This window comes from Streptomyces sp. SPB162 (assembly GCF_029504575.1).
Lineage (GTDB): Bacteria > Actinomycetota > Actinomycetes > Streptomycetales > Streptomycetaceae > Actinacidiphila.
Map to the genome: position 1 here is coordinate 2,572,456 of NZ_JAQFII010000001.1, position 115,343 is coordinate 2,687,798.

Consider the following 115,343-nt stretch of genomic DNA (forward strand, 5'->3'; position numbering starts at 1 on the left):
ACCCGGATGACGGCCTCGTAGGAGCGGCCGACGTCCTTCGGGTCGATCGGCAGGTACGGGACGGCCCACGGGATCTCGTCGACGGTCTTGCCGGCGGCGGCCGCGTCGGCCTCCATCGCCTCGAAGCCCTTCTTGATGGCGTCCTGGTGGGAGCCGGAGAAGGACGTGTAGACCAGGTCGCCCGCGTACGGGTGGCGCGGGTGGACCTCCATCTGGTTGCAGTACTCGGTGGTGCGGCGGATCTCGTCGATCTGCGAGAAGTCGATCTCCGGGTCCACGCCCTGGCTGAACAGGTTCATCCCCAGCGTGACCAGGTCGACGTTGCCGGTGCGCTCGCCCTGCCCGAACAGGCAGCCCTCGATCCGGTCCGCACCCGCCATGATCGCCAGCTCGGCGGCGGCGACCGCGGTACCCCGGTCGTTGTGCGGGTGCACCGACAGGCACACGTTCTCGCGCCGCGACAGGTTCCGCGACATCCACTCGAAGCGGTCGGCGTGCGTGCTGGCGGCGGAGCGCTCGACGGTCGCCGGCAGGTTCAGGATGATCTCGCGGCCGGCCTCCGGCTGCCAGACGTCCATGACGCCCTCGCAAACCTCCAGGGCGAAGTCCAGCTCGGTGTCCGTGAAGATCTCCGGGCTGTACTGGTACCCGAAGACCGTGTCCGAGCCCAGGATCTTGTCCGCGTACTCCATGACCAGCCGCGTGCCGTCCACGGCGATGGCCTTGACCTGCTCCTTCGAGCCGCGGAAGACCACCCGGCGAAAGACCGGCGCGGTCGCGTTGTACAGGTGGACGGTGGCCTGGGGAGCGCCGACCAGCGACTCGACGGTCCGCTCGATCAGTTCCTCGCGGGCCTGCGTCAGGACGGAGATCGTCACGTCCTCGGGGATCGCGCCCTCTTCGATGATGGAGCGCACGAACGCGAAGTCGGTCTCGCCCGATGACGGGAACCCGACCTCGATCTCCTTGTAGCCCATCTTGACCAGCAGATCGAACATCGCCCGCTTGCGCGCCGGGGACATCGGGTCGATCAGGGCCTGGTTGCCGTCCCGCAGGTCCGTGGAGAGCCAGCGCGGCGCCTTGGTGATCCGGGCGTTCGGCCAGTTGCGGTCGGGGATGTCGACGGCGTCGTAGGGCGCGTACTTGTGGATCGGCATCGCCGTGGGGCGCTGGCGCACGCTCGCCGCCGTGATGGGCGTGGGGCGGCCTACGGAATACGCGGGGTTCTGGGACATCTGCGGTGGGCTCCTCATGGGTCCGGTCCAGTACGGCCGACGGCGATGCGCACGCCTGAACTCCGCGGGGAGGGGGTCGGCCTACGACTACAGGCCCTCGCCGCGGCAGCTAAGGAGAAGCAGCCCGAAACGCATGATGTGGACGACCATAGCCGAGCCCGCTCGAATACCGCACTCGAAGCGCGCTCCCTCTCAGTATGCAAGACGGGCGGTTCTGTCCAGTAAAACCATGATCTTCCCTCCCTTTTCAGTAATCATCGTCGCAAGCAGTGACAGTCGTGTGCCTGCGTGCCACATTGCCGCCATGGACGCGACACCTACTTTCTGCACGATCATTCCTCCGCACGTCCTCGACAAGTTGGCCACATCCGAGGACCGCGCGCTCTCCGATCTCGCTCGGGCAACGCTGGAGCGTGACTCCTTCGAGCGCACCCACCGCCGGCTGACCACCGTCATCGGCGCGGCCTCCATCGCCGGCGCGGTCGCCTCCGACCAACCGAGGCGGACGATCTACGACGCGAAGCACGGGACGACCCTGCCCGGGCGCAAGGTCCGCGGCGAGGGCGACAAGGAGGGCAAGGACCTCACCGCCGTCCGCGCGTACAAAGCGCTCGGCGCCACCTTCGAGCTCTACCTCAAGGCGTTCAAGCGGCATTCGATCGACGACCAGGGGTTGCCCCTGAACGCGACCGTCCACTTCAGCCAGAGGTACAACAACGCCTTCTGGAACGGCGAGCAGATGGTGTTCGGGGACGGTGACGGCGACATCTTCCTCGACTTCACCCTGCCCGTGGACGTCATCGGTCACGAGCTGACCCACGGGGTGACCCAGTACACGGCGAACCTGACGTACTTCGGCCAGCCGGGCGCGCTCAACGAGTCGATGTCCGACGTGTTCGGCTCGCTCGTCAAGCAGTACGCGCTGCAGCAGAGCGCCGACCAGGCGGACTGGCTCATCGGCGCCGGCCTGCTCGGCCCCACCATCCAGGGCGACGCGCTGCGCTCGATGAAGGCCCCGGGCACGGCCTACGACGACCCGAAGCTGGGCAAGGACCCGCAGCCGGCCACCATGGACCACTACGTGTCCACGGGCCGTGACAACGGCGGCGTGCACATCAACTCCGGCATCCCCAATCACGCCTTCTACCTGGTGGCCGAGGCCCTGGGCGGGTATGCATGGGAGCAGGCCGGGCAGATCTGGTACGACGTGCTCACGGGCGGGCAGATCAGCCCGCAGGCGTCGTTCGCCGACTTCGCCCGGCTGACCGTCTCCGCCGCCCAGACGCGGTACGGGGACGGCGAGGCGCACCAGGCCGTCCTGAAGGCGTGGTCGCAGGTCGGCGTGCCGACGTCGACGGGCAATGGCGCGGACCTCCCGCGTCAGACCGGACAGCCGGAGGGCGCGTCGGGCCGGCAGGGCTGAGGAGCACCGTGCGCATAGAAGTGATCCGTTCCGGCGGCTTCGCCGGAATCGAGCGTCGGGCCGTGCTGGACACCGCCGGCCGGCCCGATGCCGCGCATCTGCACGGAGTGGCCCGTGCGACCGTCGAGCAGGCGGGTGCCGGGCCGAAGCCCGGCGTGCCGGACGGTTTCCACTACGAGATCACCGTCGACGGCCACACCGTCCATTGCGCGGACCCGTACCTGACCGACGCGCAGCGCGACCTGATCCAGGCGGTACTCAAGGAAGGCGCGTGACGGACGGTCCCGAACGCCGAGCGGCGTTCGGGACCGCACCGGTCAGAAACCCAGCTTGCGGAGCTGCTTCGGGTCGCGCTGCCAGTCCTTGGCGATCTTCACGTGCAGGTCCAGGAAGACCGGAGTGCCGAGCAGCGCCTCGATGTGCTTGCGCGACTTGGTGCCGACGTCCTTGAGGCGGGCGCCCTTGGGGCCGATGATGATGCCCTTCTGGCTGGACCGCTCGATGTAGATGTTGGCGTGGATGTCGAGCAGCGGCTTGTCCTTCGGCCGGTCCTCGCGCGGGATCATCTCCTCGACGACGACCGCGATGGAGTGCGGCAGCTCGTCCCGGACGCCTTCGAGCGCGGCCTCGCGGATCAGTTCCGCCACCATGATCTGCTCGGGCTCGTCGGTGAGGTCGCCGTCCGCGTAGAGCTGCGGGCCCTCCGGGAGCAGCGGGATGATCAGGTCGGCGAGCAGACCGACCTGCACGTCCCCGACGGCCGAGACCGGGATGATCTCCGCCCACTCGATGCCCAGCTCGCGGCCGAGCTCCGAGATCGCGAGCAGCTGCTCGCGCAGCACCTTGTCGTCGACCAGGTCCGTCTTCGTGACGATCGCGATCTTCGGGGTCTTGCGGACCCCCGCGAGCTCCTTGGCGATGTACTTGTCACCGGGGCCGAGCTTCTGGTCGGCGGGCACGCAGAAGCCGATCACGTCGACCTCGGCCCACGTCGAGCGGACCACGTCGTTGAGCCGCTCGCCCAGCAGCGTGCGCGGCTTGTGCAGGCCAGGGGTGTCAACCAGGATCAACTGCGCGTCCGGGCGGTGCACGATGCCGCGCACCGTGTGCCGGGTGGTCTGCGGCCGGCTTGAGGTGATGGCGACCTTGATGCCGACGAGAGCGTTCGTGAGGGTCGACTTGCCCGCGTTGGGGCGGCCGACGAAGCATGCGAAGCCGGACCGGTGGACGGCCTCGGAGGACTGGGGACTGGCGCTCATGCGGCCCATTCTCCCCGATCGCGGCGGGCCCGGCTCACACCGGCACCCGTGAAGCCGGGCGGCGCCTGGCTGCGCGGCCGGATGTGAGGTGCTGGAAACTCCTCCGCAACACGAAACACGGCGGAAACACGTCTGCCCACTTCTCGAAACGGGCGACAGTGAGGCTCGTGTGCACACACTGCCGCACACCACCCCCCGCCGCCCCGGGAAGGGAACCCTCGTGCCGTACCTGTCGGCCGGAATCGACTCCGGAGACACCGCCTGGCTGCTCGCCGCCACCGCGCTCGTCCTGCTGATGACGCCGGGCCTGGCGCTCTTCTACGGCGGCATGGTCCGCACGAAGAGCGTCCTCAACATGCTCATGATGAGCTTCGTGTCGATCGCGCTGGTGACGGTGGTCTGGCTGGTCGCGGGCTACTCGCTCGCCTTCGGTCCGGACGCCGGCGGCCTCGGCCTGATCGGCGGCCTGGACCATCTGGGCATGCACGGCATCGGCCCGACGAGCGTCACCGGCCATGTCCCGACGCTGCTGTTCGCCACGTTCCAGCTGACCTTCGCCGTCGTCACCGCCGCACTGATCAGCGGCGCCATCGCCGACCGCGCGAAGTTCGGCGCCTGGGTGGCGTTCGTGCTCGTCTGGACGCTGCTCGTATACGTCCCGGTGGCCCACTGGGTCTTCGGCACGGGTGGATGGATCGTGTCGAAGCTGGGCGCTCTGGACTTCGCGGGCGGCACCGTCGTCGAGATCTGCTCCGGCGCTTCCGGACTGGCCCTGGCACTGGTCCTCGGCCCGCGGCTCGGCTTCCGCAAGGAGGCCATGCGCCCGCACAACCTTCCGTTGGTGGTGCTCGGCGCGGGGCTGCTCTGGTTCGGCTGGTTCGGCTTCAACGCCGGCTCGGCGCTCGGCGCCAACGGCCTCGCCGCCGCCGCGTTCCTCAACACCCAGGTCGCGGGGTGCACGGGCCTACTCGGCTGGCTGGTCGTGGAGAAGCGCCGCGACGGCCACGCCACGACGCTGGGCGCCGCGTCCGGCGCGGTGGCCGGCCTGGTCGCGATCACCCCGGCCTGCGGCTCGGTGGACCTGATGGGGGCGCTGGTGGTCGGCCTGGCCGCCGGGGTGCTCTGCTCCTTCGCCGTCAGCTGGAAGTTCCGGCTCGGCTACGACGACTCCCTCGACGTGGTCGGCGTGCACCTCATCGGCGGCATCACCGGGACCCTGCTCATCGGCTTCCTCGCGACCGCCACCATGACCGCCGGCCCCGAGGGCCTCTTCTACGGCGGGGGCCTCGGCCAGCTCGGCAAGCAGGCCGTCGCGGTGGTGGTCGTCGGGGCGTACGCGTTCACCGTCACGTACGGGATCGCGAAGGTCATCGACCGGCTGATGGGCTTCCGAGTTTCGGCGGAGGACGAACTGACGGGCCTCGACCTCACCGTGCACGCGGAGTCGGCATACGATCACGGCGTCGTCTCGCAGGGCGCGCCACACGTGCACGCCTCGGCTCTCGCCCAGGCCCTCGCCCACGCCAAGAACAGGAGCTCCGCCGAATGAAGCTGGTCACCGGCGTCATCAAGCCGTTCAAGCTGGACGAGGTGAAGACGGCGCTCCTGGAGCTCGGCGTCCACGGCCTCACCGTCACCGAGGCCAGCGGCTACGGACGCCAGCGCGGCCACACCGAGGTCTACCGGGGCGCCGAGTACATCGTCGACCTCGTACCGAAGGTTCGTCTCGAGGTCCTGGTGGAGGACGCCGACGCCGAGGCCGTCATCGAGGCGGTCGTCAACGCCGCCCGCACCGGCAAGATCGGCGACGGCAAGGTCTGGTCGGTCCCCGTCGAGACCGCCGTACGGGTCCGCACCGGCGAGCGCGGACCCGACGCGCTCTGATCGTCTCTTGCCAGGTCGTGTCTTCAACTCCTCGTCTGGCCGACGGGGCCTATGTGAAGACACTCCCTAGTGCTCTGGCCGGAAGGTTCACCGGTTCGCGACGCCCGGCACGGCACCGCTCCCCCAGCTACCGCTGGGGGTGCCCCCAGTTGTCGCAGTCGCCCGAGTACGCCCGGTACGAGGACGATCCTGCGCCGTGCGACGCACCGCGCCGGACGCCGCGAACCACTAGCCCGCCTGGACGGTGACGCGCAGCGTCCCGTCCGGGCCCGCGAGGTGCACCGGCGTCTCCGGCCCGCCGAGGTCGCGGACCGCGGCCCGGTCGGCCTCGGCCGGGGTCTCGGCGGCACTGACGACAGCCGCCGCCTCCAGCGACTGCGCCCCGCTGGCGACCGCCATGGCCACGGCGGTCTGCAGCGCACTGAGCTTCAGCGAGTCCAGCGCGACGGTGCCGGCCACGTACGTACGGCCGGTCTCGTCCCGCACGGCCGCCCCCTCGGGCACGCCGTTGCGGGCACGGGCGGACCGCGCCAGGGTGATGATCTTCAAGTCCTCGGGCCCCAGCGGGGTCGCATCGCTCATACCGCCGAGCATAAGGCGCCCGCGCCGGCGGCGTTCTCGTGGATCAGCCCGCGACCGGACGCATGGTGTCCCGGCGCCCCTGCGGGGACGTCAGCCGCTCCAGCTTCGCCGCGGTGTCGGTGTCCGGGAGCGGGTTGTGCAGGACGATGGTCAGGTCCGGGCGGGCCGGGATCCGCAGGTGGGTGCTCTCGAAGTGCAGCGACCCGACCGTCGGATGCACGATCTCCTTCTGCGTCTGCCCGCTGGCCTCGACATCCCCGCGCGCCCACAGCGCCGCGAACTCCGGGCTGACGGTGGCCAGTTCCTCGACCACCGCGCGGAACCCCTCGTCGTCGGGGCGCTCGGAGGCCGTCGCCCGGTACTGGGCCACGACGGTCGCGGCCAGCTCCGCGCGGTTGTTGGTGCGGCTGCGGTACAGCGGACTGGTGAAGAAGGAGATGAGGCAGTTGGTGTCGTCCTTCGAGTAGCCGAAGGTCAGCCCGGCCGCGTCGTTGTAGGCGACGAGGTTCCAGTACGCGTCCATCACGTGGGCGGGGAACGGCATCCAGGCGTCGATCAGCCGGTGCAGGCCGTCGCAGAAGTCGGTGTCGACGGCCTCCGGCAGCGGCGGGTTCAGCCCGGCCAGCCCGTACAGGTGCCGCCGCTCGGCGGCGTTCAACTTCAGCACCCGCGCCACCGCGTCCAGCACCTGCGGCGAGACGGTGATCTCGCGCCCCTGCTCCAGCCACTGGTACCAGGACACCCCGACCCCGGCGAGGACCGCGACCTCCTCGCGGCGCAGCCCCGGGGTGCGGCGGCGGGCGCCGCCGTCCGGCAGTCCGGCCTCGGCGGGGCTGATCCGGGCCCGGCGGGCCATCAGGAAGTCACGCAACTCCTGACGGCGGTACGACTTGGCGGAAGGTACCTGTCCGGCCGTGTTCTCCACTCCCGCTCCCCCTGGCTGGTGGTCCGGCCACCAGCATAAGCACGGGCTCCCCAGCCCGTGGAGAACGGCCCGAGGGTTGGGACATGGCGATCGAGACCCCCTCCACCACAGCCCCGGCCACAGCCGGGGCCCCGCGTACGACCCCCGGCCCGGTGCCGGGATCCGACCGACTCACCATCCGCGCGAAACTGGTGCTGTTCGTGCTGTGCGCGGCCCAGTTCATGGTCGCGCTGGACTTCTCCATCCTGAACGTCTCCCTGCCGGTGCTCGGCAAGGACCTGGGCATGACGCAGGCCAACCTGCAGTGGGCCGTCACCGCGTTCGCCCTGCCGTCCGGCGGTTTCCTGCTGCTCTTCGGGCGGATCGCGGATCTGGTCGGACGACGGAAGCTCTTCCTGACCGGGCTGGCCGTCTTCACCGCCGCCTCGGTCCTGGCGACCCTGGCCTGGGACCCGGCCTCCTTCCTGGCCGCCCGCGCCATCCAGGGCCTGGGCGCGGCCGTCATCGTGCCGACCGGCATGTCCCTGCTCACCACCACGTTCCCCGAGGGCCCGCAGCGCGACCGCGCGCTCGGCATCAGCGGCACACTGCTGTCGCTGGGCTTCACCATCGGCGTCGTCCTGGGCGGCGTCTTCACCGACAACTTCGGCTGGCGCTCCACCATGGGCATCCTCGCCGTGGCCGGCGTCATCGTCCTGGCCGCGGCCCCCGGCCTGCTCACCGAGTCACGGCACCCCCGGCGCCCTCGCATCGACGTCCCCGGGGCGGTCACCGTCACCGGCGGCCTGCTGGCCCTGATCTACGCCCTGACCACGGCCGCCCAGCAGGGCTTCGGACGGGCCGACGTCATCGCGGCGCTCGCCGCCGGGATCGCGCTGCTCGTCGGCTTCGTCGCCGTCGAGTACCGAGCCGCCGAACCCCTGGTCTCGCTGCAGATGCTGCGCCGCCGCACCGTGGCGTGGGGCAACCTCGCGGGCATCACCACCTTCGCGATGATGAGCAGCGTCGTGTTCCTGCTGACCCTCTACCTCCAGGAGATCCGCGGCCTGTCGGCGTTCCGCACCGGCCTGGTCTTCGGTGTCCAGGGAGTCGCCGCCGCGCTCACCGGCATGACGGCGTCCCGCGTGATCGGCCGCTTCGGCACCCGCACCGTCCTGATCGGCGGCCTGCTCCTGCAGGCCGCGCTGACCACCGCGCTGCTCCTCCTCGGCACCGGCCCGTCCGGCACCTGGATCGCCCTGGTCGCCGTCACCGTCGCCTGCGTCGGCCACCTGTGGGTGATCGTCTCCTACGGCATCACCGCCACCTCCGGCCTCCCCGACCACGAACAGGGCCTGGCCACCGGCCTGGTCTCCAGCTCCCAGCAGCTCGGCCTCACCGTCGGCATCCCCCTCCTGAGCGCCCTGGCCTCCAGCCGCACCCGCCTCCTCGACGGCATCCACCTCGCCGTGGCGGCCGACGTCGCGATCCTGCTGGTGGTGGCGGCCCTGGTGACGGTCGGCCTGCGGCGAGCGTCGGCAGGGAGCAGGTGACGACGCGGTGACGCCCCCGGCGTCTGGTGCGCCGGTCGGGCGCGGTGGGGCCGGCGCTCGACCCGTGCGCAGTGGTTCATCCGCGGGGGGAGGGCCCCCGGGGAGGGGAGGGCTCCGGCGGGGAGGGGGGCTCCGGCGCTGCGCGCCCGACCGGCCGGGGCGCGGAGGGGCCGGCGTTCAACCCATCCGCAGTGGTTCTTCTTCGGCGCTGCGCACCTCGACCGGGCGGAGGGGAGGGCCCAGGCGCTGCGCGCCCGGCAGGGAAACCGATCCGCTGCGCGGCCGGGCCTGCGGCAACGCAGCGAAGCGATTCGCTGCGCTCCCGCCCGGCCGGGGCGCGGAGGGGCCGGCGTTCAACCCATCCGCAGTGGTTCTTCTTCGGCGCTGCGCACCTCGACCGGGCGGAGGGGAGGGCCCAGGCGCTGCGCGCCCGGCAGGGAAACCGATCCGCTGCGCGGCCGGGCCTGCGGCAACGCAGCGAAGCGATTCGCTGCGCTCCCGCCCGGCCGGGGCGCGGAGGGGCCGGCGTTCAACCCATCCGCAGTGCTTCTTCTTCGGCGCTGCGCACCTCGACCGGGCGGAGGGGAGGGCCCAGGCGCTGCGCGCCCGGCAGGGAAACCGATCCGCTGCGCGGCCGGGCCTGCGGCAACGCAGCGAAGCGATTCGCTGCGCTCCCGCCCGGCCGGGGCGGGCGGGGGTGCGTGCAAGCGGGACCGGCGTTTGATCCCCCTTCTCCACCCGAAGGTGGGACGAGTGTGATGGAAGTTATCTCCTGGGGCTTGAGGGGCACCAATTGGGGCGATGTGGATCACTAAGGACGGCTAAAACACCGCATGGTGCGCCTCCGGCCGCACACGCTGATCCTTTGGCGGCCCCACCCACCTCCACCCCCACCCCCACCTGGGGAGCGCAGCGGACCGGACTCCCTCCGCGCCACCGGGCCGCGCAGCGGACCGGACTCACTGGCAGGCGCGCAGCGCCGGGGCCTCCCCTCCGCCCGGTCAAGGTGCGCAGCGCCGCAGAAGGTCCCCTCCGCACCGCTCGAACCCGAGCCACCAACTCACCGCAACGGACGCGGCTCCCAGCCGAGTTGAGCGCAGAGCGTGCCATGCAGGAGGTCGGCATCGACAAGTCGACGATGCGGCTGCGGCGCGCAGCGCCAGCTCAGAGGCCAGGTGACACCGGCGAGGGCGGGGATGCCGACGTAGGCGTCCCGGCCGCCCGAGCCCAGACGCGTAGCCCCTGGGGGCCAACTGCGTCCCGCCGAGCTCCCGACCGCAACCAGGAAGTACATCCAGCGGCCCCGCGACGCCTCCCCGATCACCGGCCCGGGTTCGCCGTTCGTCAGCGCTTCGAGCCGCGTCGCCAGTTCCTCACCGATCCCCTCCGCGACGCGGATCGCGTCGAAGAAGACCCCGACCTTGCGCAGCCGGTACCCGGAGACGGGCAGCCAGGGGTGAAAAATGCATGCACGATTACTTTCTGTATTCATACCTCCACTCTCGGCAAGCGTAGCTAGCCTGAACAGGGCCGGGACCTCGACAGGAACCGGGTGGGGGTTGGGCTCCGACCCCCGTGCACACACGTGGAATCGAGCTGACGGTTGTGGGGTGGCGGGGATGGGTCAAAGCGCTGGATCTTCGGGGACCGCGCGGTACTTCGCGGAACTACTGCGTTCGTTCCGCAAGTCCCGCGGCCTCACGCAAGCCCAGTTGGGCGAGCTGGTTCATGTCTCCGACTCGTACGTCAGCGCCATCGAGACGTGCGAGCGGATCCCGTCGCCCGAGTTCATCGCGGCGGCCGACGAGACGCTCGAAGCGGGCGGCCTTCTGGCGCTCGCTACTCAGCATCTGGCGAATGACCGCTACCCGGCGTTCTTCAAGGACTTCGCGAAGCTGGAGGCGGACGCGCTGAGCGTCTCCTCCTACAGCACGCACATGCTGAACGGGCTTCTGCAGACGGAGGACTACGCGCGGGCCGTGATCAGTTCACGCTTCCCGCCGCTGGAGGACGAAGAGGTTGAGCGACTGGTCGAAGCGCGACTCGCGCGGAGGACGCTGTTCACTCGGAAACCGGTGGCGCTGTTCAGTTTCGTGATTGAGACCGCCGTCCTACAGCGGCAGTACGGCAGCAGGGAGGTCATGCACGAGTTGCTTGACCACCTCCTGCGCTGCGCGGCACTCCGGAACGTGGTCGTGCAGGTCATTCCGTCCGATCGTGGCGAGCATGCGGGCGTGGACGGAACTGTGAAGCTCATTGAAACCCCCGAGCACAAACATCTGGCGTACCTGGAGATGCAGGAGCGAAGTCTTCTGATCGCCGACCCGGACGAGGTCGCCCGTTACTCGCAGCGTTATGCGATGATCCGGACGCAGGCTCTCGGGATCGAGGAATCCGCAGCCTTGATCAAGCAGTTGGCGGGAGAACTATGAAGAACCTGGTCTGGTTCAAGTCCAGTCACAGCGGTGGCAGCGGCGGCGACTGCGTAGAAATCGCCTACGACTGGCGCAAGTCCACTCACTCCGGCAGCAGCGGCGGCGACTGCGTCGAGGTGGCCGTCCACCCCACTACCGTGCACATCCGCGACTCCAAGGACCCGGACGGCCCGGCTCTCGCCGTTCCCGCCGCCTCCTGGGCCGCGTTCGTCGCCTTCGCCGCCGCTCAGCGCGGCTGATCCACCAGCACGCGACCAGCCCGCGCCGCCCGCGCCGCCCGCGCCGCCCGCCCTACTCGCCGCCAGCCCGCGCGCGTCGCCGCTACTCGCCCCCGCCCACCACCGCCGACGCCCCGCCCGGCTCACCCGCGGTCGCGCCGATCGGCTCGACCAGGACCGTGCCGATGCGGTTGCGGCGGCCGGCCTGGGTTTCGGCGGTGAGGCGCAGCGCGGTGGGCTGGTCGGGGGTGTAGGCGCCGTCCTGGGGGAGCTCTACGAAGGCGGAGGCGCCGGGGATCGGGACGCGGCCGAGGGACTTGGCGAGGAGGCCGCCGACGGTCTCGACGTCGTCGTCGTCCAGTTCGCAGCCGTAGAGGTCGCCGAGGTCGCCGATGTCCAGGCGGGCGGTGACGCGGAAGGAGCCGCCGCCGAGGTCTTCGACGGGCGGGACCTCGCGGTCGTACTCGTCGGTGATCTCGCCGACGATCTCCTCGAGGATGTCCTCGATGGTGACGATGCCGGCCGTGCCGCCGTACTCGTCGATGGCGACGGCGACGTGGTTGCGCTCCTGCTGCATCTCGCGCAGCAGGTCGCCCGCGTTCTTGGTGTCCGGGACGAAGGTGGCGGGCCGCATGACGGACGAGACGAGGTCGTTCTCGGCGTCGCGGTTGATGTGCACCCGGCGGGCGAGGTCCTTGAGGTAGACCATGCCGACGATGTCGTCCTCGCTCTCGCCGGTGACCGGGATGCGGGAGAAGCCGCTGCGCAGAGCGAGGGTCATGGCCTGGCGGATGGTCTTGAAGCGCTCGATCATCACCAGGTCGGTGCGGGGCACCATCACCTCGCGGACGATGGTGTCGCCGAGTTCGAAGACGGAGTGCACCATGCGGCGCTCGTCGTCCTCGATGAGGGACTCGGACTCGGCGAGGTCGACCATCGCGCGCAGTTCGGCCTCACTCGCGAACGGGCCGCGCTTGAAGCCCTTGCCGGGGGTGAGGGCGTTGCCGAGGAGGATCAGCAGGCCCGGGACGGGCCCCATGATGCGGGCCAGCGGCAGCAGGACGTACGAGGCCGCCGTCGCCGTGTTGAGCGGGTGCTGGCGGCCGATGGTGCGCGGGGAGACGCCGACCGCGACGTAGCTGACGAGCACCATGATGCCGATGGCGACACCGAGGACCTGCCACGTCCGGTCGAAGTGCCGGTCACAGACCACCGTCACCAGGACCGCCGCCGCCATCTCGCACCCGACCCGGACGAGCAGGGCCACGTTGAGGTAGCGGGTGGGGTCGGAGGCGACGGCCATGAGCTTGTCGGCGCCGCGCCGGCCGGTACGGACGGACTCCTCGGCGCGGAAGCGCGAGGTGCGGGCGATACCGGCTTCGGCGCAGGCGGCGAGCCAGGCGACGACGACGAGCAGTACGGCGGAGAGGACCATCGCCGTCAGTGGGTGGTGGTCGGGGCCGGGGAGGGGCCCTCGATGCCGCGCTCGGCGCGCCAGCCGTCCAGGATGGCCTTCTGGAGGCCGAACATCTCGGCCTTCTGGTCGGCTTCCTCGTGGTCGTAACCGAGCAGGTGCAGCACCCCGTGGACGGTGAGGAGCTGGAGCTCCTCGTCCATGGAGTGCTGCGTCTCCGCTTCCTCGCCCTGCTTCTTCGCCACCTCGGGGCACAGCACGATGTCGCCGAGGAGGCCCTGCGGCGGCTCCTCGTCGTCCTTGCCGGGGCGCAGCTCGTCCATCGGGAAGGACATGACGTCGGTGGGACCGGGGAGGTCCATCCACTGGATGTGCAGCTGCTCCATGGCGGCCGCGTCCACCACGATCACCGACAGTTCGGCGAGCGGGTGGATCCGCATGCGCTGGAGGGCGTAGCGGGCGATCTCGAGGACCGCCTGCTCGTCGATCTCCCAGCCTGACTCGTTGTTGACGTCGATCGCCATGGTGCGGTGCGGCTACTCTCGGTTAGGAGGTACGGGCTTTTCCGCCGTTTGCGGTGCTTCGCCCGACCTGCTGGCCGGCGTTCCCGTCGTCGAAACGCTCGTACGCATCCACGATGCGCCCCACCAGCTTATGACGCACGACGTCGGTGCTCGTCAGGCGCGAGAAGTGGACGTCCTCGACACCTTCCAGGATGTCCTGTACCTGCCGCAGACCGCTCTTCGTGCCGTTCGGCAGGTCGACCTGGGTGACGTCGCCCGTGATGACCATCTTGGACTCGAAGCCGAGCCGGGTCAGGAACATCTTCATCTGCTCGGCGCTGGTGTTCTGCGCCTCGTCGAGAATGATGAACGCGTCGTTCAGGGTGCGACCGCGCATGTACGCCAGCGGGGCGACCTCGATCGTCCCGGCGGCCATCAGGCGCGGGATGGTGTCGGGGTCGATCATGTCGTGCAGCGCGTCGACCAACGGGCGCAGGTACGGGTCGATCTTCTCGAAGAGCGTGCCGGGCAGGAAGCCGAGCCGCTCCCCGGCCTCGACGGCCGGACGGGTGAGGATGATCCGGCTGACCTGCTTGGCCTGCAGGGCCTGGATGGCCTTGGCCATGGCCAGGTAGGTCTTGCCGGTGCCCGCGGGGCCGATGCCGAACACGATGGTGTTCTTGTCGATGGCGTCGACGTAACGCTTCTGGTTGAGCGTCATGGGGCGGATGGTGCGGCCGCGGTTGGACAGGATGCTCTGCGTGAGCACCTGTGCCGGGGTCTCCCCCTCCGGGTCGGCCGCGTTGCCGTTGGTGCGCAGCATCGCGATGGACCTCTCCACTCCGTCTTCCGTCATCGGCTGGCCGGTGCGGAGCACCAGCAACATCTCGTCGAAGAGTCGCTGGATGAGGGCGACGTCCTTGGGTTTCCCGGCCGCGCTGATCTCGTTGCCCCGTACGTGGATGTCGACGGCCGGGAAGGCCGTCTCGATCACGCGGAGAAGGGCGTCTCCTGATCCCAGGACCGTCACCATGGGGTGCTTGGCCGGAACGACGAAGTGGGCGCGTGCCTGCGGCTGGTGCTGTGTCGGTGTCTGAGTCATGGGCCGGCTCGGAGCCTGGGAAACCCACCTTCTGATGACGACGTGCCCGGTGAGGGCCTTGGAGTACCAAGGGTACGTCGGCGACCCTTCCGGCCCGAGGGGTTTTACGCCGGGGTTTCGCGGCCGGTTCCGCGGGCCGTTCGGTGCTCCGGTTCGGCGGGCCGTTCGGTGCTCCGTTTCGCGGGCCGTTCCGTGATCCGTTCCGCGGGCCGTTCGGTGCTCCGCTCCGCGAGCCGTTCCGTGCTCCGCTCCGCGGGCCGTTCGGTGCTCCGCTCCGTGATCCGTTCCGTGATCCGTTCCGCGGGCCGTTCCGTGGCCCCACCGCCCGGGCTCAGCGTCTGCCCTTCCCCGCCGGTCCCGCCGGGCGGCGGCGGAAGCCGATGGTCGGTACCGCCCGGGGCAGCGGTCCCGGGCGGGTGCCGGACGGCAGCAGGGCGTCGAGGAAGGCGTACCGGCGCAGCGCGTCCCGGTCCTGGTCATCGAAGGTCTTGGCGTGCTGCCACCAGGCGGCGATCTCGATCCAGCCGGGGGCCGACAGCGAGCCGCCGAACTCCTGGACGGACAGCGCCGCCGAGAGGCAGGCGAACGCGAGCCGGTCGGTCAGCGGCCAGTTGGCCAGCGAGCCCGTGACGAAGGCGGCGACGAAGACATCGCCCGCGCCCGTCGGGTCGAGCGCCTCGATCAGCAGGGCCGGGACCTCGGCCGTCTCGCCGGTCGCCGAGTCCACGGCGTAGGCGCCCTCGGCGCCGAGCGTGACGACGGCCAGCGGCACCAGCTCGGCCAGCTTGCGGGCGGCGGCCCGCGGGCACTCGGTGCGGGTGTAGTGCATGGCCTCGGCGGCGTTCGGGAGGAAGGCCGCGCAGTGCTCCAGGTCCGCGAGGTCCGCGGGGTCCCAGCGCCCCGAATCGTCCCAGCCCACGTCGGCGAAGATCCGGCTGCCGTGCCGGGCCGCGTGCCCGATCCACTCCTGGCCGGGGCCGCCCGGCACGAGCGAGGCCACGCAGGCGCGGGCCGCAGGCGGGCACTCGGGGGCGGGCTCCTCGGGCGGCGGCGCCTCGTGGCCGTGCGAGACCATCGTCCGCTCGCCCTCGTAGGCCATGGAGACCGTGACCGGCGAGTGCCAGCCGGGGATCCGGCGGGACAGGCCGAGGTCGATGCCCTCCCCCGCCTCCAGGCTGTCCCAGCAGTAGTCGCCGTACATGTCGTCGCCGAAGGCCGCCGCCAGCTGGGTGCGCAGGCCGAGCCGGGCCAGGGCGGTGGCCATGTTGGCGATGCCGCCGGGGCTGGACCCCATGCCACGCGCCCACGACTCCGTGCCGCGCACCGGCGCGCTGTCCAGGCCGGTGAAGATGATGTCCAGGAAGACGGTCCCGGTCAGGTACACGTCGGGCAGCGCGTCCGTGGGAGAGCGGATCGCGGCCAGCGGGTCGAACACGGGGTGGTCGTCCATGAACAACACTGTGCACGATGAGACTGACAGTGGAGGTCACAGACGCATGAGACTCGTGATTCTCGGTGGCGGCGGTTTCCGCGTGCCGTTGGTGTACCGGGCGCTGCTCGCGGAGGCGGGCGCCCCCTGCGCCTGCCACGAGCTGGTGCTGCACGACACGGATCCGGTACGGCTGCGGGTCGTCGCGTCCGTGCTGGCCGCCCAGGCGGTCGGCGTGCCCGGCGCGCCGGCGGTACGGATCGCCCATGACCTGGACGACGCGCTGCGCGGCGCCGACTTCGTCTTCTCCGCGATCCGGGTCGGCGGCACGGCGGGCCGGGTGCGCGACGAGCGGGTGCCGCTCGCGGAGGGCGTGCTCGGGCAGGAGACCGTCGGCGCGGGCGGGGTGCTGTACGGGCTGCGGACGCTGCCGGTCGCGGTCGCCATCGCGGAACGGGTGAAGGCGCTGGCGCCCGACGCCTGGGTCATCAACTTCACCAACCCGGCCGGGATGGTGACCGAGGCGATGGCGCGGGTGCTCGGCGAGCGGGTGATCGGCATCTGCGACTCGCCGGTCGGGCTCGTACGCCGCGCCGCGCGCGCCGCGGGCGCCGACCCGGACTCCCCCGCGTTCCGCTACGACTACGTGGGCCTCAACCACCTGGGATGGCTGCGCGGGATGTCGGACGGCGGCCCCGACCTGCTGCCGGGCCTGCTCGCCGACCCCGTGGCGCTGGACTCGTTCGAGGAGGGCAAGCTCTTCGGGGCGCCGTGGCTGGCCGCCCTGGGGTCGCTGCCCAACGAGTACCTGCACTACTACTACTTCGAGCGGGAGGCGCTGGCGGCGGTGCGGTCCGCCGAGGCGACGCGCGGGGAGTTCCTGGACCGCCAGCAGGGCGCGTTCTTCGCGTCGGCGGCCGGACGGCCCGATGAGGCGTACACCCTGTGGGACCGGACGCGGCTGGAGCGCGAGGAGACGTACATGGCGGAGAACCGCGCCGCCACCGGCGGCTGGCAGCGCGACCCCCACGACCTCGACGGCGGCGGCTACGACCGGGTCGCGCTGGCGCTGATGCGGGCCATCGCGCGCGACGAGCGGACCACGCTGATCCTGAACGTGCCGAACGGGACGACCGTCGCCGCGCTCGACCCGGAGGCGATCATCGAAGTGCCCTGTGAGGTGGGCGCCTTCGGTGCCCGGCCGCTGCCGGTGGCGGCGCCGACCGAGCACCAGGCCGGGCTGATGCTGACCCTCAAGGCCGTCGAGCGGTCGGCGATCGAGGCCGCCGCCTCGGGCTCCCGGGCGGCGGCCCTGCGGGCGCTGGCGCTGCATCCGCTGGTGGACTCGGCGGCCGTGGCCGGTCGCATCCTGGACGCCGCTCCGACTCGGTGAACGGCCCGCGTCCGTGCTGCGCTCAGAACTCCACCACCGAGCGCAGCACGTCGCCCTCGTGCATCCGCGCGAACGCCTTCTCGATGTCGTCGAGCCCGATCGTCTCCGTCACGAAGGCACCCAGGTCCAGCCGGCCCTGCAGATGCAGGTCGATCAGCATCGGGAAGTCCCGGGACGGCAGGCAGTCCCCGTACCAGGACGACTTGAGCGCGCCGCCGCGCCCGAAGACGTCCAGCAGCGGCAGCTCCAGCGTCATCTCGGGGGTGGGCACGCCGACGAGCACGACGGTGCCCGCCAGGTCCCGCGCGTAGAACGCCTGCTTGTACGTCTCGGGGTGGCCGACCGCGTCGATGACGACGTCCGCGCCGAAGCCGCCGGTCAGCTCCCGGATCGCCTCGACGGGGTCGGTGGACCGGGAGTTGACGGTGTGGGTGGCGCCCATCCGGCGCGCCGTCTCCAGCTTCCGGTCGTCGATGTCGACGGCGATGATCCGGCCCGCGCCCGCGAGTCGGGACCCGGCGATGGCCGCGTCACCGACGCCGCCGCAGCCGATGACGGCGACGGAGTCGCCCCGTCCGACCCCGCCGGTGTTGATCGCGGCGCCGATCCCCGCCATCACGCCGCAGCCGAGCAGCCCGGCCACCGCCGGGGCGACGGCCGGATCCACCTTCGTACACTGCCCCGCCGCTACCAGGGTCTTCTCCGCGAACGCGCCGATGCCGAGGGCCGGGGACAGCTCGGTGCCGCCCCCCAACTTCGTCCGGGAGGTGCCCCCAACCAGGGTCATCTTCTGCCGCGCGTTGTGCGTGTCGAAGCAGTACTGGGGCCGGCCGCGCAGACAGGCGCGGCACTGACCGCACACCGCACGCCAGTTGAGGATGACGAAGTCGCCCGGCGCGACCTCCGTCACGCCCTTGCCGACCGACTCCACGACGCCGGAGGCCTCGTGGCCGAGGAGGAACGGGAACTCGTCGCTGATCCCGCCCTGCTTGTAGTGCAGGTCGGTGTGGCAGACCCCGCAGGCCCGCACCTGGACCACGGCCTCGCCGGGCCCCGGATCCGGCACCAGGATCATCTCGACGCGGACGGGTTCGTTCTTACCGGGGGCGATGACGCCGCGTACCTGCTGAGTCATGGATTCACCGTACGCCCGACCGACCGTCCCTCACAGGCACCGTGCCGCATCCCCCGAATGCCCGCCCGATCCCGCCCGATCCCGTCCGACTCCCGTCCGACTCCCGTTCTATCCCCGCGCGTAGACCATCCTTGACCAGCCATGACCATGGGTCTAGGTTCACGGGATCACGCGTCGTGCACATGACCTGTAGGAGCACCGCCATGCCCCGGACCCGAGCCCTGGCGCTCACCGCCGCGACCCTTGCGGTCGGCGCCACCCTCTACGGGATCGGAGGCGCCTCGGCCGGCAACTCGGTCCCGCGCAGCGACCGGCAGATCCCCAACCTCACCAACGTCGTCACCGACATCAAGGCGTACTACGGCGACACCGTGGACGCCGCCGGTGAGCACAACGCCTCGCCGCAGAGCAGCTACGCGCGGCAGGTCGCGGGGATCGAGAACAAGGCGAAGGACTACCTGAAGAACACCCTGCGGCACGCCGGCCACGGGAACGGGAACGGCGCCAAGCCCGCGATCGTCCTCGACGTGGACGACACGACGCTGCTCACCTACAACTACGAGCTGGAGGTGGGCTTCAACTACACGCCCGCCACCAACGACACGTACATCCGCACCAAGAACATGGCGCCGGTCTTCGGCATGCCGGACCTCGTCAACTGGGCCTCGGACCACGGCGTCACGGTCTTCTTCCTGACCGGCCGCCCCGAGGCGCAGCGTGCCCCGTCCGCCGCCAACCTCGCCGTCGCCGGGTACAAGCCGGTCGCCGACGCCGCGCACTTCTACCTGAAGAACAAGACGACCCCGCCGGCGTACCTGCCGTGCGGCGCGACGTGCACGACGGTCGAGTACAAGGCGGGCACCCGCAAGCACATCGAGTCGCTGGGCTACGACATCGTCGCCAACTTCGGCGACCAGTACAGCGACCTCGAGGGCGGCTACGGGGACAAGACCTTCAAGCTCCCCAACCCGATGTACTTCCTGCCGTAGCCGCCGAGACCTGTCTTCGGTCAGTCGAAGACGTACGCGTCGACCTCGGCGAGGTACGCGGCCCGCAGGGCCTCGTCCCCGTCGAGGAACGCCGCCTCGAACGAGTTGCGGGCCAGCTCGCGCAGCGTCTCGTCGTCCAGACCGAGCCCGGCGCGGACCGCGTCGTAGTTGTCGCCCACGTACCCGCCGAAGTACGCGGGGTCGTCGGAGTTGACGGTCGCCAGCAGGCCGGCGTCGAGCATCGCGCGCAGCGGGTGGTCCTCGATGCGGTCGATGCAGCGCAGCCGCACGTTGGAGAGCGGGCAGAGCGTCAGCGGGATGCGGTCGCGGACGAGGCGCGCGACGAGTTCCGGGTCCTCCAGCGAGCGCAGACCGTGGTCGACGCGCTCGACGCCCAGCACCTCGAGGGCCTCCCAGACGTACGCGGGCGGCCCCTCCTCGCCGGCGTGGGCGACGCGGCGAAGCCCCTCGGCGGCGGCCCGCTCGTAGACCTCGCGGAACTTCGACGGCGGGTTGCCGACCTCGGCGGAGTCCAGGCCGACGGCGGAGATCCGGGACAGGTACGGCTTGGCGGCCTCGAAGGTGTCCAGCGCGGACTGCGCGGACTCGTCGCGCAGGAAGCACATGATCAGCTGGGTGCTGATGCCGTGCCGCTCCCGGCCGGCGTCCAGCGCGCGGGACAGGCCCTCGATGACGGTGCCGATGTCCACGCCGCGCGCGGTGTGCGCCTGCGGGTCGAAGAAGATCTCGGCGTGCCGTACGCCCTGCTCGGCGGCGCGCGCGAGATAGGCGTCGGCGAGGTCGGCGAAGTCGTCCTCGGTGCGCAACACGGCCATCAGCGCGTAGTACAGGTCCAGAAAGGACTGCAGGTCCGTGAAGGAGTAGGCGCGGCGGAGCTCGTCGGCGTCGGCGTACGGCAGCGTGACCCCGCCGCGCGCGGCGAGCGCGAAGGCCAGTTCCGGCTCCAGGGTGCCTTCGATGTGGAGGTGCAGTTCAGCCTTGGGGATGGCCTTGTGGTTGGGCACGGGAGGATCACTTCACAGTCGGTACGGCAGCGGGGGGCCGTTCAACGGTACAGGTCAGCGCGGTGCGGGCGACACACTCCGGCTATCGGGGCGGCGGTGGCGAGCCGGGGCGGGAGCTGCTGCCGGGGCGGGCGGCCATGGCGACGCCGACCTGCGTGGGCGTCATGGCGGGCTCGGGCAGCGGATGGGCGCGCTCCGCGCGGAAGCCGTCCAGCAGCGCCAGATGGCGCCGCCAGGCGCGTGGGGCGACCGTCCGGGTGGCCTCTCACCCCGATCGCCGCCACCGGCCTCGCGGTGCCGATGGCGGGCGCCGTGAGCTACCACCTCCGCAAGAAGGACGCGGTGAACGAGCTCCTCCCGTCGGTCGTCCTGCCGGTCCTCAGCGTCGTGATCGCCCGGGGTCGCTTCGGCCCGTACACCTTCTGACCCGCGTCATGAATCAGGCGTCATGAACCCGGCGTCATGGATCCGGCGCCGTCAGGACTCAGCGGCGCTTGGGGACCCGGATGCGCATGAGGTCCTCCGCCACCGTCAGTTCGCCCTCGAAACCGGCCTCGCGGGCCTGCCGCCCGAAGAGGGCGGGGTCGGTGTAGCGCTGGGAGAAGTGGGTGAGAACGAGGTGGCGGACGCCCGCCTCGGCGGCCACCCGGCCGGCCTGGCCCGCCGTGAGGTGGCCGTGGTCGCGGGCGAGATGTTCGTCCTCGTCGAGGAAGGTGGACTCGATGACCAGCAGGTCGCAGCCCTCGGCGAGGACCTGGACGCCGTCGCACAGGCGAGTGTCCATGATGAAGGCGAAGCTCTGGCCGCGGCGGACCTCGCTCACCTCGTCGAGCGTCACTCCGTCGAGCACGCCGTCCCGCTGCAGCCGGCCCACGTCCGGGCCGGTGATGCCGTGGGCGGCGAGGCGCGCCGGGAGCAGCCGGCGGCCGTCGGGTTCGACGAGGCGGTAGCCGTAGCTCTCGACGGGGTGCGAGAGCTTGGCCGCGGAGAGGGTGAAAGCGCCGGTGGCGGCCAACACGCCGTCCGCGGCGACCGGCTCCTCGGTGATGACGGCCGTCTCGCGGTACGCCGTCGAGTAGCGCAGCCGCTCGAAGAAGTGCTGCCCGCTCGCGGGGTAGTGGGCCACGATCGGGTGCGGGACCCGGTCGAGGTTGATCCGCTGGATCACCCCGGCCAGGCCCAGCGAGTGGTCGCCGTGGAAGTGCGTGACGCAGATCCGGGTCAGGTCGTGCGCGGCGACGCCCGCCAGCAGCATCTGGCGCTGGCTGCCCTCTCCGGGATCGAAGAGGATGCCCTCGTCATCCCAGCGCAGCAGGTAGCCGTTGTGGTTGCGGAGCCGGGTCGGGACCTGGCTGGCGGTGCCGAGCACCACGAACTCGCGGATGGACAACGCCGTTACCCGGGGGGCCACTCGAGACCGCGCCCGCCGAGAACGTGGGCGTGCGCGTGGAAGACGGTCTGGCCGGCGCCCGCGCCGGTGTTGAAGACGACGCGGTAGCCGCGGTCGACGGTCTTCTCCGCCTGCGCCACCTCGCCCGCCTCGCGCAGCACGTCGACGGCGGCCTGCGGATCGCCGAGCGCGAGCGCGGCGGCGTCCGCGTAGTGCACCTTGGGGATCACCAGCACATGCGTGGGCGCCTGCGGATTGATGTCGCGGAACGCCACCGTCGTGTCGGTCTCGCGGACGATCGTCGCCGGGATGTCCCCGGCCACAATCTTGCAGAACAGGCAGTCCGCCTGGGGTTCTCCCGCCACGGGTGGTTCTCCCTCTTCGGTCTCGGAAGGTGCGTCTCTGACAAGAGTCGCTGACAAGGGTCGCTGACTGGGTCGGTGGTCGCAGGGCGCATCGTATCGGCCGGGCGCCTCCCGGCGCCGTTACGGCAGCGGCGGCGGTGTCTTCGCCGGGTGCTCCGCGAGGGACGCCAGCGCCAGGTCGATGGCGGTGTCGAGCTGCGGATCGACGTCCGCGGCCCAGTCCTGCGGGCGCTGCAGCACCTCGACGTCCGGGTCGACGCCGTGGTTCTCGACGTCCCAGCCGTATCCCTCGAACCAGAACGCGTACTTGGGCTGGGTGACGGCCGTGCCGTCCACCAGGTCGTACCGGCTGTCGATGCCGACCACACCGCCCCAGGTGCGGGTGCCGACGACCGGGCCGATGTTCAGGGCCTTGATGGCGGCGTTGACGATGTCGCCGTCCGAACCGGAGAACTCGTTGGCGACGGCGACGACCGGTCCGCGGGGCGCGTCCAGCGGGTAGCTCTGCGGGCGCAGCCCGCGCGGCAGGTCCCAGCCGACGATGCGGCGGGCCAGCTTCTCGATGACGAGCTGCGACGTGTGCCCGCCGCGGTTCTCCCGGACGTCCACGACCAGGCCCTCGCGGGCGACCTCGACCCGCAGGTCGCGGTGGAGCTGCGCCCAGCCGAAGCCGACCATGTCCGGCACGTGCAGGTAGCCGAGCCGGCCGCCGGAACGCTCGTGGACATGGGCCCTGCGGCCCGCGACCCAGTCGTGGTACCGCAACGGCTCCTCGTCGGCGAGCGGCACGACGACGACATGGCGCGCCAAGCCGCCGTCCGCCGGGGCGACCGTCAGCTCGACGGGCTTGCCCGCCGTACCGGTCAGCAGCGGGCCGGGCCCGGCGACCGGGTCGACGGGGTGGCCGTCGACCGCCAGCAGGCTGTCACCGGTGCGCACGGCGACCCCGGGTGCGGCCAGCGGGGAGCGCGCCTGCGGGTCGGAGGACTCGCCGGGCAGCACGCGGACGATCTGCCAGCGGCCGTCCTCCGCGCGGGCGATGTCGGCGCCGAGCAGGCCCTGGCGGGTCAGCGCGTCCCGGTGGGCGCCGGGCGGGGTGACGTAGGCGTGCGAGGTGCCGAGCTCCCCCTGGACCTCCCACAGCAGGTCCATGAGGTCGTCATGGGTGGCGGCGCGCTCCAGGACGGGCCGGTAGCGCTCGGCGACCGCGTTCCAGTCGATGCCGCTCATGTCGGCGCGCCAGAAGTTGTCCCGCATCAACCGGTGCGCCTCGGCGTACATCTGCCGCCACTCGTCCTGCGGCCGGACGGTCACCCGGATCCGCGACAGGTCGACGGTGATGCTCGCGTCCGAGTCGTCGTCGTCCGACGACTTGCTGTCGGCGGGGACGACGCGCAGCCGGCCGTTCGCGGCCAGCAGCACCTTGGTGCCGTCGCCGGTGACCGCGAAGTCCTCCGCGTCGTCCGCGAGTTCCTCGACGCGCAGCTGCTTGAGGTCGTAGCGCTCCAGGACGCTGCCGGGCGGCTGCGCCTCGGGCGTGGCGAGGGCTGTGCCGAGGGTGCCGAGCAGCGGGTGGCGCAGCCACAGCAGGCCGTTCTTGGCGGCGGTCAGCGAGGTGTAGCGGCCGGCTTCGACGGGGAACGCGACGATGCGGTCGGCGATCCCCTCGAAGTCGACGCGGGTGGCCGGGACGCGGGGGCGGTCCTCGCCGTCGGCCTGCCGGCCGTCCTGGCCCGCGCTGTCCCCCTCGCCGTCGGACCGGTCGTCCTTGGTCTCCTCGTCCGGCTCCTCGACCGGGCGGCCGTGCCGCTGCGGCCCGAAGGGCGACGGGGTGGTGGCGGCCAGGGTGATCAGGTGCGGGCGGCAGGCGTTGGGGAAGGACAGGTCGAAGACGTGGGCGTCGTAGACCGGGTCGAAGGCCCGCTCGGACAGGAAGGCGAGGTGCTTTCCGTCCGGGGTGAACGCGGGCGCGTAGTCGTTGAAGCGCAGCGGGGTCGCGTCGGCGACCGACAGGTCCGAGGTCGCGGCGATCTTCAGCTGGCGCAGTGGGTCGGGGCCGGGGTGCGACCAGGCGAGCCAGGCCGAGTCCGGCGAGAACGCCAGACCGGTCACGTCGCCCGCGTCACTGGTCGCGACCTCGCGGACCTCGCCGGTCTGCGTCTCCACGAGGAGCACCCGGCCGTCGTGCGAGGCGACGGCGATCCGGTGCCCGTCGGGCGACACCTCGATCTCCAGGACGCGGCCGAGCCGGCCGGCCGCCAGCCGGCGCGGCACGGCACCGGGTGCGAGGCCGGCCGCCGGGGAGAGTTCGAGGGCGTCCTCGCCCTCGGCGTCGGTGACCCAGACGACCTGCTGGTCGCCCTCGCCGCCGAAGGTGCGCGGCAGCCGCGTCCTGACCCCCGGCTGCGCGGCGAGCGCGCGCGCCGGGCCGCCGCGGTGGGTGACCCAGTGCGTGGTGCCGCGGACCTCGACGGCGCTGCCGCGTCCCGTGTGGTCCGGGCGGGCGTCCCCGAGGTGGTGCGAGGCGCGGATCGGGTGCGGCTGCAGGTCGGTGCGCTGGCCGCCGAGGCGGACCGCGACCGGGCGGGGCTCGGCCGACTCCAGGTCGTCGAGGAGGTGCAGTTCACCGGCGGAGCTGTAGACGACGCGGGTGCCGTCGGTGGCGGCCTGCCGGGCGTAGAAACCGTCGAGGGGGGTGTGCCGGCGCAGGTCCGAGCCATTCGGGAGGCTGGAGTAGAGCGCGCCGGTGCCTTCGTGGTCGGAGAGGAACGCGAGGCGGTCGCCGACCCACAGCGGGGATTCGAGGTTGCCGTCCAGGTCCGCGTGCAGTCGCTCGAAGTCGCCGCCGCCCGTCAGGTCGATCCACAGCTTGCCCGCCGTGCCGCCGCGGTAGCGCTTCCAGGCCGCGGCCTCGCGGCCCATCGTCGCCGACAGCAGCAGCACCGCGCCGTCGGGGCCGTACGCCACATCGCCGACCGGCCCGAACGGCAGGATGCGCGCGGGACCGCCGTCCAGCGGCACCGCCCGCGCCCACGTGCGGCGCAGCGAGGGCTGCCCCTGGGTGCTGATCGCGACGACCTCGCCCTTCGCGGCGTCCAGCCGCGCACCGAGGTCTTGGCGCTGCCCCAGTGCGTCAGCCGCGTCGACGGGCCGCCGTCCAGGGGCGCCACGTGCACCTCGGGCGCGCCGTCGCGGGTGGAGGTCCAGGCGACCGTCGTTCCGTCCGGCGAGATGCGGGGATGGTCGACCGGCATGTTGTCCGCACTGACGCGCCAGGCCCGCCCGCCGTCGAGCGGCGCCACCCAGACGTCGTCCTCGGCGACAAAAGCGACCAACTCACCGTTTACATGCGGATACCGGAGGTACGAAGGCTGTGTCACTCCGCCACATTAACCATGATCGAGGACGCGAACGAGCGCTTTGTCTTCAGCTTCTGGCGGAGGCGGCGGAGGTTTTGCCGGCCGGTCCCGACGTCGCCGTGCAGTCGCCCAGTCCGCTCACGTCGAAGACCGTCCGCTTGCCGACCTCGGCGGTCAGCCGGCCGCGCACACAGCGGCCGTCCAGCTGCTCGGTGATGCGGCCGGTGATGGTGATCTTCTGCTGGTCGGCGGTCTCGCCCTGGCAGTCCACGGACGCCACTCCCTTGGCCGTGCCCCCCGACGGCCGCGGGCTCGGCGTACGGGAGGCCGTCGTGGCGCTGTTGACGGAGGCGCTGCACGACATCCACCGGACGTCGATCCCGTGGTCCTTCAGCGCCCTGGTGCCCAGTTGGTCCGTGGTGATGGACACCGCGGAGGCGGTCATCTCACCGGCCGGGTCGCACGCCACCACTCCGCCGAACGCGGCCAGTGCGAGGCCTCCGGCCACTCCCCACTGCTGTAAACGCTTCATACCGTCAGCGTCCCGCCGTCCGGCCCGCCGCACATCACCCACGCGACGTAGAACGTCCCTTACGGGACCCGGATTCCACCGGAGGAGCCCGCGCTCAGGACCAGCGGCCGGTGCGCCCCAGCAGCAGCGCGGTGGCGGCGACCCCGGCGGTGGAGGTCCGCAGCACCGTCGCGCCCAGCCGGTACGGCTTCGCCCCCGCGGCGGCGAAGGCGGTGAGCTCGTCGGGCGAGACCCCGCCCTCCGGGCCGACGACGAGCAGGATGTCGCCCTCGGACGGCAGTGCGGCGTCGGCGAGCGGCGCGGAGCCCTCCTCGTGCAGGACCGCGGTGAACGCGGCCCCACCGAGCAGCCCCGCCAGTTGCCGGGTCGTCATCATCTCCGTGACCTCGGGGAACCGCAGCCGCCGTGACTGCTTCGCCGCTTCCCGCGCCGTGGAACGCCACTTGGCGAGCGCCTTGGCCCCGCGCTCGCCGCGCCACTGGGTGATGCACCGGGACGCCGCCCACGGCACGATCGCGTCGACGCCGGTCTCCGTCATCGTCTCGACGGCCAACTCGCCGCGGTCACCCTTCGGCAGCGCCTGGACGACCGTGATGCGCGGCCGCGGGGCCGGTTCGGTGCGCAGCTCCGAGACCGCGACCTCCAGCCGGTCCTTGCCCTCGACGGAGACGACCTCCCCGTACGCTCCCGTGCCCTCGCCGTCGGTCAGGACGATCGGCTCGCCGACCGCGAGCCGGCGCACGGACACCGCGTGCCGCCCCTCGGCGCCGGAGAGCGCGATCTTCCCCCAACCTCCCGCCGGGGTTGCCCCCACGTCCCGTGCCCTCCGCAGCTGCTCGGGATCGACGATGAATACCGGCGCGGTCATCCGCCTGCCTTCCGTGCTGTGTCGAGTTCCTTCATGAGCACGGCGACGAGTTCGGCCGCCGGCAGCTCGCGGGCCAGCCGGTGTCCCTGTCCCGCCCACAGCGCCATCGCCTGTGGATCCCCGGCCGCCGCGGCCGCCTTGCGGATCCCGGCGGTCAGATGGTGGATCTGCGGATACCCGGCGGGCGCGTACGGCCCGTGCTCGCGCATGAAGCGGTTGACCAGCCCGCGCGCCGGCCGCCCGGAGAACGCCCGGGTCAACTCGGTGCGCGCGTAGACCGGATCGGTGATGGCGCGCTTGTGCAGCGCGTTCGCCCCGGACTCGGGACAGACGAGGAACGCGGTGCCCAACTGCGCGGCGTCCGCGCCCACCGCCAGGACGGCGGCGATCTGGTTGCCGCGCATCAGCCCGCCCGCCGCGATGACGGGCAGCTGGACGGCGTCGCGGACCTGCGGGACGAGCGACAGCAGCCCGAACCCGGCGTGGTCCAGCTCCGGGTCGTCCCGGTGGGTGCCCTGGTGGCCGCCCGCCTCCGTCCCCTGGACGCAGACCGCGTCGGCGCCCGCCCACTGGGCGGCGAGCGCCTCGGCGGGGGTGGTGACGGTCACCACGGTGTACGTTCCGACCTTCGCGAACGCGTCGAAGACCGGCCGGTCAGGGCAGCCGAACGTGAAGCTGACGACCGGGACCGGGTTGTCCAGCAGTATCGCGACCTTGGCGTCGTACGCGTCGTCCTGCCCCGATTCGGGGTCTCCGAGCGGGGTGGAGTACCAGGCGGCCTCGCCCGCGAGCTGCTCGGCGTAGACCTCGATGGCGGACCGGTCGGCGGTGTCCGGCTGCGGCGTGAAGAGGTTCACGCCGAACGGGTTCGACGTCAGGTCGCGCAGCTGCCGGATCTCCTCGTACATCGCTTCCGGCGTCTTGTAGCCGGCGGCGAGGAACCCCAGGCCGCCGGCGTCGCTCACGGCCGCGGCGAGCCGCGGGGTGGAGCCACCGCCGGCCATCGGCGCCTGGATGATCGGGAACGCCGAGAACGACGAAAGATCGGTCAACGCGGACATACGCCCATCGTTTCACGCCGGGCGCCCCGAACAGATCGGGCCCGCCCGGCGGAGGCACCCCCGGCCGAAGGCTGGGCGGGGGCACCCCCGGCCGGGGGAGGATCCGGCGCCCTTCCGGACGCCGGCGGCGGCCTCAGCGGCCGTTGAAAGCGTCCTTCAACCGGGAGAACAGCCCCTGCTGGCCGGGCTGGAAGTGACCGGTGGGCCGCTCCTCGCCGCGCAACTTGGCCAGCTGCCGCAGCAGGTCCTCCTGCGCGGCGTCGAGCTTGTTGGGCGTGATGACCTCGACGTGCACGATCAGGTCACCGCGGCCGCCACCGCGCAGATGGGTCACCCCGCGCTGGTGCAGCGGGATCGACTGGCCGGACTGCGTACCGGGCCGGACGTCGATCTCCTCCATGCCGTCGAGCGTCTCCAGCGGGCACTTCGTGCCCAAGGACGCCGCCGTCATCGGGATGGTCACCGTGCAGTGCAGATCGTCACCGCGCCGCTGGAAGGTCGGGTGCGGGAGCTCCCGGATCTCCACGTACAGGTCGCCGGCGGGGCCGCCACCGGGGCCGACCTCGCCCTCGCCCGCCAGCTGGATGCGGGTGCCGTTGTCGACGCCCGCCGGGATCTTGACGGTGAGCGTACGGCGGGACCTGACGCGGCCGTCGCCCGCGCACTCCGGGCACGGGGTCGGCACCACGGTGCCGAAGCCCTGGCACTGCGGGCACGGCCGCGAGGTCATGACCTGGCCCAGGAAGGACCGGGTGACCTGCGAGACCTCACCGCGGCCGCGGCACATGTCGCAGGTCTGCGCCGCCGTGCCGGGCGCGGCGCCCTCGCCGGAGCAGGTGCCGCAGGTGACCGCCGTGTCGACCTGGAGGTCCTTGGTGGTGCCGAAGGCGGCCTCGTCCAGCTCGATGTCCAGCCGGATCATCGCGTCCTGGCCGCGCCGGGTCCGCGACCGCGGACCGCGCTGCTGGGACTGCCCGAAGAACGCGTCCATGATGTCGCTGAAGTTGCCGAAGCCGGCGCCGAAACCGCCCGCGCCCGCCCCGCCCTGCGACGACAGCGGATCGCCGCCCAGGTCGTAGACCTGCTTCTTCGCCGGGTCCGAGAGCACCTCGTACGCGGCGTTGATCTCCTTGAACCGCTCCTGGGTCTTCGGATCCGGGTTCACGTCCGGATGCAGCTCGCGCGCGAGGCGGCGGAAGGCCTTCTTGATCTCGTCCTGTCCGGCGTCACGACGCACGCCGAGGACCGCGTAATAGTCCGTGGCCACTTACGACTCCGCGAGGATCTGTCCGACGTAACGTGCCACTGCGCGTACCGCTCCCATCGTTCCGGGGTAGTCCATGCGGGTCGGGCCGACCACACCGAGTTTGGCGACTGCCTCGTCGCCCGAACCGTAGCCGACCGCCACAACGGATGTGGAATTCAAGCCCTCGTGAAAATTCTCATGCCCGATCCGCACGGTCATGCCCGAGTCGTTGGCCTCACCGAGGAGTTTGAGGAGCACCATCTGCTCCTCAAGGGCCTCCATCACGGGCCGGATCGTCAACGGAAAGTCGTGGTTGAAGCGCGTCAGGTTCGCCGCGCCGCCGAGCATGATCCGCTCCTCGGTCTCCTCGACGAGCGTCTCCAGCAGCGTCGCCAGCAGGATCGACACGGACGGCCGGTCGTCGTACTCGAAGCCGTCCGGCAGATCCGCCACCAGCGGCGGGACGTCCGCGAACCGGCGGCCCACCACCCGGGCGTTCAACCGGGCCCGCACGTCGGCGAGCAGCGTGTCGCTCACCGGCGCCGGGCAGTCGATGAGCCGCTGTTCGACGCGCCCGGTGTCCGTGATGAGGACCAGCATGATCCGGGCGGGCGCCAGCGCCAGCAGCTCGACGTGCCGCACCGAGGAGCGGGTGAGGGACGGGTACTGGACGACGGCGACCTGCCGGGTGAGCTGCGCGAGCAGCCGTACGGTGCGGCCCACCACGTCGTCGAGGTCCACCGCGCCGTCCAGGAAGTTCTGGATCGCGCGCCGCTCGGCGGATGTGAGCGGCTTCACCCCGGCCAGTTTGTCGACGAACAGCCGGTACCCCTTGTCCGTAGGGATCCGGCCCGCGCTGGTGTGGGGCTGGTGGATGTAGCCCTCGTCCTCCAGCGCCGCCATGTCATTGCGCACCGTGGCCGGGGAAACGCCCAGGCCATGGCGCTCGGTGAGCGCCTTGGAGCCGACCGGCTCCTCCGTGCCCACATAGTCCTGGACGATGGCGCGCAGGACTTCGAGTCTGCGTTCGCTGAGCATCGCGCACACCTCCAGCCGTAGATCTCGCGCCAGCACTGCCGTGGCCTGGCACTCATTCGACACGAGTGCCAGCATCCCCCGCAGTCAGTGTACGGCGGAGTAGCAAGGCCCAGGCAAGGGTCGGCCAGGGTAGCGCGCGGGAGGGGCCTCCCGGCGATAGCGTCGCCCCGTGGATACCGCTGAGTCCGGCGCCGACGGCTGGGAGCACCTGGCTCCCGGCGTCGCCCGCCGTCGCCTTGCCTTCCTGGACGTCACGATCGGCCTGGTCGTCGGTGACGAGGGCGTCCTGCTCGTCGACACCGGCTCCACCGTCGCGGAGGGCGCTCGACTACGGCTGCAGGTGCTGGAGCTGACCGGACGCCCTGTGACGCACATCGCCCTCACCCACGGCCACTTCGACCACGTCTTCGGCACCGCCGCCTTCGGCGGTGTGCGGGTCTACGGGCACCGGGCGCTCGACGGCTGCCTGGCGCGCGGGCACGACGCGCTCCGCGAGGACGCCGTCGCCTACGGCGTCGGCCCCGGGCCGGCGGCCGAGGCGGCCGCCGCCCTGGTGCGTCCCGACCGGCTCGTCGACGAGGCGTACGAACTCGACCTCGGCGGCGGCCGCACGGTCACGCTCTTCCACCCCGGCACCGGCCACACCACCCACGACCTGGCCGTCCACGTGCCCGGCACGCCGGCCGTCGTCTTCTGCGGCGACCTGGTCGAGGAGTCCGGCGAACCCCAGGCGGGCCCCGACGCCGACCCGGCCGGCTGGCCGGCCGCCCTCGACCGGCTGCTGGCCGTGGGTGGCGGGACCGCCGTGTACGTCCCCGGCCACGGCGCCGCCGTGGACGCCCGCTTCGTCCGCGCCCAACGCGACGCCCTGACGGCCCGGTTCGCCGCGTCGTAGCGCCGGTGACGCGCGAGGATCTGGGTACGATCCGCCCCATGCGCAGCAGAGAGTACGGCCCCGACCTCACCCCACCGTGGAAGAAGAGCGTGCCCGCGCCCGAGGTGGCGGCGGAGGCCGATCTGGTGGTGGAGGAGGTCACGACCGGCTTCTGCGGGGCCGTGGTCCGCTGCGAGAAGACGGCGCAGGGGCCGACCGTGACGCTGGAGGACCGCTTCGGCAAGCACCGGGTCTTCCCGATGGAGCCGCGCGGCTTCCTGCTCGACGGCAGGACCGTCACCCTCGTCCGCCCGCGCACCGGCGGCCCCGGCGCGCAGCGCGGGCCGCTGCTGTCCGCGTCGGGCTCGATCGCGGTGCGCGGCGCCCGCGCCCGGGTGGCGCGGGCCGGCCGGATCTACGTGGAGGGCCGGCACGACGCGGAGCTGGTCGAGCGGGTCTGGGGGCACGACCTGCGCGTCGAGGGCATCGTCGTCGAGTACCTGGAGGGCATCGACGACCTGCCGGCGATCGTCGACGCGTTCTCCCCGGGCCCGGATGCCCGGCTCGGCGTCCTCGTCGACCACCTGGTGCCGGGCTCCAAGGAGTCCCGCCTCGTGAGCCAGGTCGCGGACGTCGCGGACGTGCTCGTCGTCGGCCACCCCTACATCGACGTATGGGAGGCCGTGAAGCCCTCCTCCGTCGGCATCCCCGCCTGGCCCACGGTGCCGAGGGGCCAGGACTGGAAGACCGGCGTCTGCGAGGCCCTGGGCTGGCGCGAGACGACGGGCGAGGCCTGGCAGCGGATCCTGGCGTCGGTGCGCACGTACAAGGACCTGGAGCCAATCCTGCTGGGCCGCGTGGAAGAACTGATCGACTTCGTCACGGCCCCCTGACCGCGCGGCGCGAGGGGCCCGGGGGCTCGCCCCCGGTTTCGGGAAGGGGCGGGGCCGGGCCCCGCAGGGCAACGGACCCGCTCAGTCGACCAGGTCCCGCACGACCGCGTCGGCCAGCAACCGCCCCCGCAGCGTCAGAACGGCCCGCCCCTCGGCGTAAGGACCGGCCTCCAGGAGGCCGTCCGTCACCGCCTTCGCCGCGGCAGCGGCTCCGGCCGGCGCCAGCAGGTCCAGCGGGCACCCCGCCGAGAGCCTGAGCTCCAGCAGGATCCGCTCGACGCGCCGGTCCTCGGCCACCAGCAGCTCGCGTCCCGCTCCGGGGCTGCGCCCCTCGGTCAGCGCCTGCGCGTACGCGCCCGGATGCTTGACGTTCCACCACCGGACGCCGCCGACGTGGCTGTGCGCACCGGGTCCCGCGCCCCACCAGTCGGCGCCGGTCCAGTACAGCTCGTTGTGGCGGCAGCGGCCCGCCTCGGACGTGGCCCAGTTCGACACCTCGTACCAGTCGAAGCCGGCCGCGGCGAACCGTTCGTCGGCGATCAGGTACCGGTCGGCGTGCACGTCGTCGTCGGTCATCGGCACCTCGCCCCGGCGGATGCGCCGCGCGAGCTGGGTGCCCTCCTCGACGATCAGGGCGTACGCGGAGACGTGGTCGGGTCCGGCGCCGATCGCCGCGTCCAGGGAGGCCCGCCAGTCGTCGTCCGACTCCCCCGGCGTGCCGTAGATCAGGTCGAGGTTGACGTGCTCGAACCCCGCGGCGCGGGCTTCGGCGACGCACGCCTCGGGGCGACCCGGGGTGTGTTTGCGGTCCAGGATCTGCAGGACGTGCTGCTTCGCGCTCTGCATGCCGAAGGAGATGCGGTTGAACCCGCCGGCCCGCAGTTCGGCCAGATAGGCCGGGTCGACCGATTCGGGGTTGGCCTCCGTGGAGATCTCCGCACCGGGCGCGAAGCCGAACTCGGCACGGATCGCGGCCAGCATCCGGACCAGGTCGGCGGCCGGGAGCAGGGTCGGCGTGCCGCCGCCGACGAAGACCGTCTCGACCTGGCGCGGGTCGTCCCCGAGCACCTTGCGGGCGAGCCGGACCTCGCCGATGAGGTGGTCCGTGTAGTTCTCCTGCGAGGCGAGGACCCCGCCGGAGCCGCGCAGCTCGCTCGCGGTGTAGGTGTTGAAGTCGCAGTAGCCGCAGCGGGTGGCGCAGTACGGGACGTGCAGGTAGAACCCCAGCGGCCGGTCCGCCGCCCCGGCGAGCGAGCTCGCGGGCAGCGCCCCGTCCTCGGGCATCGGCTCACCATCAGGCAGTACGGAAGGCATGACCCCATTGTCCGCCCCCGGCGGAGGCGCTCGTCCCACCCGCCCGCCGGCGGGCCTCCTGCACCCGCGGGACGAGCATCACCAGGTCGTCGTCGAGCGGGGCGGCGTCGTGGTCGTGCCGGCGTACCAACCGGAGCGGCTCACGGACATCGTGGAGCGGCTGGGTCGGCTCGAACGGCGGCTCGCGCAGGACGGCCGGCCCGATGTCCTAGAGCCGGCCCGCCGGGCGCCGGAGCTGGAGCGCTCGTTCCGCGCGGGTTCCGGGCCGGAGTCGGCCGGCTGATCGTGGATCGGCCGGCCGGCTCCCGTCCGGACCGGGCTCACGCCTCGCGGGAACCCGCGTACATGTCGTCGATCAGCGACTGGAACTCGCGCTCGACGACCGGCCGCTTGAGCTTGAGGCTCGGGGTCAGGTCGCCGTGTTCGACGTCGAGGTCGCGCGGCAGCAGGCGGAACTGCTTGATCGCCTGCCAGCGCTGCAGCCCCTCGTTGACCCGTGCCACATAACCCTCGATCATCTCGCGGGTCTGCGGGGCGGCGACGACGTCGGCGTAGCTCTTGCCTTCGAGCCCGTTCTCGGCGGCCCAGCCGAGGATCGTCGGCTCGTCCAGGGCGAGCAGCGCGGTGCAGAAGTTGCGGTCCGCGCCGATCACCAGGACGTTGCTGACGAACGGGCAGACGGCCTTGAACTGACCTTCCACCGCGGCGGGCGCGATGTACTTGCCGTTCGAGTTCTTGATGATGTCCTTCTTGCGGTCGGTGATCGTCAGGAAGCCGTCCGCGGACAACTCTCCGATGTCACCGGTGTGGAACCAGCCGTCGGGCTCCAGGACCTCGGCCGTCTTCTCCGGCAGCCCGTGGTAGCCCTGCATGATGCCGGGGCCGCGCAGCATGATCTCGCCGTCTCCTCCGCGATCCGGACCTCGAGGCCGGGCAGCGGCTTGCCGACGGTGCCGGTGCGGTAGGACTCACCGGGGTTGACGAAGCTGGCGGCGCTGGACTCGGTGAGCCCGTACCCCTCCAGGATGTGGATGCCGACGCCGGAGAAGAAGTAACCGATCTCGGGCGCCAGCGCGGCGGAGCCGGAGACGCAGGCCCGCAGCCGGCCGCCGAACGCCTCGCGGATCTTGGTGTAGACGAGCTTGTCGGCGACGGCGTGCTTCGTGGAGAGCCCGAAGGGCGCGGTGGCCTTGCCGGTGAGGCGCAGGTTGTTCTGGGTGACCTTGGCGTACTCGCGGGCGACGTCCGACGCCCACTTGAAGATCTTGTACTTGGCGCCGCCGCCGGCGCGGGCCTTGGCCGCCACACCGTTGTAGACCTTCTCGAAGATCCTCGGTACGGCCGCCATGTAGGTCGGCTGGATCAGCGGGAGGTTGGTGATGATCTTGTCGACCCGGCCGTCTACCGCGGTGACGTGGCCGATGGTGATGTGGCCGGCGGTCAGCACCTTGCCGAAGACGTGCGCCAGCGGCAGCCACAGGTACTGGACGTCGTCCTCGTCGAGCAGGCCGACCGACTGGATCGCACGGGCCATGTAGGACCAGCAGTCGTGCGGCAGCCGGACGCCCTTGGGGCGGCCGGTGGTGCCCGAGGTGTAGATCAGCGTCGCGAGCTGGTCGCGGGTGATGGCACCGACGGCGTCCTGGACCGCCTCGGGGTGCTTCTCCAGGTACGCCGCGCCGCGCCGTTCCAGCTCGGCGAGCGAGAGCACCCAGCCGTCACCGCCGGAGCCGTCGGCGTCCTGGACGTCCTGGACCCCGGTGGCGTCGATCACGATCACGTGGGCCAGCTCGGGGAGCTCCGCCCGCCGCTCACGGGCCTTGGCGACCTGTACGGCGTCCTCCGCGATCAGCACGCGGCTGCCGGAGTCGGCGAGGATGAAGGCCGTCTCGTCGGCGTTGGTGCTGGGGTAGACCGTCGTGGTGGCCGCGCCCGCGCACAGCACCCCGAGGTCGGCGAGGATCCACTCGACCCGGGTCGCGGAGGCGATGGCCACCCGCTCCTCGGGCCGGACCCCCAGGTCCATCAGCCCGGCCGCGATGGCGAACACCCGGCCCGAGGCCTGGCCCCAGGTCAGCGAGCGCCAGCTGTCCTGACCGCCGGCCGCGTCGATCACGGGGTAGCGGTACGCCTCCGCGTCGGGGGTCGACTCCACCCGTTCGAGGAAGAGAGTCGCCACGGATGGCGGTCGGGTCTCGATCAACGTCTGTGTCTCTGTCACGACATCCTCCGGGCCCGCGCCTGCTCTGTTAACTCACCAGTAACCTCTGCGTCGCGATCAGAGTAGAGGCCCATCGCCCGGCGCGTAAGGGGCTTCGGGTCGCTCGTTGCAACCGTAACCAATCGAGTAGGTGCCTGGTACACCCTTCTGACCCGTCGCAGGTGGAGGTCACACCCGGATAAACGGAGGGCGCCCCTCCGGTTTTGGAGGGGCGCCCTGGGCACCGAATGTGACGCGAAGAACTACTTCTTGCCCTTGCTCTCGCTGCCGCCGCCGTCGGAGTCCGTGGACAGCACCGCGATGAAGGCCTCCTGCGGGACCTCCACGCTGCCGACCATCTTCATCCGCTTCTTGCCTTCCTTCTGCTTCTCCAGCAGCTTGCGCTTACGGGAGATGTCGCCGCCGTAGCACTTGGCGAGCACGTCCTTGCGGATCGCGCGCACCGTCTCACGGGCGATGACCCGGCTGCCGACCGCGGCCTGGATCGGGATCTCGAAGTTCTGCCGCGGGATGAGCTTGCGCAGCTTGTCGACCATCCGGACGCCGTACGCGTACGCCTTGTCCTTGTGCAGGATGGCGGAGAACGCGTCCACCTTGTCGTGGTGCAGCAGGATGTCGACCTTGACCAGGTCGGCGGTCTGCTCACCCTTGGGCTCGTAGTCCAGCGACGCGTAGCCGCGCGTCTTCGACTTCAGGTTGTCGAAGAAGTCGAAGACGATCTCGGCCATCGGCAGGTCGTAGCGCAGCTCGACGCGGTCCGCCGAGAGGTAGTCCATACCGAGCAGCGAGCCGCGGCGGGACTGGCAGAGCTCCATGATCGCGCCGACGAACTCGTTGGGCGCGAGGATGGTCGACTTCACCATCGGCTCGTACACCGAGGTGATCTTGCCCTCGGGGAACTCGCTCGGGTTGGTGACGATGTGCTCGGAGCGGTCCTCCATCACCACGCGGTAGACCACGTTCGGCGCGGTGGCGATCAGCTCCAGGCCGAACTCGCGCTCCAGCCGCTCGCGGACCACGTCCAGGTGCAGCAGGCCGAGGAAGCCGACACGGAAGCCGAAGCCCAGCGCGGCCGACGTCTCGGGCTCGTAGACCAGCGCGGCGTCGTTGAGCTGGAGCTTGTCCAGCGCCTCGCGCAGCTCCGGGTAGTCCGATCCGTCCAGCGGGTACAGGCCGGAGAACACCATCGGCTTGGGGTCCTTGTAGCCCCCCAGGGCCACGGTGGCGCCCTTGGACTGCGAGGTGATCGTGTCACCGACCCTGGACTGCCTGACGTCCTTGACGCCGGTGATGATGTAGCCGACCTCACCGACCCCGAGGCCGTCGGCGGGCGTCATCTCCGGACCGGAGATGCCGATCTCCAGCAGCTCGTGGGTCGCGCCGGTCGACATCATCTGGATGCGCTCGCGCTTCTTGAGCTCGCCGTCGACGACCCGCACGTACGTGACCACGCCGCGGTAGGAGTCGTAGACCGAGTCGAAGATCATCGCGCGGGCCGGGGCGTCGGCGATGTTGGCGCCGACCGGAGCCGGCACCTTCTGCACGACCTCGTTGAGCAGATCGGCCACGCCGAGGCCGGTCTTCGCCGAGACCTTGAGCACATCGGCCGGGTCGCAGCCGATGATGTGCGCCAGTTCCTCGGCGAACTTCTCCGGCTGGGCGGCCGGCAGGTCGATCTTGTTGAGCACCGGGATGATCGTGAGGTCGTTCTCCAGCGCCAGGTACAGGTTGGCGAGGGTCTGCGCCTCGATGCCCTGGGCCGCGTCGACGAGCAGGACCGTGCCCTCACAGGCGGCGAGCGAGCGCGAGACCTCGTACGTGAAGTCCACGTGGCCCGGCGTGTCGATCATGTTCAGGATGTGGGTCGGGGCCGTGGCGTCGCCGTCGGTGGGCGCCCAGGGCAGCCGGACCGCCTGGGACTTGATCGTGATGCCACGCTCACGTTCGATGTCCATGCGGTCGAGATACTGGGCACGCATCTGCCGCGGATCGACCACGCCGGTCAGCTGGAGCATCCGGTCGGCGAGCGTCGACTTGCCATGGTCGATGTGCGCGATGATGCAGAAGTTACGGATCAGCGCCGGGTCGGTACGGCTCGGCTGCGGAACATTGGTCGGGGTCGCGGGCACGCAGGGTCCTGTTTCTCGACGCTTGACGTCTGACGTCTGTAGGCGGATCGATACGTTGACCCCCATCGTCCCATGACTGGAGGCCTGGGACCGGTTTGGGAGGTCATGCGGGCGGCTGGTAGCCTGGAGCACTGTGCCTCGTGCCCTGTGACCCGAGGCGCTCAGTCAAGTGTTAATGCAAAGTACCCGAACCTGAGAAGGCTCTTTCGTGGCGAACATCAAGTCCCAGATCAAGCGGAACAAGACCAACGAGAAGGCGCGCCTGCGCAACAAGGCGGTCAAGTCCTCCCTCAAGACCGCGATCCGCAAGGCCCGCGAGGCCGCGGCTTCCGGTGACGTCGAGAAGGCCACCGCCGCCAACCGCGTGGCCGCGCAGAAGCTTGACAAGGCCGTCAGCAAGGGCGTCATCCACAAGAACCAGGCCGCGAACAAGAAGTCCGCGCTGGCTCACAAGGTCGCCTCGATCAAGGCCTGACCGTTTGACCGGGGCCCCTGGGCCCCACTTCGCCGGAAACGGAACCAGCGGCCCCTCTACCGCCCGGTCCGGCAACCGAAAGACATCGCCGCCGCGCTCGGTCGTTCGCCACGCGGGTGCGGCGCACAGCTCCATCCGAAGGCCCCGCAGCCATCCTCACGGGACGGCAGCGGGGCCTTCGGCGTTGCCATATATTTCACGGCATGTCGACGCCGCCTGATCAGCCGAGCGCCTATCCGTACCCGGGTCCGCAGTCCGCCGCGCAGCCCTCGCCGGGCTTCGGGCCGCCCGTCCCGGCCCAGCAGAACCCCTACGCGCAACCGGTGCCGCAGCAGGTACCGCAACAGCCGGGTCAGCCGGGGTCCTACTACGGACCGCAGATGCCGCCGCAGATACCGCAGATGCCCCCGCCGCCGCCCGGCGGTGGTTCGGGCGCCGGGAAGGCCGTGCTGTGGGCGGCCGTCGGCGCGGTGGTCGCGTCCGCGCTCTGGGGCGGCGGGCTGCTCCTGCTCGGCGGCAAGGACGACAGCGGCGCGACCGCCGACCTCAAGGGGTACAAGGTCCAGTCCGACGTCTGCACGGCCGCCGAGGTCTCGGCCTTCAAGGGCAAGTACCCGGAGAGCGACAGCTCCCCGACGACGTACACGCTCAAGCACGACGCGCTGGACGACATGTACTGCGACATGGACCTGAAGGCGACGGGGTCGACGTACGCGGACGCGTACCTGTCCACCACCGTGCAGCTGCACAAGAAGACCGACCCGTCGGCCGAGTTCGTGGCGCGGTGGGAGAGCTACACGCAGCGCAAGGGCGACTACAAGGCCGAGAAGATCACCGGTTTCGGTGACGAGGCGTATCTGATCACCGAGGACACCATCAGCGGCTCATCCGGATCGCGCTCGGTGACGCTGGCCGTGCGGGACGGCTGGATGACATATCAGATGGCCTGGAGCATGTACCTGTCCTCGCTCGACAAGGACAAGAGCCCGCCGTCGGTGAGCGAGGTCACCGGGTGGGTGAAGAGCTCCACGACGGCGACGCTGGCCAAGCTGAAGAACTGAGGGCGTCCGCAGGGGTCCGGTGGGCCGTCCGCGACGCTATGAGCGGGCGCGGGCGGCTCGGGCCACGGCCACGACGGCCTTCTCCAGCGCGTACGCCGGGTCCGCGCTGCCGCCCTTGACCGCGGCGTCCGCCTCGGCGACGGCGCGCAGCGCGGCGGAGACCCCGTCCCCGGTCCAGCCGCGCATCTGCTGGCGCACCCGGTCGATCTTCCACGGGGGCATGCCCAGGTCGCGGGCGAGCTGGCCGGGGTTGGCGCCGCGGGGGGCGGAGGCGAGCTTGCCGATGGCGCGCACGCCCGAGGCGAGGGCGAAGGTGATGCCGGGCAGCGGCTGGCCCACCGAGAGGGCCCAGCGCAGCCGCTCCAGCGCCTCCGCGGTCCGGCCGGTGACGGCGAAGTCGGCGACCTCGAAGCCGGTGGCCTCGGCGCGGCCGGTGTAGTAGCGGGCGACGACGGCCTCGTCGATGGTGCCCTCGACGTCGGCGACGAGCTGGGCGGCGGCGCTGGCCAGCTCGCGCAGGTCGCTGCCGATGGCGTCGACCAGCGTCTGGGTGGCCTCAGGGGTCGCGGAGCGGCCCAGGGTGCGGAATTCGCCCCGCACGAACGCCAGCCGGTCGGCCGGCTTGGTCATCTTGGGGCAGGCGACCTCGCGGGCCCCCGCCTTGCGGGCCGCGTCCAGCAGGGCTTTGCCCTTGGCGGCGCCGGCGTGCAGCAGCACGAGGGTGATCTCCTCGGCCGGCGCGTCCAGGTACGCCTTGACATCCTTGATCGTGTCCGCGCCGAGGTCCTGGGCCTCACGCACGATGACGACTTTGCGCTCGGCGAAGAGCGAGGGGCTGGTCAGCTCGGCGAGGGTGCCGGGCTGCAGCGTCCCGGGCGCGAGGTCGCGCACGTCGGTGTCGGCGTCGGCGGCGCGCGCCGCCACGATCACCTCGCGCACGGCGCGGTCGAGCAGCAGGTCCTCTTGGCCCACGGCGAGCGTGAGCGGAGCGAGCAGATCGTCTGGGGAACTCTTCCTGGCCATCGCGGACCAGCATCCCACGGGGCACCGACAGTGCCGGCCATGGCGGAGAATGGTCCGGTGAGCGACGTACGACATGTCCTGGTGCTGCCGGACCGCGATGCCGCGGAGGAGGCCGCCGAAGCGGCCGTGGAGCGTTTCGGCCTCCCCTTCGAACCGCAGCTCGTCCGCGATGCCCTGGCGGGCGAGGACGACGCCGAGGACGCCCAGTGGCTGGTCGTGGTGGAGGACGAGGAGGGTCGGCTCGAAGGCGCCGCCCTGCACGCCCTGGCGGAGGAATTCGACGGCTGGCGCGAACAGCCCCGCACGTAGTCGCGCCGTTGGATCCAGCCGCCCGCGCCCCAGGCACGGGGCGCCGTGGCCGAGTTGGGCGACGGGGTTCTGACGCGCGACGGGCCGTGGCCGCTCCCACCAGAATCTGTCGAGGTCGATAGATCAGGTGATTCACTGCTTCGCATACACCATGGAACGACGATATAGACGACGGATTTCGTTGTTCTGAATCCCTTGACGCGTTCTTGGCGCGCGGGGTTTGATGCCGGGGATGAAGCGGCCGTTCCGCTTCGATTTGTCCTGGACCGGAGGCGGTAAGCCCCCTCAGCACCATCCGATCGGACCCCGCATGACTGACACGCTGCGTCCTCCGCACTCCCCCATCGCGCCGCCCGTCACCCCGCCGAAGGCCCTCACCCGGTCCATCGGCGTGGTCGGCGGCACGCTGCTGACGCTCTCCTGCCTGACGCCCGCCTCGTCGCTCTTCGTCATCGTGCCGGGCCTCTTCGGGGACCTGGGCACCGGGACGGCGCTGACGATCGTGATCGCGGCCGTCCTGTGCGTCGCGGTGGCTTTCTGCTACTCCGAGCTGGGAACCCTCATCCCGAGCGCGGGTGGCGAGTACGCCATGGTCGGGACGCTGATCGGACGGCTGGCGGGCTGGATCGTCTTCATCCTGTCGCTGATCGTGGTGATGATCGTGCCGCCGATCATCGCGCTCGGCAACCGGCGAGTACCTCGAACCGATCATGCACATCGACGGCCAGCTGGCGGGCGCGGGCGTCATGCTGCTCGCCACCGTCATGGGCCTGCTCGACCTGCGGGCGAACGCGTGGATCACCGGCGTCTTCCTGGTCCTGGAGGTCATCGCGGCCGGCGTGGTCGCCGTGCTCGGCTTCTCGCACTCCTCCCGCCCGGCGTCCACGCTGATCCACCCGGTCGTCGAGGCGACCGGCGGCGCCCCGGGCAGCCCGGTCACCGCGGCTCTGCACGGCGGCGCGATCATCGCGGGGCTGGCGGTCGCGCTCTTCGTGCTGCAGGGCTTCAGCACGGCGGTGTACCTGTCCGAGGAGATGGAGAACCCGCGCCGGAACGTCTCGCGGACGGTGCTGTGGACGCTGGGCATCGGCGCCGTGGTCGTCATCGTCCCCACCATCGCGATCACGCTGGGCGCGCCCGACATGCAGACCCTGACCGAGGGCAACCTCTCGGCGATGGTGAAGGCCTGGAGCAACTCCGCGGTAGGGACGTTCGTCAGCCTGTGTATCGCGCTGGCGATCATCAACGCGGGCATCGTCATGGTCATCCAGAACTCCCGGGTGCTCTACGCCTCGGCCCGCGACCGCGCCTGGCCGCGACCGGTCAACAAGGCGTTCTCCACCCTGAGCGGCCGGTTCGGCTCCCCGTGGGTCGCCACCCTCGCGGTCGGCGTGCCGGGCGCGGCGCTCTGCTTCGCGCCGCTGGACACCCTCACCAACGTCACCGGGGTCGCGGTGGCCGGCATGTACCTGCTGGTCGCGATCGGCGCCCTCGCCTCCCGGCGCGGCAGCCACAAGTCGCGGCCCGCGTGGCGGATGCCGCTGTGGCCGGTGATCCCGGCGGTACTGGTCCTGGTGATGGCCTACGTCCTGTACGTGCAGGAGATCAAGGACCTCGCGATCACCGGCGGCATCGTGGCCGTCGCCTGCCTGTACTGGCTCCTCTACCTGCGGCCCCGGCAGGACACCCGCTGGGTGATCACGGTGCCGGAGGAGCAGCTCGGCCTGGACGACGAACCGGTGACGCGCACAGCCGTCTGACCGCGCCGGGTCACGCCGGCTCCCACACTGTGGCCTCCCGGGCCGGGATCTCCTCCTGGTCCGGGAGTTCGCGTATCCGGGGCACCGGCGAGGGCAGCAGCCACAGGACGCACAGCATCCCGCCGGCGGTGGCGATCCACAGCGTGGGCCGCAGCCCGAGGGTCGTGCCGAGCACGCCGCCCGCGAGGGCGCCGAGCGGGCGGATGCCGTGGTTGAGCATGCGGAAGGCCCCGGCCACCCGGGCCCGCACACGGTCGGGGACGACGGCGCTCTGCAGCGAGCCGCTGGCTATGTCCAGCACCATCACCCCGAATCCGGAGAGGAACTCGGCGAGGAAGAGCAGGGCGAGGATCAGCGGGGTGGGTCCGCCGGCCAGCGGCACCAGGATCAGCGGGGTGGGGAAGACCGCGAAACCGAGGACGACCGCGGGGCCGATCCCGATCCGCCGTACGATCCGGCCGCTGAGCGCCGCACCGATGAGTCCGCCGACCGCGCCGGCACCGATCACCAGCCCCAGCACGCCCGCGTTCAGGCCGAGTTCTCCGACCGCGTAGAGCACGACGATGGTGTGGAAGACGAAGTTGAAGAAGTTCACGGTCGCGGCGGCGGCCAGCAGCGGGCGCAGGACGCGCGAGCGCGCGACGAACCGCAGCCCGGCGGTGAACTGCCCCTTCTCCACCTCGGCTGCGGGTGGTTCCACCGGGGAGATGCGCGCCAGGTAGCCGGCGGAGACGAGATACGAGACGGCGTCGAGGAGAAGCGTGAGCGGCGCGGCGAGTATCTGCACCAGCAGACCTCCCACGCTCGGTCCGGCCACGAAGGAGAAGGCCCGGCTCCCGTTGACGAGGGCGTTGCCGTCCACGTACTGGCCGGGCCGCACGAGGGAGACGAAGAGCGTGGCGTTGCAGACGTCGAAGGCGACGCCGCAGGCGCCCACGGCGAAGGCGACCGCGTAGAGGTGGGTGAGGGTCAGCGCGTCCAGGGCGTAGGCGGCGGGCAGCGAGAACATCAACGCGGCGCGGGCCAGGTCGGCCGCGATCATGATGCGCCGCCGGTCGCCCCGCCGGTCGGACCACGCACCCGCGGGCAGCGAGAAGAGCAACGCCGGCAGCAGGCCCGCCGCCGAGAGCCAGCCCATCTGCGCCGCGTCCGCGTGCAGCACGAGGACGGCCGCGAGCGGTATCGCGAGGAACGACACCTGGTCGCCGAAGAGCGAGACGGTCTGGCCGGTCCAGTACCGGCGGAACGGGCGTTCGCGCAACAGAGCCGGCACGCGCTCGGCGACGTTCATGACTACTCCTCGGCGGCTTCCTGGGTGTTCTCCGGGGTGGGGCTCTCGGCGGGGGCGGCGGGCGCCCGGTCCAGAACGGCGATCCGCAGAAAGGCGACGCGCTGCGCGCCCTCGGGACGGAGCGCGGGATCCGTGTCGCGGTCCGCGAACGTCTCCAGCAGCTCGTCCACCTTCGCGCCCAGCCGGGTCAGCTCCTCGGGCGTCAGGTACAGCGAGGTGTCGCCGAACTGCTCCGCCTCCTGCCAGGCACGCGACAGTTCCCCGCGGGTCCGCAGCGCCCTGGTCATCTTCTGGAAGTAGTTCTCGGCGACGGCGACGGTGAGCGCGTCCGCCGCCTCCGCCACCGCCGGGTCGTCCGAGTAGCCGGGCCACTCCGTGAAGCGCGCCGTGGCCCGCCACGGCTTCTGCCGGCCGTGACCGCCCTCCGCCTCCTCGACCAGCCCGAACTTGGCCAGCACCCGCAGATGGTAGGAACAGCTGGCGACGGACTCCCCCGTCAGCTCGGCGGCCCTCGTCGCGGTGAACGGGCCTTCCCTGCGGAGCAGGCCGGTGAGCCTCATCCGCGTCGGGTGGGCGTAGGCCCGCAGAGCGCGCGGGTCGGTGAGCTGTATCTGCCTCTCGGTCATGATGTAAAGATAGCTTTAGAAAGAAGTCTTTACAACGAAGTCTTTACATAGCCCTCCCCACCAGCGTGGCCCGGAGAGCGTCCGCACGGTCCCCCGTCACGGCGATCGTCCCGTCGGTGTCCGTGCGCAGCACCCGCGCGCCCTGGGCGCGCAGCGCCGAGAGAGTGCGCGGGGCCGGGTGGCCGTAGGGGTTGTCCGCGCCGCACGAGATGAGTGCCAGGCGCGGTCTGAGCCGGGAGAGGAGGGCCGGGTCCTGGTAGGCCGAACCATGGTGCGCGACCTTCAGAACATCCACCCGGGGCAGTTCGGGCACGGTCGCCAGCAACTGCCGCTGGGCCGGCGGCTCCAGATCGCCGAGCAGGAGGAATGTCAGCCCCGCCGTACGGACGAGCAGGACGACGCTGGCGTCGTTCGGGCCGTTGTCCGGCAGGGCTCCCGGCGTCGCGGGTGGCCAGAGCAGCTGCCACTCCAGACCGCCCAGCCTGCGCCGCTCCCCCGCCGCCGCGCGGACCACCGGGATCCGCGCGGCCGCCGCCTGTCTGCGGACGAAGGCCGCCTGCTCCGACGGTTCGTCCAGCGTCGTGGTCTCGATCGCGCCGACCTGGCGGCCGCGCAGCACCCCCGCGAGTCCGTCCACGTGATCCGCGTGGTTCTGTTCTCCATATTTCGCATGTCTCATGAGACACAAGACATCCGGCCCTACGAAGGCCGCACCCGAACGTTGGGCGGCCAGCGCCGATGGGTGTACGGCCTTGATGAGACACTGCGGCATTCCGCAGCCAGTGACGTAGATCACGCATTGGCGGCTGCCTGCACGAGGGGTAGACGCCCGATGCAGCTGATGGTCAGGCTCTCGTCCGGGGCACGACTGGTGGCGTTGTCTACTTCCGACCCGGCGGCGTAGGAGAGTCCGCACCGGTTACCGATGCGGACTCTCCACCTGTTCGCCCATTCGCTACGGCCGGCCGTGATTGGTCGGCATGATCCGTCGTGTAGCGGCGCGGGGGTTGGGACCGGAAGCCGTGCTACCCGTCAGCCCGTCCGCCACTCAAATGGTGGATGCTGTCCCAGACCCGGCGCCTAGATTTCCTTGAACGTCGCTGTGATCCCAAGGTCGTTGAGACGCTGCTGGATCTGCTCGGCCGCCTCCGCCTGCAACACAATCTGGATCGTGCCCTGCAGATAGCTGATTTGCCTCTCGTCCAAGGCCATGTAGAACGCCCGGAACAGTGCGGCGAACCCGTCGGCGCCCTCGCTGCTGGCCAGCAGGTTACTGGTGAACGAAAAAGCCACCTTCTGGTCCTTAACAGGTGGTGTCGCGCCGCCGTGTGGACGGCCGGCGCCAGCTTCCTGATCTTTTGACCCGTTCGACGGGCCGGAGCTGGGTGTCCCGTCTTGTGGGGAGTTACTGGGGGGTGAGGTTTCGCTGCCTGCCGTGCATTGGCCCTCATGGGCCTGCTCTCCGCATGTCAGGCACACCTGGGGTAGCGGTTTCGCCAACCGCAGGCTGGTGCTTGCGAGGTTGACCTGTCCGGGCGCGGTGACAGCGACTTCCGTGCCCGCGCCGTCGACGATGCTTACCAGGCCTTCGTTCACGGCGTCGTAAATCGCTTGCTGGAGATCGCGATCGCCGCCGTAGAGCAGGGGCAACCGCGGGGCGCTGTAGAACGCGGCCCGAATGTCGGAGAGGGTCTTTCCGTAGTCCTGCTCGCGGAGATTGTGCTGCAGGGCTCTGGGGGTGAATTCCCCTACGTCGAAGACCTTGTCCCGAGCGGCCAGCGCCTTCCAGACGGCGGTGCCGTTCAGCGCGGTGAAGTTGTCGTCGTCGTGGGTGACCTCGTCGAGGTACCGCTCTCCGTCCGGGTCGGGCTGCGCCAGGAAGACGACGTGTTGGTAGGCCCTCTTGAGGGCCTTTTCCAGTTGCTCCTTCGCGGCGGCGAGTTCCTTGGTGCCGGTCGACTTGAGCTCGCTGTCGTTCTGCACCTCAGGGGCGGCCAGGGCCCTTTGTCTCGCTACGTACTCGATGGCCAGGCCACGTACCAGGCTGCGGCGCTGGGTGTTCACTACGGCATAGACAGCGCTGCTGGCCCACTGCACGGGGAGCTGCTGGGCGCCCTGTCCGAGTCCCATCGCGACGTTCAACGCTTCGAGGGTGGGCTTTTCCATGCCGTTACGCAGGCTGAACTGCGCGGGGTCGAGCACGATGAGCCGGGCCGTGTACGCGGTGTCAAGGCCGCTGGTGACCATGACTTCGGTCGCGGTGCGCTGGGGGTCGGCGGGGACGAATTTCAGCTCGCGGAATGGACCGCTGTTGGCCAGTTTTTGGGCGAACTCGGCGATGACCTGGTCCCGCTCGGATTCTGTGATGGTGCGCCGGATGTTGTTGACCAGCATCCGGTGAGTGAGCCGTGTGGATAGGAAGTAGCGGGCCGGCTTGTTGTTGCCCTGGCCGCGGACGATGTCGAGGGCACTTATGCCACGGTCCGGGTTGACCAGTTCGTCGACGACACTGTCGGCGTCGGTGATCGTGTAGCTGGTGTCCGGGACGCTGGTGGCTGCCTTGACCTCCGGTGCGCTGGCACCACGTCCGCGTCCCGGGCGCAGGGTGCCGACAATGCTTGCTAGGAAGATGAAGGTGGCCGCGCGTTCGGCCGCGCGCGGGTTGGCCTCGTGCCACGGGGTCTTGGGTCGCTCAAGGTCCTGTCGGCACGCAGTTCCTGAGGAGCCGTCGTGGTTGATAATCTCGATCTCAGCCAGGCTCCGGTAGTTCGCGGTCGTGCGTTCGTCCTCGACCAGACCACTGCCGAGGAGGGCTTCTCGGACAGGCCCCTCTGAGAGTGGGACATCGCCCGGCCCGATGAGCGCCGGCACCCAGCCTCCCGCTTTGCCCCGCTGCTGCAGGGCGTAGACCGTGGCGGCGAAGATCTTAATCGTCGATCGGACGCGCTGGAATCCGGTGACCCTGCTCCATTCCTCCCTCGCCACGCTCATCAGCATGGGGTGGAAGGGATAGCAGGCTGCGACCTCAGCAGGCCAGTCACGCCGCCAGTCAGCGCCCATTTGCTCCCAGACGTGCTTGGTCCAGCCCTTGTCGTTGAGCACGGGCTCGTAGAGTGCGGCCGTTGCGGAAAGGACCTCGGTGGCGGGCTCAGTATCGAAGAGTCGCCGTCGCAGGATGTCGGCGAAGTCACCTGCCTCGGTGACTGTGTCCGGTTTCCCGTTTCGTTCGAGCAGGGTGTTCAGGTCGTCGCGTCGTTCCTTGGCCGCCGCTGACAGTGCGGTCTTGTCGACGTCTGACGCGATCATCACCATCAACATGGCCACGTGGGGTACGTCGTTGACCGTGTCGAGAAGAGCACGCAAGAAGGCCATGTCCTGAGCTGCGAGATCCGGCTTGTTCGCGCCATCGAGCCCGTTGCCGATGTAGTCGAGGACCTCATCGACGATGATCAGCACGGGCCGGTTCACCGCCCGGATGGCCTCGGCAATCTTGTGCTTGTCGCTCCAGAACGGTCGGTAACGTTGGTAGAGGGTGTAGTCCTCGGAGAACAGCCGCCACAGGAAGCGCTCGTAGAGGCTGACCGCCGGGCCGTCGAGCTCCTGCACCCCGGCGCCAGCGGTCATGTTGTCGCACGGCAAGACAAGCACGTGAGGCCGCCCGAGGTCATGGGCGAGCTGCCGTCCCATCTTGGCCTTCGCCCGCTCGGCGACCTTCTCGCCGAGCTCAGTGGCCAGCAGGGCCTCGGGATGGGCGGCCAGGTGGAAGGCGCCGATGCACGCGTGCGACTTGCCGCCACCCATGCCCTGGTCAAGGCGGGTGACGGCCCTGGCCTTGAGGTAGTCGTCACCGCCCCCGACCCGGACCGCGATCTCGGTGAGGAGGTCGATCAGCCGCTCGGCGGGGTGGGTGATGTCACCGTAGTAGCCGGCATCGGCGTACGGCGGCCGGTCCGTGCCCCTGCCGTGCACGGCCCGGAACAGTGACATTTGCATGTCGTCGATCTCGCCGGAGGCGTTCAAGATCTCCTGGCGGATCTTCAGCGCCTTCCACCACGGTGTCACGCTCGTCGTCACTACTGGTCTCCTGGGCCTGGATGCTCGTCGGGTGCTTGTCATCAGATCAGCTTCAGCTGGGCGTCGTGGTTCTGCTGTCGGCGGGCGTTCTCGCGGTTGCTGTCCGTGACTGCTTCGGCAGCGTTGCCGATGCCGGGCCGGGTGCGCAGGACGCGGGTGAACGCGATGGAGTCCGGGTCGTTGCCGGGAAGCCGGTCTGCGAGGAATTGGATTGTCGACCAGAGGTAGGTGTCGTCGACGCCTCGTTCCGAGGCCGCCAGCACCTGACCCATGGCCTGTAGACCTTCGTCCGACGCGGCGGCGAGCGCCAGGGCGATGTCGATGGAGGCGGAGTCCCCGTCGACCTTGCCGGTGTGCTCACTTGACGTGATGAAGCGGACGCCCTTGTCGGCATCGCCGACCAGGTCGCGGACCGAGGCCAGGTCGAGTGAGGAGGCGAGAGCCTGCCATCGCAGCTCGGACTTCGCCTGGGCCTGTCGGCCGTAGAGCCGGATCCACCACAGAGCGAACCGGGTGCGGGCGTCGAAGGCGGCCAGTGGCTGGTGGTTGACCTCGACCGCCATGGCCTCTTGGACCGCGGTGCGGGCCAGCGGCAGGAATGTGTAGATGTCGACGGTCTCGCCCTTGGCGTCGAGGACCTCGCTATAGCGGCCCACGACTTCCATGGCAGGCCCGGCCGCGGCCATCAGCATGTCCGCGGGGGCTAGGCCCCACCGCTCCCAGTCGGGGTAACGCTGCTTGATCTCCGCCTTGATTTCGGCCTCGACAGCGCCTTTGCGGCCTGCCGGGCGGCCGGCCGGGGCGGGTCGGCAGGCCATGGTCAGTGTCGTTTCGATGTTGGCCTTGCCTTGCTGCCCGCCGGACTCGGTGTTGGCCGGCCACGAGCCGGTCATGACGAGCCCGGCGTGTTCGATCGAGTGCAGCAGCCGCTGCCAGACCTCCGGTTCGCCGTGGCCGAAGACGATCGTGACGACGCCGTCGTCACGAACGACCTGCCGCATTTGGGCGAAGGCTTCGGCGATGAGGGTGTCGTAGTGCGCGCGGGTTCGGTGCTCGTCCGGGGCTTCGCCGCGCGCCCGTTTGACGATGATCTCCTGGCTCTTGTCCTGGCAGCCGTGCGGGTCGGCCGTGACTGCGAGCTCCGGCCAGGTGTTGTGCAGGCACCGCTTGGCCCAGGTGTAGAAGAGGTCGGAGGCGTCCGCGTAGGCGATCATCTGGTCGTACGGCGGGTCCGTGACGACCGCGGTGAAAGTTTTGGGCGGGTAGGGCAGCGCGGTGGCGGTTCCCCGCTGGACGGAGGCAGGTGCGCCGCGAAGGTCGGAGAACAGGTTGCGGCAGGCGGCCAACACGTTGTCCGAGATCGAGCTCCACGTTCCGGGGCCGTCGCCGATGCCGGCCTCGAAGAAGTCGTGGGAGAAGGTGATGGACCCTTCGTTGACGAACAGATCCCCGACCTGCGCGCCGCCCTTGCTCTGGAACCGAGCGCCGCGGGTGGAACGTCGCAGCTTCTTCACCACGACCGCAGTCGCGTACCCGGTCAGGGCGCGGACGTAGTCCCGTGACAGTCCGGCTGCGGTGAGCTCGTCCCCGAGTTCGTTGATGATGCGTGCCAGGCGCACGTACGAGAGGGTCTGACGGTCGACCATGAAGTCGCCGTAGGTCTTCGCACCGTAGATGCTCGGGCCGATGATGTTGTTGTTCCCCGGGGCGATGCCCTCGTCCGGGACGGCCGGGAGGAAGGGGCTGAAGGCCGGCTCGGCGGCCAGCGCCCGGCTGGCGGCTTCGACTGCCTCCCTCTCCTGAGACGTGGGCTGGCGGAAGGTCTTCTGGCTCTTGGGGTCGATGTCCGCGGCCAGGACCAGGACGTCCTGGCTTTGCCTCTCCTGCAGCAGCCGTCGGTGCACGGCCAGCGGGTGGACGTGGCTGCAGAACACGCAGATTGCGCTCTTGCCCGGCACCTTCTTGCCGTTCGCCACGGCGTTAGTCAGCGTGGGCGACCGGGTGGGTTTCCCGGGCGTGACGACCGCCTCCCAGGTACCAGAGGCCCGATCCGCGTCGATGTAGAACGATACGGGCTCCCGGCTCCCCCGAGCGGGCATCAGCTCGTAGGAACCGATGAGTGGGAACTGATGGTCACACTCCTGGCAGGGGATCTCGGCCGCCCACAGATACCCCCACGGCTGTGCGCCGTTGTGCCGCGGGTAAACGTCCCGCATCGCGGCCGCATGTCGGCTCCGGATCTCCGTGAACAGGCTCTCAAGGTCACCGAGAAGCCGGTCCGTACGGGAGGTCAGCAGGTGGCCGATCTCCCCGAACGGAAGCTCGGGTTCCTCGCTCCAGTCCTCGAACGGGGCCGAGGTGAGCAGGTGGCTCGCCAGCACTGCAACCGGGCTGTAGTCAACGGCGGACGCCTGGACGCCCAAGCGCGCCGACTCCAGCGGGATCATGCCGCGTCCTGAGAACGGGTCGAGGGTGGCCGCTCCCTCGGGGTTCGCTTTGGCGATCTCGGCCTGCAGGTCGCTCCACGATGCGTAGCGTCCCGTCATAGCGTCACGGACCAGGTTCTGCAGCCGCGTCTGTTCCTCGGCGTCGTCGGGCCAGGGCAGGAGCGAGCAGATCGTGGCGGCTTTTGCCTGGGCAGTGGGTCGCTTGGCGAACCACATGAACAGGGAGATCTCACTGTTCCCCGATCCCCAGCCCTTGTCGCTGTTGGCCGACACCTCAGCACTGGGAAACCATCGTTCGATCATCCTGGTCATGTGTTGCTCCCCGGTGCGTTCTTGAGGCTGCTGCCGGGAACGCGGAAGACCGCGCTCCCAGTCATGTCGTTGGCGAAGAGTGTGGCCGGGTCCTCATAGGCCCCGAAGAAGCGTCCTCGGCCGTCGGCGCACTGGTCGACGACGTAGAGCCAGTACTCCTTGCGGTGCTGGGTGGCGATCAGGACCTCGTTGCCGGTCATCCGGATACCGTCGCTGGCCGCGCTGCCCAGCACACCCTTGACCTCGACGTGCCGGACCTGGCTGTTGCGACGGGCCTCGAGGTCGTAGCCCCGGCCCTCGGTGTGCACGTCCTCCACAACCCATCCGTCGTCCTGGAGGAGCTGCTGGACGTGCCGCATGGAGACCAACTCGGCATCGATCTCAGCCTGGACTGTGACGTCGGCCGCGGCCAGGACGCGGATCCGGCCGATCAGCTTCGGGGCGGTCAGCTGTACGTCAGCGAGTCGTTCGAGTTCGTCGAGCCGTTGAGCGGTCTGAGCTTGAAGCCGACGTCGCAGTTCGACCCTGGCGGCTCGGTCGTCGATGCCTTCCGTAAGACTCAGCGGCAGGTTAGTCAAGTCCCGGCGCGCTTGGGCGAACCAGTCGGAACGTACCCTCCGGTGTTCCTCGACTGTCACGGCAGCCACCTCGCCGGCCGCTGCAAAGGCCCGTCCTTCGCGTGCGGGATGGGGCGCGGTGCCGTGCTGATCGGTGGGCACGAGGTTGGCCAGAGCCTCCCACCGCACCGGGCGGGCGTTGCCGCTGTCGTCGACTTTGATCAGACTTGCCCAGATGCTGGCACGCTTCCCGTCGCTCTCGGTCATGGTCGCCGTGTATGCGTAAAGGTCGTACGGGGTGAGGCTGGTGGGGTCGGCGGCGGCACCTGACTGGTGCAGGTCCTCGGCCAAGGCGTGCTCGACCATGCCGATCAGATCGGTGAACCCCGGCTCCCCGGGCCCGAGCGTGATGGTGTCGCCGACGTCGATGCTCTCCGCGGCCTCCCGCACCGCGTCCCCGCTGGTGGCGATGTGGACTTCGCTGCCGCTGCCGAGTGTGGCCGGGAACGTGGCTCCGCCTCGGAGGGAAAGCCGCCGGAATCCGGCTCCGGCGGCGGTCGGTGACGACTGCAGCACGTTGGCAGCCGCAAGCCGGTCGAGATAGGCCTCGACGATCGCCGGGTTGATTCGCGCGAACAGATCACGCTGTAGCAGCGTCAGCGCGGCCACCGCGTCCACCTGGCTGGCCAGACGCCGTTCGTTGTCCCGCACCTGCCGGGCTGCCCGAGTGAGTTCCTGGGCCTGGATGGCCCGGGCGGCGTCGATCGCCTGCTGCTTCTTGATCTCGTCGTTGCCGTAGAGGGCGGACAGCCACTTGTCGTAGTCGACGCCTGTGATCTCGGCCACCGCCGACAGGCTGTCGAACATCTGACCGTGCATCTCGTTCGCCGCGGTGACGAAGTTGTCCAGCAGCCTGAGCAGGGTCTCGCCCTCACGAGTGTCGGTGGCGACCAGGTTGTACAGGTGGACGTCACGCAGCTGGCCGATGCGGTGGATGCGTCCCATCCGTTGTTCGAGGCGGACCAAGGACCACGGGATGTCGTAGTTGACCAACACGTGCGCGGCTTGCAGGTCGATGCCCTCATTGCCGGCGTCGGTGGTGACGATGACCTGGAACTCGCCACGCATGAAGGCCCGGCGTACGTCGTCGCGCTCTGCCTTGCTCTGTCGTCCGGAGTAGAGCTTGGCGGTGAATCCCTCGCCTTCGAGCCGCTCGGCAATCCACTGGGCCGAGTCCGCGTACTCGGTGAACACCACGGCCTGCTCGCCGTTCCCGGGAAGGATGCCGTGCTTGGCCAGGCAGTCGTCGGTGAGCCGTTTCCACTTTGACGGCTTCCAGACGGGGTCTCCGATCGTGGCGTTGATCTGGTCCACGAGGCTCTTGATCGACGTCCGTTCAGCCCTGCTGGAGGTCGAGCCGGTGTGGATGACCTTCGCCTCGTCGATCTCCGCTTCGTCGCCTTGGTCCTCGCTGTCGGCGATGAGGGCGGCCTCTGCCTCGCTCATCGCGCCCATGTGGTCGTAGCGTCGGCGCAGAGTCTCGGCGAGTGCGTACAGGCTGGAAGCGGTCCGCTTGCCGTACACCATGCGGGCAAGCGGCTGGGCTGTCGAGGGGAAGAACCGATCGACCATGTCCAACGCGGCTTGGTAGTAGCCGTACTCGGTCTGCGACAGCGGAACACTGTGGTTATGGGCGGAACGGCCTTTGAAGAGGCGTGTTTTGCCGTCGTAGTCGACCAGGTCTTCCTTCATCCTTCGAAGGAAGTGGATCGGGCCCGGCCGCAGCGTGTTGAGCTCGATATTGGGGTCGCTACCCGGATCCGGGTAGATCGCCGGGTCGACCAGGTGCAACAGATGCCGGAACAGCCACTCCTTGCCCCGGTGCGGGGTCGCGGTCATCAGCAACGCCCGGGGAGTGTTCTTCGCCAGCAGGCGGCCAACCTGGTGGAACCCTGCCGCGGTCGGGGTCAACCGGTGCGCCTCGTCGAAGATTACGAGGTCCCAGCCAGCCTTGTCCGGCCGAATGGCCTCCTGCACGGCGGGGTTGACCGCCGCCAGCTCCAGCGAGACCACCCATAGGTCGTTGGAGTTCAGCGCGTTCTCACGCACCGTGGCCGAGGTGAGCTGCCGCAGCCCGCCCCCGAGCAGCCGCTCGAAGTCGTCCACCCACTTCGAGGCCAGGTTCGCCGGGCACACGATGATGGCGCGCTTGACCAGGCCCAGCCGCTGCATCTCCCGGAGGTAGAGGCCGGCCATGATCGTCTTTCCGGTGCCGGGCTCGTCGGCGAGCAGGAACCGCAGCAGCGGCTGCGGCAGCATCGCGCCGTAGACGGCCGTGGTCTGGTGCGCGTACGGCTTCAGCGGTGTGGCCGCCATGGCACTGGACTCCGCGTTGGTGGCTGCCGCATGCATCCACTGCGTCCACATCGCCGCCAGCACCCGGGCTGAGTCGGCTCGTCCATCGCTGACCAGGGGGCGCACGGTCTGGGTGTCTCCGACTGCCAGGTTCACCTCGTGCCGACGGCCCTGGTCATCGGCAAGAATGAGGTCCCACGAACCGGCTTCGTCGCCCGGGATAGCGAACCGGATGGTGGCGAACTCAGGTACTCCAGCGGCACGAACCCTCACCCTCTGCCCGCGTTCGAACCCCATCTCGTACTCCGGCTCCATACTCATGCGCGCGTCCCGTAGTTTGTCCGAATCCAGCGCGCCAACAGCGGGTCAATCACTCGCCATCCCTGGTCTGTGTCTTCGATGAGCCCCGCAGCGACCAGGTGCGGCGTCGCTTTCTGTGCCGTGGTCTTGGGAAGGCCCAACGTCCGCAGGGCTCGCGCGGCCATGGGCGTGCCGTACTCAGCCACAGCCCGCAGCACCTTGCGCTGCCCCACGGTGAGCCCGCTCATCGTGGCCCGGGCCTCGGGATCGATCTGTCGCAGCGCCGCTGTGGCCGCCGCCTCAAGGTGATCGCTGGTGGCCCGTGCCCCAGTGCGGACCTCCAGCCAGAGCAGGTGAGCCAGCAGCATGGTCCGCTGTGGATGTCCCTCGCCCATAGTCACCAGCCTGTCCAGCACGCTGGTCACGTCACGGCCTTGTGTGGCGAACCGCTCCTTGATCACCTCATGAAGTTCTGCGGTCGGCAGCCGATCCAGACGCAGAGTTTCTACGCGCCTGCCGGAGATTGGTTCCCCGTCGTGGGACATCGAGGACAGCATGTTTGGCATGCCCCCGGAGAACAGATAGGAGACGGCATCCCGGTGACGCCACACGTGCTGACAGATCAGCTCCTCGGCCCCTGCCACACCAGCGACGGACTTGAATTCGTCCAGCACGATCAAAATCCGTCCCCCCTCGCGCTGGGCCAGCTGAGCGGGCAGCTCCAGCAGGGTATGCAGCGCGGGCACCGGGTCGGCGGTGGGCCTGTCGGCCAGGGCCACCGCGAATCCCGCGCCGGTGATCGATACGCCGGTCCGCGCGGTGGCAAGGATCTTGCTGGCTGCCGCGCGCAGGGCGTCGGGTGTGTGCTGCGTCCACGCTCGCTCCAGGCGAAGCACCAGATCGGACAGGCTGGCGACCTCGAACAGGTCAGCGGTAACCACCACCAACCCATCCTGCTTGCCATCGGCTGCAATCTTGCGGATCAGGCTCGTCTTGCCGTAGCGCCGTGGCGCCACCAGCGCCACCAGCCGCCCCTCACGGGTCCACGTCTTGATCATGTCGGTCTCCTGCCGCCTGTCGATCATGCGGTCAAGAGGAATTGGCCCGTCGAACTCGAACGGGCTCGCGGTGTCCCGCATCGCCGACTCCAAGAGATATGACGTGGAGGCTTACAGAAGGTACGCCGCTAGCGTACCCGTCTGGTACGCCATCGGCGTTCATCTTCGAGTCATCCGGTCGCAGCACCGGTCGCCTTCGACACGGGTAGTCACTCGGGGTGCCATGCAGAACAACCGGCTTCCGCATTCGCGATGGGACAGTTGGCAACCTCAGCCAGAGCCGCAGCGGCATCCGAGACCCGAAATCCCTGTTATCTCCTGGCCGGCGTCGCGGAACTCGACTGTGTACACAGGACGGCGCTGCTGCCGGCACCCGGTCTGGTCGACTCCCTGCCCACAGCGTCAGTGGTCCCCCCGCCTGCATGGGACATCCGTCATCGGGATCGGTGGGCCGTCCGGCTCGGCGGCCCACCGATCCCAGGCGGACGGGCCGCCGAGTCTGAGCAGTTACGCGCCGAAGTTCGGCCGTCGTGCTCCTTTGCGCTTGGTCACCAGTCGATGGTCAGGCGGGTCTCGGGCCGGGTGACGCGGGCGCCGGGGGCGAGTTGGCCGTCGGGTGTGGTGGCGGGGTAGGCGGTGACGACGGGCTGTGCGGGTCGCCGCTGGCTCCAGCGGTGCAGGAGGTCGTTGACCTGGCCGATGAGTTTGCCGCTGTCCGGGCCGTGGGCGATGAGGCCGAGTTCGTTGGCGTCCTCACCGGCTGGGCGGGCGGTCAGGTAGACGAGGGTGCCGCCGCCGTACAGGCCCGCTCCGGCCCACCGGATGGCGGGGTCGGCCAGGTTGAGGGCGCGGGCGGCGGAGCCGATGGACAGCCGGCCGAAGCTGAGGCCGCTGTTCATAGTGGCGAGCCAGAGGTCGAGGTGGGCGGCGGGTTCGTCGTGACGGACCTCGATGCCGGTCCACTGCTCGTGGGCGGGGTGGGTGAGGGCCTCGGTGAGGGCGGGCTCGTCGGGAAGGTCGTCGGCGTCGAGCTTGAGGATGACGTCGTCGGCGAGGCGGACGTGGCGTTCGCCCATCTCGGCGGCCCCGCGCATGGGCACGAAGCCGCACACGGCGGCGTTGGTGCTGAGCATCAGGTCGTCGTTGGTGTGGTCGAAGGCGAGCGAGCGGGTCAGGCCGCTGCCGTGCAGCCGCAGGGGTACGACGATGCGTCCGCCGACGGAGAGTTGCTGCCACCAGGCGGCGGAGATGTCCCAGGCCCCGGCGGTAACGATGATCCTGTCGAACATCTTGCCGCTGGGGTCGCCGAGGGCGCCGTCGCCGCAGATCACCTCGACCTGGTCGTATCCGGCGGCGGCCAGGCCGGTGCGGGCGCCGTCCGCGAGGTCTTCGTCGAGTTCGATGGTGACCACGGAGCCGGTCGGGCCGACGAGCTCCGCCAGGAGGGCGGCGTTGATGCCGGTGGCCGCGCCGATCTCCAGGACGCGGTGGCCGGGGTGGACATCGAGTTGCTCCAGCATCTTGGCGACGATGTTGGGGCTGGAGGCGGAGGAGACGGCGGTGCCGTCCTCGGCCCGCTTGGTCACCACGGGCTTGGGCGCGTAGGCCGTCGCCAGGTCCACGCCGGGCAGGAAGATGTGCCGGGGCACGGCGCGGAAGGCTTCCCTGACCCGGTCGGTGCGGAAGGTTCCGATGCTGTCGATCTTGGCGATGAGGGCCTCGCGCAGGTCGTGCGGGTCGAGGGCCGGGGCGTCGGTGGAGTGCATGGTCACTGGCCTGACTGTAGTGGGGTGGACGGGGTCGGTTCGGCTGCTTCGCTGGGAGTCGCCGGGTATGGGTTCCCGGTGGAAGATCACGCGGCTGGCAGCGGTCGCGAGGACGTTCTGGTGGGTCGCGGAGATGCCGAGCCGGTTGAAGGCGAACAGCAGATGGTCGGTGAGGACGGCCCGCAGCCCCCGGCTGAGCTGCCCGTGCTGGGCCAGGTCGGCGAGGGTGCGTCCGGTGTCCTCGAAGGCGGCCGGCCAGTCGGGCAGCCGGGTGAGGGGGCTGTCGTTCGCGTCGCTTTGGGCGGTGATGAGCGTCTGCACCGCGGCGAGGGTTGCCGGGGACGGCTCGATGTCGCCTCGGATTCGGTGCTCGGCGAGCTGGGCCCAGACGTCGCCCTGTTCGTAGAGGTCCTGGCCGGCGGCGAGCATCATCCGGGTGGCCAGCCGCACGCCGACCTCGCGCCGGTGATCGTCGGCCTCGTTGGCGAGGTGGGCGAGGATGTGGCGGCTGTCGGCGTGGAACAGGGTGTGGGCGATATCCATGGCCTTGATTCCGCCGAAGCGGTAAGTCTCGGCCTCGTAGATGACGCCTTCGGCTTGCCGGACCGCGGCGCGTTCGGTGAGCGTGCTGGTCAGCTGCGCGAGGAAGGCGGTCGCGTCGTGGCCTTCGGCGGGCAGGACGCGCAGTCGCCAGGATTCACGCTTTCGGATGAACCACCAGGCGGCGCTGTCCCCCCTCCCCTCGGCCTCGGTCAGCAGCGGCCCCAGGTGGCGGATGGCCATCTGTTCGGCGGCCTGCCAGGTGTCGCACCACAGGTTGACCTGCCACCAGCGGGTATCCGGTTCGCTCATCGTTGAGATCCAATCAGCCTTTGGCGGCGGTCAGTTGAGGAGGAGACAGGCGGCCCAGCCGCCGCTCGTTCCGGTCGCTGCGGTGTGCAGGGTCAGAGCGATGCCGGCGCTTCCCTCGATCAGGCCGGGCAGGGTCTCGGGCGGGGTGTCGCGGGCGTGGGCGAGGAGCGCGTCGAGCAGGCGCGGGAGGTGGGCGCCGAGGTCGGGGGTGGATGCGTCGGCGGCGGCGTGCCAGGTGGTCGCGAGGAGTCCGGCGAGGCCGTGACACAGGGCCGGGTCGACGATGCGGGCGAGTTGGAGAGGGTCGGACAGGCACTGGTCGAGGGCATCTTCGGCTGCCTCCTGGCGGGTGGCATCGCCCAGGGCGATGGCCGCGAGTTGCTGGGCACGCGCGAGGCCGGGGGTGCCGTAGCACCAGGACGGCCGCAGGGGTCCGTCCTGGCGGGGGCGGCCGGTGCGGAGTTCGTTCACGGTGATCCGCTCGGGCCACCACGGTCCCGTCGGTGGCTGCTGTTCCCAGTCCTCCAGCCACCGGCAGACGCGGGTGATGGCGGCCTCGTGCCCCTCGACGACGACGTTCTGTCTCATGGCCAGGGCCAGGAATGCGAGAGGGCCGGAACAGCCATGTGCCATGCCGAAGTTGGCTTCTCCGGCGGCGAAGGCGGGATCGCGGTCGTGGGCAGAGCTGTCGTGGGTCCACCAGCCCGGTGCATCCGCTCCCGCCTCGTCGGCGGCCGGCACCGGCTCGGTCAGCCGGACCAAGTAGGCCAGGACCCGGCGGACGAGGTCGCCGTCGGGGTCGCGTTGGAGGAGGTGGGCGCCGAGGCCGGTGAGTCCGCGGGTGAGATCGAACTCGTACTGCGAGGGACGCCGTGCGGCGTCGATGCGGGCGTGGGCGGCCTTGAGCCGGGTGTGAACGAGCTGGGTGACGCCGTCGTCGAGGCCGGCCATGGCGCCCGGGTAGGTGCCGGGGGCGGCGGTGTGGAGGGCGAAGGCGAGGGCGGGGGCGCCGAACCACAGTCCGGCTCCGTGCCCGGCCGTGAGGTCGTCGCGGGTGGCGCGGGCCAGCCAGGCGTGGGCCGGTTTCTCGTCGGCCAGGCCGTGCTGGGCTCGAAGGCCGTGCAGGACGGCGACGCCCGCGGCGCCTTTGGACAGCGACTGGTCCCGCCAGCGGGAGCTGGTGGGGCTGTAGTCGTCACCGTGCTCGCAGGGCTGCGGCGTGTTCAAAGTGGCGGCGATCTGGTCGGCCATCGCGGCGGCGGCGGCCCGCCGCCCGGCATCCAGCGAGGCGGTCATCGGGCGTTCCCCTCCCCGTCCCGGTGGCGTGCGGTCCAGGCCAGGGCGATGGCCCGTGCGAGCTTGTGCGTCATCGCTTCGTGCTCCGCGTCGATGCCGTGGGCCCGGATGTGATGCATGTGCAGCAGCGAGGTGAGGGCCGAGCCCGGCGTCACGCGGGTGGTCGCGGGGGTGAGACAGGCGGCATACCGGGCGGCGGCCTTGGCCCGAACTGCCCAGGAGCCCACGACTTCCGGGCCCCCGGGGAGGTGGTGCAGGGCCTGCCCTTCAGCGATCCGCAGCGTCTGCTCGCGCACCTCGCGGTCCTGCATGGGGGCGCCTGTTGCGAGGTGAGGGTGGTCGGTGAGCCAGCGCATCCCCGCCCTCTCGCTTCCGGTCACCGCGGTGGCCAGATCGGCCAGGCTTGCGGCAGTCAGGGCTTGCGGGTTCAGGCTGCCGGACGCGGAGAGCGCGGTGAGCTGGGCCAGGACGGCTGCGGAGTCGGCAGCGAACAGGTCCTCGGCCGCTGCCATGGCCGCCCCGGGCCCGTACCGCCCGGTCTCGGGCCGGTAGGCGTCGAAGGTGATCTCGCCGATGAGGCCGAGTCGTTGGAGGCCGTCCGCCCAGGCCACCACCCGGCCGCCCGCCTGTGCGGAGTCCGCGTCGTGCACGCGCAGTCGCAGGTGCGGGGCGGGGTGGCGGTAGCGGACGAACCACCACTGCGGCGGTGTCGCCCACCGGGCCAGCAGCATCGGTACATGCTCGGTGAGGAGTGTGTCGAAGACCTTCGGGTGCCCGTACAGCTTGACGTACGCGACCCCCTTCCTCGGCTCGCTCTCTGCCAGCGGCAGCGGCGCCGATCCGGTCAGGAACGCGGGTGCTTTGGCGGGCGGCGCGGTCGCGGCGAGCGGGATGACGATCTCGTGGGCCCGGCCCGCGAACCAGCCGTGGTCGGCGACGGTGGGCGCCTCGGTAAGCGTGACCGGGCTGGTGGCCGAGTCCAGGTGCGCGCGTAACAGGTCCCGGTCCATGGCCTCGTCCAGGTTCAGCCGCAACTGCCGGTCACCGGAGCCCACGGCGATGCCGGCGGGCAGGCGCCGCTGTTCGCGCACCGTGTCCAGGGCTGTACCCCAGCGGCCCGGCGGCGTCTTGGGGCCGGGCAGGTCTTCCGGGTTCAGGCGCCATTGGGCGGGGGCGAGGATGCTCCGGTTGTAGCGCAGTCGGGGCAGGAACGGCAGGCAGGAGGCGGCACCCCAGTCGAAGGACGTCACCTGGGGATGCGTGGAACGGGGGATTTCGAACAGCAGACGCGCCAGGGGCGGCATCGTGTGCCGGGCCCCGGTATGAGGGAGTGCCGGCTCCACCACCTGCCGCCGGGACAGCGACACCACGTACAGGCGATGTTGGTCGGCGGCGACCGCGAGGTCGCTTACCGGGATACGGCCGGCGGCCGGTTCGCCGTGCTCGGCCAGGGTGATGATGTCCGGCAGCACGCGCGGGACGCGCTGGACGTTCTCCTGTCGCACCCGCTGGGGCGGGAACGACAGCTGGGCGGTCAATGCCCCGTGCACGCCGGTCGGCAGCTCGGCGTACAGGTCGCTCACCCGGCGGCGATCGGGTTCTTCCAGCAGGTCGAGGAACCGGCCTGTGTTGGCGGCCAGCCGGCCGAACCCGCAGATGCCCAGGGTGAAGTCGCCGGAATCGAGGGCGTCCGTCGTGGTGGCGCGGACGTCGGCCCACAGGTCCACCGGGGAGACGGGCCGCTGCCCCGCCTCTCCCGCCAGCATGTCGAGCCGCTTCCCGTCGAGGGTGACCTCGACGGTGCCGTCCAGCGCGGCCTGCTGAGCCAGGGCGAACAGGGCCTCATCGCGCGGCGTCAGCTCCCGGACGCCGGGGCGAGCAGGGGTGAAGTGGCGGGGGAAGCCGAGGCCGGTGGTGGGGTCGACGAGCTGGCCGACCGCGACCAGCGTGCCGGGCCCATACCGGCCAAGAAATCGGCCGTGGTACTCGCGCCACGACATGTTGCCCGTGGGGGCGGGGCTCAGTTTGATGAGCGCCTCGGCCGCCGTGGCGGCTTCGACCGCCACCGATTCCGGCAGCACCAGACTGCATCCGAGCCGAAGATCAGCGGTCAGAGGCTGTTCAGCGGCGCTGGAGAGCGCCCGCATCCGCCTCGCGGCGCTCTCGCGCCTGCCCCGCCCCTCGGTCCAGGACACCACACGGTCGGCCTCCCGTAACTGTTCATGGATCGTCTGGAGTTCGCTGACCAGCGTGTGTGTCTCCGGCAGATCGGTGGCGTCCGCCTCGTACAACTTGTCCAGGAGGTGGGCGAGAGCGTCCGTGGCGGTCGAGGGGGGCCGCAGGCTGCTGATCAGGACACCCCGGGCCGTCAGTTCACCCACCATCGCCTCCAGGGCCGGGCCGGGGGCGCCGGGGTGTTCTGCCACGAGCTTGTCGATCAGGTCTCCGACCCGCAGAGGTGACCGCGTCAGACTCATGACCGTGCCGACGACCGGGATCAGCCGCACCGACACCTCGGACTGGGGGCGGCCGGTACCGGCGTGGGGTGCCCAGGTCACGACCAGGCGTTCACCCCGTACGACGGCCAGGTCGTTGATCACGACCGGCAACCGTCGCCGCAGCTCGGAGGATGCTTCAAGACGCGCGATCATCTGGGCGAGCCAGAGGGCGTCGGCCCGGGTGCGGACCTGATGGTCCCCGGTCCACCGCGCCGAGAAGCGCGGGCCGAAGCGTGCGCCGGTCACCCCGGCGAAGACCCCGAAGGGGGTGGCACGGCCGTGCATCCGCACCCAGTACCGGGCCAGCGCCAAAGCCATACGCCGCGGTTGCCCGGCCCCCGACTTCCGGCCGGCGAGCGCGGCGTCGATCTGCCCGGCGAGTACAGGGCTGGCGATCGCGACGGCCTCGGCCACCGCCTGCTGCGTCCATGTCCGGGCGAGCCACCCGACCCACACCTCGCCGTCGGTGTCCGGGCCAGGCCACGGTGCCGGGCCCGACCCGTCGGTGTGCACGCTTGCCCGCAGCATCGCCGTCCCGGTCTGCCGGTAGTACGGCATACGCCCGTCCGCTTTCACCCTCGTCCTCCCCAACAGCCGGTCCTTCGTTGCGCGACGCACTGCTGAGGGGGTGCCTGCGGCGCGAACTCACGCCGCAGACACCCCCGGCGATCAGGTCAGCAGTCGCCGTTCTTGTCGGTGTCGCAGCCGTCGTCGGTGCTGCTGAGCAACGCCGCCGCGACGGGCCCGGCGGTGACGATCCGGACGCTCAGGTCGAGGTCGACGGAGCCGCTCTCCGGGCGCGTTTCCTTCGTGCTGGTGTTCATGGCAGTCCTCCTGCTCGTAGGGATGTTGCTCATTGCGGGACTGACGGCCCATCCCCGCCGCCCGGAGCGTAGTGACGCACTTACGCCCCGGCGGCGGTTCCTGGCCATCCCCGCACCCGGGCGTGATGCACCGCGTGCGGAGGCTTGGTGCCGGCTTGCCCGGCCCGGCCGCGGGGGCACGCGGGCCGGGCAAGCCGGGTCGGAGGTCAGCCGGGAGTCTGCGGCGGTGGTGTGCCGCGCAGGATCTGGCTGACGGGGACGGCGCTGGTCGGGTCGGACAGCGACCGCACGGCGGCCTCCAGCCGCCCCGGGTCGGCGCCGAGGTAGGTCACGGCGGCCTGGGCGAGCTGATCGGCGAGTCCGCGCTGGAGGAAGGCTTCGTGGCGGTGTTCGGCGACCGTGACGGCGAGGGCTTCCAGGGAGCCGATGGTCTTGCGGCGGGTGGTCTTCTTCGGACCCGCACCGAAGGTCATCCAGACGATGATCTCGCGGCTGTCCATGTCGAAGCCGACCCGGAACGGCAGCTGTAAGGCTGCGGGTTCAGGCACAGTTCCTCCCTTCGTAGGGCAGGTGGCAGCGGATCTGCTTGCCGACCGGGGTGGGCCGGACAGTCCAGCCGGGCGCCAGGAGGTCCAGGATCCACAGCCCCCGGCCGGACTCCGACTTGTCGTTGCCCGGAGGCCGGGGCCGCCGCTTGGGCACCGCGGCAGGCTCGGGGTCGTGGACCTGCACCAGGACCTGGTCCGGCGAGATGGCCACCTGGACCACCACCGGCGCCCACGGACCGCACAGCCGCACCGCGTTGCCGACGAGCTCGCTGGCCACCAGCCGGGCCGCGTCAGCAACCCCCTCACCCGCGCCGGCCCCGCACACCTCCTTGAACACCTGTGCGCGCATCTCGCGCAGATGCACGGCGCTGGCGCTCATATGCAGGACGAATCCGTCGGGCCGTATGACCAGGTAGAACCCGCACTCGGACAGCTCCGGCGCATGCCGGGGCGGCGGGTCGGACGGTCCGGGCAGGACCCGTGCATCGTGCATGGCGTGTGCTCCCCAGTGACATGAGCGGGCCGAGGCCCGGAATCGTCCGGTGGGCCCGCAGAAGCGGGACGGCACGTCGGCCCTCGGGGAGAAAAGCCCCGGCAGTCGGCGCACGGCAGCGGCATATGCCACGAAGTGCAACGTCGCCGTCACGCTTCGCTACCGCCCCGCCAGCATGCCCCCAGGCAACTCGGTTAGGCAACATGCCTAGTTGAGATTCCTCAGATTGGTTGTCGGAGACGGTGGCAGGGGTCACACTGTCGCCATGGCCTGGAAGAAGAATTCCGCCCCCAAGTCCGTCTACCGCCGCCAACTCGCAGCCCAGCTCAAAGAGTTGCGCGACCAGTGCGGCAGGACGATGGCCGAGGTCGCGAAGGTCGTCGAGATCAACCAGGGCTCGCTCAGCCGCATCGAGAGCGGCGACCGGGGCACCTCACCGGTCCTGGTGAAGGCGATGCTCGACTGCTACGGCGTGAGCGACCCCGCCGTCCGGGAGGACATCCTGGACCTGGTCCGAGCGGATCAGGCACAGAAGCAGAAATGGTGGCGCAAGTACTCCGCGGTTATCAACACCACGCAGTACGGCGGCTACCTGGAGCTGGAGGCCAGCGCGACGACTCTGCGCTCCTACGAGCCGCTGCTGATCCCGGGACTTCTCCAGACCGCCGACTACGCCCGCAAAGTCATCACCGCGATGCGCGTGGACCTGGACGCCAAGCAGGTCGAGGCGCTGGTGACGGTGCGGATGAACCGGCAGGCCCTGCTGGCCCGCGATGATGCCCCGAAACTGTGGGCGGTCATCGACGAGGCCGCTGTGCGCCGCATCAGCGGGGCACCGGCCGTCCTCAAGAGCCAACTGGAGCACCTGCTGGACCTCGAGCCCCGTACGAACATCACTCTGCAGCTGCTGCCGTTCGACGCCGGATTCCATCCGGGGCTGTACGGCTCGTTCATGCTGATGGGCTTCCCCGAGCCCAACCCGGACGTGGTGTGGGTGGAGAATCTGACCAACTCGGTGTACTTCGAGGGATCGGACGATGTGGGGCGCTACACCGAGGTCTTCGACCACTTGCGGGCCACTGCCCTCGGCCCACCCGAGACCCGCGGCCATATCAAGAACATGATCAAGGAGCTGTAAGTGAGCAACACCAAGCCCGACCCCACTGAGCTGGACTTCTCCGCCGTCACGTGGGAGAAGAGCCCGTTCAGCGGGGGCAACGACAACTGCGTGGAGTTCGGCGTGATCGGCGCCCTGGTCGCCATGCGGGACTCCAAGCGGCCCGAGCAGACGCCGCTGATCTTCGACCGCAGCGAGATCGCAGCGATGATCGCCGGAGCGAAGGCCGGGACCTTCGACCACCTGGCATAACGTCATGCACCGGCCGCACTGGCCGGGTACAGAGAGCACGCAGCGGCCGACCCCAAGCGTAGTGGGGTCGGCCGCCGTCGCTATCTTCGCAGAGCATGTGGGCACCGGCCGAGGTTGCGCGGCTGGGCCGAGGTCACGGCGGGTCGTGGACCGCGCCCCTCTTGGTCGACAGGGCCACGACGTTCCCGCCGCCCGCGCCCCTGCTGGCGATGTGCTCGCGCAGGGCCTCGTTGTCGTGGTGCAGGGCCGCGATCACCGTGGCGGCGGCGTCCAGTTTCCGCTGTGCCTCGGTGCACTGGGCGGTCTTCTTCCTCAGCCTGGCCGTCAGCTCGGCGATCTCCGCATCCCGCTTGGACTCCCCCCTCGTCCGGCGGCCGTGCTCCTCGACGTAGGCGTCCCACTCGGCCATCACCTCGGCAGCCCGGTTCATCGTGGCCCGGCTGACCCCCGCCTCGCGGTAGAGATTCTCCTTGGTCAGCTTCCCGTCCGTGGCCTGCGGTTTCCCGGCGATCAGCCGGGCCATCGCCTCCCGCAGTGCCTTCTCCGCTCCCGCCGACGTGCTCATTTGTTCACCCTCGCCATCACACTCTCCACCTCGATGAGCTGTTGTTGAAGCGCCGCCCGGCGGCACGGGGCCAATTTCTTCTTAGCCAGTTGCCGGGCCAGGCTGCCGTATTCGGCCTGCCACGGCGGCAGGTGTTCCTCACCGATCAGGCTGTTCGCACACCGGCTGGGCTGGCAGCGGTCGATCAACGGCCCGGTGTGGCCCTTGGGGACGATGGCGTTCTCGATGCACTTCGCGCCGACCGGGTTGCGCTCGTCGAACATGCAGTGGTTGAGCTTGCCGAACCGCAGCGAGATCCCCGCCTTGCGCAGCAGGTCGTGCTCGACGTTGACGTCACCCTGGCGGGCCAGACCGTTAGCGGCGAGCCGGGCAGCGTTGTCCTTGACCGCGTCGAAGGCCGCCTCCAGGTTCGCAGCCCCGGGGCCGAAGCCGACGACCTGGCCCGCGTGATGGGCGTCGTAGAACTGGCTGAGCTTGTGGAACCGGGCGTCCTCGACCGCCTTGTCCAGCAGCTTGGCCCAGTTCGCGTCGGGGGCGCCGTAGCCCTCAGTGGTGCGGTTGGCCAGGGCGCGGGCGGCCACGTGCTTGAGCTGGATGCCCAGCGCGATCTCGGCGCCGGGCTGTTCGGCGGTGAGCATCGACATCGTCTTGCGGAACATGTGCGGGGTGACCCGGCCAGCCGGGATGTGCAGCCCGTGATGGGCGGTGCCGCGGTTGACGTGGCGGATGAAGTCCTTCACCGACTCGTTGCTGTCGAAACCCTCGCCCAGTCCGGGGACCTCCTCGTCGGGCTCGAACTGCCGCGCGGAGGAGAAGATCAGTTCCGGGTGCCGGGATACTTGCTCGGCGACCGCGATGGCCTCGGCGACCGGCTCGGTGATCCACCAGCGTTCCTGCGGCTGGTCGGGGTCCAGCTTGCGCTTGCGAGAGGAGACCGCCGGTGCCCCGTAGAACTCGACCACCGAGTCCCGGGTGATCTCGCGGATCTCGCTGTCGCGCATCATCGACAACGCCGCGACGAACACGTAGCAGGCCCCGCGCAGGATCAGCAGTTCCCTGACCAGGCGGCGCGGGCACAGTCCCGGGTGCCAGGACCCCGTGCTCCCGTCCGGCCGGGTGGCCTGGGCGTACTCGGCCAGCAGGCCGCCGGGCAGGCCCCGGCCGCCTCTGGCGGCCTCCTCGATCCGGTCCGCGAGGCCGGCGGGGAAGCCCTGGCGGGTGCGGTGGTGGAAAGGCTTGAGGCGGACGGGGAAACCCATCAGCAGCCCGAGCAGGGCCCATTGGACCTCTCCCGGCTTCCCGCCGCCGCTGACATGTGTGTGGAGGGGGATGGGGTTGTCCGCACCGGCCAGGTACTCCTCGGCGACCTCGGCCAGTGTGTCGGTGGTCGTGCGATGGGCGTCCTGCTTGAGCTGCTGATAGCGCTGGCGGGCGCGCAGGATGTCGGGGCCAAAGTCGTGGATGTAGGTCCACGCCGCGCGGATGAGGGGGAACCAGACCTTCGGGTCGATGTTCTCGGTCTTCACGTCCTCAGCGGCGTACCCGGCGGCCTTCCGGTTGCTCTGGCCCGGCCACGGGTCGGCGGCAAGACCGCCGCCTGTCAGTACCGGGCCCAGTTCGTAGAGCAGCCTCATGCAGCCGACATAGGAGGCGACCGTGGCCGGGGACCGCTCATCGCGCCGCTTGTCGACCCACCGCCGCGCGGAGTCCATCTCCCACCGGCCCAGTTCGGCGGGCAGCCCCGTCTCGGCCGCCCACTGCGCCAGGTCGTGGATCATCCTGGCGATCCGCAGACAGCTCGCGGGGTTGGCCGGAGCCGGGCCCACACGGGCCCCCGACGTCTCCACCGCCGGGTGGGCGGGGTTGAACAGCGCCATCACCATCTCGCGGACCCGCAGGTTCCACACCGGGTCCTCGATCCCGACGTTGACGACCCACATCGACGGGGAGAGGTTGGCCGGCTTGCGGTAGGCGTGACACGGCCAGGTGACGGTGTCGCCGAACACCGGCACGGACACGCCCTCGGTGAGCGGGAAGGACTGCAAGGCCGCTTCGTCGTCGGCGAAGAAGGCACTGGCCAGGGGCGCGGGGGCGGGCAGGGACAGGGCGTTGATGCTCATACGTCGAACTCCGTGTAGGCGGCCAGGAGCAGCTGAAGCCGCAGCCCCTGCTCTTCGATCTGGCGGCGGGCCTTGTCCAGCTCCGCCGGGGTGCGTTCCTTGAGGACTGCGGCCAGGTTGGCCGCGCTTTGACCCCATTGGGTGCGAAAGTGCGCCGGGGTCAGCCGGTTCTGCAGTCCCTTGAGGTGGTCGGCGAACAGCAGCAACTGCGGGAGGTTGGAGGGTAGGACGAAGGCGTTGCGGCACTCCAGGCAGCGCAGCGGGGCGACCGCGCACAGGTCCCCTGCCTTGCTGTACGGCGAGTCGTAAGGGTCGCGGCAGGAAGTCACGCCCATGTCCAGTTCGCCGGTGCGAATCTCCTCCGCCTGGTCGCGGGTCAGTCCGAGCGCGTCCAGCGCCTCGGGTGCCTCCAGCTTTTCGGCCGCGTCCTCGTCCAGCACCACCGGGCCGGCCATCGCCTTGGCCAGCCATGCCTCCTGAGCCCGGTTGATGGTGTGCCCAGCGATGACATGCAGCGTGGTGCCATGGGCGTAGTGGCCCTTGTAGGTCTGCACTGTGTGATCGTCGGCGATGTCGGAGACCGAGCCGCGAAAGGCGATGGCCTTCTCCACCTTCACCGCCTTGCGCATCCGGCGCAGGTCATGCGGCAGGGAGATGTCCAGTCCTCGCTTGCGCAGCCAGTATCCGAACCGGGACGCGTCCCCGCGGTGCCGGAACTGGTGGAAAGTCAACGGCTTGCGGGGATCTCCGCTGGCGCAGGCGAACAGCGGGTCCGTGCCGAACTGGTAGCGCTCCCGGGCCGACTCGGTGACCGCCAAGAGCCGCCGCGTGATCTCGGCGACGTCCAGTGTGCCCGAACCGGAGTGCGCGGCCTGCTCGTTGGTGACGAACACCCGGTGCCGCACCCGGCGGGCCCGGCGCTTGACCAGAGTGAAGCGCACGCCGTTGCCGGTGAAATCCGCGTCGGCCGCACCCATGCCGGTGATCTCCTCGGGAGCGTGCCCGGTCGCGGCGACCAGCAGCACCCGGAAGCACGTCAGGTCTTCCATGATCGGGTACAGCAGTGAGATCAGGGGCGGTGCCCAGCCGGATGTAGACAGTCTTGGCCTCCGTCCCCTCTTTCGGGTCACCGCGCAGATTCGCCAGCTCCCACAGCTCGGGAGGCCAGTCTCGGCAGCGCGGCAGCATCTCGAGGATTTCCAGCGGCGTCATGGCGTCGTTCGCCAGCGCCCACAGCAGGTTCGCCGGGTTCTGCCAGCCGTACTCGGCCGGGTGCCCCTCGGCCTCGGCCAGCATCTGCTGGCCTTGCTTCAGCCGCCCCTCCAGCGCACGCACCTCCGACCAGCCCAGGCGGATCAGCGCGCGCTTCTCCTCCCGGGTGAACTCATCGAGCTGACGGTTCTTGCCACCACGGACCCACGGTCCGCCGTCCAGCAGTCGCCGTACGGACTCGCCGGTGTCCACGTCCTCCCGGCCCACACGCAGGTCGATCAGAAGGCGCAGCTTGCCAGCCAGCGCTGAGGGACGCTTGGAGCCGGGCGCGAAACGCGGAGGAAGAGAGCGGACCCACTCCCGCACCAGGCGGGGCAGCTCCGGCGTGTCATCGGCCATCGAGATTCCCTCGGGCCGCTCGGCGTGCTCGTCCACCCACGTGGCGAACTGGAAGATCGAGGTGCGGTAGTCGGCCAGCGAGAAGTAGCTGCCGTTGCCCAGTGCCGCGTGGGCCTCCCACTCATCCGCCAGTTCGGCGACCAGCCTCGCGCACCGGTAGGTGGAGGGGTTGACGCGCAGGATGGCCGTCTCGTTGGTCCGGCCGTATGGGGCGGTGAGTTCGCGCAGCCCGATCCGGGCCACAGCGGACTCGATGCGGGGAGCGGGGACCGCTTCGCGGTGTTCATGACGCAGGGGCATCAGGCTGCCGTCCCATCCAGTGACAGGGCCCGCAGCGCGATGTCCGCATAGGTGGCTCCGTCGTGCTCACTCCACTCGCGGAAGGCGTCGTCAACGTAGTTCATGGGATCTTCCAGGTAGCGCAGATACGTATAGGTCGAGGACAGACGCTTGTGACCGAGTCGTCGCTGGACCACCAACAGCGGGTTGAAGGCCATGTGTTCGGCGGTCGTCGGCAAACCGCCGGCCCGAGCCCGATCGACGTCCCGCTCGCTCATCAGCCGCATCAGGTACTTCAGGAGCTGAAGGGCGTAGGTGTGGCGGGCGTCGTGAAAGCGCCACCGCTTGCGCGGCAGCGGCGGCGCTTCATGGTGTTCGGCGTGCGCACGCATCCGCAGCCATGCATCCCCGCGCAGCCGGTCCCAGGAGTTCGGGCCGAGCAGCTTGCCGCCCTGGCCGACGAACACCGCGAGGGGCTCCAGGCCCGCCTCGCCTTCCCGCACCGTGATCCGCCGCAGAGCCGGGGACATCGCCGACATGGTGTACGTCCGCCGCACGCCCTCGTGGACGCCGTAGAGCTTCCCGCGCTCGGCATCCACGCGGTCGACTATGAACAACTCCGCCGCCTGCCGGGCCAGCGTGCGGGCGGCCTTGGCCACGGTCTCCGCGCGCTCCAAAAGGAAGTACATCTCCAGCGCTTCCACGGCGGCGGCCGGCACGTACAGCTTGCGGGCCAGCTTGTACTTCGCGCATTCCTGGAGCTCGATCTCCAGGGACTCGCCGGGCTGACGCCAGCCCTCACCGACCTCCGGCATCAGAAGCGTTGACCACTCCTGTTTGCGCGCCCCCGTCAGCAGCGCGAACTCCAGACCCGCCTTGCCACGGTGTGGTGTGTGGCCGCGAAACGTTTCGTCAATCTCGGCTCCAGGCAACTGCCCTCCGAAGCCGACGTCCCGGAGGTACAGGTACTGCTCCACCGTCATGTGCCGGACCTGCATCTCACGGACCATGCCCGAGCCCAGCGAACTTGGCCGGCCCCGGCGGACCCGCAGCGGCTTGCGCCGGAGATAGCCCTGGTCCACGAGGAAGGTATAGAGAAGGTTGATCACCACGGCCTCGGTGTCCCACGTCGCTCCGTCGACCGGTTCCTCCTGCAACTCCGTCCGCGAGCGCCGGTAGGCAACAAGGTCGGCTTCTGTCGCCCCCAGCAGACCCGTCTCGCGCTTCGTGAGGAACCCGTCAACGCGGCGGACGATGTAGGCGTACTTCCGCATCGTCTCCGGGTCGCGTCTCTCGTACGCCATCGCCCGGAACCAGTGACAGACCGGCGCGACGGGCCGCATGTCCTCATCAAGGAAGAGCGGCATGCCGTCCGGGATCGACCGGTGCTCCAACAGGTCCCGCACCACATCAGCGGACGGACCTGTAGGCGGCGGCCATTGGCCGACCAGACGTTGATTGGTGAAAAAGAGGTGCATTCGCTCTCCTGAAACAGAATCGAACCAAAGTGATAACTCGCGGCACTGACATCACGCGAATCACTCCCGAGGTACCGAGATCACGGGGTGAGACAGTTCAGAACCATGGGGAGAAGAAATGCGTCAGGATCAGCAACGCGACCGAGGTCACCCCCAGCGACCGCAGGCACCGGTCCGCGAGGGCCGGCTCCGGTCCGGCGTCGATGACGACGGCCGAGCCGCCCGCCGCGGACAGCACCAGCGAATCCCCTTGTCCCACATCGCACATGGCGAGCCGCCAGCCGGGCGGCGGCCAGCCCGTGATGACGCGCGGGAGCGATACGGGCCGCAGCACGGCGAGCAGCAGCAGGAGCGCGACGGCCGCGCAGAGCCAGGGCCGGGCGGTCAGCCGGCGGCCCGTGGCCACGACCGCCGCGGTGAGGGTGGCGAGCAGCAGGGCGCCGCCCCACCCGCCGGGCCAGCCGATCGCGGCGCCGGGCAGGGCCGCGCCCCGCCGGGCGATGCCCGCGATCCAGCCGGTGGGCCAGCCGGCCAGCCAGGCCGACCACTCGGCGGCCGGCATCGCGAACGGCGCGGCGGCCAGCGCCCCGAACCCGAGGACCGTGGCCGGCCCCACCGCCAGTTCCGCGAGCAGATTGCACGGGATCGCGACCAGGCTCACCTGCCCGGCGAGCACCACGATCACCGGAGCGCAGACGGCTTGCGCGGCGCCTGCCGCGCCGAGCGCCTCGGCCGCCCGCGCCGGTACCCCGCGGCGGCGCAGGGCCGCGCTCCAGCGCGGGGAGATCGTCAGCAGCGCGCCCGTGGCGAGCACGGAGAGCAGGAAGCCGTAGGAGCGGGCGAGCCAGGGATCGTAGAGGACGAGGAGCAGCACCGCCGCGGCCAGCGCCGGCAGCAGGGCGCGGCGGCGGCCGGTACCGATCGCCAGCAGTGTGATCAGACCGCAGGCGGCGGCCCGCAGCACGCTCGGGTCGGGACGGCAGACGATGACGAACGCGACGGTGAGCGCCCCACCGACCACGGCGGTCGCGCGCAGCGGGAGCCCGATCCGCGGGGCGAGCCCGCGTCGCTCCGCGCGGAGGGCGAGGCCGGGCGGACCGATGAGCAGCAGCAGGACGATGGTGAGGTTCGAACCGGAGACCGCCGTCAGATGGGTCAGATCCGTGGCTTCGAACGCCTCGCGCAGTTCGGGGGTGAGTCGGGAGGTGTCCCCGACGACGAGCCCGGGGAGCAGCGCCCGCGCGTCGGGCGGCAGCCCGTCCGTCGCCGCCCGCAGCCCGGCCCTGAGCCGGCCGGCGAAACGCTGCGTCGCGGTGGGCGGCGCGATGACGCGGGGCGGCTCGCGCACCGACAGCACGGCCGCGCTCCGCTCACCCGGCCGCGCGGGCGGCGCGATCCGTGCGGTCACGGAGACGCGGGTGGAGGGCAGCAGTCCGAGCCATGGAGCACCGGACGGCGCGGATGCCCCTTCGCCTGCGGGAACGGGCCCGGCCGGGCGCGCGCCCCACCTGGATTCCGGTCCCGTGGGCCGTCCCGGCACCCGCATCGCCGAGGCGGCCGTCTCGGCGATGACCAGGACCGGGGTCCGGATCTCCGTGGTCACGCCGTGCGCGGTGACACGGACGGCGTCCGCCTCGACGAGCACGGCGTCCGGAGCGCGGGCCGCGCCCCGGACATGCGGGCGGATGGTCCGTGGATCGCCGGTGATCCGCAACTCGACGACCGCGCGGGCATGTTCGGCCGCCAGGGCAGGTAGCGGCCCCCGGTGACCGTCCGCCGCGTGCAGCGCGGCGACGGCCGTCGCCGCGGAAGCGCACAGCAGCGCGGTGGCGGTGGCCGCCGCCAGACCGGCGCCGCGCCGGCGCCCCCGCCCGGCCACCAGCAGCAGCGCCCCCAGGACCGCGATGCCCACCGCGGTCCAGGCCGCCGCACCTCCCGGAGTTCCCAGCGCGACCGCCGACGCGAGCCAGGCGGCGAGGGCCGGCGGCACGAGCCGCAGGTCCGTGGGCCCCTCCTGGCGCGGGTTGGACGCGCCGAGCGGCGACGCCGCCGACGCGTGCACCGCGGAACGCGCCACGGCACCGGCCGTACCGGCCCGGCGTCCCGGGGCCGCGCCGGGACCTGCCCGACCTGCCCGGGGACCCGCCCTGGGACCGGTCATGGCTGCACCAGCGGCTTGAGGTCGGAGAAGCGGCGGTCACCGATGCCGGTCACGTCGCGGAGCTGGTCGACGGAGGCGAAGCCGCCGTGCTGGGCGCGGTAGTCGAGGATGTGCCGCGCCAGGACCGGCCCGACGCCGGGGAGGGTCTCCAACTGGGCGCTGGTCGCGGAGCTGAGGCTGATGGGACCGGCGGGCGCGCCACCGCCCGGTCCCGGGGCGGCGGCCGTGGGCGGCCCGCCGACGACGAGCTGCTCACCGTCGGTGAGCACCCGCGCGAGGTTCAGTGCGCTGGTGTCCGTCCCCGGCAGCGCCCCGCCCGCCGCCGCGAGGGCGTCGGCGACGCGCGATCCGGCGGGCAGCCGGAGCAGCCCGGGACGGCGGGCCTGGCCCGCGACGTCCACCGTCAGGACGGGCTTCGCCGTCACGACGGCCGCCGGCCCGAAACCCGACGGTCCGGAGCCGACCGCCGCGGAGCCGGGCGCGGACCCCGGCCCCCGCAAGGAGGCCGGGGAGGCGCCGGGCGACGGCCCGTCGATCCGCGCCGGCGCCGAGACCGTTCGCGGGCGCCCGGTCCAGAAGTGCTGCACGGCGAAGCCGACGGCGACGGCCAGCACGACCAGCAGCGCGACGGCGGTCCTGAACTCCAGACCGCAGCGCACGTACAGCCAGCCGCGGAAAGCCCGTAACCGCTCGGCGGGGGTCAGTCGCAGCCGGACTCCGTCGCCCGGACCCGGGGTCGCCGCACCCGAAGCGCCGGGGTGCGGCGGGGCCGGATCCGGACCCGCCCTAAGGTTCGAGTCCGGTTCCGGGTCGGGGTCCGGAAGCAGGTCCGGTGGATCGAAGAGCGCGGCAGCACGCTCCCTCACCGTCCCCTGGAGGTGCGGCAGGTGCGGCAGGTGCGGTGGGTGCTGAACGCCCCGATTGCCCTGGACGTGGCTGCGGCTGCGGCTGCGGCCGATCGCGGTGAGCGCTGTTGTTCCCATACCGCGAAACTAAGCGGGATCACCGCACAAAGATGATCACTGTCCGATCCTGTGGATAACCCACAGCCTGTGGACAACCCACTCACTCAACGCGGTGAGATCACCGCTCCGAGCAGCCCCGGCCCGGCGTGCGCTCCGATCACCGCGCCCACCTCGCCCACCACCAGCTCGTCCAGCCCCGGCACCCGCTCCCGCAGCCGTTCCGCCAGCGCCGCGGCGCGGTCGGCGGCGGCCAGGTGATGGACCGCGATGGCCACCCGCCGGCCACCCGCCCGCTCGACGACGATCTCCTCCAGCCGCGTGATCGCCCGGGAGGCCGTACGGACCTTCTCCAGCGGCTCGATCCTGCCGTCGACCAGCTGCAGGATCGGCTTGACCGCCAGCGCCGACCCGAACAGCGCCTGCGCCGCTCCGATCCGGCCGCCCCGCCGCAGATAGTCCAGGGTGTCCACGTAGAAGAACGCCAGGGTGTCCGCGGCGCGCTTCTCCGCGGCGGCGACGACCTCGTCGGCCGTCCCCCCGGACCCGGCGGTCTCGGCCGCCGCCAGGACCGTGAAACCGAGCGCCATCGCGACCATGCCGGTGTCGACGACCCGTACGGGCACGGGCGCGTCGCGCGCGGCGACCAGCGCCGCGTCATAGGTGCCGGAGAACTCGGCGGACAGGTGGAGGGAGACGACCTGGTCGGCCCCCGCGTCCGCCGCGGCCCGGTAGCAGGCGGCGAACTCCGCAGGACCGGGCCGTGAGGTGGTCACCGAACGCCTGCGCTGCAGGGCCCTGGCGACCGCCTGGGCGGAGATCTCCGTCCCCTCTTCGAACGCCTCGTCGCCGATCACCACGGTCAGCGGAACGACGGTGATGCTGTGCCGGGCCAAAGCCTCCTGCGACAGGTAGGCAGTGGAATCCGTGACGATAGCGACATGCGGGGACATGTGCGGGAGGTTACCCGGGGCCCGGGCGTGGCGACAGTGCGGCCCGGGTCAAGATCGGCTGATGCGCTTCTGGTCGCCGATGGAGGCCGAGGAACCACCGGTCGGAAGCGTGGTCGGCGCCCAGTGCCGCAGCGCGCCCGCCTCGATGTCGATCTGCTGCGCCAGCGATGTCAGATCGTCGTCCGCGAACTGCCGCGCCCGGTCCTGCGCGGCCCAGCGCAGCGCGTCCGCGGAATGGGTGATCCGCTCGGTACGCTCGGCCAGCGACGGCAGCCGGTCGGCGATCCGCCCCTTGTCCGGCTCGCGCTCCAGCACCTTCAGCTCGGTGTCCAGCACGCGCGCGTGGTCGTTGAGCCGGGCGAGCAGGGAGGCCGCCTCGGACAGCGAGGCATCCTCGGCGGAGCCGGCGTCGAGTGCCCGGTAGGTGCTGTCGATGGAGGTACGCAGGGCCAGCCGGAGCTGCGCGAGCTCGCCGGCCGCCCCCATCAGCGTGTAGCGGCGGGCCTTGAGCGCGGTGTCCTCGACCACCCGGCGGGCCTGTGCGCTCCCGCGCTCCACGCCCCGCTTCACCGCTCGCACGGTCCGCACGGTGGCGACGGCGCCCACCGCCACGAACGACGCGAAGAGCAGCAGCAGCACAACGACGGCGATATCCACGGGTGCTCCTCCGGTCGAACGGGCGCGGGCAGCGGTATGGCCCGCACCGTCTACGGTAAACGCACCGGGCGGATCGGTGGTTCGATCAGAACCCCCAATCCGCCCGTAAGGGAAACCCCTGGGTACTCGGCCGGCGCTACGCGCGGCACTCACCGGCGCCCAGCCGGTACTCAGCAGCCAGTCCTCAGCAGCCGGTACTCAGCCGGTGACGATGTTGACCAGCTTCGGTGCCCGCACGATCACCTTGCGCACCGCCGCCCCGCCCAGCGCCGCGACCACGCCCTCATCGGCCAGCGCCAGCGCCTCCAGCTCGGCGTCGGAGATCGACGGCGACACCTCCAGACGGGCCTTGACCTTGCCCTTGATCTGCACGACGCAGATCACGGCCTCGTCCTGCACCAGCGCGGGGTCCGCGACCGGGAACGGCGCGTGGACCAGCGAGCCGTCGTGGCCCAGCCGGCGCCACAGCTCCTCGGCGATGTGCGGGGCCAGCGGCGCGACCAGCAGCACCAGCGGCTCCGCGACCGCGCGCGGCACCGGGCCGCCCGCCTTGGTCAGGAAGTTGTTCAGCTCCGTGACCTTGGCGATGGCGGTGTTGAAGCGCAGTCCCGCCAGATCCTGGCCGACGCCGTCGATCGCCTTGTGCAGCGCGCGCAGCGTCGCCTCGTCGGGCTCGGCGTCGGAGACGGTGACCTCACCGGTCTCCTCGTCGACGACGTTGCGCCACAGCCGCTGCAGCAGGCGGTACTGGCCGACGACCGCGCGGGTGTCCCAGGGGCGCGAGACGTCCAGCGGGCCCATCGCCATCTCGTACAGGCGCAGGGTGTCCGCGCCGTACTCGGCGCAGATCTCGTCCGGGGTGACGGCGTTCTTCAGGGACTTGCCCATCTTGCCCAGCACGCGGCTGACGGGCTCGCCCTCGTGGAAGTATCCGCCGTCGCGCTCCTCGACCTCGGCCGCCGGCACCGGGAATCCGCGCTTGTCCCGGTAGACGAACGCCTGGATCATGCCCTGGTTGTACAGCTTGTGGAACGGCTCGGAGGACGAGATCTGCCCCAGGTCGAAGAGCACCTTGGACCAGAAGCGCGCGTACAGCAGGTGCAGCACGGCGTGCTCCGCGCCGCCGACGTACAGGTCGACGCCGCCGTGCGGCCGGCCCTCGCGCGGGCCCATCCAGTACTGCTCGATCTCGGGGTCGACCAGCCGCTCGCTGTTGTTCGGGTCCAGGTAGCGCAGCTCGTACCAGCAGGAGCCGGCCCAGTTGGGCATGGTGTTGGTCTCGCGGCGGTAGCGCCGCACGCCCCGGCCGTCGCCCAGGTCCAGCTCGACGTCGACCCAGTCCTCGTTGCGGGACAGCGGGGTCTCCGGCTGGGTGTCCGCATCCTCCGGGTCGAAGGTGCGCGGCGAGTAGTCGTCGACCTCCGGCAGCTCCAGCGGCAGCATCGACTCGGGCAGCGGGTGGGCGACGCCGTCCTCGTCGTAGACGATCGGGAAGGGCTCGCCCCAGTAGCGCTGCCGGCTGAACAGCCAGTCGCGCAGCCGGAAGTTGACGGTCGCCTCGCCGATGCCGCGGCCGGTCAGCCACTCGGTGATCCGCGCCTTGGCGTCGGCGACGCCCAGGCCGTCCAGCGAGAACTCGTCGTTGGCCGAGTTGACCAACTTCGCGTCGTACGAGGCGAAGGCCTCGTCCCACGTCGTGGGGTCGGTGCCGCGGCCGTCGCCGGGCTGGACGACGCAGCGCATCGGCAGCTCGAAGGCTCGGGCGAAGGCGAAGTCGCGGCTGTCGTGCGCGGGGACCGCCATGATCGCGCCGGTGCCGTAGCCCATCAGCACGTAGTCGGCGATGAAGACCGGGACCTTGTCGCCGCTGACCGGGTTTACCGCGTACGCGCCGGTGAAGACGCCGGTCTTCTCCTTGGCGTCGGCCTGCCGCTCGACGTCGGACTTGGCGGCGGCCATCTTGCGGTAGGCCGCCACGGCCTCGGCGGGCGTGGCGTGCCCGTCGGTCCACACCTCGTGGGTGCCCTCGGGCCAGGCGGCCGGGACGATCCTCTCGACCAGCTCGTGCTCGGGAGCCAGCACCATGTAGGTGGCGCCGAACAGCGTGTCCTGGCGCGTCGTGAAGACGGTGATCTTCTCGTCGCCGACGGCGAAGTCCACCCGGGCGCCCTCGGAGCGCCCGATCCAGTTGCGCTGCTGCAGCTTGATGGCCTCGGGCCAGTCCAGCGGCTCCAGGTCGTCGATCAGCCGGTCCGCGTAGGCCGTGATGCGCATGTTCCACTGGCGCAGCTTGGACTTGAAGACCGGGAAGTTGCCGCGCTCGGAGCGGCCGTCCGCGGTGACTTCCTCGTTGGCCAGCACGGTGCCCAGACCCGGGCACCAGTTGACGCGCGACTCCGACGCGTACGCCAGCCGGTACTCACCCAGCAGGTCGGCACGCTCGATGGGGCTCAACGCGTCCCAGGCACGGCCGTCGGGGGTGGGGCGGGCGCCGGAGGCGAACTGCTCGACCAGGGTGTCGATCGGACGGGCCCGGCCCGCCTCCTCGTCGTACCAGGAGTTGAAGATCTGCAGGAAGATCCACTGGGTCCACTTGTAGTACGCCGGGTCGATCGTCTCGACCGACCGGCGCATGTCGTGGCCCAGGCCCAGCCGGCGCAGCTGGCGCCGCATGTTCTCGATCGCGTCCTCGGTGGAGATCCGCGGGTGCGTCCCGGTGGCGACCGCGTGCTGCTCGGCGGGCAGCCCGAAGGAGTCGAAGCCCAGGGTGTGCAGCACGTTGTGGCCGGTCATCCGCTGGTGGCGGGCGTACACGTCGGTGGCGATGTAGCCCAGCGGGTGGCCCACGTGCAGTCCGGAACCCGAGGGGTACGGGAACATGTCCATGATGAATTTCTTGGGCTTGGCGGCCAGCTCGGCGTCGCCCGCCAGGTCACCCCTGGGGTTCGGCGCCTCGTAGGTGCCCGACGCTTCCCAGAAGTCCTGCCAGCGGGCCTCGATGTCGGCGGCCAGCTGGGCGGTGTACTTGAAGGTCGGCACAGTACGGTGCGGCTCGGCTGCCTCAGTGGCGGCGGTGGTCTCGCTCATCGTCCTCGAAGCTCCATCGTGATCATGACGGGCGTACGCCGCGTCTGCTGCCTGCCTGCGGAAACGAAAAAACCCCTCGCACAGGAGGGGCCGCCGCACCGACTCGGATCGCTCTGGATCGTTGTCAGTGCGGCTTGCTAAGCAGAAGGCGTACGGCACGCATGCGGTCAGGTTACCGCAGCGCACGAGGGGCCCGCACCGGGAATGCCCCGGTGCGGGCCCCTGCGCCGACTCAGGCGCTCAGCGCCCGCGCGGACCGAGTGGTCAGCGCGTGTACCGACCGCTTGGTCAGTGGTGGTTCTTCTTCGGCAGGTACGAGGTCACGTAGTCGGCACCGGGGGTGCCGACGCCGGTCACGTCGTCGAAGCCGACCGTGGCGTGCAGCGACGCGTCCTTGCCGAGGCTGCGCAGCGACGTGATCGTGCCGTCCGCCGCGTCGACGCCGTTGACGTAGTCGACGCGGACGACCGCCTCGTCACGGCCCTGGCCCAGCGGGTGGTCCGTGACGTCGTGGTACGCCGAGGTGGCGTACCGGTCGTAGATCAGCGGGTTGGCGAAGCCGACCGGGATCCCGTGCCGCGCCTGCTGCACGAGGGCCTGGACGCCGGCGATCACCGGGGCGGCGAGCGAGGTGCCGCCGATCCGGTACTCGCTGTACGCCAGCGACCCGTCCGCGAGGGACTGGGTCTGACCGACCAGGAAGCCGGTGTTCGGGTCGGCGACCGCCGAGATGTCCGGCTCGACGCGCTGCTTCTGGCCGCCGCCGTTGGCGAGGGCGAGCGAGTCCGGAACGACGTTGCGCTGGTAGAACGGCTGCGCGTAGAGCTTGCTCGTGCCGCCGCCCGCACCCGAGGTGTAGGCGCCGGGGAAGCCCGTCCAGCTGTTGCCGTCAGCCGACAGCAGGGCCTTCTCGGTGCCCCAGCCGGTCTCGAACGTGTACTTCTCGCCCTTGCCGACGGCCAGCGAGGTGCCGCCGACCGAGGTGGCCCAGGGGGAGTTTCCGGGGGTGTCGACCTGCTTCACGCCGGTCTTGGCGACGTTGTCGCCGGAGTCACCGGAGGAGAAGTAGAAGCCGATGCCCTCGACAGCACCCTGCAGGAAGGTCTGGTCGTAGGCCGCGGCCACGTCCGGCGTCTCGTTGGCCTCGACGTCGCCCCACGAGTTCGAGACGATGTCGGCCAGCCGGCCGTCGACGATCTTGTTCAGGGCGTCGAGCAGGTCGTTGTCCTGGCAGGACGCGCCACCGACGTAGACGATGTCGGCGTCGGGGGCCACGGCGTGCACGGCCTCGACGTCGAGCGTCTCCTCGCCGTACCAGCCACCCGCGTCGCAGGCCTCGGTCGAGTTGTAGTCGGCGGGCAGCACCTGGGAGAGCTGACCCTTGCGGTACGCCTGGTCGCCGTTCGCCTTGGCGTACTTCTTCGCGTCCTGGACGATGTACGGCGAGGCGTACGCGTCCGTGATCGCGACCGTGACGTTCTTACCGGTGTAGCTCTTCGCACCGTAGGCGGCGCGCAGGTCCTTGCCGGTGTAGCCCTTGATCGCGTAAGGCGCCTTGGTGCCGTAGGCGGAGGGGAGCTTCTTGTTGGTGTTCGAGCCGTAGTAGCTCGAGAACGGTCCGGCGTTCTTGAAGACCGCGCCGGGAGGCGGCAGCGCCTCGTCGTGCTTGGCGACCTTGGGAGCGTTGTCCAGGCCGACGACCGTGAGCACCGCGCCGTTCAGCGTCGCCGGCGCGGAGGCCGTCGTCGCCGGGGCGTGGTAGGTCTTGCCGTCCTTGGTGAAGTTGTGCAGCTGGGTGCCGAACGCCTTCTCCGCGGCCGCCACGTCACCGCTCACGGTGAGGTAGTGCTGGGTGGTGCCGGTCACCTTGAGGCCCGAGGACTTCAACCATGCGGTGACCGCGGCTATCTGGTCCTTCGTCGCACCGAACCGCGCCTGCGTCTGGGCCGCGGTCAGATACTTGCCGTAGGAAGCCGAGTTCGGGTCGGACACCGCGGTCGCATAGGCCGTGAGGCCCTTCGCGTCCCGGCCCGCCAGGTAGACACGGGCGGTGACGCCGCTGGCGTCCGCCGTGCTTCCCTTGTCCGCCTTGGCAGTTGCCCACAGCGGCTTGGTGCCGGTGAGCAGCTGCCTGCCGTGCGGTTGGTCGGCCTGTGCGGCAGGTGTGCCCAGCGCGAGCGCGCCGGCCATCAGCGGCAGCGCTGCTGCCACCGCCAGCCCGGCACGCGTTCTTTTGCGCTCAAATCTCATGAAACCCCCATGCGAAGCGAGTTGACGCCGATTACGGTGTCGCCGCTATGCGTACGGCTCGTACCGCAGAGCGCCACTCTTTCGCCGAAAAGCTCATGTCAGGGGCATGCAATTGCCAAGACCAGGCCAAGGAAGCGCCCGTGAACGGTAAGGAGGCGTGCGCGGCGGCCACCCGGCGCGGAACCTTCGGCCACCCGGCGCGGAACCCTCGGCCGGGCCGGGGAGGTTGCCGGCGAACTGCCCGAAGCCGCGGCGGGACCCGCCGGCGCCCGCCGATCCACCGGGCGCTGCTGCCCGCGGGCTCCGCGGGCCGTCCGTGCGCATGATCGCTTGAGCGGTCTCATCGCCCGCGAAGCCCGCATGGCTCTCAACGCCCGCAACGCCCGCAACGCCCGCAACGCCCGCAACGCCCGCAACGCCCGCAACGGAAAAATCCCGCCCGATCATGAAGATCGGACGGGATATTCCCTCTGTGGAGCTACGGAGAATTGAACTCCGGACCTCTTGCATGCCATGCAAGCGCTCTACCAACTGAGCTACAGCCCCGCGTCGTGCCCCGCCGGGTTCCCCCGGCGACTCGGCATACATTACACGGCCCTGGGGGTGTTTCGCCAAATCGATTACCCGGTGCCCGGGGCTCGCCCGGGGCACCCGGTGCCCCTGCTTTCGGAGCTCCGGCCAGGTACTGTCGGGATTCCGTGCCAGCTTCACCGGCGCCCCGTGCCCCCCACCAGTACCCCTGGAGAAGAGCACTGTGACAGCGACGCAGCTGACCGCCGACACCCGCGCCCTCGCGGCCAGGACGTTCATTCTGCGGCGACCGACGCTGCTCGCGGCGACGGTCTGCCTGATGTCCTTCGTCGGCTTCTGGCTGGCGCAGCGCGCCTCCCACGTGTCGATGATCGACCTCATGGTCTACCGGGCCGAAGGCGCGACCGCACGCAGCGGCGGCGATCTCTACGAGATGCGGGCCACGTACGCGAAGCTCCCGACCACGTATCCGCCGTTCGCCGCGCTGATGTTCATGCCGCTGACGTGGATCGGCGTGGGTGCGATGCGCGCGGCGGCGACGGTGGCGAACCTGGGCCTGCTGATCGCGCTGGTGCATCTGTCGCTGCGGCTGACCGGGCGGCCGACCAAGTTGCCGCCCGCCGCGGTGACACTCGCCATCGCGTCGGTCGCGGTGTGGTGCGAGCCGGTGTGGACGACCCTGCGGTACGGGCAGATCAACCTGCTGCTGGCCGTGCTGGTGCTGTGGGACCTGACACGGCGCGCGGGCCACCGCTGGGCCGGGTTCGGGACCGGTCTCGCGGCGGGCGTCAAGCTGACGCCCGCGCTGTTCGCGGTGCTCCTGGCGCTGGCCGGGGTGGCACTGGGCTGGCGGCGCCTGCGCGGTGGCCACAACCCCTGGAACCCGCACCTGCGGCGGGCTGCGGTGGCTGTCGTAACGTTCGTCGGGACGGTGGCGATGGCAGCGGTGGCACTGCCGCACGACTCCCGGCGGTTCTGGACCGAGATGCTCTTCGCGGCGGACCGGGTGGGCTACGGCGAGGACACCGCCAACCAGTCGCTGCGCGGTGTCTTCGCCCGCGCCCTCCACACCGCCGACCCGGGCGCCGGCTGGCTGCTGGCGGCCGCCCTCGTCGGCTGCGCGGGCCTGGCCGTCTCGGTCGCGGCGCTGCTCGCCGGGGACCGGCTCCCCTACAACGTGGCGTGGGCAACGCTGGCCTGCGCGGTGACCGCGCTGCTGGTCAGTCCGATCTCCTGGTCGCACCACTGGGTGTGGGGGGTGCCGATGGTGATCCTGCTCGGCACCGAGGCGCTGCGCCGCCGGGACCCGTTGTGGGCGGCGGGGGCGGCCCTGGCGGGGGTGCTGTTCTGCTCGTTCATGCTGTGGATGGTCCCGCACGGCGCCCCGCGGTTCGAACTGGGGCAGAACGGCGGTCAGATGCTCCTGTCCGCCGTCTATCCGGCGACCGGTGCCGCGTTCCTCGCGGTGACGGGCGCGGTGGCGTTCCAGGCCTTCCGCAACGATCCGCGCCGCCGGCGTTCCACCCCCACGCTGTCGTCGCGGCGGTTGGCCGCGTACGACTACGCCGACCGCTGACCGCCGGCCCATCCCACCCATCCCATCCCTGCCTCAGGTCTCAGGCCTTCAGGTCTCCACAGACCTCCGCCGGACCGGGGGCCGCGTCGCAGAGGCTGCTCTCGACCCGCGCCAGCAGCCGGGCCAGTTCCCCGCGCTCGTCCGCCGAGAGGCCCGCGACGGTGATCTCCTCCAGTCGCCGCCACGCGTCCTCGACGGGCGCGCGCAGCGCGTGGCCCGCCCCGGTCGCCTCGACGAGGACCGCGCGCCCGTCGTCGGGGTCGGGGCGTCGGGTGACCAGGCCGGACTGTTCGAGGCGCTGGACCATCCTGGTCACCGTCGAGGGGTCGAGCTCCAGCAGCTTGATCAGTTCCGCCTGCCGCTGGGGCCCCGCGTCCCACAGCCGCATCATGAGCAGCTCCTGCCCCGCGTAGAGGCCGGCGCCGCGCAGCAGCCGGCCGGCGGCCATGCGGTGGGCGCGGGCGGTGCGGAACACCGCGTGGCTGATGTCGGTGACGCCGCAGGGTGCCGACGGCGTACAGACGGGGTCCTCGGGGTCCTCGGGGCGACTGGTCGGGGTCATCCACCCATTATGTTGGCCGGCCAAGGAATGTGCGGCCCCTCGGCGCCGTTGGATTGATTGGCCGACCACCTAACTGCCGAGGAGACCCTCATGCCCAACGCCTTCGACCCCATCGACCTCGGCGGCATCCGGCTGCCCAACCGCATAGCGATGGCGCCGATGACCCGCAGCCGGGCCCACGGCCCCGGCACCAGCCCGACGCCCACCATGGCCGAGTACTACGCCCAGCGCGCCTCCGCCGGACTGATCATCACCGAGGGCGTCCAGCCCAGCGCCGTGGGCCAGGGCTATCCCGACACCCCCGGGCTGCACAGCGCGGAGCAGATCGCCGCCTGGCGGACGGTGACCGACGCCGTGCACGCGGCGGGGGGCAGGATCTTCGCCCAGCTGATGCACGCCGGCCGGATCGGCCACCCGGACCTGCTGCCGGACGGGCTCGTCCCGGTCGGCGCCTCACCGGTGGCCGCCGAGGGCGTGGTGTACACCCATGAGGGGCCGAAGGAGTTCATCGCGCCGCGCGAGCTGGACGACGCGGAGATCCGCGCCACCATCGCCGACTTCGCGACGGCGGCCGGCAACGCGATCGAGGCCGGCTTCGACGGGGTCGAGATCCACGGCGCCAACGGCTACCTCGTCCACCAGTTCCTGGCCCCCAACACCAACCTCCGCACCGACGCCTGGGGCGGTGGCGACGAGGACCGCATCCGGTTCGCCGTCGAGGTGACCCGCGCGGTGGCCGACGCGATCGGCGCGGACCGCACCGCCCTGCGGATCTCCCCCGGAAACCCGTACAACGACATCGTCGAACCCGACCCCGAGGCCGCCTACAGCGCCCTGGTGCGCGCGGTCGAACCGATCGGCCTGGCCTATCTGCACCTGGTCGAGGGGGCCGACCGCGGGCTGACGCTGCGGCTGCGCAAGCAGTACGCCGGCACCCTCGTCCTCAACGTCTGGTCGGAACGCCGCCCCCACCCCGCCCGAGGCGCTCTCGCTGATCGAGGACGGCGCCGCGGACCTGATCTCCTACGGCGCCCTGTTCCTCGCCAACCCCGACCTGCCGCGCCGCCTCGCGACCGGGGGACCGTACAACACCCCCGACTCGGCCACGTTCTTCGGCGGGGACGAGCGCGGCTACACGGACTATCCCGCGCTCGTCTGAACACGGCGGCGGGCGGAGCCGGACGGGCTCATGGACGGCGGCGGGCGGAGCCAGACGGGCTCATGGACGGCTCCGCCCCACGTGTCCCGCTACGCCCGGTCGCGTCGCAGCCCCAACAGCGCCCCGGCCAGCGCGATGACGGTCATCGCCGCCGCGGTCACCGCGAAGGCGTGGGCCGCGGGGTGCGGCCCCGCAATGTCGAGGCGGTTCAGGAACAGGGTGCCGAAGGTGGCCACGCCCACCAGCATGCCGAGTTGGGTGACGGTGGCCAGCAGCCCGCTGGCGTCCGCCGCGTCCTGCGGGGCCACCTTCCCCAGCGCCCGGGTCAGGGTCGGGCTGAACGCCGCGCCCAGCCCGGCGCCGATCCCCGCCAGACCGGCGAAGAGCGCGAACCCGCCGTGTCCGCCGCCACGCAGCGCCAGGGCGAGCCCCGCGAACGACAGGGCCGCGACGGCGAATCCGGCCGGAGCCAGCCACCGGTGCCAACGCTGCGGCAGACGACGCCAGTTGAGGCCCACCCCGCCGAAGAACACCGCAGCGACGGCGAAGGTGAGACCGGTGCGCAGCGCGCTGTCCCCCAGTCCGGTCTGCAGATGCAGGGCGATGCTGAACAGGAAGCCGGCGTTGACCGCCATGGCCAGGCCGATCATCGTCGCCGCCCGCACCATCCCCGGCGCCCGCAGCACCCGCCCGGAGACCAGCGGGGCGCCGCCGCGCCGGGCGAGCCGCGCCTCCAGCACCGTGAACAGCCCGAACAGGGCGACGCTCAGACCCAGGCATACCCAGCCCCACAGCGGCCAGCCCTCCTCCTGCCCGAGCACCAGCGGCACGGTGAACAGCGTCACCGCGGCGCCGAGCGTGAGCAGCCCCGGAAGATCGAGGCCGCGGCGCCGTTCGGGGCCGCCGCCGGCGACCGCCGGGATCACGCGCGGCGCGACGACCAGCATGACCAGCCCGATCGGCACGTTCACCAGGAACACCGGCCGCCAGCCGGTGCCGAACAGGTCCGCGCTGACCAGCACCCCGCCGAGCGACTGCCCGATCGCCGCGCCGGAGGCGAGCACCGCCGCGTAGACGCTGAGCGCCTTCGACCGGGCCTCGCCGGTGAACGTCAGCTGGATCAGGCTGAGCACCTGGGGGATCATCAGCGCCGAGCCGGCGCCCTGGACGAACCGGAAGCCGATCAGTTGCCCGGTGGACTGCGCCAGCCCGCAGGCGAGTGACGAGGCCGTGAAGAGGGCCAGCCCGGACAGGAAGATCCGCCGGTGGCCGAGCAGATCACCGATCCGGGCGCCGGTGATCAGCAGCACCGCGTAGGCGATCGTGTAGCCGGCCACGATGAGTTGCAACCCCGCGCCCGAGGCGTGCAGATCGGTACGGATGGTGGGCGCGGCGACGTTCACGATGAAGACGTCGAGCAGGGCCATGAACTGGCCCGTCAGGATGATGCCGAGCAGCAGGCCGTTGCGCGGACGCCGGACGGCTCCGGGGAGGGACTCCTTGTCGGTGACGGCGATCGGAAGCACGGAATTCGTCATGCCCGTCAGCCTGGACGCGGCACACTACTGGTAACGAGAGCCCTGTGATACGGGTACCGGCAGCACCTGGCAAGCCGACCCGGCCCGATGGAGGATGGGGTGCATGCCCCACCGCCGCACCGAGTTGGCCGCCTTCCTCCGCAGCCGCCGCGCCCGCATCACCCCCGCGGACGTGGGCATGCCGCCGGGTCTGCGGCGCCGTACTCCCGGTCTGCGACGCGAGGAGGTCGCGCAGCTCGCCGGGGTCGGGGTCACCTGGTACACGTGGCTGGAACAGGGCCGTCCGATCAACGCGAGCGTGCAGGTGCTCGACGCGGTCGGCCGGGTGCTGCAGCTCGACGTGACCGAACGGGAGCACCTCTACCGGCTGGCCGGCGTCCCGTTCGTCCGCCAGGACGCCTCCGACGCGGAGGTGGTGGGCGAGGAGGTCCAGGGCATCCTGGACGCCCTGGACCCGCTGCCCGCCGTCGTCTACAGCGCGCGCTACGACGTACACGCCTCCAACGCCGCCTACCGCGACGTCTGGCCCGCGACCGCGTTCGTCCCGCGCTCGGAGCGGAACGTGCTGCTGAGGCTGTTCACCACCCCGGACTGCTGCTCGTCGATGCTCAACAGTGACGAGGAGCTGCCCCGCATGGTCGGCCAGCTGCGGGCCGCCTACGGTCGGCACGTCGGGGAGCCGGTCTGGGAGGCCTTCATCGCGCACATGATCCGGGAGAGCCCGGAGTTCGCGCAGATGTGGGCGCGAGGCGACGTCGCCTCGCCGGGGCCACGGCTCAAGGTGTTCCGGCACGCGTCGGTCGGGCTGATCAACATGACCTCGGTGTCGCTGGCCATCGACGGCATGACCGAGCACCGGATCGTCGTCTATACCCCGGCCGACGACGCGAGCCGGGCGCGGATCAAGCGACTGCGCGACATGGCCGACCCCCTGATCGGCTGCCCCGTGCACCGGCGCAAGGTCTCGGAGATCGTGGCGGAACGGGACGCCCGGCGGCGGGACACGCACCGGGCGGCGGTCCTGGCTACCGACTGACCTGCGGCAACGCAAAGATCCCGCCCGATCGCAGTGATCGGACGGGATCTTGATTGTGGAGCTACGGAGAATTGAACTCCGGACCTCTTGCATGCCATGCAAGCGCTCTACCAACTGAGCTACAGCCCCGCCGTTACCAGCGGCTCGCGCTGGGAACGAGAAGAAGCTTAACCGGTCTCCCGGGCAGATGCGAAATCCGCCCGGTGATCCACCGGGGAGTGGATCAGTTGTCGTCGCCGAGCACCGGTTCCGGCAGTGTGCCCGCGTTGTGCTCCAGCAGGCGCCAACCGCGCGCGCCCTCGCCCAGCACCGACCAGCAGCAGTTCGACAGACCGCCGAGGGCTTCCCAGTTGCCCGATTCGAGCCCCAGCAGCCGGCCGATCGTGGTGCGGATCGTCCCGCCGTGGCTGACCACCACGAGAGTGGCGCCGTCGGCCAGCTTGTCGGCCTCGCCCAGCACCACGGGAGCCGCCCGGTCCGCGACCTCGGTCTCCAGCTCACCGCCGCCGCGCCGCACCGGCTCGCCGCGCTTCCAGGCCGCGTACTGCTCGCCGTGCGCCGCGACGATCTCCTGGTGGGTCAGGCCCTGCCAGTCCCCCGCGAACGTCTCGCGCAGCCCCTCGTAGTGGGTCACGCCGAGGCCGGTCACGGCGGCCAGTTCGGCGGCCGTCGCCGAGGCGCGCCGCAGGTCGGAGGCGATGATCGCGGCCGGTTCCAGGGCGCCGAGCAGCCTGGCCGCGCGCCGGGCCTGGGCGATACCGTCCGCGGTCAGCGGGATGTCGGTACTGCCCTGGAAGCGCTGCTCCAGGTTCCACTCGGTCTGGCCGTGCCGCCAGAGGACGATGCGGCGGCCGCGGCCCGTGGTGTGCCCGTTCAGCTCAGGTCTCCGTCCGCCTCGGCGGCGTACAGCTTCGCGTGCTCCTCGCCCTTGCCACGGGTGGCGACGGCGTCGGCGGGCAGCTCGATCTCGGGGCAGTCCTTCCAGAGCCGCTCCAGGGCGTAGAAGACACGCTCCTCGGAGTGCTGCACGTGGACCACGATGTCGATGTAGTCGAGCAGCACCCAGCGGCCGTCGCGCTCGCCCTCGCGGCGCACCGGCTTGGTGCCCAGCTCCTTGAGGAGCGCCTCTTCGATACCGTCGACGATGCCCTTGACCTGCCGGTCGTTCGGGGCCGAGGCCACCAGGAACGCGTCGGTGATGGAGAGGACGTCGCTGACGTCGTAGGCGATGATGTCGTGCGCGAGCTTGTCGGCGGCGGCCTGCGCGGCGGCCTTGATGAGCTCGATGGAGTGGTCAGTGGCGGTCACAGGTGAGGCTTTCGGGTCGAGGGCGTGTCTCTCCAGGGTCTCACGCCCCACGGACAGCCCCCGACCCGTTATTCGTCAGGCCTGGTCAGGCCCCCTGAGCGGGCTCCCGGCCGGTCCCGGCCCGCCGCTCAGGGGGTGTCAGCCCTCGATGTCAGCCCTTGTAATCCTTGCCGAGGACGACCGTGATGTCCGCATTGGCGGCGACCGTCCCCTTCTTCACCGCGCCCGCCGGCAGCCCCAGGGTCTTCGCCACGTCGTCCGCCGCCGCCTTGCGGGCGTCGTCGGCGTAGAGCACCTCGGAGGCCGGCTGCGACTTCGGCGCCGTGCCGCCCGCCACGTAGGTGTACGAGCCGCCGTTCAGGATCGCGGCCTGGGCCAGGCCCGCCGCCTTCTTGTCACCGGAGGCGTCCTTGATCAGCACCCTGGCCTGGGCCGAGGCCCCGGCGTTCTTGACGGTGCCGCCCAGTACGTCCTTCACGACGCTCGCGGTCGCCTGCTCGCTCAGTGTGCCGTTCGGCTGCACCGGCAGCAGCGCGGTGCTGTAGGAGCCCTTCTTGGCCTGGTCCGCGAGCTGCGCCAGCGAGGCGCCCAGGGCGTTGGCGGGCAGCGAGGGGTCCGGGATCGAGTTCAGCGCCTCGACGGTCTTCGTCGCGGCGGCCGCGTCGGCGGGCATCTTCGTCAGGACGGCCTGCATCACCTGGCCGAAGCGGATGAGCTGCTTGGCCTGTGCCTCGCCCGTGCCGCGGTGGGTGGCGTACGCGACGGCCGCCTGGCCGTTCAGCTCCTGCGCCTTGCCCTGGTTGACCAGGACCTTGCCCGCGTCCTTCTGCTTCCCGTTCACCGCCGTGTCGGTGTCCACGGTGACTCCGCCGAGGGACTCGACGAGGATCTCCAGATACGGGGTGTCCAGCCGCCAACTGCCCTTGATGTCCGAACCGAGCAACGTGTTCAGCGCCTGCCGGGTCGGCTCCTGGCCCTGGTCGATCTGCTTGCCGAGCGTGGTCGCGCCGCCGTCGTCGGTGCTGAGCGAGAGCGCGTTCGGCAGCAGCACCGTGGTGCCCTTGCCGGTGGTCTGGTTGGCGACCAGCAGCGCCGTGGAGGACTCCGAGCCGTCCACCGGCCGCAGGTTCACCACGATCACGTCGCGCTTCTGGCCGCCCGCGCCCGACGCCGCCGTGTTCTTGCCGGGGGCGTCGAGGCCGGGGATCCGACCGGTCTTCCAGAGGTACCCGGTGCCGCCGACGAGCGCCACCACAACGAGCAGGATGAGTGCGATCTTGCGCTTGCGGCCGCGCCGCTTGCGCTCGTCACGGCGCTCGGTGCGGGACTCCGAGAACTTCAGCCAGTCGATGACCTCTTCCGACTCCTCGTCGTCCTCGTCGACGAAGGCGAACTGCTCGGTGTGGTAGTCCTCCCCCGGCTGCCGCCGCGGCGTCGGTACGGCCTCGGGCCCGGGTGCCTGCGCGGGCACCGGGGCGGCCGGCGGCGCGGCGGGTTCCCCGTAGTACGGCTGAGCGGCCGGCGCGCCGTACTGCGGCTGCTGGTACTGCGGCGCCTCCTGGTACGGCTGCTGCAGGGGCTGCGGCTGCGCGTACTGGGGGTCCGGGTACGGCTGCTGCTGCGGGATCCAGCCCTGCTGCCGGCCGTCGTACGTCTGGGCCGGATCCGCGTAGTACGGGTCGGCGTACCCGGGCTGCTGCTGCTGCGGTGGGACGGGCCGCTGCTGCTGCGCGGGCTGCCGGCCGGGCCGCTGCTCCGGCTGCTGTGCGTACGGGTCGTATCCGTACTGCTGCTGGTAGTAAGGGTCCTGGGGCGCGGGCGGGTCCTGCGGGGTGTACGGGTCCTGACCGTTCTCAGGATCTCCCTCGGCGTATTGCCAACGGGGGTTTGCGTCGTCCACGAGGACCCCTTCACTGCGATGCGTCCGCTACCCGTCGTCCCGGTAGAGCTTGCGTTTGTCGATGTAGCGGACCACCCCGTCCGGCACCAAGTACCAGACCGGATCGCCCTTGGCCACTCTCTGGCGGCAGTCCGTCGACGAGATCGCCAGCGCCGGGATCTCGACCAGCGAGACCCCGCCTTCCGGGAAGCCCGGGTCCGCCAGGGTATGCCCGGGACGCGTCACCCCGATGAAGTGCGCCAGGGAGAAGAGCTCTTCGGCGTTGCGCCAGGAGAGGATCTGGTTGAGCGCGTCCGCACCGGTGATGAAGAAGAGGTCGGCGTCCCGGTGCTCGTCGCGCAGGTCCCGCAGGGTGTCGATGGTGTAGGTCCGGCCGCCGCGGTCGATGTCGATGCGACTCACCGAGAACTGCGGGTTCGACGCGGTGGCGATCACCGTCATCAGGTAGCGGTCCTCGGGCGGCGAGACCGGCTTGTCGGCCTTCTGCCACGGCCGGCCGGTCGGCACGAAGACGACCTCGTCGAGCTGGAACAGGCTCGCCACCTCGCTGGCGGCGACCAGGTGACCGTGGTGGACGGGATCGAACGTTCCGCCCATCACGCCGATCCGCTTCTTCGCGCTCCCAGGCATCGCGGAGACTAGTCCCGGTTGAAGCGGGTCGTGATCCACAGCAGGAGCAGCAGCGCGAACAGCGCGCCACCGCCCGTGAGATAGGGGCTGAGGCTCTCGTGGTTCCCCCCGCCCGACTCCTCGGCGAGGGTGGTCAGTGCGGTGGCTGCGTATGACGTCATGGTCGGCAGGACCTTTGCGGTTTCGGGGACGGACGGGAAGACTCACGCACATCGTACGGGCGGGCCCTGTGGAACTTAGCGCAGGCTCCGCGCGTCCAGAGTATGTACCGGTTGGCTAACAGGGGGTTGGGTCACTATGTCCGTGCCGAACGATCCGAGCGACTCCACGGAGTCCAGTGGCGGTGCCGCGAAGGTGCCCAGCCGCACGCGAAAGCGCTTCCCTGGTATCTCCTCCAGGGCGTACGAGCACCCTGCCGACCGGTCCGCGCTGGTCGCGCTCCGCAAGCTGACCGGGTTCGACACCGCCTTCAAGGCGCTCAGCGGACTGCTCCCCGAGCGCTCGCTGCGACTGCTGTTCCTCTCGGACTCCGTCCGGGTGAGCGACCAGCAGTTCGCGCACCTGCACACCATGCTGCTCGACGCCTGCTACATCCTGGACCTGGAGAAGGTCCCGTCGATGTACGTCACGCAGGACCCGCAGCCGAACGCGATGTGCATCGGCATGGACTCGCCGATCATCGTGGTCACCACCGGCCTCGTCGAGCTGCTGGACGAGGAGGAGATGCGCGCGGTCGTGGGCCACGAGGTGGGCCACGCGCTCTCCGGCCACTCGGTCTACCGCACCATCCTGCTGTTCCTGACGAACCTGGCCGTGCGGGTCACGTGGATCCCGCTGGGCAACCTGGCGATCCTGGCGATCGTCACCGCGCTGCGCGAGTGGTTCCGCAAGTCGGAGCTGTCGGCCGACCGGGCCGGGCTGCTGGTCGGACAGGACCTGCAGGCGTCGATGCGCGGGCTGATGAAGATCGCCGGCGGCAACCACCTGCACGAGATGAACGTGGACGCGTTCCTGCAGCAGGCCGACGAGTACGAGTCCGCGGGCGACCTGCGCGACTCCGTCCTGAAGATCATGAACGTGCTGCCGCGCAGCCACCCGTTCACCACGGTGCGCGCCGCCGAGCTGAAGAAGTGGGTCGCCGGCCGCGACTACCAGCGGTTGATGGACGGGCACTACCCGCGCAGGAGCGAGGACAAGGACACCTCGGTCACCGACTCCTTCAAGGAGTCCGTGAACCACTACGCGGAGAACGTCAAGACCAGCAAGGACCCGCTGATGGGTCTGATACGCGACATCTCCACGGGCGCCGGCGACATCGGCGGCAAGTTGCGCGACAAGTTCACCGGCCCGGGTGGTACGGGTGGCGCAAGCGGCACCCGTACCACCACCAAGGAGCGCCCGGCGGACACGGCGCAGGACGGCCCCGAGGACGGTCCGGAGCAGGGCCCGCGCGCGGAGTGACGGCGGATCCGCGGACGGGACCGGCCGCGTCGGTCTAGGCCGTGTCTGACACATACCGGCGTCCGCCCGGAGGGCGGGGCGGCCCGGGGCGTCTGGTGCGTGCGATCGCACGGCGGAGGGTTGCCCCTGTACTGGACGTACCGGGGCGGGCCCGACAACTGGGGCCCCTCCCAGCGGTAGCTGGGGGAGAGCGCGCGTGCCAGGCGTCCCGGGCCAGGCGGGATGTGTCAGACACGGCCTAGGGAGCCGCTGAGGACGTGACGGAGGGCGCCGCCGGGGAACCGGTGGCGCCGTCCCTCAGCGCCGCGCACACCGAGGCGGCCGGACGGTCGCGGTCGTAGGGATCGGCGGCGGTCGGGCCCTGCGGCGACTGGCCGGCGAGCAGTGGCCGGAAGTAGTCGGCGGCCCCGGCCGTGCAGGACAGCGGCCCGGCGGCGACATCGGCCTGCACGACCTCCAGGTGATGGTCGCGCAGGTCGTCCCGGCCGAACCGGAAGCGCATCTCGCGCCGCACGGTGAAGAGCGAGGTCTTGCCGCCCGGCCCCGCCCCGGGCCCCGTGACGCCCTGTACGGCGTACACGAAGGTGTGGTCGGCGAGGACCTCCAGTCGGCCGTCACCGACCTGGGCCACGGTGATCGTCCCCCTCACCCGTACCTTCGGGTCGGCCAGCCGTACCAGGGCCGGGTCCAGCCGCACCAGCCAGCCGGTCGCCGCGTGCAGCCCGTCGTTGACCGGGGCGCTCAGGCTCCGGTCGAACTGGTCGACCTGGCCGGGGTCGATCAGATCCCGGACGGCGCGCACACCGCCGCCCGTCAGCGCTTCCGGATCGAGCGCCGAGGCGACCAGGTACTGCTGGGTGATGCCGAGCGCCTGGATCACCTGGCCCTCGGTGAAGTCCCCGACGCGGCGCGCGGTGGGCAGCGGAATGCCCTCGGCACCGGCCCGGTAGTGCGCGGCCGGATCGTTCGCGTACAGCGCCTTCTCGTTCACAGCCGGTACCGGGCCCGGGGGCACCAGCGGTATCAGGGTGATCCGCAGCGGCTCCACCTCGGCCGCACCCGAACTGCTGTACGGATGGCGTAGGCCCAGGTAGATCGCGGTGCCGAAGGCGACCGCGATGAGGACGACCAGGATCAGGGCCTGGCGCGGAGCGCCGGCGGGCCACATATGGCGGACGCGCACCGCCCGGGAAGCCCCGTCCAGGCGCTCGCGGGCCGAGTACTCCTGGATACGGGCAGCACGAACGAACGACTCGTCGAAGACGACGGATCGATACTCGTCCTCACCACCTCCCGGGACTCCCTCAGGGGCGCCCTCAGGAGGGTCTCCAGGACCGGCCATACCACAAGGTTAAGTCTCCGGAGGCACATATAAACGCTGAGATACGCGACAACTTCTGACAGCAGCTCAGGGGAGCGGGGTCGCGGCCACCGGAGGAAGGGTCTGGCTGCCCACCCGGCCGCTCGACGGCGGCGCCGGTACGGCCGGCTGGCGGCCGCCCCCGGCGCCCCGGTACACGGCCGCGAAGGTCAGCGCCACCACCCCGATGCCCATCAGCACGGCCAGCAACCAGGCCAGCGAGCGGTGCCAGCGGACACTGCCGCCGCGGTAGGGACGGCCTTCGGCCATTTGGACGTGCTGCAGATACAGATCGTCCGACTCACTGGTGTCGTACCGGGCGGGATCGGCCGGTACGGACCCGGCGCCGGACATGCTCTCGGCCTCGGCACGGGCCCGCGCGGCCGCGAGCATGCGCTGTCGCGCGGTGGGCTCGTGCACGGGCGCGGACCGTACGAAGTCCTCGTCGAAGACCATGGATGCGAACTCGTCATCATCCGGCATCCGACCAGGGTAGTCCCGGCGACGACGCTTTGGGCAGGGAGCGGATGAAATACGCTGTCCGCCCGCCCAGTTGGCCCTGTGCACGGACCGGCGCGCTACCGGATGTGGCCGTCGCCGGTCACGATGTACTTGGTCGACGTCAGCTCCGGCAGGCCCATCGGGCCACGGGCGTGCAGCTTCTGGGTGGAGATCCCGATCTCCGCGCCGAAGCCGAACTCGCCGCCGTCGGTGAACCGCGTCGAGGCGTTGACGACGACCGCGGCCGCGTCCACCAACTGGGTGAAGCGGCGGGCCGCCGGCTGCGAGGTGGTGACGATCGCCTCGGTGTGCCCGGACGACCAGAGCCGGATGTGGTGGACGGCCGCGTCCAGCGAGTCGACGACCCCGGCCGCGATGTCATAGCTCAGGTACTCGGTCTCCCAGTCCTCCATGGTCGCCGGGACCACGGTGGCCTTGGATCCGGTCCGCTCGGCCAGCGCCAGCACCCGCTCGTCGCCGTGCACCGTCACCCCGGCCTCCGCCAGCGCCGCCAGCGCCAGCGGCAGGAACGCCTCGGCGACGTCCTGGTGCACCAGCAGGGTCTCGGCGGAGTTGCAGACGCTGGGACGCTGTGCCTTGGAGTTGATGAGCACCTCCACCGCCATCGGGAGGTCGGCCTGCGCGTCCACGTAGACGTGGCAGTTCCCGGTACCGGTCTCGATGACCGGCACCGTCGACTGCTCGACGACCGTCCTGATCAGCGAGGCTCCGCCGCGCGGGATGAGGACGTCGACCATGCCGCGGGCCCGCATCAGCTCCGTGACGGACTCCCGGCTCTCGCCCGGGACCAGCTGCACCGCGTCGGCCGGCAGTCCGGCACCGCCGACGGCGTCCCGCACCACCTTCACCAGCGCCTCGTTGGACGCGTACGCGGAGGACGAACCGCGCAGCAGCACCGCGTTCCCGGACTTCAGGCACAGCGCCGCCGCGTCGACGGTCACGTTCGGCCGGGCCTCGTAGATGATGCCGACCACTCCGAGCGGCACCCGCACCTGGCGCAGGTCGAGCCCGTTCGGCAGCGTCGAGCCGCGGACGACCTCGCCGACCGGATCCGGCAGGCCCGCCACGTCGCGTACGTCGGCGGCGATGGCCGCGATCCGCTCGCGGGTCAGTGTCAGCCGGTCGATGACCGTCTCGCTGCTCCCGGCCGCCCGCGCCCGCGCCACGTCCAGGGCGTTCGCCTCGACGATCTCCTTCGTCCGCACCACCAGCGCGTCCGCGATGGCGAGCAGCGCGTCGTCCTTCGCCGAGCGCGGCAGCGGCGCCAGGTCGGCGGCGGCGGCCCGGGCCCGGTAGGCGGCCCGCAGCACGGCGGACTCGGGCAGGGGGGAGGGCAAGGAGGGGGCGTCGTGGCTGCTGCTCATACCCGGCAGCCTACGGCGACCTCCCCGGACGGCGGGACGCGATTCCGGCCGTTGAGACGCCGCTGGGGCCTGTCCCGACCCCTCGGACCGTTCCGCCCGGCCGGAGCGGGGCCCGGGGCCGGGCGGGGAGTGCCTCCCAGAGCACTGGGTCGTGTCTGACACATACCGGCGTCCGCCCGGAGGGCGGGGCCCGGGGCGTCTGGTGCGGGCGATCGCACGGCGGAGGGTCGCCCCTGTACTGGACGTACCGGGGCGGGCCCGACAACTGGGGCCCCTCCCAGCGGTAGCTGGGGGAGAGCGCGCGTGCCAGGCGTCCCGGGCCAGGCGGGATGTGTCAGACACGGCCTAGAAAGGGTGGACCCCGACGGGCACCGCCGGCGCCGGGCCGTAGCCCTCGGAGATGCGCTGGTGATAGGTCTCACGGTCGATCACTTCGAGACCGACCGTCTCCCACGGCGGCAGTTTGGCCGTCGAGCGGTGCTCGCCCCACAGGCGCAGCGCGATGGCCGCGGCGTCATGGAGGTCGCGGGCCTCCTCCCAATACCTGATCTCGGCGTGATCATCGGCATATCTGCTGGTCAGCAGGAACGGGTGATCGTGCGCGAGCTGCTCCAGCGCGCGTCTGACCTCCGGCAGCGGGGCCTCGGGCCCGGAGACGCTGAGCGTGACGTGCCAGAGCCGGGAGCTGGTACGCGCTTCCGGCTGATGCTCCGCGCTGGTATCCACTCCGCTGTCGACGCTGACCAGTGCCCGTTCGGTCGTCCCCCGGGGGAGCGAACCTGGGCGCCCTCGTCTCACCGGCGGCCTCCCTGTGGCGTTCTGCTTTGCGAGCGCCGCCCGTCCCCGCGGCGGTATTGGCGACTCCTCCGCTTCAAAGTTGACCAGGGTGCGGGCTACCGCGGGGGCGTTTTCGACAAGAAGTCCCCGACTGGGTCTGCCGGACCGGTTCTCGGCTCAGTGCTGGTGCAGCACGACGAGGTCGTCACGGTGCACGACCTCGCGCTCGTAAGCGGGTCCGAATTCGCGGGCGAGGTCGTGCGTCGAGCGGCCGAGCAGCCGCGGCACTTCCCTGGCGTCGAAGTTGACGAGCCCCCGCGCGACGGCCCGGCCGGACTCGTCGAGCAGGTCGACCGGGTCGCCGGCCACGAACTGCCCCTCGACGCCGGTCAGTCCGGCCGGCAGCAGCGATGTGCGGCGCTCCGTGACGGCCTTGACCGCGCCCGGGTCCAGGCGCAGCGCGCCACGCGGGGTGGAGGCGTGGGCGAGCCACAGCAGCCGGTCCGCGGACCGCTTGCCGGTGCGGTGGAACAGCGTGCCGGTGACGCGTCCCGCGAGGGCGTCGGCGGCGTGGCTGGCGGAGGTGAGGACGACCGGGATGCCGGCGGCGGCCGCGATCCGGGCGGCCTCGACCTTGGTGACCATGCCGCCGGTGCCGACCCCGGCCTTGCCCGCGCTGCCGATCGTCACGCCTTCGAGGTCGGCGGGTCCCGCCACCTCGTCGATGCGGGTGGCGCCCGGTGAGCGCGGGTCGCCGTCGTACAGGCCGTCCACGTCGGACAGGAGCACCAGCAGGTCGGCGCGGACCAGGTGGGCGACGAGGGACGCCAGCCGGTCGTTGTCCCCGAAGCGGATCTCGTCGGTGGCGACCGTGTCGTTCTCGTTGACGACCGGCACCGCGCCCATGACGAGCAGCTGGTCCAGCGTCCGGTAGGCGTTGCGGTAGTGGGCGCGGCGGCTGATGTCGTCGGAGGTCAGCAGCACCTGCCCGACCCGGACCCCGTAGCGCGCGAACGACGCGGTGTACCGCGCCACCAGCAGTCCCTGGCCGACGCTGGCGGCGGCCTGCTGGCGGGCCAGGTCGCGCGGGCGCCGGTCGAGGCCGAGCGGGGCGAGGCCCGCCGCGATGGCGCCGGAGGAGACCAGCACGATCTCCTTCGCCCCGTCGCCCCGGGCCGTGGCCAGCACGTCCACCAGCGCGTCGACGCGGTCCGCGTCCAGCCCGCCGGAGGCCGTCGTCAACGAGGACGAACCGACCTTGACCACGACCCTGCGGGCCTCCACCACGTCCTGCCGCGCCGCTGCCACGTACGTCCCCTGTGCTCGCCTGTTCCTGTCGGTCCGCCTGCCCCGATCCCGTGCAATCTACGTGATCCGGGGCACCGCGCGGCCGGCCGTATCGCGCCCTGGACACCCGCGCGGCCGGCCCGCCGGGGCGACGGATCAGCCCTGCGCCGCCGGATGCCGCAGCCGCCAGCCGGCCCACGCCGAGGTGACCATCCGGCGGACGTCGTACCGCGCGGACCAACCGAGCTCCTTGTTGATCAGCTCCGCCGAGGCGACGACCCTGGCCGGGTCGCCGGCGCGGCGCGGCAGGGTCTCCGGTGCCAGGTCGGTGTGCCCCGACACCTCGCGGATGAGGTCGATCATCTCCGCCACCGACACGCCCTCACCGGTGCCGATGTTGAGCGTCAGGGACGCCGAGGGGTCGGCCGTCAGCCGCCGCGCCGCGGCCACGTGAGCGGAGGCGACGTCCTCGATGTGGATGTAGTCGCGAACGCAGGTGCCGTCCGGCGTCGGGTAGTCGTCACCGAAGATCAGCGGGGGCTTTCCCTGGTCCAGCCGCTGGAACACCATCGGCACCAGGTTGAGGATCCCCGGGTCGCCGAGCTCGGCGGAGGCGGCGCCCGCCACGTTGAAGTAGCGCAGCGAGGCGGTGGCCATGCCGTGCGCCCGGCCCACCGCGGCGACCATCCACTCGCCCGTGAGCTTGGTCTCGCCGTAGGGGCTCATCGGGTCGCACGGCGTCCGCTCGGTGACCAGATCGACGTCCGGCATGCCGTAGACCGCCGCGGAGGAGGAGAAGAGGAAGCGGCTCACCCCGGCGTCGGCGGCGGCCTCCAGGACCGTCTGCAGGCCGACGACGTTCTCCCGGTAGTAGTGCAGCGGGCGCTCCACCGACTCGCCGACCTGCTTCTTCGCGGCGATGTGCACGATCCCGCTCACCGCGTGGCGGGCCAGGACACTGTCGAGCACCGCCCGGTCCAGCACCGAGCCCCGCTCCAGGGGCACACCGGCGGGCAGTCGCGCGGCGTCGCCGGTGCTGAGATCGTCGAGGACGACCACCTGTTCACCGCTTTCGACAAGCGCCTTGACGACATGCGATCCGATATATCCGGCCCCGCCGGTGATCATCCAGGTCATTCCGTCAGTCTAAGTCGGTGAGTAGCCATGCGATAAACTCGGAGTGAACCCTCAGCAGGCTGCGCTCCCCTGGAGCAGGACCTCGGTTCGTTGTTTCCCGCCACGGAAAGGTTGTCCTGACCCATGGTCCCTCGGCTCTCGGTGGTAGTGCCTATTTACAACGTCGAGACGTTTCTCGAGGAGTGCCTCGAGTCGCTCGCCGGTCAGACGCTCCGTGAGCTCGAAGTCATCATGGTCAACGACGGTTCGACGGACGGCAGCGGCGAGATCGCCACCGCTTTCGCGGCCCGCGACCCGCGGTTCCGCCTCGTCGAACAGACCAACGGCGGCCTCGGGCACGCCCGCAACACCGGTGTGCGCAACTGCACCCCGGGGGTGGAGTACCTCACGTTCGTCGACAGCGACGACATCATCCCGGACTACGCGTACGAGCACTTCCTGTCGACGCTGGACGAGACGGGATCGGACTTCGCGTCGGGCAATGTGTTCACGCTGGACTCGAAGGGCACCGCCCAGTCCGCCATGCACCGCAACGCCACGGCGTCGACGCGGTTGAAGACGCACATCACGCGGGACCCGGCGCTCATCGCCGACCGGCTCGCCCCCAACAAGGTGTTCCGCCGCACCTTCTGGGACACGTACGCGATGGAGTTCCCCGAGGGCGTGCTCTACGAGGACACCCCCCTGACGGTCCCGGCGCACTTCAGGGCCCGCAGCGTCGACATCCTCGGTGAGCCCACGTACTACTGGCGCCAGCGCGAGGGCGGCGCGGCACCGTCCATCACCCAGCGCCGCACCGAGTTGAAGTCGGTGCGCGACCGCGTGGCCGCCGTCGATTCCGTCAGCCGGTTCCTCGCCGCGCAGCCGGGCAAGGAGTACCGCAAGTACAAGCGCTGGTACGACGAGACGGCGCTCGCCAGCGACATCCGGATCTTCATCAACGTACTGCCGGACGCCGACCAGGAGTTCCGCGAGCTCTTCATGAAGGTCGCCTCGGACTTCCTGAGCCGGGTGGATCCGCGCGCGCTGGAAGCGCTGCCGGCCCTCATGCGGCTGAAGTGGCACCTGATCCGGCACGGCAAGCTGGACGAGCTGCTCGAGGTCCTGTCGTACGAGAAGAAGGAGACCGGCGCGTCCCTGCCGGTCGTCCGGCGGTTCCGCCGCTACGGCAGGTTCCCCTTCTTCGGCAACCGCACCGTGGGTGTGCCGAAGCACGTGTACCGCCTCAAGCAGGAACTCGCCCTGCGCACCAAGGTGTCCTCGATCGCCTGGCACGGCGACGAACTGAAGATCGAGGGTTTCTCCTACGTCAGCAACCTGAATGTCCACAAGCGGCGGATGTCGCTCAAGGTCATCGCGTTGCGGAACAGCAAGTCCCGACGCACGCTGGTCATTCCGGCGCGTACGGTATTCCGCCCCGAGGCCACGTCGACCTCCGGCCAGAACCGCTATTCATACGACTGGTCCGGCTTCGAACTGACGGTCAATGCGCAGAAGCTGAAACAGCGCGGCCACTGGAACGAGTCCACCTGGCGCTTCGCGATCGGCAACCTCAGCCGCGGCCTGCTGCGCAAGGGCGCGCTGAATCCCGGCGCCTTCGGCTCCGGCACCCACCCGCCGGTGCACTACGTCGACGCCGAGACCCGGATCGTCCCGCTCTTCATCGGCGGCCGGCTGCGGCTGCGGGTGGAGAAGGTCCGCGCCCGCGTCACCGGGCACGAATTGACCGACAGGATCCTCGAGATCCGCGGGGTCGCGTCCGGGAAGCTCACCGAGGGCAGCGTGCTGAGCGTGCAGCACCTCAAGACCCCGAGCTCGCACCAGTACCCGCTGGAGATCACCGGCGGCGCCGCCCAGGGCCAGACGGCGTTCTCCGTGCGGATCCCGCTGGACGACATCGTCGGCGGCCGCATGACGGAGGTCGCGCTGTCCTCGGTCAAGGCACCGGACAGCGAGACCTGGCGCACCGAGATCGTCGTTCCCGGTGAGGCCAAGTCGCGCCAGCTGATCGCCGACGACGACCTGGCGCCGGGCCGCTACCCGCTTCCGCCCTCCGCCTCGGGGCTCCCCCGCGAGCTGGCCCTGCACCGCAACGCGCCGGGCTACCTGCTGCTGAGCGACCGCGTCGTCCGGCCCGTCGTGGACCGTCTGACCTGGCAGTCGGACGGCTCGCTGCTAGTCGAGGGCGAGTGCCCGACCAGCGCCACCGACCCGGCGAACCTGGTGCTGATGCACCGGGCGCACCACGAGGAGAAGCTCTTCCCGGTGGCGGTTGAGGACAACCGGTTCTCCGCCACGCTGACCGTGCACGCCGTCCCGGGCATGGCGGGCAACCTGCCGCTGCGTCCCGGCCGCTGGAACCTGGTGTTCCAGAACTCGGTGGAGGGCAGCGAGCGCACCCCGGTGGTCATCAGCCCCGCGCTGATCGACGACCTTCCCGCCGAGACCATGGTCGCCGGCCGCAAGTACGTCGCGGCCGCGCACTCCTACGACCGGCTGGCGCTCGAGGTCACCGCGTCGCTGCGGACCGACGAGCAGGGCCCGTACCGGCAGCGCCAGCTGCGGACGCAGTTCTACCCCGAGGCCCGCACCCGGCCGCTGCGCGAGTCCGTGCTGTACGACAGCTACACGGGCAAGCAGTTCTCCGACTCACCGCGCGCGGTCTTCGAGGAGCTGGTGCGGCGCGGTGACGACCTGGAGCACCTGTGGGTCGTCCGCGACGAGCAGGTGGAACTGCCGCCGGGCGCCAAGGCCGTCCGCATGTGGGGCCGCGAGTGGTTCGAGGCGCTGGCCCGCAGCCGGTACATCGTCACCAACGCGCACCTGCCGTACTGGCTGAAGCGGCGGCCGGGCCAGGTCGTCGTCCAGGCCTGGCACGGCACCCCGTTGAAGAAGATCGGCCACGACATCGAGGACGTCCAGTTCACCAACGGGCGGTACCTGGAGAACGTGGCGAAGGAGTCGAAGAGCTGGAGCTTCATCGTCTCCCCCAACCGCTTCAGCACGCCGATCCTGAAGCGCGCGTTCGCGTTCGAGGGTGAGCTGCTCGAGGCGGGCTACCCGCGTAACGACATGCTCTACGCGCCGGAGCGCGACGAGATCGCCGAGCGCGTACGGACCCGCATCGGGCTCCCCGCGGGCAAGAAGGTCGTGCTCTACGCCCCGACGTGGCGCGACGACCAGTACTACGGCCCCGGCCGGTACAAGCTGGACCTCCAGGTCGACCTGGTGAAGGCCAAGCAGGAGCTGGGGGACGACTTCGTGCTCCTGGTCCGGCGCCACCCGAACGTGGTGGACACGGTGCCGGGCGCGGGCGAGGGCTTCGTCTGGGACGTCTCGGAGTATCCGGAGATCGGCGAGCTGTTCCTCGCCGCGGACGTTCTCATCACGGACTACTCGTCGCTGATGTTCGACTACGCGAACACCGGCCGCCCGATGCTGTTCTTCACCTACGACCTGGCGCATTACCGCGACCAACTGCGCGGTTTCTACTTCGACTTCGAGAAGGAGGCCCCCGGGCCGCTGATCTCCACGTCGGACGAACTGATCGCGTCGCTCAAGGACCTGGACGCGGTGACGGAGCGGTACGAGGACGCCTACAAGAAGTTCCAGGGCGTCTTCTGCGACCTGGACGACGGCCACGCCGCAGGCAGGGTCATCGACCGCATGCAGGAGCTGGCCAAGGAGGAGTGACCTCCCGCCACAGCTGCGAAAGGGCGGCCATCCCCTCGGGGTGGTCGCCCTTTCGGGTGAATCCGCGAGGCGTCAGCGGCCGAGCAGCCTGCGCAGTCGGGCCTGGGCGACCACGCGGGCGCCCCGCAGCCCGCCGGCGACCCGCAGCACCAGTGCCCGGCCGCCGGTGATGTGCGTCTGGACCAGCAGCACCCGGCCGGTGCGGCGCACCACGATGCTCCGCCGTGGCACCTGGCTCCTGGCGGCACGCACCTCCACCGGGGTCGCGGCGCCGTCCGCGTAGCGGATCTCGGCCCGCACGCTCCACACGCCGAGCTCCCCGGAGCAGGCCAGCGAGCCGGTCGACAGCCGCACCTCGGCGGTCCAGCCGTCGCCGTCGGAGACCAGCGGCGCCTCCACGCCGACCGCGGGACGGCAGCCCGACCGCTCCTCCAGCGCGACGTGGACGGTGCGCGGGCCGAGCTCCGCGAGCCGGCCGTACAGGTCGTGCACCCGCAGGCTCAGCCGGGTGCTGCCGCCCGTCCTGACCCGCCCGTCGACGGCCACCGGCAGTTCGGTGGTGGTCAGCAGGCCGAGGCCGGTGGGCGGCGAGGCCGGGTCGTACGGCGGGATGAGCCGGGGCGGGCGGGCGGTCAGCTCCACCAGCCGGCCGGGGTCGGACGGCTCGGGCGCGGCCAGGATCGACTCGGCGATCCAGCGGGAGACGACGCCCGCGCGGGCGATCCCCTCGGGGTCGAACGACGTCAGGTACTCACGGGTGATCCGCCACCAGTCGGCCACGTACTCCCGGTCGCGCTGCGGGAGTTCACGCAGGTACAGCGGCAGGTCGTAGTCGCAGAACTTGGCCTGCGCGTGCAGCGCCAGTTCGTCGCGCCCGGCGGAGCGCAGCACGTCGACGACGCCCCGGTGGGCGGTCACCCGGGACTGCCAGTTCCTGACGGCACCGCGGCTCAGCGAGATCGACAGCTTCGCCGCCTGCCGGCGCACCTGCCAGAGGTAGACGGGCTCGTCGGTCACGGCCAGCCGCGGGTCGGCGGCGTACACCCGCGCGGTGAAGACGAAGTCCTCGTAGTGGAAGGGGCCGTCCGGGAAGGTGATGCCGTGCTCCTCCAGGAACGCCCGGCGGTAGAGCTTGTTGACCGAGAGGGTGTCCCACAGCATGCCGGGCCGGCCTTCGATCCCCTCGATCACCGTGCCGGGCAGCTCGGCGCCCGCCGAGCGGTCGTAGAGCAGCGGGGCCCAGACGGTGGTCGCGCCGTCCGGCAGCTCCACCCGCAGGCACTGACCGGCGACGACATCGGCACGCAGTTCCTCGGCGACCGGCAGCAGGGCCTTGACCGCACCCGGCGGCAGGACGTCGTCACTGTCCAGGAACATCACGTACGGGGAGGCGGCGGCGGCCATGCCGTCGTTGCGGGGCGTCCCGCACCCCCCGCTGTTCGTCTCCCGGGACAGGATCCGCAGTCGCGGATCCGCGGTGAGCGGCATCAAGGCGTCGAGCGTGCGGTCCGTCGAGCAGTCGTCGACGACGATCACCTCGCCCACGTCCGGGCCCTGGGCGAGCGCGGACTCGACGGCGCTCACGATGCGGGAGGCGTCGTTGTAGACGATCACAACGATGCTGACGTGTCCCATAGCCGACCCCATGTCGCTGCCCATCAGGAGATCTTCTCATCCGGCACCGCTGGACGGCCCCCTCGGAACGCTTGTCTCCGCGCTCTTCAGGGGCCGTTCGGAAGGCTCCTCAGATTACTCAGAATGCTTCGAAATCGTCGAACTCCTGCTGAGCGTCATCCTTGTCACTCTTGTCGCGACGGCGGTTGACGGCCGGGCGCGGCGGGTCGAAGCGGTGGTCCTCGCCGCGGCGGCCGAGCATCTCCGCTCCGGCGGCCATCGTCGGCTCCCAGTCGAAGACGACCGCGTTCTCCTCCTCGCCGATGATGATCTCGTCGCCCGCCTGGGCGCCGGCCTTGACCAGCCGCTCCTCGACGCCGAGGCGCGAGAGCCGGTCCGCGAGGTAGCCGACGGCCTCGTCGTTGGAGAAGTCGGTCTGCCGCACCCAGCGCTCCGGCTTCTCGCCGCGCACGCGGTAGGAGCCGTCCTCCTCGGTGACGGTGAAGCCGGCGTCGTCCACCGCGACCGGGCGGATGACGACGCGGGTCGACTCCTGCGCGGGCTTGGCGGCGCGGGTCTCGGCGACGATCTTCGCCAGGGCGAACGACAGCTCGCGCAAGCCCAGCCGGGACACGGCCGAGACCTCGAAGACCTGGTAGCCGCGGGCCTCCAGCTCGGGGCGGATGATGTCGGCGAGGTCCTTGCCGTCCGGCACGTCGATCTTGTTCAGCACGACGATGCGCGGCCGGTCGCCCAGGCCGCCGTACTCGGCCAGCTCGGCCTCGATGACGTCCAGGTCGGTGACCGGGTCGCGGTCGGACTCCAGCGTGGCGGTGTCCAGGATGTGCACGAGCACGGAGCAGCGCTCGACATGCCGCAGGAACTCCAGGCCCAGACCGCGGCCCTGGCTGGCGCCCGGGATCAGGCCGGGGACGTCGGCGATCGTGTAGACGATCTCGCCGGCGGTGACCACGCCCAGGTTCGGGACCAGGGTGGTGAAGGGGTAGTCGGCGATCTTCGGCTTGGCGGCCGAGAGCACCGAGATGAGCGAGGACTTGCCCGCGCTCGGGTAGCCGACCAGGGCCACGTCGGCGACGGTCTTGAGCTCCAGGACGATGTCCCGGGACTTGCCGGGCTCGCCGAGCAGCGCGAAGCCGGGCGCCTTGCGGCGGGCCGAGGCCAGCGCCGCGTTGCCGAGGCCACCGCGGCCGCCCTGGCCCGCGACGAAGGTGGTGCCCTGGCCGACGAGGTCGGCCAGCACATTGCCGTCCCGGTCCAGCACCACGGTGCCGTCCGGCACCGGCAGGACCAGGTCCTGGCCCTCGGAGCCGGTGCGGTTGCCGCCCGCGCCACCCTTGCCGTTGGTGGCCTTGCGGTGCGGGGTGTGGTGGTAGTCGAGGAGCGTGGTGACGTCCTGGTCCACGACCAGGATCACATCGCCGCCACGGCCGCCGTTGCCGCCGTCCGGACCGCCGAGCGGCTTGAACTTCTCCCGGTGAACGGAGGCGCAGCCGTGGCCTCCGTTACCCGCGGCGACATGCAGCTCGACGCGGTCCACGAAGGTGGTCATACGGATTGCCTCCAGATAAATACGGGATTGTCTCAGTACTAACGCACCAAGGGCGGACCCTCTTCCCGCGCGCCGTGCGCGTCGGGGAAGTGGGATCCGCCCTCAGTGGTGTGCTGTGTTCGTTGCGGAGCCGTATTAGACGGCGGCCGGAACGATGTTCACTACCCTGCGGCCACGCGCGGTGCCGAACTCGACCACACCGGCGGCGAGGGCGAACAGCGTGTCGTCCTTGCCACGGCCCATGTTCGAGCCGGGGTGGAAGTGCGTGCCACGCTGGCGGACGATGATCTCGCCGGCGTTGACGGCCTGGCCGCCGAAACGCTTCACGCCGAGAAACTGAGCGTTGGAGTCACGTCCGTTACGAGTGGACGATGCACCCTTCTTGTGTGCCATGTCTTCTCAGTCCCTTACTTCGCAGCCGTGGGGATACCGGTGATCTTGATCGCCGTGTACTGCTGACGGTGACCCTGACGACGGCGGTAACCGGTCTTGTTCTTGTACCGCAGGATGTCGATCTTGACACCCTTGTGGTGGTCCACGATCTCAGCCGCGACCTTGATCCCGGCCAGGACCCACGGGTCGCTGGTCACGGAGTCGCCATCGACGACGAGGAGCGTCGAGAGCTCGACCGCGTCGCCCACCTTGCCGGTGGAAATCTTGTCAACCTCGACGACATCGCCAACGGCCACCTTGTGCTGGCGGCCGCCGCTGCGCACGATTGCGTACACGCGGAACTCACTCTCAAGCTAGATCGGGTACTCCTGAAGCCAGCCATCCCTGTCCTGCATTGGGGGGCCTCTCCCGGCGGACCGGGAGGGATTTGCTCAGGAGCGGGCGCAAAAACGCCGAAGGCCAAGGCTACGGGGCCCGTGGCGCAGGGTCAAACCGGGTGGCCGGGAGGCCGGCGGCCGTAGTGCGGAAGGGCGGGCCCGAACGCTCCGGGCCCGCCCTCCACCGTCTCAAGACGGCCTGTCACACCAGCTGTTGGCCTACCGCCGACCTACTCGCCGTCGGCCACGGCGGTCTTCTTGGTCGCCGCCTTCTTGGCCGGTGCCTTCTTCGCGACGGTCTTCTTGGCCACCGTCTTCTTCGCCACGGCCTTCTTAGCCGCCGGCGCCTTCTTCGCGGCCGCCTTGCGCGGCGCCCGCTTCTTGGGCTCCGCGACCGTCTCGTCGGCCGCGGCGGCCTCCTGGACGGCCGCTGCGGGCTCGGCAGCCTCGGCGGCCGGCTCGGTGCCGACGACGACCACCGCGGCGCCCTCGGCCGCCGGAGCGGCCACCTCACGGGTCGCACGGCGGCGGGCCCGGGGCGGGGCGGCGGAGGGAGCGGGCTGCGCCGCCTCCACAGCTTCCGCGACCGGCTCCGGCGTCTGCTCGACGACGGGGGTGGCCTCGACCACGGTGACGGGCTCGCCCTCGGAGGAGGCCGGGGAGCCCGCCGGGGCGCTCACCTTGCGGGTGGCACGGCGGCGCGTACGGCCCGGGGCCGGCGCCTCCGCGACCGGTTCGGCCACGGGGACCGGTTCGGCGACCGCCACCGGTTCCGGCTCGGGCTCGACGACCGGTGCCGGGGCCTCGGCGGCGGGCTCGATCACGAACTCGATCACCTCGGCGGCCGGCGCCTGCCGGTCCGCGTACGGCGCGCCCGCCGGGGCGGTCGCCTTGCGGCTCGCCCGACGGCGGCCGCGACCACGCGTCGCCGCGGCCTCCGCCTCGGCGGCGCTGCTGAACCACTCGTCGTCGGTCGCGACCGTCGGCACCAGTTCGGCCTCGGTCACCGCGACGGGCTCCAGCTCGGGGTACTCGTCCGCGTCCTCGTGCGCCTCGTACTCGTCGTTCTCGGTGTCGTTCTCGACATCGTGCTCGTGCGTGTGCTCGTCGCCCGCACCGACGCCGCCCTTGCCGCGGCGCTTGCGCTTGCCGCCGCCACCGGTGGTCGTCGCCTGGTCCATGTGGACGATGACGCCGCGGCCGTTGCAGTGCACGCAGACCTCGGAGAACGACTCCAGCAGCCCCTGGCCGACCCGCTTGCGGGTCATCTGCACCAGACCGAGCGAGGTGACCTCGGCGACCTGGTGCTTGGTCCGATCCCGGCCCAGGCACTCCAGCAGACGGCGCATGACGAGGTCGCGGTTGGACTCCAGGACCATGTCGATGAAGTCGATGACGACGATGCCGCCCAGGTCGCGCAGCCGCAGCTGGCGCACGATCTCCTCGGCCGCCTCCAGGTTGTTCCTGGTGACGGTCTCCTCGAGGTTGCCGCCCTGGCCGGTGAACTTGCCGGTGTTGACGTCGACGACGATCATCGCCTCGGTCTTGTCGATCACCAGCGACCCGCCGGACGGCAGCCAGACCTTGCGGTCCAGCGCCTTCAGCAGCTGCTCGTCGATCCGGTACGTCGCGAAGACGTCGACCTCGGAGGTCCACCGGGTGAGCCGGTCCGTCAGGTCGGGGGCGACCTGGTGGACGTACTCGTGGATGGTGCCCCACGCCTCGTCACCGCTGACGATGACCTTGGTGAAGTCCTCGTTGAAGATGTCGCGGACGACGCGGACGGTCATGTCCGGCTCGCCGTAGAGCAGCGTCGGGGCGTTGCCGCCCTTGGCGCGCTGCTGGATGTCGTCCCACTGCCCCTGCAGCCGGTCGACGTCGCTGCGCAGCTCCTCCTCGCTCGCACCCTCGGCCGCGGTGCGCACGATGACGCCCGCGTCCTCGGGGACGATCTTCTTGAGGATGGTCTTCAGCCGGGCGCGCTCGTTGTCGGGCAGCTTGCGGCTGATGCCGGTCATCGAGCCCTCGGGCACGTAGACCAGGTAGCGGCCGGGCAGCGAGATCTGGCTGGTGAGGCGGGCGCCCTTGTGGCCGATCGGGTCCTTGGTGACCTGCACCAGGACCGACTGGCCGGACTTCAGCGCGCTCTCGATCCGGCGCGGGCCGTGGCCCATGCCGAGCGCCTCGAAGTTGACCTCACCGGCGTACAGCACGGCGTTGCGGCCCTTGCCGATGTCGACGAAGGCGGCCTCCATGGACGGCAGCACGTTCTGGACCTTGCCCAGGTAGACGTTGCCGACGTACGAGGTGGCCTGCTCCTTGTTCACGTAGTGCTCGACGAGGACGTTGTCCTCCAGCACGCCGATCTGGGTGCGCTCACCGCTCTGCCGGACGACCATGACGCGCTCGACGGCCTCGCGGCGGGCCAGGAACTCGGCCTCGGTGATGATCGGGACGCGGCGGCGGCCCTGCTCACGGCCCTCACGGCGGCGCTGCTTCTTCGCCTCCATGCGGGTGGAGCCCTTGATGGACGTCACCTCGTCGAAGCCGGTGCCCAGGCTGGGCTCGGCCTTCGCGGCGCGCGGCTCACGGACCTTGACGACCGTGCGCTCCGGGTCGTCGGCGACGGTGCCGTCGTCCCCGCCCGAGTCACCGCTGCGGCGACGGCGGCGACGCCGGCGACGGCTGCTGGTGGAGCCGTGCTCGTCGTCGTCCGAACCGCCGTCCGACGCCTCGGCGTCGTCCTCGGCGTCGTCCTCGTGCTCGTCGTCCTCGGCGGACTGCTCGTCACCGTCGGCGGACTCGCCACGACGGCGGCGGCGGCCACCCCGGCGGCGGCGGCGCGACGGGCGGTCGTCCGACTCGTCGTCGTCCTCGTCGGACACGCTCTCCTCGGCCACCGCGTCGGCGGGCTCGTCCTCGACCTCGACCTCGACGGCCGCGGCTTCCGCCACGACGTCCTCGGCCGGTGCGCCGCGGCGACGGCGACGGCGGCGCGAACCGCCCTCCTGCTCGTCGTCCTCGTCACGGGAGCGGACGACCGGGGCCTGCGGCTCCTCCTGGACCGGCTCGGCCGCGACCGGCGCGGTGACGGGCTCGGCGGCCTGGAAGACCGGGGGCTGGAAGACCATCGTCGGCGGGCGCACGGCACGGCGGCGGCCACGGGTCGGCGCCGGCTCGGCCGGAGCCTCCTCGGGCTCGACGGCCGCCGGTGCGGGGGCCTGAACGGGCTCGGCGGGCTCGATGGCGGACTCGACGGGACGCGGGGTCTCGACGGCCTGCTCGGCGGCGACGGCGCGCTTGCGGGTGCGGCGGTTGCGGGCCGGGGCCTCCGCCTCGGGTGCCTCGGCCACGGTCTCCTCGACGGGGGCGGGCTGCGGGGCGGCCTCCGCGGTGCCCTTCCGGGTCGCACGGCGGGCGGCGCGCGGCGCGACGGGCGCCTCGGCCTCCTCCTCGTCGTCCACATCGGGCTGCGCGGCCGGTGCGGCCTGCGCGAAGGCGTCGTCCTTCGGTGCGAGCGCGCCCGGCTTCAGCCGGCGGGCGCCGTCGCTCCCGGCCGACGAGGCCGAGGGAGCGGAGGGAGTGGCGCGCTTGCGGGAGGAGCGGCGGCCACGGCCCGGGGCCTCGGCCTCGGAGGCGGCGGGGGGCGCCGCGACGGGGGCCGGGGCGGCGACGGGCGCGGGGGCGGCGGGCGCCTCCTCGACGAACTGCGGAGCCTGGGCGGGCGCGGCGACCTTGCGGGTCGCACGGCGGCGGGCCCGGGTCGGGGCCGCCGGGTCGACGACCGGCTCGGCCGGTGCCTCGACGGCGGCCGGAGCCTCGGGCTCGGCCAGAGGCGCCTCCTGGACCGCCTGCGGGGCCTCGGACGGCGCGGTGACCTTACGGGTCGCACGACGGCGGGCACGCGGCGGCGCGGCGGAGGTGTCCGGGGCGTCGGCCGCTTCGGCGGGGACCACCGCGGGGGCCTCGGAGGCCGCGGTCAAGGGGGTCTCGACGGCGTCGGGGGCCGCGGGAGCGGCGGCCGGGGCCGTCACCTTGCGGGTGGCACGGCGGCGGGCGCGCGGCGGTGCGGCGGAGGTGTCGGCGTCCTCCACGGGCGCCGGGCTCGCGCCCGGGGCGGCCTCGTCGGCGGAAGCGGCCGGTATGGCCGGCGCGGCGGGCGGACCCGCCGGGCGCGAGACGGCACGGCGGCGACGGCGGGGGGCCGTCGCTTCTTCGCTGGATGCGGCGCCGTTGTCCGGCGCCTCGTTGGGCTCGTTGTGATCGAGCATTCGGGCAGTGCTCCCGTCATGCTCCCGGGCGCCGCGCTCTGTTCCGGTGGCGGCGGGCCACGACGTCGGTCGTAGTGCCGCTGTCCGGGGGCGCGGGCGCCGCACGGGAGCTGTTGTCTCGCTCGTCCGCACGTCTGTGACGGGCCGACGAAAGTCTTATGAGGTCAGCGTCGCCGGGCCCGGGTGGCTCCCTGGCGCGTCGGCAACACGTCGACGGCGTTCCTACGCGGAAGCTTCCCCAGCCTTCGGCGGGGAGTCCCCACTCGGCACCGCCGCGGCGTCGCGATCTGGCGCGAGCGGGTCGGTGACCGTCCCGGACTCTTCGTGGAGCGGCCCCTGCGCCAGCCTGGTCACCGCAGCGGGGACCGGCGGCGCGAGGTCGGCCGTCACACGGAGGCCGGACAGGACGTCGTCGGGTCGCACGGCAGGTGTCAAGTGCCGAACAACTAGCCGCAGTATCGCACAGGCGACACGCTCGGGCCTATCGGCACCCTGTTCGAGCGCGTCGACCGGCAGCACTTCGAGCCGGGTGACGGCGTCGCGCGCGTCGAAAGCGCGCATGCCGTTCTTCGTCTTCCGTTCGACCTCGACGGTCTCGGCGGCGAGGAAGAGCGCGACCGCGCGCTCCGCCTCGGCCGGCTCGACGCCGTCGAGCCGCAGCTGCCACACGGAGGCCTGCAGCCGCTCGGCGAGGCCGGAGGTACGGGCCTCCACCGCTTCGGTGATGTCGAGCCCGGTGGGCAGCGACTCGTCGAGCAGCAGCCGCAGCTTCTCGGGGTCGCGGACCTCAGTGAGGCCGATCTCCAGGTACTCGGCCTCGCTGCCGACGCCGGTGGGCGCGGCGTTCGCGTACGAGACCTTGGGGTGCGGGGTGAAGCCCGCCGAGTACGCCATGGGCACCTCGGCGCGGCGAAGTGCCCGCTCGAAGGCGCGCTGGAAGTCGCGGTGACTGGTGAACCGGAGGCGGCCGCGCTTGGTGTAGCGCAGGCGGATGCGCTGCACCGTCGGTGCGGGCGGTGGGCCTTCGGGCTGTCGCTTGCCCAGTGTCGTTCAGTCCCTCGTACGTCTGCGGGGGCCTTGTCGGGGCCCGTTTGTCATACCCAAGGTTACGCCGCGTCGCACTCAGGTCATGACGGGGCGCGGGCGTGCGGTGCTCGGGTCGGGCTCAGCGGTGGCGCGTGGGGACGCGCTTGACGAGGTCCGGGGCGGAGGCCGTCCTCGGATCCGGTAGCCGCGCGGGGTCCTTCGGCGCGCCGAACAGCATCCGCCGGGCGTCCGCCCGAGCCTCGCGTACGGTCACCCGCACGGTCTGCAGCGCCTCCTGGACCGTCCGGCGGGCCTCGCCGACCGCCCGGCCGACCGGTGCCAGGATCTCGCGCCGGGTCCACCGGCCCATGGCGCGCACGGCCTCGGCGGCCGGCACGACGACGGTCTGCCACGCCCAGCGCGCGGGATCGGCTATCAGCGTCCGCCCCAGCCACTTCAGCCCGCGTCCCACCGCCCGGGAGATGTATCCGGCGATCCGCCAGGCGTGCCCGAGGGCCGCGGCGATCTCCCGCCCCACCGGGGCCAGCACGTAGCGGTAGAGGGCCACGACCGGCACCACGAGCAGGTACCGCAGCAGCCATCCGAGGGCCGTGCCCAGCGCCTTCACCGACCGGACGACCGCCCTGCCGAGCGGCGTCAGCACATACCGGTACAGCGCCACGACCGGCACCACGAGCAGCACCCGCCCGAGCCGGTTCGCGGCGACGAGCGACGAGCGCGCCGTCCAGGCCGCCGCGTGGCCCAGCGGGGTGAGCACGTACCGGTAGAGCGCCACCACCGGCACCACGAGCAGGTACCGCAGCAGCCGGCCGGCGGCCGTGCCGAGTGCCCGCGCCGACCAGGCGGCGGCCCGGCCCAGCGGCGTCAGCACGTACCGGTACAGGAGCACCAGCGGAGCGACGAGGAGCACCCGCACCAGCCACCGGACGACGGCGCCGGTGCCGGTGCCGGTGGCCTTGAGGGCGGCGGCCAGAGCGCGGGCGGCGGGGGTCAGGACGTGGGTGCGGAGCAGCCGCAGCGGCCGGACGAGGAGGTGCGTCACCAGCCAGGCGGTTCCGTTGCCCAGGCCCCTGAGCAGGGCGGCCGTACCGGATCCGAGGGCGCGCAGCGACCACGTCACGCCCCGGCCGACCGGCGTCAGGACGTAGCGGTACAGGGCGCCGAGCGGCAGGACGACCAGCGTGCGCGCCAGCCGGCGGGCGGCGGTGGCGGCGCCCCGGCCGACCGGGGCGATCACCGCCGTCCAGAGCCAGCCCAGTGGGGTGACGACGAGCACACGCACCAGCCACCGCGCGGCGCGGCCGGTGCCGCGCGCGATGGCGGTGAGCGGCTCGACGACGAGGCGCCGCCAGAGCCGGCCGAGGCCGGCGCCCAGGGCGCGCCCCAGTGCGGCGAGCGCGTCCCACGCCATCCGCACCGGCAGGATGACGACGAGCGCGACGATGCGCACCGGCATCCGGATCGCGACCGTCAAGCAGCCCTGGTTGGTGTCCCGTTCCCCCGTCACGCTCATGCGCGCACGGTACGTGACGCGGCCAGGCACGCAGAAGTCGAGGGACCCCGGGCAGCGTGCCCGGGGCCCCGCGTCCGTCAGACGGCCGCCGGCGCGGCGTCCTGCTCGGCGTCGGGATCGATCCCCTGGAGGTACTCCTCGGTGACTTCCTTCGGCCCGAACGGCCAGACCTTCTCGAACCGGGCCCACAGGAGGAAGGCGACGCAGCCGAGCGCGACCCACGCCAGGGACCACTCGATCGGGTGACGGCCGGGCGAGTTCTTGTCCGCGTAGCCGTAGATGACCAGCCAGCCGACGAGAGCGATGATGCTCGGCAGCGGGTAGAGCCACATCTTGTACGGCCGGTGCAGCCCGGGCTGGCGGCGGCGCAGCACCGAGACGGCGAGGATCTGCGCGAGTGCCTGGACGATCACCATGACGGTGGTGAGCAGCTGGATGAGGGTGGCCAGATCGGTGTGCCGGCCGATGAGGAAGCCGATCCCGGTGATGACACCCATGGTGGCCAGCCCCAGCATCGGGAAACGGTGCTGGGCGTGCAACTTCCCGTACTGGCGGAAGAAGACGCGGTCGCGGGCCGCGTCGTAGGGCACCCGGGAGCCGCCGAGCAGCCCCGTGAAGACCGAGGCGAAGGCGGTGATGAGGATGAGGACGGTGACGGTGTCGGCGGCGCCCTTGCCCCATGTCTCCTCCATGACCGCGGAGGCGACCGACGAGGAGGCGATGTCGTCGGCGTTGAGCATCCGGTGCCAGTCGACGACGCCGAGGGTGCCGATCTGGAGCAGCAGGTAGATCCCCATGATGCCGAGGATCGAGAAGATGATGGAGCGCGGCAGGATGCGCCCCGGCTCCTTGATCTCGGCGCCCATGTACGCGGTGGTGTTGTAGCCGAGGTAGTCGTAGATGCCAATGGTGAGGCCGGCGGCGAAGCCGATCCAGAAGGTGTGGCCGGTCAGTTCGAAGGCGTGCGCGGGGTAGGTGAAGGCCAGGTCCGCGTCGAAGTGCGTGAACGCGGCGACGATGACGAGCGCGACCGACAGGATCATCACGCCCCACATCACGGCGGTGATGCGCGCGATGTGCTCGATACCGCGCCACAGCAGCAGGACGACGAGCGCGATCATGCCGAGGCCGACGGCGTCACCCGCGTTCTGGCCCATGTCGGGGGCCAGGTACCCGAGGTACTGGACGAAGCCGACGACTCCGGTGGACATGATCAGCGGGATGAAGAGCATGGCCGTCCAGACGAACAGGAACGGCATGAGTTTGCCCGAGCGGTACTGGAACGCCTGCCGGAGGTAGACGTACGAGCCGCCGGAACCGGGCATCGCCGCGCCCATCTCGGCCCAGATGAGGCCGTCGGCGAGGGCCAGCACGGCGCCGGCCAGGAAGCCGATCACGGCCTGCGGTCCGCCGAACGCGGCGACCATCAGCGGGATGGTGACGAAGGGTCCGATGCCGCACATCTGACTCATGTTGATGGCGGTGGCCTGGAACAGGCCGATACGGCGGACGAAGCCGCCGGCGGGT

At 71.0% G+C, this 115,343-nt stretch carries 86 protein-coding genes, 2 tRNA genes and 7 pseudogenes (2 of these 95 only partly in view); 25 read left to right on the forward strand and 70 right to left on the reverse strand.

Annotated features, from left to right (window positions below):
- Nucleotides 1-1,235: pseudogene (gene leuA, locus M2266_RS11855) on the reverse strand (2-isopropylmalate synthase) (it extends 537 nt beyond the left edge of the window).
- Nucleotides 1,236-1,539: 304 nt separating this feature from the next.
- On the opposite strand from leuA, the gene M2266_RS11860 reads away from it, so the two are divergent.
- Together M2266_RS11860 and M2266_RS11865 are read left to right on the forward strand one after the other, a co-directional pair.
- Nucleotides 1,540-2,658, forward strand: a complete 1,119-nt coding sequence (locus tag M2266_RS11860; protein WP_277438170.1) for a M4 family metallopeptidase — start codon at nt 1,540-1,542, stop codon at nt 2,656-2,658.
- A gap of 8 nt (nt 2,659-2,666) precedes the next feature.
- A complete protein-coding gene (locus tag M2266_RS11865) occupies nt 2,667-2,933 on the forward strand; it encodes a protealysin inhibitor emfourin (RefSeq protein ID WP_277438171.1) in 267 nt (88 codons plus the stop codon).
- A gap of 42 nt (nt 2,934-2,975) precedes the next feature.
- Here the strand turns inward: M2266_RS11865 and era are convergent, their stop codons facing one another.
- Nucleotides 2,976-3,926: a GTPase Era gene (gene era, locus M2266_RS11870; protein WP_277438172.1), complete on the reverse strand. Its 951-nt coding sequence runs from the start codon at nt 3,924-3,926 to the stop codon at nt 2,976-2,978.
- Between the two features lie 211 nt (nt 3,927-4,137).
- On the opposite strand from era, the gene M2266_RS11875 reads away from it, so the two are divergent.
- Nucleotides 4,138-5,466, forward strand: a complete 1,329-nt coding sequence (locus M2266_RS11875) for an ammonium transporter (protein WP_277441165.1) — start codon at nt 4,138-4,140, stop codon at nt 5,464-5,466.
- Nucleotides 5,463-5,801, forward strand: a complete 339-nt coding sequence (locus M2266_RS11880) for a P-II family nitrogen regulator (RefSeq protein ID WP_277438173.1) — start codon at nt 5,463-5,465, stop codon at nt 5,799-5,801. Before M2266_RS11875 ends, M2266_RS11880 begins: the two co-directional genes overlap by 4 nt.
- A 228-nt stretch (nt 5,802-6,029) precedes the next feature.
- On the opposite strand, the gene M2266_RS11885 is transcribed toward M2266_RS11880, so the two are convergent.
- The gene (locus M2266_RS11885; RefSeq protein WP_277438174.1) at nt 6,030-6,383 is read right to left on the reverse strand and encodes a cytidine deaminase; all 354 of its coding nucleotides are present in this window, start codon (nt 6,381-6,383) and stop codon (nt 6,030-6,032) included.
- A 43-nt stretch (nt 6,384-6,426) separates the two neighbouring features.
- Complete coding sequence (locus M2266_RS11890) at nt 6,427-7,239, reverse strand: helix-turn-helix transcriptional regulator (RefSeq protein ID WP_277441166.1); 813 nt, start codon at nt 7,237-7,239, stop codon at nt 6,427-6,429.
- Nucleotides 7,240-7,391: 152 nt separating this feature from the next.
- On the opposite strand from M2266_RS11890, the gene M2266_RS11895 reads away from it, so the two are divergent.
- A complete protein-coding gene (locus M2266_RS11895) occupies nt 7,392-8,840 on the forward strand; it encodes an MFS transporter (protein ID WP_277438175.1) in 1,449 nt (482 codons plus the stop codon).
- Nucleotides 8,841-9,900: 1,060 nt separating this feature from the next.
- Here the strand turns inward: M2266_RS11895 and M2266_RS11900 are convergent.
- Nucleotides 9,901-10,332: a hypothetical protein gene (locus tag M2266_RS11900; RefSeq protein WP_277438176.1), complete on the reverse strand. Its 432-nt coding sequence runs from the start codon at nt 10,330-10,332 to the stop codon at nt 9,901-9,903.
- 127 nt (nt 10,333-10,459) lie between these two features.
- On the opposite strand from M2266_RS11900, the gene M2266_RS11905 reads away from it, so the two are divergent.
- Nucleotides 10,460-11,272: a helix-turn-helix transcriptional regulator gene (locus M2266_RS11905; RefSeq protein ID WP_277441167.1), complete on the forward strand. Its 813-nt coding sequence runs from the start codon at nt 10,460-10,462 to the stop codon at nt 11,270-11,272.
- On the forward strand, nt 11,269-11,514 hold the full coding sequence (locus M2266_RS11910; RefSeq protein ID WP_277438177.1) for a DUF397 domain-containing protein: 246 nt from the start codon (nt 11,269-11,271) through the stop codon (nt 11,512-11,514). Before M2266_RS11905 ends, M2266_RS11910 begins: the two co-directional genes overlap by 4 nt.
- 82 nt (nt 11,515-11,596) lie before the next feature.
- Here the strand turns inward: M2266_RS11910 and M2266_RS11915 are convergent, their stop codons facing one another.
- The 4 genes from M2266_RS11915 to M2266_RS11930 all read right to left on the reverse strand — a co-directional run bounded on the left by M2266_RS11915 (nt 11,597) and on the right by M2266_RS11930 (nt 15,962).
- Complete coding sequence (locus M2266_RS11915) at nt 11,597-12,928, reverse strand: hemolysin family protein (RefSeq protein ID WP_277438178.1); 1,332 nt, start codon at nt 12,926-12,928, stop codon at nt 11,597-11,599.
- 5 nt (nt 12,929-12,933) lie between these two features.
- Nucleotides 12,934-13,431 carry an rRNA maturation RNase YbeY gene (gene ybeY, locus M2266_RS11920; protein ID WP_277438179.1) on the reverse strand — a complete coding sequence of 166 codons (498 nt, stop codon included), beginning with the start codon at nt 13,429-13,431 and terminating at the stop codon, nt 12,934-12,936.
- A gap of 22 nt (nt 13,432-13,453) precedes the next feature.
- Complete coding sequence (locus M2266_RS11925; RefSeq protein ID WP_277438180.1) at nt 13,454-14,512, reverse strand: PhoH family protein; 1,059 nt, start codon at nt 14,510-14,512, stop codon at nt 13,454-13,456.
- Between the two features lie 331 nt (nt 14,513-14,843).
- On the reverse strand, nt 14,844-15,962 hold the full coding sequence (locus M2266_RS11930) for a PfkB family carbohydrate kinase (RefSeq protein ID WP_277438181.1): 1,119 nt from the start codon (nt 15,960-15,962) through the stop codon (nt 14,844-14,846).
- A gap of 46 nt (nt 15,963-16,008) precedes the next feature.
- Here M2266_RS11930 and M2266_RS11935 point away from each other — a divergent pair, with 46 nt between their 5' ends.
- The gene (locus tag M2266_RS11935) at nt 16,009-17,334 is read left to right on the forward strand and encodes a 6-phospho-beta-glucosidase (RefSeq protein WP_277438182.1); all 1,326 of its coding nucleotides are present in this window, start codon (nt 16,009-16,011) and stop codon (nt 17,332-17,334) included.
- Between the two features lie 22 nt (nt 17,335-17,356).
- Here M2266_RS11935 and M2266_RS11940 read toward each other — a convergent pair whose 3' ends face one another.
- Complete coding sequence (locus M2266_RS11940; RefSeq protein WP_277438183.1) at nt 17,357-18,469, reverse strand: S-(hydroxymethyl)mycothiol dehydrogenase; 1,113 nt, start codon at nt 18,467-18,469, stop codon at nt 17,357-17,359.
- A 203-nt stretch (nt 18,470-18,672) separates the two neighbouring features.
- Between M2266_RS11940 and M2266_RS11945 the strand changes: the two genes are divergently transcribed.
- Nucleotides 18,673-19,458 (forward strand): HAD family acid phosphatase, encoded by a 786-nt coding sequence (locus M2266_RS11945; RefSeq protein WP_277438184.1) that lies wholly within the window; start codon nt 18,673-18,675, stop codon nt 19,456-19,458.
- Between the two features lie 20 nt (nt 19,459-19,478).
- Here the strand turns inward: M2266_RS11945 and M2266_RS11950 are convergent, their stop codons facing one another.
- Entirely contained in the window at nt 19,479-20,483 is a 1,005-nt protein-coding gene (locus M2266_RS11950; RefSeq protein WP_277438185.1) for an adenosine deaminase, read from the reverse strand.
- Between the two features lie 240 nt (nt 20,484-20,723).
- On the opposite strand from M2266_RS11950, the gene M2266_RS11955 reads away from it, so the two are divergent.
- Nucleotides 20,724-20,909 carry a DoxX family protein gene (locus M2266_RS11955; protein ID WP_277438186.1) on the forward strand — a complete coding sequence of 62 codons (186 nt, stop codon included), beginning with the start codon at nt 20,724-20,726 and terminating at the stop codon, nt 20,907-20,909.
- Between the two features lie 58 nt (nt 20,910-20,967).
- Here the strand turns inward: M2266_RS11955 and M2266_RS11960 are convergent, their stop codons facing one another.
- The 8 genes and pseudogenes from M2266_RS11960 to hrcA form a co-directional block, all read right to left on the reverse strand.
- Nucleotides 20,968-21,873 (reverse strand): ribonuclease Z, encoded by a 906-nt coding sequence (locus M2266_RS11960; protein WP_277438187.1) that lies wholly within the window; start codon nt 21,871-21,873, stop codon nt 20,968-20,970.
- A gap of 5 nt (nt 21,874-21,878) precedes the next feature.
- Complete coding sequence (locus tag M2266_RS11965; RefSeq protein WP_277438188.1) at nt 21,879-22,238, reverse strand: histidine triad nucleotide-binding protein; 360 nt, start codon at nt 22,236-22,238, stop codon at nt 21,879-21,881.
- A gap of 120 nt (nt 22,239-22,358) precedes the next feature.
- Nucleotides 22,359-25,618, reverse strand: a pseudogene (locus M2266_RS11970) (PDZ domain-containing protein).
- Between the two features lie 46 nt (nt 25,619-25,664).
- Nucleotides 25,665-26,129, reverse strand: a complete 465-nt coding sequence (locus M2266_RS11975) for a hypothetical protein (protein ID WP_277438189.1) — start codon at nt 26,127-26,129, stop codon at nt 25,665-25,667.
- Between the two features lie 94 nt (nt 26,130-26,223).
- Nucleotides 26,224-26,997, reverse strand: a complete 774-nt coding sequence (locus M2266_RS11980) for a 16S rRNA (uracil(1498)-N(3))-methyltransferase (protein WP_277438190.1) — start codon at nt 26,995-26,997, stop codon at nt 26,224-26,226.
- On the reverse strand, nt 26,994-28,058 hold the full coding sequence (locus M2266_RS11985; RefSeq protein ID WP_277438191.1) for a nitronate monooxygenase: 1,065 nt from the start codon (nt 28,056-28,058) through the stop codon (nt 26,994-26,996). Before M2266_RS11985 ends, M2266_RS11980 begins: the two co-directional genes overlap by 4 nt.
- A gap of 133 nt (nt 28,059-28,191) precedes the next feature.
- A complete protein-coding gene (dnaJ, locus tag M2266_RS11990; protein WP_277438192.1) occupies nt 28,192-29,325 on the reverse strand; it encodes a molecular chaperone DnaJ in 1,134 nt (377 codons plus the stop codon).
- Entirely contained in the window at nt 29,326-30,342 is a 1,017-nt protein-coding gene (hrcA, locus tag M2266_RS11995) for a heat-inducible transcriptional repressor HrcA (RefSeq protein ID WP_277441168.1), read from the reverse strand.
- Nucleotides 30,343-30,511: 169 nt separating this feature from the next.
- On the opposite strand from hrcA, the gene M2266_RS12000 reads away from it, so the two are divergent.
- Both M2266_RS12000 and M2266_RS12005 read left to right on the forward strand, forming a co-directional pair.
- Nucleotides 30,512-31,237, forward strand: a complete 726-nt coding sequence (locus M2266_RS12000; protein WP_277438193.1) for an MBL fold metallo-hydrolase — start codon at nt 30,512-30,514, stop codon at nt 31,235-31,237.
- Between the two features lie 38 nt (nt 31,238-31,275).
- Nucleotides 31,276-32,109 (forward strand): DUF3097 domain-containing protein, encoded by an 834-nt coding sequence (locus M2266_RS12005; RefSeq protein ID WP_277438194.1) that lies wholly within the window; start codon nt 31,276-31,278, stop codon nt 32,107-32,109.
- Nucleotides 32,110-32,190: 81 nt separating this feature from the next.
- Here M2266_RS12005 and hemW read toward each other — a convergent pair whose 3' ends face one another.
- Nucleotides 32,191-33,423: a radical SAM family heme chaperone HemW gene (gene hemW, locus M2266_RS12010; RefSeq protein ID WP_277438195.1), complete on the reverse strand. Its 1,233-nt coding sequence runs from the start codon at nt 33,421-33,423 to the stop codon at nt 32,191-32,193.
- Here hemW and M2266_RS12015 point away from each other — a divergent pair.
- A complete protein-coding gene (locus tag M2266_RS12015) occupies nt 33,422-33,706 on the forward strand; it encodes a hypothetical protein (RefSeq protein WP_277438196.1) in 285 nt (94 codons plus the stop codon). The two genes, hemW and M2266_RS12015, sit on opposite strands and share 2 nt — an antisense overlap.
- Before the next feature lie 37 nt (nt 33,707-33,743).
- Here M2266_RS12015 and M2266_RS12020 read toward each other — a convergent pair.
- Nucleotides 33,744-35,644, reverse strand: a pseudogene (locus tag M2266_RS12020) (AMP-dependent synthetase/ligase).
- A 242-nt stretch (nt 35,645-35,886) separates the two neighbouring features.
- Complete coding sequence (lepA, locus tag M2266_RS12025; protein WP_277438197.1) at nt 35,887-37,773, reverse strand: translation elongation factor 4; 1,887 nt, start codon at nt 37,771-37,773, stop codon at nt 35,887-35,889.
- Between the two features lie 208 nt (nt 37,774-37,981).
- On the opposite strand from lepA, the gene rpsT reads away from it, so the two are divergent.
- The gene (gene rpsT / locus M2266_RS12030; RefSeq protein ID WP_277438198.1) at nt 37,982-38,248 is read left to right on the forward strand and encodes a 30S ribosomal protein S20; all 267 of its coding nucleotides are present in this window, start codon (nt 37,982-37,984) and stop codon (nt 38,246-38,248) included.
- A gap of 203 nt (nt 38,249-38,451) precedes the next feature.
- Nucleotides 38,452-39,309: a hypothetical protein gene (locus tag M2266_RS12035; RefSeq protein ID WP_277438199.1), complete on the forward strand. Its 858-nt coding sequence runs from the start codon at nt 38,452-38,454 to the stop codon at nt 39,307-39,309.
- Nucleotides 39,310-39,345: 36 nt separating this feature from the next.
- Here M2266_RS12035 and holA read toward each other — a convergent pair whose 3' ends face one another.
- Nucleotides 39,346-40,332: a DNA polymerase III subunit delta gene (gene holA, locus M2266_RS12040; protein ID WP_277438200.1), complete on the reverse strand. Its 987-nt coding sequence runs from the start codon at nt 40,330-40,332 to the stop codon at nt 39,346-39,348.
- A gap of 57 nt (nt 40,333-40,389) precedes the next feature.
- Here holA and M2266_RS12045 point away from each other — a divergent pair, with 57 nt between their 5' ends.
- On the forward strand, nt 40,390-40,641 hold the full coding sequence (locus M2266_RS12045) for a hypothetical protein (protein WP_277438201.1): 252 nt from the start codon (nt 40,390-40,392) through the stop codon (nt 40,639-40,641).
- A 285-nt stretch (nt 40,642-40,926) separates the two neighbouring features.
- On the opposite strand, the gene M2266_RS12050 is transcribed toward M2266_RS12045, so the two are convergent.
- Nucleotides 40,927-41,094: a hypothetical protein gene (locus M2266_RS12050; RefSeq protein ID WP_277441425.1), complete on the reverse strand. Its 168-nt coding sequence runs from the start codon at nt 41,092-41,094 to the stop codon at nt 40,927-40,929.
- Here M2266_RS12050 and M2266_RS12055 point away from each other — a divergent pair.
- A pseudogene (locus M2266_RS12055) lies at nt 41,033-42,401 on the forward strand (APC family permease). The gene M2266_RS12050 and the pseudogene M2266_RS12055 sit on opposite strands and share 62 nt — an antisense overlap.
- Nucleotides 42,402-42,411: 10 nt before the next feature.
- Here the strand turns inward: M2266_RS12055 and M2266_RS12060 are convergent.
- The 13 genes and pseudogenes from M2266_RS12060 to M2266_RS12120 all read right to left on the reverse strand — a co-directional run bounded on the left by M2266_RS12060 (nt 42,412) and on the right by M2266_RS12120 (nt 63,698).
- Nucleotides 42,412-43,692 (reverse strand): MFS transporter, encoded by a 1,281-nt coding sequence (locus M2266_RS12060; protein WP_277438202.1) that lies wholly within the window; start codon nt 43,690-43,692, stop codon nt 42,412-42,414.
- 2 nt (nt 43,693-43,694) lie between these two features.
- Nucleotides 43,695-44,318: a helix-turn-helix domain-containing protein gene (locus M2266_RS12065; protein ID WP_277438203.1), complete on the reverse strand. Its 624-nt coding sequence runs from the start codon at nt 44,316-44,318 to the stop codon at nt 43,695-43,697.
- A gap of 43 nt (nt 44,319-44,361) precedes the next feature.
- Nucleotides 44,362-44,967: pseudogene (locus M2266_RS12070) on the reverse strand (ComEC/Rec2 family competence protein); the annotation flags it as partial.
- Between the two features lie 431 nt (nt 44,968-45,398).
- Nucleotides 45,399-48,392, reverse strand: a complete 2,994-nt coding sequence (locus M2266_RS12075; protein ID WP_277438204.1) for a DUF499 domain-containing protein — start codon at nt 48,390-48,392, stop codon at nt 45,399-45,401.
- A gap of 41 nt (nt 48,393-48,433) precedes the next feature.
- Complete coding sequence (locus M2266_RS12080) at nt 48,434-51,151, reverse strand: DUF1156 domain-containing protein (RefSeq protein ID WP_277438205.1); 2,718 nt, start codon at nt 51,149-51,151, stop codon at nt 48,434-48,436.
- Entirely contained in the window at nt 51,148-54,219 is a 3,072-nt protein-coding gene (locus M2266_RS12085; protein WP_277438206.1) for a helicase-related protein, read from the reverse strand. The genes M2266_RS12080 and M2266_RS12085 overlap by 4 nt, the downstream gene beginning before the upstream one ends.
- 161 nt (nt 54,220-54,380) lie before the next feature.
- Nucleotides 54,381-55,502, reverse strand: a complete 1,122-nt coding sequence (locus M2266_RS12090; protein ID WP_277438207.1) for a hypothetical protein — start codon at nt 55,500-55,502, stop codon at nt 54,381-54,383.
- Nucleotides 55,503-55,969: 467 nt separating this feature from the next.
- Complete coding sequence (fxlM, locus tag M2266_RS12095) at nt 55,970-58,039, reverse strand: methyltransferase, FxLD system (RefSeq protein ID WP_277438208.1); 2,070 nt, start codon at nt 58,037-58,039, stop codon at nt 55,970-55,972.
- Nucleotides 58,040-58,069: 30 nt separating this feature from the next.
- Nucleotides 58,070-59,335, reverse strand: coding sequence for a lanthionine synthetase C family protein (locus tag M2266_RS12100; protein ID WP_277438209.1), 1,266 nt, complete (start codon nt 59,333-59,335; stop codon nt 58,070-58,072).
- Complete coding sequence (locus M2266_RS12105; RefSeq protein ID WP_277438210.1) at nt 59,332-62,409, reverse strand: lantibiotic dehydratase; 3,078 nt, start codon at nt 62,407-62,409, stop codon at nt 59,332-59,334. Before M2266_RS12105 ends, M2266_RS12100 begins: the two co-directional genes overlap by 4 nt.
- A 98-nt stretch (nt 62,410-62,507) precedes the next feature.
- Nucleotides 62,508-62,657, reverse strand: a complete 150-nt coding sequence (fxlA, locus tag M2266_RS12110) for an FxLD family lanthipeptide (RefSeq protein WP_277438211.1) — start codon at nt 62,655-62,657, stop codon at nt 62,508-62,510.
- A gap of 206 nt (nt 62,658-62,863) precedes the next feature.
- Nucleotides 62,864-63,205: a hypothetical protein gene (locus M2266_RS12115; RefSeq protein WP_277438212.1), complete on the reverse strand. Its 342-nt coding sequence runs from the start codon at nt 63,203-63,205 to the stop codon at nt 62,864-62,866.
- Nucleotides 63,198-63,698, reverse strand: coding sequence for an ATP-binding protein (locus M2266_RS12120; RefSeq protein WP_277438213.1), 501 nt, complete (start codon nt 63,696-63,698; stop codon nt 63,198-63,200). Before M2266_RS12120 ends, M2266_RS12115 begins: the two co-directional genes overlap by 8 nt.
- A gap of 265 nt (nt 63,699-63,963) precedes the next feature.
- On the opposite strand from M2266_RS12120, the gene M2266_RS12125 reads away from it, so the two are divergent.
- Complete coding sequence (locus tag M2266_RS12125; RefSeq protein ID WP_277438214.1) at nt 63,964-64,836, forward strand: helix-turn-helix transcriptional regulator; 873 nt, start codon at nt 63,964-63,966, stop codon at nt 64,834-64,836.
- Nucleotides 64,837-65,067 carry a DUF397 domain-containing protein gene (locus M2266_RS12130; protein WP_277438215.1) on the forward strand — a complete coding sequence of 77 codons (231 nt, stop codon included), beginning with the start codon at nt 64,837-64,839 and terminating at the stop codon, nt 65,065-65,067.
- Between the two features lie 133 nt (nt 65,068-65,200).
- Here M2266_RS12130 and M2266_RS12135 read toward each other — a convergent pair whose 3' ends face one another.
- From M2266_RS12135 to M2266_RS12145, 3 genes are read right to left on the reverse strand one after another with little or no spacing between them, the layout of a single operon-like run.
- On the reverse strand, nt 65,201-65,632 hold the full coding sequence (locus tag M2266_RS12135; protein ID WP_277438216.1) for a hypothetical protein: 432 nt from the start codon (nt 65,630-65,632) through the stop codon (nt 65,201-65,203).
- On the reverse strand, nt 65,629-67,752 hold the full coding sequence (locus M2266_RS12140) for an integrase (RefSeq protein ID WP_277438217.1): 2,124 nt from the start codon (nt 67,750-67,752) through the stop codon (nt 65,629-65,631). Before M2266_RS12140 ends, M2266_RS12135 begins: the two co-directional genes overlap by 4 nt.
- Nucleotides 67,749-68,801: a hypothetical protein gene (locus M2266_RS12145; RefSeq protein ID WP_277438218.1), complete on the reverse strand. Its 1,053-nt coding sequence runs from the start codon at nt 68,799-68,801 to the stop codon at nt 67,749-67,751. The genes M2266_RS12140 and M2266_RS12145 overlap by 4 nt, the downstream gene beginning before the upstream one ends.
- On the opposite strand from M2266_RS12145, the gene M2266_RS12150 reads away from it, so the two are divergent.
- A complete protein-coding gene (locus M2266_RS12150) occupies nt 68,800-69,273 on the forward strand; it encodes a hypothetical protein (protein WP_277438219.1) in 474 nt (157 codons plus the stop codon). The two genes, M2266_RS12145 and M2266_RS12150, sit on opposite strands and share 2 nt — an antisense overlap.
- 389 nt (nt 69,274-69,662) lie before the next feature.
- Here the strand turns inward: M2266_RS12150 and M2266_RS12155 are convergent, their stop codons facing one another.
- The 8 genes and pseudogenes from M2266_RS12155 to M2266_RS12190 form a co-directional block, all read right to left on the reverse strand.
- Nucleotides 69,663-71,048 carry a hypothetical protein gene (locus tag M2266_RS12155; RefSeq protein WP_277438220.1) on the reverse strand — a complete coding sequence of 462 codons (1,386 nt, stop codon included), beginning with the start codon at nt 71,046-71,048 and terminating at the stop codon, nt 69,663-69,665.
- Nucleotides 71,049-71,235: 187 nt separating this feature from the next.
- Nucleotides 71,236-73,281, reverse strand: a pseudogene (locus M2266_RS12160) (ComEC/Rec2 family competence protein); the annotation flags it as partial.
- Nucleotides 73,278-74,264 (reverse strand): ComEA family DNA-binding protein, encoded by a 987-nt coding sequence (locus M2266_RS12165; RefSeq protein ID WP_277438221.1) that lies wholly within the window; start codon nt 74,262-74,264, stop codon nt 73,278-73,280. The gene M2266_RS12165 and the pseudogene M2266_RS12160, both read right to left, overlap by 4 nt.
- 86 nt (nt 74,265-74,350) lie before the next feature.
- Nucleotides 74,351-75,196: a DegV family protein gene (locus tag M2266_RS12170; protein ID WP_277438222.1), complete on the reverse strand. Its 846-nt coding sequence runs from the start codon at nt 75,194-75,196 to the stop codon at nt 74,351-74,353.
- Between the two features lie 48 nt (nt 75,197-75,244).
- Complete coding sequence (locus M2266_RS12175; protein ID WP_346780882.1) at nt 75,245-75,853, reverse strand: hypothetical protein; 609 nt, start codon at nt 75,851-75,853, stop codon at nt 75,245-75,247.
- A 198-nt stretch (nt 75,854-76,051) separates the two neighbouring features.
- On the reverse strand, nt 76,052-78,940 hold the full coding sequence (leuS, locus tag M2266_RS12180; protein ID WP_277438223.1) for a leucine--tRNA ligase: 2,889 nt from the start codon (nt 78,938-78,940) through the stop codon (nt 76,052-76,054).
- Nucleotides 78,941-79,228: 288 nt separating this feature from the next.
- Nucleotides 79,229-81,190, reverse strand: a complete 1,962-nt coding sequence (locus M2266_RS12185; protein WP_277438224.1) for a S53 family peptidase — start codon at nt 81,188-81,190, stop codon at nt 79,229-79,231.
- Nucleotides 81,191-81,663: 473 nt separating this feature from the next.
- Nucleotides 81,664-81,736: transfer RNA gene (locus M2266_RS12190), tRNA-Ala, on the reverse strand.
- 208 nt (nt 81,737-81,944) lie between these two features.
- On the opposite strand from M2266_RS12190, the gene M2266_RS12195 reads away from it, so the two are divergent.
- Entirely contained in the window at nt 81,945-83,297 is a 1,353-nt protein-coding gene (locus M2266_RS12195) for a glycosyltransferase 87 family protein (protein ID WP_277438225.1), read from the forward strand.
- 40 nt (nt 83,298-83,337) lie between these two features.
- On the opposite strand, the gene M2266_RS12200 is transcribed toward M2266_RS12195, so the two are convergent.
- Nucleotides 83,338-83,859: a MarR family transcriptional regulator gene (locus tag M2266_RS12200; protein ID WP_277438226.1), complete on the reverse strand. Its 522-nt coding sequence runs from the start codon at nt 83,857-83,859 to the stop codon at nt 83,338-83,340.
- A 90-nt stretch (nt 83,860-83,949) separates the two neighbouring features.
- Here M2266_RS12200 and M2266_RS12205 point away from each other — a divergent pair.
- Nucleotides 83,950-85,018: pseudogene (locus M2266_RS12205) on the forward strand (alkene reductase).
- An 89-nt stretch (nt 85,019-85,107) separates the two neighbouring features.
- On the opposite strand, the gene M2266_RS12210 reads toward M2266_RS12205, so the two are convergent.
- A complete protein-coding gene (locus M2266_RS12210) occupies nt 85,108-86,463 on the reverse strand; it encodes an MFS transporter (protein ID WP_346780944.1) in 1,356 nt (451 codons plus the stop codon).
- A gap of 196 nt (nt 86,464-86,659) precedes the next feature.
- On the opposite strand from M2266_RS12210, the gene M2266_RS12215 reads away from it, so the two are divergent.
- Nucleotides 86,660-87,592: a helix-turn-helix transcriptional regulator gene (locus M2266_RS12215; protein ID WP_277438228.1), complete on the forward strand. Its 933-nt coding sequence runs from the start codon at nt 86,660-86,662 to the stop codon at nt 87,590-87,592.
- A 56-nt stretch (nt 87,593-87,648) separates the two neighbouring features.
- Here M2266_RS12215 and M2266_RS12220 read toward each other — a convergent pair.
- From M2266_RS12220 to M2266_RS12245, 6 genes are all read right to left on the reverse strand, one after another.
- A tRNA-Ala gene (locus tag M2266_RS12220) sits at nt 87,649-87,721 on the reverse strand.
- A gap of 94 nt (nt 87,722-87,815) precedes the next feature.
- The gene (locus M2266_RS12225) at nt 87,816-88,469 is read right to left on the reverse strand and encodes a histidine phosphatase family protein (protein WP_277441169.1); all 654 of its coding nucleotides are present in this window, start codon (nt 88,467-88,469) and stop codon (nt 87,816-87,818) included.
- Nucleotides 88,466-88,900, reverse strand: coding sequence for a ribosome silencing factor (gene rsfS, locus M2266_RS12230; RefSeq protein ID WP_138353142.1), 435 nt, complete (start codon nt 88,898-88,900; stop codon nt 88,466-88,468). The genes M2266_RS12225 and rsfS overlap by 4 nt, the downstream gene beginning before the upstream one ends.
- 151 nt (nt 88,901-89,051) lie before the next feature.
- A complete protein-coding gene (locus tag M2266_RS12235; protein ID WP_277438229.1) occupies nt 89,052-90,800 on the reverse strand; it encodes an LCP family protein in 1,749 nt (582 codons plus the stop codon).
- A gap of 27 nt (nt 90,801-90,827) precedes the next feature.
- Nucleotides 90,828-91,430 carry a nicotinate-nucleotide adenylyltransferase gene (gene nadD, locus M2266_RS12240; RefSeq protein WP_277438230.1) on the reverse strand — a complete coding sequence of 201 codons (603 nt, stop codon included), beginning with the start codon at nt 91,428-91,430 and terminating at the stop codon, nt 90,828-90,830.
- Between the two features lie 8 nt (nt 91,431-91,438).
- A complete protein-coding gene (locus M2266_RS12245) occupies nt 91,439-91,591 on the reverse strand; it encodes a hypothetical protein (RefSeq protein ID WP_277438231.1) in 153 nt (50 codons plus the stop codon).
- A gap of 142 nt (nt 91,592-91,733) precedes the next feature.
- Between M2266_RS12245 and M2266_RS12250 the strand changes: the two genes are divergently transcribed.
- A complete protein-coding gene (locus M2266_RS12250; RefSeq protein WP_277438232.1) occupies nt 91,734-92,891 on the forward strand; it encodes a M48 family metallopeptidase in 1,158 nt (385 codons plus the stop codon).
- Nucleotides 92,892-93,129: 238 nt separating this feature from the next.
- On the opposite strand, the gene M2266_RS12255 is transcribed toward M2266_RS12250, so the two are convergent.
- From M2266_RS12255 to galE, 6 genes are all read right to left on the reverse strand, one after another.
- Nucleotides 93,130-94,233 carry a hypothetical protein gene (locus M2266_RS12255; RefSeq protein WP_277438233.1) on the reverse strand — a complete coding sequence of 368 codons (1,104 nt, stop codon included), beginning with the start codon at nt 94,231-94,233 and terminating at the stop codon, nt 93,130-93,132.
- Nucleotides 94,234-94,299: 66 nt separating this feature from the next.
- A complete protein-coding gene (locus M2266_RS12260) occupies nt 94,300-94,734 on the reverse strand; it encodes a hypothetical protein (protein ID WP_277438234.1) in 435 nt (144 codons plus the stop codon).
- A 95-nt stretch (nt 94,735-94,829) separates the two neighbouring features.
- The gene (locus M2266_RS12265; RefSeq protein WP_277438235.1) at nt 94,830-96,137 is read right to left on the reverse strand and encodes a glutamate-5-semialdehyde dehydrogenase; all 1,308 of its coding nucleotides are present in this window, start codon (nt 96,135-96,137) and stop codon (nt 94,830-94,832) included.
- Between the two features lie 345 nt (nt 96,138-96,482).
- Nucleotides 96,483-96,935, reverse strand: a complete 453-nt coding sequence (locus M2266_RS12270; protein WP_277438236.1) for a hypothetical protein — start codon at nt 96,933-96,935, stop codon at nt 96,483-96,485.
- A gap of 156 nt (nt 96,936-97,091) precedes the next feature.
- On the reverse strand, nt 97,092-98,222 hold the full coding sequence (proB, locus tag M2266_RS12275) for a glutamate 5-kinase (protein WP_277438237.1): 1,131 nt from the start codon (nt 98,220-98,222) through the stop codon (nt 97,092-97,094).
- Nucleotides 98,223-98,357: 135 nt separating this feature from the next.
- Nucleotides 98,358-99,338, reverse strand: coding sequence for a UDP-glucose 4-epimerase GalE (gene galE / locus M2266_RS12280; protein WP_277438238.1), 981 nt, complete (start codon nt 99,336-99,338; stop codon nt 98,358-98,360).
- Nucleotides 99,339-99,461: 123 nt separating this feature from the next.
- On the opposite strand from galE, the gene M2266_RS12285 reads away from it, so the two are divergent.
- Nucleotides 99,462-103,031, forward strand: coding sequence for a bifunctional glycosyltransferase/CDP-glycerol:glycerophosphate glycerophosphotransferase (locus M2266_RS12285; protein ID WP_277438239.1), 3,570 nt, complete (start codon nt 99,462-99,464; stop codon nt 103,029-103,031).
- Nucleotides 103,032-103,103: 72 nt separating this feature from the next.
- Here the strand turns inward: M2266_RS12285 and M2266_RS12290 are convergent, their stop codons facing one another.
- The 8 genes from M2266_RS12290 to M2266_RS12325 all read right to left on the reverse strand — a co-directional run.
- Nucleotides 103,104-104,666 (reverse strand): glycosyltransferase family 2 protein, encoded by a 1,563-nt coding sequence (locus M2266_RS12290; RefSeq protein WP_277438240.1) that lies wholly within the window; start codon nt 104,664-104,666, stop codon nt 103,104-103,106.
- 118 nt (nt 104,667-104,784) lie between these two features.
- Entirely contained in the window at nt 104,785-106,215 is a 1,431-nt protein-coding gene (gene obgE, locus M2266_RS12295) for a GTPase ObgE (protein WP_277438241.1), read from the reverse strand.
- A 135-nt stretch (nt 106,216-106,350) separates the two neighbouring features.
- Nucleotides 106,351-106,608, reverse strand: a complete 258-nt coding sequence (rpmA, locus tag M2266_RS12300; RefSeq protein ID WP_277438242.1) for a 50S ribosomal protein L27 — start codon at nt 106,606-106,608, stop codon at nt 106,351-106,353.
- A gap of 14 nt (nt 106,609-106,622) precedes the next feature.
- On the reverse strand, nt 106,623-106,943 hold the full coding sequence (gene rplU, locus M2266_RS12305; protein ID WP_269276019.1) for a 50S ribosomal protein L21: 321 nt from the start codon (nt 106,941-106,943) through the stop codon (nt 106,623-106,625).
- A 272-nt stretch (nt 106,944-107,215) separates the two neighbouring features.
- Entirely contained in the window at nt 107,216-111,256 is a 4,041-nt protein-coding gene (locus M2266_RS12310) for an Rne/Rng family ribonuclease (protein ID WP_277438243.1), read from the reverse strand.
- A 222-nt stretch (nt 111,257-111,478) separates the two neighbouring features.
- Nucleotides 111,479-112,258, reverse strand: coding sequence for a TIGR03936 family radical SAM-associated protein (locus tag M2266_RS12315; RefSeq protein ID WP_277438244.1), 780 nt, complete (start codon nt 112,256-112,258; stop codon nt 111,479-111,481).
- Between the two features lie 163 nt (nt 112,259-112,421).
- Nucleotides 112,422-113,816, reverse strand: a complete 1,395-nt coding sequence (locus M2266_RS12320) for a hypothetical protein (RefSeq protein WP_277438245.1) — start codon at nt 113,814-113,816, stop codon at nt 112,422-112,424.
- 77 nt (nt 113,817-113,893) lie between these two features.
- Nucleotides 113,894-115,343 carry the 3' portion of an APC family permease gene (locus tag M2266_RS12325; RefSeq protein WP_277438246.1) on the reverse strand. 17 nt of this gene lie beyond the right edge of the window, so the window shows 1,450 of its 1,467 coding nt (coding positions 18-1,467); its start codon lies off the right edge, out of view; it ends in the stop codon at nt 113,894-113,896.

Excerpts from the sequence above, each read along its gene's own strand:
- M2266_RS11860 (WP_277438170.1), top strand. The coding sequence starts at position 1,540 with ATGGACGCGACACCTACTTTCTGCACGATCATTCCTCCGCACGTCCTC.
- era (WP_277438172.1), bottom strand. The coding sequence starts at position 3,926 with ATGGGCCGCATGAGCGCCAGTCCCCAGTCCTCCGAGGCCGTCCACCGG.
- M2266_RS11880 (WP_277438173.1), top strand. The coding sequence starts at position 5,463 with ATGAAGCTGGTCACCGGCGTCATCAAGCCGTTCAAGCTGGACGAGGTG.
- M2266_RS11885 (WP_277438174.1), bottom strand. The coding sequence starts at position 6,383 with ATGAGCGATGCGACCCCGCTGGGGCCCGAGGACTTGAAGATCATCACC.
- M2266_RS11890 (WP_277441166.1), bottom strand. The coding sequence starts at position 7,239 with ATGGCCCGCCGGGCCCGGATCAGCCCCGCCGAGGCCGGACTGCCGGAC.
- M2266_RS11895 (WP_277438175.1), top strand. The coding sequence starts at position 7,392 with ATGGCGATCGAGACCCCCTCCACCACAGCCCCGGCCACAGCCGGGGCC.
- M2266_RS11900 (WP_277438176.1), bottom strand. The coding sequence starts at position 10,332 with ATGAATACAGAAAGTAATCGTGCATGCATTTTTCACCCCTGGCTGCCC.
- M2266_RS11905 (WP_277441167.1), top strand. The coding sequence starts at position 10,460 with ATGGGTCAAAGCGCTGGATCTTCGGGGACCGCGCGGTACTTCGCGGAA.
- M2266_RS11910 (WP_277438177.1), top strand. The coding sequence starts at position 11,269 with ATGAAGAACCTGGTCTGGTTCAAGTCCAGTCACAGCGGTGGCAGCGGC.
- M2266_RS11915 (WP_277438178.1), bottom strand. The coding sequence starts at position 12,928 with ATGGTCCTCTCCGCCGTACTGCTCGTCGTCGTCGCCTGGCTCGCCGCC.
- ybeY (WP_277438179.1), bottom strand. The coding sequence starts at position 13,431 with ATGGCGATCGACGTCAACAACGAGTCAGGCTGGGAGATCGACGAGCAG.
- M2266_RS11925 (WP_277438180.1), bottom strand. The coding sequence starts at position 14,512 with ATGACTCAGACACCGACACAGCACCAGCCGCAGGCACGCGCCCACTTC.
- M2266_RS11930 (WP_277438181.1), bottom strand. The coding sequence starts at position 15,962 with ATGGACGACCACCCCGTGTTCGACCCGCTGGCCGCGATCCGCTCTCCC.
- M2266_RS11935 (WP_277438182.1), top strand. The coding sequence starts at position 16,009 with ATGAGACTCGTGATTCTCGGTGGCGGCGGTTTCCGCGTGCCGTTGGTG.
- M2266_RS11940 (WP_277438183.1), bottom strand. The coding sequence starts at position 18,469 with ATGACTCAGCAGGTACGCGGCGTCATCGCCCCCGGTAAGAACGAACCC.
- M2266_RS11945 (WP_277438184.1), top strand. The coding sequence starts at position 18,673 with ATGCCCCGGACCCGAGCCCTGGCGCTCACCGCCGCGACCCTTGCGGTC.
- M2266_RS11975 (WP_277438189.1), bottom strand. The coding sequence starts at position 26,129 with ATGAAGCGTTTACAGCAGTGGGGAGTGGCCGGAGGCCTCGCACTGGCC.
- M2266_RS11980 (WP_277438190.1), bottom strand. The coding sequence starts at position 26,997 with ATGACCGCGCCGGTATTCATCGTCGATCCCGAGCAGCTGCGGAGGGCA.
- M2266_RS11985 (WP_277438191.1), bottom strand. The coding sequence starts at position 28,058 with ATGTCCGCGTTGACCGATCTTTCGTCGTTCTCGGCGTTCCCGATCATC.
- hrcA (WP_277441168.1), bottom strand. The coding sequence starts at position 30,342 with ATGCTCAGCGAACGCAGACTCGAAGTCCTGCGCGCCATCGTCCAGGAC.
- M2266_RS12005 (WP_277438194.1), top strand. The coding sequence starts at position 31,276 with ATGCGCAGCAGAGAGTACGGCCCCGACCTCACCCCACCGTGGAAGAAG.
- M2266_RS12015 (WP_277438196.1), top strand. The coding sequence starts at position 33,422 with ATGACCCCATTGTCCGCCCCCGGCGGAGGCGCTCGTCCCACCCGCCCG.
- hemW (WP_277438195.1), bottom strand. The coding sequence starts at position 33,423 with ATGCCTTCCGTACTGCCTGATGGTGAGCCGATGCCCGAGGACGGGGCG.
- M2266_RS12035 (WP_277438199.1), top strand. The coding sequence starts at position 38,452 with ATGTCGACGCCGCCTGATCAGCCGAGCGCCTATCCGTACCCGGGTCCG.
- holA (WP_277438200.1), bottom strand. The coding sequence starts at position 40,332 with ATGGCCAGGAAGAGTTCCCCAGACGATCTGCTCGCTCCGCTCACGCTC.
- M2266_RS12050 (WP_277441425.1), bottom strand. The coding sequence starts at position 41,094 with ATGACGAAGAGCGACGAGGCGGGCGTCAGGCAGGAGAGCGTCAGCAGC.
- M2266_RS12060 (WP_277438202.1), bottom strand. The coding sequence starts at position 43,692 with ATGAACGTCGCCGAGCGCGTGCCGGCTCTGTTGCGCGAACGCCCGTTC.
- M2266_RS12065 (WP_277438203.1), bottom strand. The coding sequence starts at position 44,318 with ATGACCGAGAGGCAGATACAGCTCACCGACCCGCGCGCTCTGCGGGCC.
- M2266_RS12080 (WP_277438205.1), bottom strand. The coding sequence starts at position 51,151 with ATGACCAGGATGATCGAACGATGGTTTCCCAGTGCTGAGGTGTCGGCC.
- M2266_RS12090 (WP_277438207.1), bottom strand. The coding sequence starts at position 55,502 with ATGCGGGACACCGCGAGCCCGTTCGAGTTCGACGGGCCAATTCCTCTT.
- fxlM (WP_277438208.1), bottom strand. The coding sequence starts at position 58,039 with ATGAGCGAACCGGATACCCGCTGGTGGCAGGTCAACCTGTGGTGCGAC.
- M2266_RS12100 (WP_277438209.1), bottom strand. The coding sequence starts at position 59,335 with ATGACCGCCTCGCTGGATGCCGGGCGGCGGGCCGCCGCCGCCGCGATG.
- fxlA (WP_277438211.1), bottom strand. The coding sequence starts at position 62,657 with ATGAACACCAGCACGAAGGAAACGCGCCCGGAGAGCGGCTCCGTCGAC.
- M2266_RS12120 (WP_277438213.1), bottom strand. The coding sequence starts at position 63,698 with ATGCACGATGCACGGGTCCTGCCCGGACCGTCCGACCCGCCGCCCCGG.
- M2266_RS12125 (WP_277438214.1), top strand. The coding sequence starts at position 63,964 with ATGGCCTGGAAGAAGAATTCCGCCCCCAAGTCCGTCTACCGCCGCCAA.
- M2266_RS12135 (WP_277438216.1), bottom strand. The coding sequence starts at position 65,632 with ATGAGCACGTCGGCGGGAGCGGAGAAGGCACTGCGGGAGGCGATGGCC.
- M2266_RS12140 (WP_277438217.1), bottom strand. The coding sequence starts at position 67,752 with ATGAGCATCAACGCCCTGTCCCTGCCCGCCCCCGCGCCCCTGGCCAGT.
- M2266_RS12150 (WP_277438219.1), top strand. The coding sequence starts at position 68,800 with ATGATCGGGTACAGCAGTGAGATCAGGGGCGGTGCCCAGCCGGATGTA.
- M2266_RS12145 (WP_277438218.1), bottom strand. The coding sequence starts at position 68,801 with ATGGAAGACCTGACGTGCTTCCGGGTGCTGCTGGTCGCCGCGACCGGG.
- M2266_RS12165 (WP_277438221.1), bottom strand. The coding sequence starts at position 74,264 with ATGGGAACAACAGCGCTCACCGCGATCGGCCGCAGCCGCAGCCGCAGC.
- M2266_RS12170 (WP_277438222.1), bottom strand. The coding sequence starts at position 75,196 with ATGTCCCCGCATGTCGCTATCGTCACGGATTCCACTGCCTACCTGTCG.
- leuS (WP_277438223.1), bottom strand. The coding sequence starts at position 78,940 with ATGAGCGAGACCACCGCCGCCACTGAGGCAGCCGAGCCGCACCGTACT.
- M2266_RS12185 (WP_277438224.1), bottom strand. The coding sequence starts at position 81,190 with ATGAGATTTGAGCGCAAAAGAACGCGTGCCGGGCTGGCGGTGGCAGCA.
- M2266_RS12200 (WP_277438226.1), bottom strand. The coding sequence starts at position 83,859 with ATGACCCCGACCAGTCGCCCCGAGGACCCCGAGGACCCCGTCTGTACG.
- M2266_RS12215 (WP_277438228.1), top strand. The coding sequence starts at position 86,660 with ATGCCCCACCGCCGCACCGAGTTGGCCGCCTTCCTCCGCAGCCGCCGC.
- nadD (WP_277438230.1), bottom strand. The coding sequence starts at position 91,430 with ATGCCTGGGAGCGCGAAGAAGCGGATCGGCGTGATGGGCGGAACGTTC.
- M2266_RS12245 (WP_277438231.1), bottom strand. The coding sequence starts at position 91,591 with ATGACGTCATACGCAGCCACCGCACTGACCACCCTCGCCGAGGAGTCG.
- M2266_RS12255 (WP_277438233.1), bottom strand. The coding sequence starts at position 94,233 with ATGGCCGGTCCTGGAGACCCTCCTGAGGGCGCCCCTGAGGGAGTCCCG.
- M2266_RS12260 (WP_277438234.1), bottom strand. The coding sequence starts at position 94,734 with ATGCCGGATGATGACGAGTTCGCATCCATGGTCTTCGACGAGGACTTC.
- M2266_RS12265 (WP_277438235.1), bottom strand. The coding sequence starts at position 96,137 with ATGAGCAGCAGCCACGACGCCCCCTCCTTGCCCTCCCCCCTGCCCGAG.
- galE (WP_277438238.1), bottom strand. The coding sequence starts at position 99,338 with ATGACCTGGATGATCACCGGCGGGGCCGGATATATCGGATCGCATGTC.
- M2266_RS12285 (WP_277438239.1), top strand. The coding sequence starts at position 99,462 with ATGGTCCCTCGGCTCTCGGTGGTAGTGCCTATTTACAACGTCGAGACG.
- M2266_RS12290 (WP_277438240.1), bottom strand. The coding sequence starts at position 104,666 with ATGGGACACGTCAGCATCGTTGTGATCGTCTACAACGACGCCTCCCGC.
- obgE (WP_277438241.1), bottom strand. The coding sequence starts at position 106,215 with ATGACCACCTTCGTGGACCGCGTCGAGCTGCATGTCGCCGCGGGTAAC.
- rpmA (WP_277438242.1), bottom strand. The coding sequence starts at position 106,608 with ATGGCACACAAGAAGGGTGCATCGTCCACTCGTAACGGACGTGACTCC.
- M2266_RS12310 (WP_277438243.1), bottom strand. The coding sequence starts at position 111,256 with ATGCTCGATCACAACGAGCCCAACGAGGCGCCGGACAACGGCGCCGCA.
- M2266_RS12320 (WP_277438245.1), bottom strand. The coding sequence starts at position 113,816 with ATGAGCGTGACGGGGGAACGGGACACCAACCAGGGCTGCTTGACGGTC.